This window comes from Pseudophaeobacter sp. TrK17 (assembly GCF_042192375.1).
Taxonomy (GTDB): Bacteria; Pseudomonadota; Alphaproteobacteria; order Rhodobacterales; family Rhodobacteraceae; genus Pseudophaeobacter.
The window spans coordinates 3,864,152-3,979,494 of the sequence record NZ_CP071700.1 but is presented as its reverse complement, the minus strand read 5'-3'; the positions used below and the strand labels follow the sequence as shown (position 1 = coordinate 3,979,494).

General features: G+C 60.5%; 99 protein-coding genes and 1 tRNA gene (2 of these 100 running past the window's edge). 51 read left to right on the top strand and 49 right to left on the bottom strand.

Features of this window, described 5'->3' with window-relative positions:
- From JZI28_RS18930 to JZI28_RS18865, 14 genes are all read left to right on the top strand, one after another.
- Positions 1-927, top strand: the final stretch of a protein-coding gene (locus JZI28_RS18930; protein ID WP_375698598.1) for a hypothetical protein. The gene continues 1,056 nt to the left of window position 1, outside the view; only the last 927 of its 1,983 coding nucleotides appear in the window; the start codon falls outside the window, past its left edge; it ends in the stop codon at positions 925-927.
- Positions 927-1,586 (top strand): hypothetical protein, encoded by a 660-nt coding sequence (locus tag JZI28_RS18925; protein ID WP_375698597.1) that lies wholly within the window; start codon positions 927-929, stop codon positions 1,584-1,586. Before JZI28_RS18930 ends, JZI28_RS18925 begins: the two co-directional genes overlap by 1 nt.
- Entirely contained in the window at positions 1,583-2,170 is a 588-nt protein-coding gene (locus tag JZI28_RS18920) for a hypothetical protein (RefSeq protein WP_375698596.1), read from the top strand. The genes JZI28_RS18925 and JZI28_RS18920 overlap by 4 nt, the downstream gene beginning before the upstream one ends.
- A complete protein-coding gene (locus tag JZI28_RS18915; protein WP_375698595.1) occupies positions 2,167-2,613 on the top strand; it encodes a DUF6950 family protein in 447 nt (148 codons plus the stop codon). The genes JZI28_RS18920 and JZI28_RS18915 overlap by 4 nt, the downstream gene beginning before the upstream one ends.
- Complete coding sequence (locus JZI28_RS18910) at positions 2,603-4,417, top strand: fibronectin type III domain-containing protein (RefSeq protein ID WP_375698594.1); 1,815 nt, start codon at positions 2,603-2,605, stop codon at positions 4,415-4,417. Before JZI28_RS18915 ends, JZI28_RS18910 begins: the two co-directional genes overlap by 11 nt.
- Positions 4,418-4,435: 18 nt before the next feature.
- Entirely contained in the window at positions 4,436-5,551 is a 1,116-nt protein-coding gene (locus JZI28_RS18905) for a hypothetical protein (protein WP_375698593.1), read from the top strand.
- A 12-nt stretch (positions 5,552-5,563) separates the two neighbouring features.
- On the top strand, positions 5,564-5,782 hold the full coding sequence (locus tag JZI28_RS18900) for a hypothetical protein (RefSeq protein WP_375698592.1): 219 nt from the start codon (positions 5,564-5,566) through the stop codon (positions 5,780-5,782).
- Entirely contained in the window at positions 5,779-6,120 is a 342-nt protein-coding gene (locus tag JZI28_RS18895; protein ID WP_375698591.1) for a hypothetical protein, read from the top strand. The genes JZI28_RS18900 and JZI28_RS18895 overlap by 4 nt, the downstream gene beginning before the upstream one ends.
- Positions 6,120-6,434: a phage holin family protein gene (locus JZI28_RS18890; RefSeq protein ID WP_027238932.1), complete on the top strand. Its 315-nt coding sequence runs from the start codon at positions 6,120-6,122 to the stop codon at positions 6,432-6,434. The genes JZI28_RS18895 and JZI28_RS18890 overlap by 1 nt, the downstream gene beginning before the upstream one ends.
- Before the next feature lie 68 nt (positions 6,435-6,502).
- Positions 6,503-7,228: a lysozyme gene (locus JZI28_RS18885; protein ID WP_375698590.1), complete on the top strand. Its 726-nt coding sequence runs from the start codon at positions 6,503-6,505 to the stop codon at positions 7,226-7,228.
- A 23-nt stretch (positions 7,229-7,251) separates the two neighbouring features.
- Positions 7,252-7,572, top strand: a complete 321-nt coding sequence (locus JZI28_RS18880) for a hypothetical protein (protein ID WP_375698589.1) — start codon at positions 7,252-7,254, stop codon at positions 7,570-7,572.
- Position 7,573: 1 nt separating this feature from the next.
- A complete protein-coding gene (locus JZI28_RS18875) occupies positions 7,574-7,762 on the top strand; it encodes a hypothetical protein (protein ID WP_375698588.1) in 189 nt (62 codons plus the stop codon).
- 155 nt (positions 7,763-7,917) lie between these two features.
- On the top strand, positions 7,918-8,724 hold the full coding sequence (locus tag JZI28_RS18870; RefSeq protein WP_375700127.1) for a DNA adenine methylase: 807 nt from the start codon (positions 7,918-7,920) through the stop codon (positions 8,722-8,724).
- A 767-nt stretch (positions 8,725-9,491) separates the two neighbouring features.
- Positions 9,492-11,660: a methyl-accepting chemotaxis protein gene (locus JZI28_RS18865; RefSeq protein ID WP_375698587.1), complete on the top strand. Its 2,169-nt coding sequence runs from the start codon at positions 9,492-9,494 to the stop codon at positions 11,658-11,660.
- Between the two features lie 468 nt (positions 11,661-12,128).
- Here the strand turns inward: JZI28_RS18865 and JZI28_RS18860 are convergent, their stop codons facing one another.
- On the bottom strand, positions 12,129-12,545 hold the full coding sequence (locus tag JZI28_RS18860; RefSeq protein ID WP_375698586.1) for a hypothetical protein: 417 nt from the start codon (positions 12,543-12,545) through the stop codon (positions 12,129-12,131).
- 263 nt (positions 12,546-12,808) lie between these two features.
- Here JZI28_RS18860 and JZI28_RS18855 point away from each other — a divergent pair, with 263 nt between their 5' ends.
- The 3 genes from JZI28_RS18855 to JZI28_RS18845 all read left to right on the top strand — a co-directional run bounded on the left by JZI28_RS18855 (position 12,809) and on the right by JZI28_RS18845 (position 15,501).
- A complete protein-coding gene (locus tag JZI28_RS18855) occupies positions 12,809-13,285 on the top strand; it encodes a thermonuclease family protein (protein ID WP_375698585.1) in 477 nt (158 codons plus the stop codon).
- Positions 13,286-13,627: 342 nt separating this feature from the next.
- Positions 13,628-13,936, top strand: a complete 309-nt coding sequence (locus tag JZI28_RS18850) for a hypothetical protein (RefSeq protein ID WP_375698584.1) — start codon at positions 13,628-13,630, stop codon at positions 13,934-13,936.
- Positions 13,924-15,501: a methyl-accepting chemotaxis protein gene (locus tag JZI28_RS18845; RefSeq protein WP_375698583.1), complete on the top strand. Its 1,578-nt coding sequence runs from the start codon at positions 13,924-13,926 to the stop codon at positions 15,499-15,501. Before JZI28_RS18850 ends, JZI28_RS18845 begins: the two co-directional genes overlap by 13 nt.
- A gap of 567 nt (positions 15,502-16,068) precedes the next feature.
- On the opposite strand, the gene JZI28_RS18840 is transcribed toward JZI28_RS18845, so the two are convergent.
- Positions 16,069-16,145, bottom strand: a tRNA-Arg gene (locus tag JZI28_RS18840).
- 169 nt (positions 16,146-16,314) lie between these two features.
- Here JZI28_RS18840 and JZI28_RS18835 point away from each other — a divergent pair.
- Positions 16,315-17,340, top strand: a complete 1,026-nt coding sequence (locus JZI28_RS18835) for a LacI family DNA-binding transcriptional regulator (protein WP_375698582.1) — start codon at positions 16,315-16,317, stop codon at positions 17,338-17,340.
- Entirely contained in the window at positions 17,340-18,554 is a 1,215-nt protein-coding gene (locus tag JZI28_RS18830; protein ID WP_375698581.1) for a winged helix-turn-helix domain-containing protein, read from the top strand. Before JZI28_RS18835 ends, JZI28_RS18830 begins: the two co-directional genes overlap by 1 nt.
- Before the next feature lie 41 nt (positions 18,555-18,595).
- On the opposite strand, the gene JZI28_RS18825 is transcribed toward JZI28_RS18830, so the two are convergent.
- The 9 genes from JZI28_RS18825 to JZI28_RS18785 all read right to left on the bottom strand — a co-directional run bounded on the left by JZI28_RS18825 (position 18,596) and on the right by JZI28_RS18785 (position 28,614).
- On the bottom strand, positions 18,596-19,045 hold the full coding sequence (locus JZI28_RS18825; RefSeq protein ID WP_375698580.1) for an acyl-CoA thioesterase: 450 nt from the start codon (positions 19,043-19,045) through the stop codon (positions 18,596-18,598).
- A gap of 175 nt (positions 19,046-19,220) precedes the next feature.
- A complete protein-coding gene (locus JZI28_RS18820) occupies positions 19,221-20,726 on the bottom strand; it encodes a TRAP transporter large permease (RefSeq protein WP_295446577.1) in 1,506 nt (501 codons plus the stop codon).
- Positions 20,723-21,304 (bottom strand): TRAP transporter small permease, encoded by a 582-nt coding sequence (locus JZI28_RS18815; protein ID WP_375698579.1) that lies wholly within the window; start codon positions 21,302-21,304, stop codon positions 20,723-20,725. The genes JZI28_RS18820 and JZI28_RS18815 overlap by 4 nt, the downstream gene beginning before the upstream one ends.
- A gap of 77 nt (positions 21,305-21,381) precedes the next feature.
- A complete protein-coding gene (locus JZI28_RS18810) occupies positions 21,382-22,428 on the bottom strand; it encodes a TRAP transporter substrate-binding protein (protein ID WP_295446573.1) in 1,047 nt (348 codons plus the stop codon).
- A gap of 503 nt (positions 22,429-22,931) precedes the next feature.
- Positions 22,932-23,630, bottom strand: coding sequence for a fumarylacetoacetate hydrolase family protein (locus tag JZI28_RS18805; RefSeq protein WP_375698578.1), 699 nt, complete (start codon positions 23,628-23,630; stop codon positions 22,932-22,934).
- Between the two features lie 143 nt (positions 23,631-23,773).
- On the bottom strand, positions 23,774-25,237 hold the full coding sequence (locus tag JZI28_RS18800) for an aldehyde dehydrogenase (RefSeq protein WP_375698577.1): 1,464 nt from the start codon (positions 25,235-25,237) through the stop codon (positions 23,774-23,776).
- Between the two features lie 26 nt (positions 25,238-25,263).
- Entirely contained in the window at positions 25,264-26,301 is a 1,038-nt protein-coding gene (locus JZI28_RS18795) for an LLM class flavin-dependent oxidoreductase (RefSeq protein WP_375698576.1), read from the bottom strand.
- On the bottom strand, positions 26,298-28,040 hold the full coding sequence (locus tag JZI28_RS18790; protein ID WP_375698575.1) for an alpha/beta fold hydrolase: 1,743 nt from the start codon (positions 28,038-28,040) through the stop codon (positions 26,298-26,300). Before JZI28_RS18790 ends, JZI28_RS18795 begins: the two co-directional genes overlap by 4 nt.
- Complete coding sequence (locus JZI28_RS18785) at positions 28,012-28,614, bottom strand: amino acid synthesis family protein (protein ID WP_281954404.1); 603 nt, start codon at positions 28,612-28,614, stop codon at positions 28,012-28,014. Before JZI28_RS18785 ends, JZI28_RS18790 begins: the two co-directional genes overlap by 29 nt.
- A gap of 107 nt (positions 28,615-28,721) precedes the next feature.
- Here JZI28_RS18785 and JZI28_RS18780 point away from each other — a divergent pair, with 107 nt between their 5' ends.
- Positions 28,722-29,423, top strand: coding sequence for a GntR family transcriptional regulator (locus JZI28_RS18780; RefSeq protein ID WP_375698574.1), 702 nt, complete (start codon positions 28,722-28,724; stop codon positions 29,421-29,423).
- 4 nt (positions 29,424-29,427) lie between these two features.
- Entirely contained in the window at positions 29,428-29,715 is a 288-nt protein-coding gene (locus JZI28_RS18775) for a DUF1330 domain-containing protein (RefSeq protein WP_348152438.1), read from the top strand.
- Between the two features lie 62 nt (positions 29,716-29,777).
- Here JZI28_RS18775 and JZI28_RS18770 read toward each other — a convergent pair whose 3' ends face one another.
- Positions 29,778-30,392 carry a helix-turn-helix domain-containing protein gene (locus tag JZI28_RS18770; protein ID WP_295446556.1) on the bottom strand — a complete coding sequence of 205 codons (615 nt, stop codon included), beginning with the start codon at positions 30,390-30,392 and terminating at the stop codon, positions 29,778-29,780.
- A gap of 291 nt (positions 30,393-30,683) precedes the next feature.
- Between JZI28_RS18770 and gcvT the strand changes: the two genes are divergently transcribed.
- The 5 genes from gcvT to JZI28_RS18745 all read left to right on the top strand — a co-directional run bounded on the left by gcvT (position 30,684) and on the right by JZI28_RS18745 (position 38,163).
- Positions 30,684-31,781 (top strand): glycine cleavage system aminomethyltransferase GcvT, encoded by a 1,098-nt coding sequence (gene gcvT, locus JZI28_RS18765; RefSeq protein WP_375700126.1) that lies wholly within the window; start codon positions 30,684-30,686, stop codon positions 31,779-31,781.
- 32 nt (positions 31,782-31,813) lie between these two features.
- Positions 31,814-32,179 (top strand): glycine cleavage system protein GcvH, encoded by a 366-nt coding sequence (gene gcvH, locus JZI28_RS18760; RefSeq protein ID WP_348152442.1) that lies wholly within the window; start codon positions 31,814-31,816, stop codon positions 32,177-32,179.
- Positions 32,180-32,290: 111 nt separating this feature from the next.
- Complete coding sequence (gene gcvP / locus JZI28_RS18755; RefSeq protein WP_375698573.1) at positions 32,291-35,149, top strand: aminomethyl-transferring glycine dehydrogenase; 2,859 nt, start codon at positions 32,291-32,293, stop codon at positions 35,147-35,149.
- Positions 35,150-35,396: 247 nt separating this feature from the next.
- Entirely contained in the window at positions 35,397-37,703 is a 2,307-nt protein-coding gene (locus tag JZI28_RS18750; RefSeq protein ID WP_375698572.1) for a heavy metal translocating P-type ATPase, read from the top strand.
- 1 nt (position 37,704) lies between these two features.
- Positions 37,705-38,163: a helix-turn-helix domain-containing protein gene (locus tag JZI28_RS18745; protein WP_295446548.1), complete on the top strand. Its 459-nt coding sequence runs from the start codon at positions 37,705-37,707 to the stop codon at positions 38,161-38,163.
- A gap of 50 nt (positions 38,164-38,213) precedes the next feature.
- Here JZI28_RS18745 and JZI28_RS18740 read toward each other — a convergent pair whose 3' ends face one another.
- Positions 38,214-39,134 (bottom strand): PAS domain S-box protein, encoded by a 921-nt coding sequence (locus tag JZI28_RS18740; RefSeq protein WP_375698571.1) that lies wholly within the window; start codon positions 39,132-39,134, stop codon positions 38,214-38,216.
- A 297-nt stretch (positions 39,135-39,431) separates the two neighbouring features.
- Positions 39,432-40,343 carry a rhodanese-related sulfurtransferase gene (locus tag JZI28_RS18735; protein ID WP_375698570.1) on the bottom strand — a complete coding sequence of 304 codons (912 nt, stop codon included), beginning with the start codon at positions 40,341-40,343 and terminating at the stop codon, positions 39,432-39,434.
- A gap of 165 nt (positions 40,344-40,508) precedes the next feature.
- Between JZI28_RS18735 and pncA the strand changes: the two genes are divergently transcribed.
- From pncA to pncB, 3 genes are all read left to right on the top strand, one after another.
- Positions 40,509-41,108 (top strand): bifunctional nicotinamidase/pyrazinamidase, encoded by a 600-nt coding sequence (pncA, locus tag JZI28_RS18730; protein ID WP_375698569.1) that lies wholly within the window; start codon positions 40,509-40,511, stop codon positions 41,106-41,108.
- Between the two features lie 105 nt (positions 41,109-41,213).
- The gene (locus tag JZI28_RS18725) at positions 41,214-43,490 is read left to right on the top strand and encodes an ATP-binding protein (protein WP_375698568.1); all 2,277 of its coding nucleotides are present in this window, start codon (positions 41,214-41,216) and stop codon (positions 43,488-43,490) included.
- A gap of 119 nt (positions 43,491-43,609) precedes the next feature.
- Positions 43,610-44,899 carry a nicotinate phosphoribosyltransferase gene (gene pncB / locus JZI28_RS18720; RefSeq protein ID WP_375698567.1) on the top strand — a complete coding sequence of 430 codons (1,290 nt, stop codon included), beginning with the start codon at positions 43,610-43,612 and terminating at the stop codon, positions 44,897-44,899.
- A gap of 132 nt (positions 44,900-45,031) precedes the next feature.
- Here pncB and JZI28_RS18715 read toward each other — a convergent pair whose 3' ends face one another.
- The 7 genes from JZI28_RS18715 to JZI28_RS18685 form a co-directional block, all read right to left on the bottom strand.
- On the bottom strand, positions 45,032-46,504 hold the full coding sequence (locus JZI28_RS18715) for an aldehyde dehydrogenase family protein (protein ID WP_295446589.1): 1,473 nt from the start codon (positions 46,502-46,504) through the stop codon (positions 45,032-45,034).
- Between the two features lie 22 nt (positions 46,505-46,526).
- Complete coding sequence (locus tag JZI28_RS18710; protein WP_375700125.1) at positions 46,527-47,000, bottom strand: GNAT family N-acetyltransferase; 474 nt, start codon at positions 46,998-47,000, stop codon at positions 46,527-46,529.
- Positions 46,997-48,589 carry an ABC transporter ATP-binding protein gene (locus JZI28_RS18705; RefSeq protein ID WP_375698566.1) on the bottom strand — a complete coding sequence of 531 codons (1,593 nt, stop codon included), beginning with the start codon at positions 48,587-48,589 and terminating at the stop codon, positions 46,997-46,999. The genes JZI28_RS18710 and JZI28_RS18705 overlap by 4 nt, the downstream gene beginning before the upstream one ends.
- Entirely contained in the window at positions 48,589-49,401 is an 813-nt protein-coding gene (locus JZI28_RS18700) for an ABC transporter permease (RefSeq protein WP_295446533.1), read from the bottom strand. Before JZI28_RS18700 ends, JZI28_RS18705 begins: the two co-directional genes overlap by 1 nt.
- A complete protein-coding gene (locus JZI28_RS18695) occupies positions 49,398-50,345 on the bottom strand; it encodes an ABC transporter permease (RefSeq protein WP_349387281.1) in 948 nt (315 codons plus the stop codon). Before JZI28_RS18695 ends, JZI28_RS18700 begins: the two co-directional genes overlap by 4 nt.
- A 5-nt stretch (positions 50,346-50,350) precedes the next feature.
- The gene (locus JZI28_RS18690; RefSeq protein ID WP_295446529.1) at positions 50,351-50,767 is read right to left on the bottom strand and encodes a cupin domain-containing protein; all 417 of its coding nucleotides are present in this window, start codon (positions 50,765-50,767) and stop codon (positions 50,351-50,353) included.
- Between the two features lie 70 nt (positions 50,768-50,837).
- Positions 50,838-52,316: an ABC transporter substrate-binding protein gene (locus JZI28_RS18685; protein WP_375698565.1), complete on the bottom strand. Its 1,479-nt coding sequence runs from the start codon at positions 52,314-52,316 to the stop codon at positions 50,838-50,840.
- A gap of 164 nt (positions 52,317-52,480) precedes the next feature.
- Between JZI28_RS18685 and panB the strand changes: the two genes are divergently transcribed.
- The 3 genes from panB to glpK all read left to right on the top strand — a co-directional run bounded on the left by panB (position 52,481) and on the right by glpK (position 55,765).
- Positions 52,481-53,314 (top strand): 3-methyl-2-oxobutanoate hydroxymethyltransferase, encoded by an 834-nt coding sequence (gene panB / locus JZI28_RS18680; RefSeq protein ID WP_297341403.1) that lies wholly within the window; start codon positions 52,481-52,483, stop codon positions 53,312-53,314.
- Between the two features lie 8 nt (positions 53,315-53,322).
- Entirely contained in the window at positions 53,323-54,165 is an 843-nt protein-coding gene (gene panC / locus JZI28_RS18675) for a pantoate--beta-alanine ligase (RefSeq protein ID WP_375698564.1), read from the top strand.
- A 115-nt stretch (positions 54,166-54,280) separates the two neighbouring features.
- Positions 54,281-55,765 (top strand): glycerol kinase GlpK, encoded by a 1,485-nt coding sequence (glpK, locus tag JZI28_RS18670; RefSeq protein WP_375698563.1) that lies wholly within the window; start codon positions 54,281-54,283, stop codon positions 55,763-55,765.
- Between the two features lie 253 nt (positions 55,766-56,018).
- Here glpK and JZI28_RS18665 read toward each other — a convergent pair whose 3' ends face one another.
- From JZI28_RS18665 to JZI28_RS18605, 13 genes are all read right to left on the bottom strand, one after another.
- Entirely contained in the window at positions 56,019-57,278 is a 1,260-nt protein-coding gene (locus JZI28_RS18665; RefSeq protein WP_375698562.1) for a flavin-dependent oxidoreductase, read from the bottom strand.
- 113 nt (positions 57,279-57,391) lie between these two features.
- Positions 57,392-57,934 (bottom strand): isopentenyl-diphosphate Delta-isomerase, encoded by a 543-nt coding sequence (idi, locus tag JZI28_RS18660; protein ID WP_295446518.1) that lies wholly within the window; start codon positions 57,932-57,934, stop codon positions 57,392-57,394.
- Positions 57,935-58,120: 186 nt separating this feature from the next.
- Entirely contained in the window at positions 58,121-58,585 is a 465-nt protein-coding gene (locus JZI28_RS18655) for a cytochrome c family protein (protein ID WP_295446516.1), read from the bottom strand.
- A gap of 88 nt (positions 58,586-58,673) precedes the next feature.
- The gene (locus tag JZI28_RS18650) at positions 58,674-59,705 is read right to left on the bottom strand and encodes a P1 family peptidase (protein WP_375698561.1); all 1,032 of its coding nucleotides are present in this window, start codon (positions 59,703-59,705) and stop codon (positions 58,674-58,676) included.
- A gap of 191 nt (positions 59,706-59,896) precedes the next feature.
- Positions 59,897-60,250, bottom strand: a complete 354-nt coding sequence (locus JZI28_RS18645; RefSeq protein WP_375698560.1) for a cupin domain-containing protein — start codon at positions 60,248-60,250, stop codon at positions 59,897-59,899.
- On the bottom strand, positions 60,247-60,993 hold the full coding sequence (locus JZI28_RS18640) for an SDR family oxidoreductase (RefSeq protein ID WP_295446510.1): 747 nt from the start codon (positions 60,991-60,993) through the stop codon (positions 60,247-60,249). The genes JZI28_RS18645 and JZI28_RS18640 overlap by 4 nt, the downstream gene beginning before the upstream one ends.
- 67 nt (positions 60,994-61,060) lie before the next feature.
- The gene (arfB, locus tag JZI28_RS18635; RefSeq protein WP_295446508.1) at positions 61,061-61,480 is read right to left on the bottom strand and encodes an alternative ribosome rescue aminoacyl-tRNA hydrolase ArfB; all 420 of its coding nucleotides are present in this window, start codon (positions 61,478-61,480) and stop codon (positions 61,061-61,063) included.
- A 91-nt stretch (positions 61,481-61,571) separates the two neighbouring features.
- The gene (locus JZI28_RS18630; protein ID WP_295446506.1) at positions 61,572-62,195 is read right to left on the bottom strand and encodes a queuosine precursor transporter; all 624 of its coding nucleotides are present in this window, start codon (positions 62,193-62,195) and stop codon (positions 61,572-61,574) included.
- A gap of 152 nt (positions 62,196-62,347) precedes the next feature.
- Positions 62,348-62,578 carry a hypothetical protein gene (locus tag JZI28_RS18625; protein ID WP_375698559.1) on the bottom strand — a complete coding sequence of 77 codons (231 nt, stop codon included), beginning with the start codon at positions 62,576-62,578 and terminating at the stop codon, positions 62,348-62,350.
- Between the two features lie 97 nt (positions 62,579-62,675).
- Positions 62,676-63,584: an esterase-like activity of phytase family protein gene (locus tag JZI28_RS18620; RefSeq protein ID WP_375698558.1), complete on the bottom strand. Its 909-nt coding sequence runs from the start codon at positions 63,582-63,584 to the stop codon at positions 62,676-62,678.
- A gap of 11 nt (positions 63,585-63,595) precedes the next feature.
- Positions 63,596-64,465, bottom strand: coding sequence for a penicillin-insensitive murein endopeptidase (gene mepA / locus JZI28_RS18615; RefSeq protein WP_375698557.1), 870 nt, complete (start codon positions 64,463-64,465; stop codon positions 63,596-63,598).
- The gene (locus tag JZI28_RS18610) at positions 64,462-65,826 is read right to left on the bottom strand and encodes an MFS transporter (RefSeq protein WP_375698556.1); all 1,365 of its coding nucleotides are present in this window, start codon (positions 65,824-65,826) and stop codon (positions 64,462-64,464) included. The genes mepA and JZI28_RS18610 overlap by 4 nt, the downstream gene beginning before the upstream one ends.
- Before the next feature lie 57 nt (positions 65,827-65,883).
- Positions 65,884-66,432 (bottom strand): acyl-CoA thioesterase, encoded by a 549-nt coding sequence (locus tag JZI28_RS18605; protein WP_297340500.1) that lies wholly within the window; start codon positions 66,430-66,432, stop codon positions 65,884-65,886.
- 133 nt (positions 66,433-66,565) lie between these two features.
- On the opposite strand from JZI28_RS18605, the gene JZI28_RS18600 reads away from it, so the two are divergent.
- From JZI28_RS18600 to yaaA, 3 genes are all read left to right on the top strand, one after another.
- Positions 66,566-66,853: a YggT family protein gene (locus tag JZI28_RS18600; protein WP_295446495.1), complete on the top strand. Its 288-nt coding sequence runs from the start codon at positions 66,566-66,568 to the stop codon at positions 66,851-66,853.
- Between the two features lie 201 nt (positions 66,854-67,054).
- The gene (gene recQ / locus JZI28_RS18595; RefSeq protein ID WP_375698555.1) at positions 67,055-69,127 is read left to right on the top strand and encodes a DNA helicase RecQ; all 2,073 of its coding nucleotides are present in this window, start codon (positions 67,055-67,057) and stop codon (positions 69,125-69,127) included.
- Positions 69,128-69,166: 39 nt separating this feature from the next.
- Positions 69,167-69,937, top strand: a complete 771-nt coding sequence (yaaA, locus tag JZI28_RS18590) for a peroxide stress protein YaaA (protein WP_375698554.1) — start codon at positions 69,167-69,169, stop codon at positions 69,935-69,937.
- Positions 69,938-69,947: 10 nt separating this feature from the next.
- Here the strand turns inward: yaaA and JZI28_RS18585 are convergent, their stop codons facing one another.
- A complete protein-coding gene (locus JZI28_RS18585) occupies positions 69,948-72,251 on the bottom strand; it encodes a response regulator (protein WP_375698553.1) in 2,304 nt (767 codons plus the stop codon).
- Positions 72,252-72,628: 377 nt separating this feature from the next.
- Here JZI28_RS18585 and JZI28_RS18580 point away from each other — a divergent pair, with 377 nt between their 5' ends.
- Positions 72,629-77,977, top strand: coding sequence for an alpha-2-macroglobulin family protein (locus JZI28_RS18580; RefSeq protein ID WP_375700124.1), 5,349 nt, complete (start codon positions 72,629-72,631; stop codon positions 77,975-77,977).
- A gap of 89 nt (positions 77,978-78,066) precedes the next feature.
- Positions 78,067-80,115: a penicillin-binding protein 1C gene (gene pbpC, locus JZI28_RS18575; RefSeq protein ID WP_375700123.1), complete on the top strand. Its 2,049-nt coding sequence runs from the start codon at positions 78,067-78,069 to the stop codon at positions 80,113-80,115.
- Positions 80,116-80,185: 70 nt separating this feature from the next.
- Here the strand turns inward: pbpC and JZI28_RS18570 are convergent, their stop codons facing one another.
- The 4 genes from JZI28_RS18570 to JZI28_RS18555 are packed head-to-tail and all read right to left on the bottom strand — an operon-like array spanning position 80,186 to position 87,025.
- Positions 80,186-82,243 (bottom strand): hypothetical protein, encoded by a 2,058-nt coding sequence (locus JZI28_RS18570; RefSeq protein WP_375698552.1) that lies wholly within the window; start codon positions 82,241-82,243, stop codon positions 80,186-80,188.
- Positions 82,244-82,254: 11 nt separating this feature from the next.
- Positions 82,255-85,101, bottom strand: a complete 2,847-nt coding sequence (locus JZI28_RS18565; protein WP_375698551.1) for a DUF4159 domain-containing protein — start codon at positions 85,099-85,101, stop codon at positions 82,255-82,257.
- Positions 85,098-86,021: a DUF58 domain-containing protein gene (locus JZI28_RS18560; RefSeq protein ID WP_375698550.1), complete on the bottom strand. Its 924-nt coding sequence runs from the start codon at positions 86,019-86,021 to the stop codon at positions 85,098-85,100. The genes JZI28_RS18565 and JZI28_RS18560 overlap by 4 nt, the downstream gene beginning before the upstream one ends.
- Complete coding sequence (locus tag JZI28_RS18555; protein ID WP_348152386.1) at positions 86,018-87,025, bottom strand: MoxR family ATPase; 1,008 nt, start codon at positions 87,023-87,025, stop codon at positions 86,018-86,020. The genes JZI28_RS18560 and JZI28_RS18555 overlap by 4 nt, the downstream gene beginning before the upstream one ends.
- 64 nt (positions 87,026-87,089) lie before the next feature.
- Between JZI28_RS18555 and JZI28_RS18550 the strand changes: the two genes are divergently transcribed.
- Together JZI28_RS18550 and JZI28_RS18545 are read left to right on the top strand one after the other, a co-directional pair.
- Entirely contained in the window at positions 87,090-87,689 is a 600-nt protein-coding gene (locus tag JZI28_RS18550) for a DUF1285 domain-containing protein (RefSeq protein ID WP_375698549.1), read from the top strand.
- A gap of 117 nt (positions 87,690-87,806) precedes the next feature.
- The gene (locus JZI28_RS18545; RefSeq protein WP_375698548.1) at positions 87,807-88,577 is read left to right on the top strand and encodes a hydroxypyruvate isomerase family protein; all 771 of its coding nucleotides are present in this window, start codon (positions 87,807-87,809) and stop codon (positions 88,575-88,577) included.
- A gap of 635 nt (positions 88,578-89,212) precedes the next feature.
- Here the strand turns inward: JZI28_RS18545 and polA are convergent.
- Positions 89,213-92,035, bottom strand: a complete 2,823-nt coding sequence (polA, locus tag JZI28_RS18540; RefSeq protein ID WP_375698547.1) for a DNA polymerase I — start codon at positions 92,033-92,035, stop codon at positions 89,213-89,215.
- A gap of 240 nt (positions 92,036-92,275) precedes the next feature.
- On the opposite strand from polA, the gene JZI28_RS18535 reads away from it, so the two are divergent.
- A complete protein-coding gene (locus JZI28_RS18535; RefSeq protein WP_375698546.1) occupies positions 92,276-92,818 on the top strand; it encodes a hypothetical protein in 543 nt (180 codons plus the stop codon).
- Positions 92,819-92,827: 9 nt separating this feature from the next.
- Here JZI28_RS18535 and JZI28_RS18530 read toward each other — a convergent pair whose 3' ends face one another.
- Together JZI28_RS18530 and JZI28_RS18525 are read right to left on the bottom strand one after the other, a co-directional pair.
- Positions 92,828-93,478 carry a TIGR02117 family protein gene (locus tag JZI28_RS18530; protein WP_375698545.1) on the bottom strand — a complete coding sequence of 217 codons (651 nt, stop codon included), beginning with the start codon at positions 93,476-93,478 and terminating at the stop codon, positions 92,828-92,830.
- A gap of 26 nt (positions 93,479-93,504) precedes the next feature.
- Entirely contained in the window at positions 93,505-93,687 is a 183-nt protein-coding gene (locus JZI28_RS18525) for a zinc-finger domain-containing protein (protein ID WP_375698544.1), read from the bottom strand.
- Positions 93,688-93,769: 82 nt separating this feature from the next.
- Here JZI28_RS18525 and JZI28_RS18520 point away from each other — a divergent pair, with 82 nt between their 5' ends.
- The gene (locus JZI28_RS18520) at positions 93,770-94,699 is read left to right on the top strand and encodes an ABC transporter ATP-binding protein (protein ID WP_297339918.1); all 930 of its coding nucleotides are present in this window, start codon (positions 93,770-93,772) and stop codon (positions 94,697-94,699) included.
- 61 nt (positions 94,700-94,760) lie between these two features.
- Here the strand turns inward: JZI28_RS18520 and JZI28_RS18515 are convergent, their stop codons facing one another.
- Complete coding sequence (locus tag JZI28_RS18515; protein ID WP_375698543.1) at positions 94,761-95,615, bottom strand: hypothetical protein; 855 nt, start codon at positions 95,613-95,615, stop codon at positions 94,761-94,763.
- A 121-nt stretch (positions 95,616-95,736) separates the two neighbouring features.
- On the opposite strand from JZI28_RS18515, the gene JZI28_RS18510 reads away from it, so the two are divergent.
- Complete coding sequence (locus JZI28_RS18510; RefSeq protein WP_158441640.1) at positions 95,737-95,877, top strand: hypothetical protein; 141 nt, start codon at positions 95,737-95,739, stop codon at positions 95,875-95,877.
- Positions 95,878-95,888: 11 nt separating this feature from the next.
- Here JZI28_RS18510 and JZI28_RS18505 read toward each other — a convergent pair whose 3' ends face one another.
- Together JZI28_RS18505 and JZI28_RS18500 are read right to left on the bottom strand one after the other, a co-directional pair.
- Entirely contained in the window at positions 95,889-97,235 is a 1,347-nt protein-coding gene (locus JZI28_RS18505; protein WP_040176196.1) for an IS1380 family transposase, read from the bottom strand.
- Between the two features lie 440 nt (positions 97,236-97,675).
- Positions 97,676-98,140, bottom strand: a complete 465-nt coding sequence (locus JZI28_RS18500; RefSeq protein ID WP_375698542.1) for a DUF1203 domain-containing protein — start codon at positions 98,138-98,140, stop codon at positions 97,676-97,678.
- Between the two features lie 417 nt (positions 98,141-98,557).
- Here JZI28_RS18500 and gpmI point away from each other — a divergent pair, with 417 nt between their 5' ends.
- The 5 genes from gpmI (at position 98,558) to JZI28_RS18475 (ending at position 105,077) form a co-directional block, all read left to right on the top strand.
- Positions 98,558-100,075, top strand: a complete 1,518-nt coding sequence (gene gpmI / locus JZI28_RS18495; protein WP_375698541.1) for a 2,3-bisphosphoglycerate-independent phosphoglycerate mutase — start codon at positions 98,558-98,560, stop codon at positions 100,073-100,075.
- 41 nt (positions 100,076-100,116) lie between these two features.
- A complete protein-coding gene (locus JZI28_RS18490; RefSeq protein ID WP_295455691.1) occupies positions 100,117-101,265 on the top strand; it encodes a murein hydrolase activator EnvC in 1,149 nt (382 codons plus the stop codon).
- Positions 101,266-101,272: 7 nt separating this feature from the next.
- The gene (locus JZI28_RS18485; protein ID WP_295455689.1) at positions 101,273-102,613 is read left to right on the top strand and encodes a S41 family peptidase; all 1,341 of its coding nucleotides are present in this window, start codon (positions 101,273-101,275) and stop codon (positions 102,611-102,613) included.
- A 202-nt stretch (positions 102,614-102,815) separates the two neighbouring features.
- Positions 102,816-103,913 carry a ribosome small subunit-dependent GTPase A gene (gene rsgA / locus JZI28_RS18480; RefSeq protein ID WP_375698540.1) on the top strand — a complete coding sequence of 366 codons (1,098 nt, stop codon included), beginning with the start codon at positions 102,816-102,818 and terminating at the stop codon, positions 103,911-103,913.
- 93 nt (positions 103,914-104,006) lie between these two features.
- Complete coding sequence (locus JZI28_RS18475) at positions 104,007-105,077, top strand: bifunctional transcriptional activator/DNA repair enzyme AdaA (protein WP_375698539.1); 1,071 nt, start codon at positions 104,007-104,009, stop codon at positions 105,075-105,077.
- Between the two features lie 109 nt (positions 105,078-105,186).
- On the opposite strand, the gene JZI28_RS18470 is transcribed toward JZI28_RS18475, so the two are convergent.
- From JZI28_RS18470 to JZI28_RS18460, 3 genes are all read right to left on the bottom strand, one after another.
- Positions 105,187-105,558, bottom strand: a complete 372-nt coding sequence (locus tag JZI28_RS18470) for a hypothetical protein (protein ID WP_348152330.1) — start codon at positions 105,556-105,558, stop codon at positions 105,187-105,189.
- 10 nt (positions 105,559-105,568) lie between these two features.
- A complete protein-coding gene (locus JZI28_RS18465) occupies positions 105,569-106,330 on the bottom strand; it encodes a DUF6478 family protein (protein WP_375698538.1) in 762 nt (253 codons plus the stop codon).
- 117 nt (positions 106,331-106,447) lie between these two features.
- Positions 106,448-107,272: a hypothetical protein gene (locus JZI28_RS18460; RefSeq protein WP_375698537.1), complete on the bottom strand. Its 825-nt coding sequence runs from the start codon at positions 107,270-107,272 to the stop codon at positions 106,448-106,450.
- A gap of 422 nt (positions 107,273-107,694) precedes the next feature.
- On the opposite strand from JZI28_RS18460, the gene JZI28_RS18455 reads away from it, so the two are divergent.
- The 4 genes from JZI28_RS18455 to JZI28_RS18440 all read left to right on the top strand — a co-directional run bounded on the left by JZI28_RS18455 (position 107,695) and on the right by JZI28_RS18440 (position 114,190).
- Positions 107,695-110,919, top strand: a complete 3,225-nt coding sequence (locus tag JZI28_RS18455; protein ID WP_375698536.1) for an ABC transporter transmembrane domain-containing protein — start codon at positions 107,695-107,697, stop codon at positions 110,917-110,919.
- Positions 110,916-111,806 (top strand): lysostaphin resistance A-like protein, encoded by an 891-nt coding sequence (locus tag JZI28_RS18450; RefSeq protein ID WP_375698535.1) that lies wholly within the window; start codon positions 110,916-110,918, stop codon positions 111,804-111,806. The genes JZI28_RS18455 and JZI28_RS18450 overlap by 4 nt, the downstream gene beginning before the upstream one ends.
- A gap of 61 nt (positions 111,807-111,867) precedes the next feature.
- A complete protein-coding gene (accD, locus tag JZI28_RS18445; protein ID WP_348152319.1) occupies positions 111,868-112,812 on the top strand; it encodes an acetyl-CoA carboxylase, carboxyltransferase subunit beta in 945 nt (314 codons plus the stop codon).
- Between the two features lie 103 nt (positions 112,813-112,915).
- Complete coding sequence (locus tag JZI28_RS18440) at positions 112,916-114,190, top strand: bifunctional folylpolyglutamate synthase/dihydrofolate synthase (RefSeq protein ID WP_375698534.1); 1,275 nt, start codon at positions 112,916-112,918, stop codon at positions 114,188-114,190.
- A gap of 161 nt (positions 114,191-114,351) precedes the next feature.
- Here JZI28_RS18440 and zapE read toward each other — a convergent pair whose 3' ends face one another.
- On the bottom strand, positions 114,352-115,343 hold the 3' portion of the coding sequence (gene zapE, locus JZI28_RS18435; RefSeq protein ID WP_375698533.1) for a cell division protein ZapE. Its footprint extends 82 nt past the window's final position; the window shows 992 of its 1,074 coding nt (coding positions 83-1,074); its start codon lies off the right edge, out of view; it ends in the stop codon at positions 114,352-114,354.

Here is a 115,343-nt window from a genome sequence, read left to right as displayed (position 1 = left end):
TTGGGGGCGTCTTCTCTGGCGGCCTCTCTGTCTGCGACCTGGGACGGGATCAAGGGCGGTTTCTTTTCGATGTTGGCGGCGTTGCAAGAGCGTTGGTCAATCTTTCTGCGTAACCTTGCCGGATCGATCAATGGTGTCCCTGGCATGGATGCGTTGACGCTGAAGCTGCATGGCGCATCTGTCGAGGCGCGATCGGGATCTTATGAGACCAGCGGTCTGGCGGATAACTATTCCGATGCGGCAGATGCCGCACAAGCTCGCGCTGATGCTCTGGCGCAGGCGGCCAATGCGCCTCTGAAAAGCATTGAAGCGCTGCGGGCTGCGTTGAAAGGCACCACAGGGGACACAGAGGATGGCACCACGGCAGCCAATCGCCTCACAGATGCTCTGGGCAACCTCGGCGGCGCAGGGGCTGGTGGAGTTAAACCGGTCAAGGATGAGATTGAAGATCTGTCCGAGGGTCTGCAGTCGGTGAAATCCTCGGCCAAGTCGGCCTTTTCTGGGCTGGTGACGGGTGCCAAGAGCTTCAAAGATGCGTTGAAAGATGTGGCTGCCAATCTGGCATCGGTTCTGGCCAATCAGGCGTTTGAATCGCTATTTGGCAGTCTGTTTGGCGGGATTGGAGCCTTTGCCAATGGCACCCTGTCAGCACCTGGCGGGTTGGCGCTGGTTGGGGAGCGGGGGCCGGAGCTGGTGAATCTGCCGCGCGGGTCGCAGGTGAACACAGCGCAGGCCACCAGGTCGATGCTGGGGGCGGCACAAAACCGGCTGCATGTGAGTGTTGGCGTCGATGATAGCGGCTATTTGGTTCCGCTCATCCAAGACGTCAGCGGCAATGTCTCGGCCCAGCATGTCTCTGCGGGGATGGCGATGCAGGACCGCAAAACGTCCAGCAATCTTGCAACCCATCTGGCGAGGCAGGGCTGATGCGGCGACCTATTGTTACCCTTCCCGATGGCTTTTTGAAGTTCCTGCAGGTGGATTGGGATATAGACTGGCGCGGCCAGGGTCTTGGAGAAAACACCGGGGGCGGCTCGTCTACTGTGTTCAACCGGTTCCCGCGCTGGACCGGCGCGCCTTCGGTGTTTCTGGAAGGGGCGGAGTTGGCGCAGTGGCGCGGGATCCGGGCCATGGCGCAGGGGCGGCTGGGAATTTACCGCCTGCCCATGGTGGATCCGATCGGGTTTTCTGGCGCACCCGGTGCGGAACAACGCTTTGCAGATGGAACCAGCTTTGCATCTGGTGAGGGCTTTGCCTCTGAGCCGATGTGCTTTGCTGCGCAGGCTGCTGATCGTGGCGCAGAACAGATCCGGGTGACGGGTTTGGATGCCGCGCCGCGTATCGGCCAGATCATGAGCCAGGGGCTTTGGCCCTTCACCGTGACCTGGGTGCTGGAGGTCGCGGCGGGTGTCTATGACCTTGGGGTACAGATGCCTCTGCGGGAAGCGCTGACAGTGGGTGATCCGATCCGGATGGAAGCCATGGGCCTGTTTGAAGCGGTTGAGGGTGGCATGGGGCGGGTGCGTTATGACACCAGCCGCGCCGCCCAGGTGAAACTGAACTTTCGTGAGGTTCTGAACAGATGAGCTTTTTCCCTGAAGGGTATGATCCTCAAGGTGAGATCCTTGGGGCGCTGGACCTGTGCGAGATGGATACACCGGACGGGCCGATGCGCTTCATGATTGGGGCGGATGGCGTCTTCACGGATGTGAATGGCAATAAGTGGTGCGGCACCCAGCTTGCCAGTGTCAGCTCGCTTGAGAGCGCTCTTGAGGGTCGCGCGCCAGAGGGGTCGATCACGCTCTCCTACTTTCAGGATCCGGAAGCGGATGATCTGATCTCTGAGGTGAAAGCTCTCGGCGTTGACTACATCAAAGGCCGCGCCATCCGGTTCTTCTTCCAGCCCATCGGCAGCATGGCCGAGCTGTACCAGCCAAAGCACCCGCCCAAACAATGGATGCAGCGCACCATGCGCAGCCTGCGGTTCTCGGCCAGTGGGGCGCAGGATCGCTCGATCTCTCTGGGCTTTGAAGCCTGGACCGAGAAGCGCCGCGCCGCCGGGCGGTTGGTGATGAATACTGAGGGCCACGCCAGGCTAACCGGCGCGCCCAATCCCTCGCTGAAGTTTGCCCCGACAACCGCTTTTGAAGAAGAGAAGCTATTCGGATGATGTCACCGCTGTATCAGGAATTGCACCGCTGGAACGCCGCGCCCTTTATCTGGGGCGAAATGGATTGCGTTTTATCGATTGCGGATTGGGTCGGGAAAGTTAAAGGCAAAGACCCGGCAGCGGCGCTGCGCGGTGTTTATGACAGTCGCGGATCCTGCCAACGTGAGACCGGCTTTCTGCGCAACCCGGTGGAAACGGTCGAGGCCTGCCTGGCCACGATCGGCGGGCTGCCGCGCGTTGAGACACCGGCGCCCGGCGATATCGGCATTGTCATGGCGCATGATGCAGAGGGGCGGTTGTCGCCCTGTGGTGGCCTGTGGCTCGGGAAGGCCTGGGGCTTCAAAACCCGCAATGAGGACCATGGGGGCAGGGGTGCGATCACCATCAAGCCTATTCTGATCCCACAGGTACTGGCAATCTGGGGAGTGGGCTATGAAGCGTAGTCTGCTTTTTGCCGCGCTGCTGGGCTGTACCATGCTGACGCCGCAACCTGCGCAGGCCGCGCCGGTGGTGGCCTGGGTCGCTGGCGCTTTGACCGTGGCGGGCGGTACTGCGCTTGCCGCCACGGCGGCCTATGCTGCAGGCGCGACTTTTGCGGCCTCGGTGGTTGGTGGCTTCATTGTCAAAACCGTTGTGGCCATTGGTTTGTCGGCACTGGCAGCGCAGCTTGCGCCCAAGCCCACATCGCCACCGCCCAGCGTCCAGATGGCGAACTTTGCCCAGCCGGTGACCTATGCAGAATGGGTCTATGGGCGCACCCGCAAGGGCGGCTTTCTGGGCTTCACTGGCTTTGCCAATGACAGGCGCTACTATGTGCCCATTCTGGCAGCGCATCCCATTAAGGGCGTGGTGCAGCACTGGCTGGATGAGCGCCTGGTGACGCTGAGCGGTGAGGCGGATCAGAACAAAAGCAATATCACAGAGACGCCGATTGCGGGCTATGGCCGGATCGATACCTTTGATGGCGCGCCGGGGCAGCAGGTGGATCCGGGGTTAAATGCAGCCTTTGTCGAGGTCACTGATGCGTTTGATTTTGCGGGCCTGTCAGGGGCGGTGGTCTGGGCCGCGCGCCCGCCTGCCTCCTCCTTTACGCAGATCTACCCCGAAAGCCGCCAATGGGCCTATGCCCCGGTGATTGAGGGCAAGAACGATCTGTTTGATCCACGCGATGGCAGCCACAAGTTCAGCTCCAATGCGGCGCTGGTGTTGGCAGATTGGGTGGTCAATATCCTGGGCCGCGCGGTGGACTGGGATGAGGTCGCGGATGAGGCTGAGGCTTGCGGTGCGCAGGTGTTGAACGCCGAGGGCTATCTGCAGAACCGCTGGGAGCTGAACGGTGCCCTGTCGGATGAGCAGGACTTTGAAGGCCAGCGGGTCTCTCTGGCGGCGGCCTGTGATGCCTTTCTCTATGAGCGCACGGATGGAAAGGTGGGCTTTACGGTGGGGCGCTGGATGGAACCGGATCTGGTGCTGGGTCCGGATGACTTTCTGTCGCTGGAACTGGCCAGCGGTGAGTTCGGCGCCGATGCCCCGGATGAGGTGGCGGGGGTCTATACCGAGCCTGACAATGGCTGGCGCGAAACCCCCAGCGGGACCTGGGTGGAAAACGCTGTGGCCAAGCCCAGCCGGGATGAGCCGCAGCTCTTCATGGTCACCAATCACAACCAGATCTCGCGGCTGAACAAGCGCCTGGCGCGCACCAAACTGGCCCGCTACCAGATCACCGCCACGATCGGCTTCAAGGGCTATGAGATCCTTGGGGGTAGGGATGGGGGTAGGGCGCATCGGTTCTTTCGGGTGGTGCATCCGGAGCTGCAGATCGATGCGTTTTTTGAGGTGGGCGAGCTGACCCGCGAGGCCTCCGGGCTCTTCACTCTCACGGCCAATTCGGTCAGCCCGGAGGATTTTGCCTTTGACGCCGCAGCGGAGGAACCTGCGCGCCCGGTCTATGACAGCGTTGAGGGTGACAACGGGATCCCGGTGCCTGGCATGTGGGTGATCTCGCAGGGCAGTAGCGGCTCGGCCAGTCTGCACTGGGGCGATCAGAGTCCGGCCTACATCCAGGAGTTGCGCTATCAGCTCACAGCGGCCTCATCGCCCTGGGCGCATGTGATGCCTGCCGAGGGGGAGACCACGCATGTGCTGTCGGGACTGACCGGCGGCGCAGGCTATGCGGTGCAGATCCGCAACCGCAGCACAGGTCTGGGCCTGTCGGACTGGTCCGATCCCGTGACCTTTACAGCCTAAACAAAACAGGAGGCGCCTATGGTTGCCCTATCTCCCCAAACCGTGATGTTTGGGAACCCGCCTACTTCTGGGCATCAGCCGTCCCGCTCTGATCTCTCGGCCTGGATGACAGAGATTGAAAGCCTCGCGGCTGGGGGTGGGCTGAGCTATGTGAACAGCTCTCTGGCCGCGCTCAATCAGCGCCCGGATGTGTCTGCCGGTCAGTTTGCCCTGGTGCTGAATACGCTGGATGAGGCTGGTGTATACGAGCACGCTGGTGGCGTCTGGACCAAGGTTGCCGAGGTGCCGGCTGTGTTTTTGGAGAGCCAGGCTGCAACGCAAGTGCTGGCAGCCCGCGATGAGGTTGTCGCTGCAGCCCTTGCTGTTGCGCTCGATGCCTCAACCGCCCAGGCCGCCGCAGAAGCCTCAGGCCTCGCGGCTTTCTTTGATACCAAAGCTGGAGCAGATGCTGGCCTGGCTAGCCTGGCGGAGGATGAGCTGATTGAGGTTCTGGCCGATGAGACGCAAGGCGGGAGGCGGGTGCGTTACCGGGTTGTTGGGGGTGCCTTGGTTCTCAAGCTTGTCATTGGTGATATGCGGGCGGATCGGAACCTCGCGGAGCTGGCCGATAAGGACGCGGCTCTGGGCATTCTGGGTCTGACTTCCAAGGGTAAGGAGCTGGTCAAGGCTGCCACGGCTGCCGCGATGCGGACGGTTCTGGAGCTGAAAGCCGGGGCGCTGGCTGCTTTGGCCACCGAAGCGCAGGCGCAGGCTGGGACAGACAATACGGCCTATATGACGGCGCTGCGCACAAAGCAGGCGGTGGCCGCGCAGGTTCCGGAGTTGATCCCAGCCTCGGGTGTCGAAGCTTCGGTCAACTTCAACGGCACCGGTACTGTAGCAATCCGCGGCAGCGGCGGAAACATCGCGGGTATTACTGACAACGGGGTCGGCGCCTATACCGTCAACTTCGCGGTCGATCTGCCCGATGCCAATTATTCGCCCTTGGTGGTGGCCGGTTTGGCTAACGGGTCGCGGGCCGCGCCCCAGGTTCGAAACCTGACGGTCAGCGGGTTCGACATCTATGTCAACAACCACGGTAACGGCTATGGCGTCGACGCCGAATGGGTCTCCGCCGTCGTCATCACCCACTAAAGGATAAGCCAGATGCAAAAGATTGTGTTCAAGAATGACAATGGGGGTATCTCAGTCTTTACTCCCGTTGTCCGGGAAGGCAGGCCTGCTATCGAAGAGGTTGCAGCTAAAGTCGTCCCTTCGGGCCGCCCCTTCGGGATTGTGGATGCTGCTGAGGTGCCAGCAGATCGAACGGATCGTGATCTATGGACCGTTGATGAGACCGACCTGACAGACGGAGTGGGCGCATGAGTATCATCAAGGTGAACGCAATGAGCGAGGCTGATGCTCTGGCCATGCGGCGTAGTGGCGCGTCCATGTCGCGGCAATCATTCTGTCTGGCCCTATACCGCGCGCAAATTCTGAGCGAACAAGATGCGATTGCCGCTGCCAAGGGCGACTGGCCTGCGGCTTTGGGTGATTTGCTGAATGACCTTCCTGCGGCGGAGGCTGCGGAGGCGCGAATTGTCTGGGCGACCTCGCCACAGATCCGCCGCCTGCACCCGCTCTTGGCTTCGATTGCCGCCCATATGTCGATCGATGATGCGGGGCTGGATGTGATCTTTGGCTTGAATGGGCAGGAGGGGTGATGCCCGAGGCTGGACTGATCGACTGGATGTCGAACCTGTTGGGTGGCGCTGCCACCACGCTGGTCGGGGCTAGTATAGGCCGCCTGATGTGGCATTCCGGCGAGGTGCGCAAAGGGCAGCGGCGTTTCTTTGGCCCGGAGCTGCTCTGGGAAATCCCGGTGGCCATCGGCATGGCCATCATTGGCGAGGCCATTGCCAGCTATATGGGTGCAGGCCCAACCGTGACCACCGGCATCGTGGCGCTGGCGGCCTATATCGGCCCGCGCGGGGCTGAGGTGCTGCTGACCAAATGGCTGCTGCGCGCCAAGCCGTAAAACTACCACAAAACCCAAAACCTGAACCCAACCCTGCCTTTGGCGGGGTCTTTTGCATTGGAGACATCATGAAACTGATCTCAAACTGGCGCGCCACGCTTGGCAAGTCCTGGTCTGTCTGGCTCATTTTGGCGAGCCTTGTTCTGCTGGGTGGATATTTTCTGGCCCTTGTCCAACCGGGCATGCTGGGCTGGGACCCGCTGTATTTTGCCATGGCCTCGGCCACATGCCAGGTGCTGGCGATCCCGGCGCGGCTGGTGCTACAGAACGGCTTGTCCGGCCTTGCCGCCTTCCGCCGGGAGACGGGCGGTGCCGTGCGCCGGCGCACGGTTGGGCTGATCGCGGGCAGCGGGATCGCTATGTCCGGCGCCATTGGCTTCATCGGTCAGTGGGAGGGGCTGCGGACGCAAGCCTACCGCGATGTCGTGGGTATCTGGACGGTTTGCTATGGCGAAACCAAGGGGGTACGCCCTGGTGATCGCTACAGCAAGGCCGAGTGCGATAAAATGCTGGCGCGTGAGATCGTCGCCTATGAGGTGGCGCTGGACAAATGCCTGAAACATCCGGTGCCGGTGGGCATGAAGATCGCCCTGGTCAGCTGGACCTACAACGTCGGGGCAGGGGCGGCCTGCAAATCGACCCTGGTGCGTAAGGCCAATGTCGGGGATCTGACAGGCGCCTGCAATGAGCTGCCGCGCTGGAACAGGGCAGGCGGGCGGATCATACCGGGGCTGGGCAACCGGCGCGGCGCCGAGCGCGCCATGTGCCATCAGGCGCTGAAAGAACCGGCATGATTCCGGTTAGGATATGGGGTTGGGTGTTGCGCAATCTGCCAGGGCTTGCCCTGGTGGCCCTGCTGGCCGGGGTGGTCTGGACTGTGGCGGATGCCTTCCAGGACCGCGTCCACCTGCGGGCCGAGCTGGCCGCTACCCAGGCGGATCTGGCAACAGCACAGGCCAGCCTGCAGCAAGCCGCCGAGACCGCCCGCATTCACCGCGCCCACCTGGCCCGCGCCGCCGATGAGGCCCGCGCCTGGGTGGCGCTATCAAATGAGTTGCAAAACATGGAGGGCCGCAATGCGCCTTTATCTCCTTTGCTTGCTGCTACTGCTGGCCGGTTGTTCCGATCGGGCCAGTGAGGTGGTGATACCACCGCCCCAAGTGCCACCCGATTTGTTGCAGCCCTGCGCCGGTTATACCGGTCCGCTGCCGCAATCTGAGGGCCAGATCTCGGATGCCCTCATCGCCGAGGCGCGCGGGCGGGCCTGTGCCAATGGCCGGTTGACGGCTGTGGCGGAGATCTTGGTGGCGCCACGTCTTAAAGACTGATCCCTCCGCGCCCTAGCGGGGGGATCGGGTGCGCAAACACCCGTTCCCACGCAGCCATCCGTTCAAAGCGGCTGCGCCGACATCACCAATCAGAAAATGTCGCCCGACTCTCGCGAGAGTGGGCACCCCATATTCTGGAATCAGCAATGACAACAATGACAAAGGTGCGCCCTGCCGCGCCCGTCGCCCCCTGGCTCGGGGGCAAAAAGGCCCTGAGTGCCCGTATCATCGCGCGCATCGAGGCCGTCGACCATGCCACCTATGCCGAGCCTTTTGTCGGCATGGGCGGTGTTTTTCTGCGCCGCAGCTGGAAGCCGCAGTGCGAGGTCGCCAATGACTTCAATGGTGAAATCACCAATCTGTTCCGCATCCTACAGCAGCATTTGCCGCAGCTGATGGAAGTCATGCGCTATCAGATCGCCTCGCGCCGGGAGTTTGAGCGGCTGCGCAAAACCGATCCCGCCACCCTGACCGATCTGCAGCGCGCCGCCCGGTTTTTGTATCTGCAGCGCCAGGCCTTTGGCGGCAAGCTCGGTGGCGTCTTTGGCGTTGCCACCGATCGGCCATCCCGGTTCAGCCTGTCGCGCCTGGAACCAATCCTCGAGGCCGCCCATGAACGGCTGGAAAGCGTCATCTTCGAGAACCTCGACTGGTCAGATCTGATCCGCCGCTATGATGGCAGCAAGACGCTGTTCTATCTCGACCCACCCTATTGGGGCGGCGAAAGCGATTATGGCAAAGGCCTGTTTGAACGCAGCGCCTTCCAGGCAATGGCGGAGCAACTGGCCGAAATCCGTGGCAAGTTCATCCTGTCAATCAACGACTGCCCTGAGATCCGTGAGCTGTTCGCCGGGTTTGAGTTTGAAGAGGTCCGCCTGAAATATACCGTCGCCGCAGGTGGTGCGACGGATGCGGCCGAGCTGATCATCTCAAACTTTGAGCCGCGTATCGGGTTGATCTGATCGAGAGTATGAGCTGGCGGGGCGTAGTGGTCCCGCCAGCCCGAAGGGCGGACAACGGACCTTAGCCGCATCCGCCAAGGTTCCGAGCCAGATAGACATAAGCGGCCATTCAAGCCCTAGCAATCGAGACCCACGTTGCTGCGCCTACAATCAAGGTCGCCTATGCGCAGTTTGTGTACTTTGCAGACTTGAAAGATCAGACCTGACTTACATAGCCAAGACTAATGGTCATTGCTCCGGATCTTCACCAGAGCAGTCATTCAAGTCTCAAGGCAAGAGCCGCGACGGGTGAACGGTTGCAACTTGGACCAAGCGAAGAGCCGAAGCTGGGTTTCTGGCCAGTGTTGGTACTCTCAACAACATATGAGATGCGCTCGCCCACAGCTGCCCCACGAAGATCTCTGAATTCTAAGCCTGGGTTCCCCCGGAAGAACTGGCTGACCCGAATTGGTGCGGCGAGCTTCCAACGGATGCGCCTGTTCGTGAATATGATTCGCAAGTAGAAAAGCAATCCGAGCGTGTATTTAGTCTCACGGTGATCCCAAATTTTGCAACCTCCCCCCAAAAAAACAACCTATAGATGAACGAGCCTTCCTTAATCTTTTTGCAAGTGGGCTGCATCAAGATCTTCCGAGCTTAATAACTTCAGTGCCTTACGGCCGCACAGCACAATATCGCAAGGTAAACAACTTTTTCGCTGGGTGCTCAAACTGCCAACTAGTGGTGAAACCTTGCTTGGATCTTTCGTCTTTATCGGAGACTTTCTAGTGGAACGACTCTCAATATCTGCTCGCGTTTTTTCGGGCTACATCACGATGTTTTTCATGGTAGTGGGGCTCGCTGTTTTTAGCTTCATTGCTGTCACTACATTGGGGAACACTTTTAAGCAGTACCGCGATTCAGCGCGGCAAACACTTTTTCTCAAGCACTATGTGGTGGACACATTTGGAGCCCGAATGGCGGCTTTGAAGTATCGTATTTCTCCTAGTGACGAGGCTGCTTCGGAAGTTCACAGTAACATCCAGAGCATTGTTGAAGACACTCATTTGGAAAGCCTGTTCGCTGGCGAACCGAACATGCTGGCTGAGCTTTTGGAGCTGAAGGAGATGGCCGTTTCCTATGGAGAGTCCTTCGATCGAATGGTTGAACTCCAGAGCCAGCGGAATGATCTAGCGAAGACGATTGTTGAAGCTGGACCGCAGATGCGTATAGCGTTGACAGAAATTATGGAAACGGCCTACCGCGACAACGATCTTGAGGCGGCATTTTATGCGGGTATAGCACAACAAGAAGTGATGTTGGGTCGCTTTTACATGGAACGCTTCCTGCTCAACAACGATGAGGGGTCATTTGATCGCGTGAAGCAGCATTTTTCTGCTGCCGACGAACAGATGCACATACTTCTAAAAAGTCTGCAGAATCCACGTCGCCGAGAGCTAGCAGAAGCTGTCAAAATGCTAGAAGACGTTTACGTTTCTACAGCAGAAGGCATACATACTATCATCGCCAACCGTAACACCATTCGTACAAACGAATTGGATGCGATCGGGCCAGAACTGCGGAACCGATACGGGGCGGTGATTGATGCTGCCGTTGCCCGCCAGGCTACTTTGGGTCCCGAAGGTCAGAGTATCGTGAACCAGATGAGCTGGCTTATGCCTTTGGTTGGAGGTCTGGCAGCTCTTATCTCAATCATTCTATCTGTAGTGATTGGCCGCTGGATCGCTGGGGCAGTGAAGGGTTTAGCCGATCAAACCGAGCAATTGGCCGGTGGGGATATGACCGTCCAGATTACCGGAGGGGAACATAAGCATGAACTAGGACGAATGGCCCAAGCCTTGCAGGTGTTTCGTGATGGTGAAATCGAACGACGCAACCAAGAGAAGCGTGAAAAGCAACGCTCACAGGAAATCGCTCAGGCCGTTGAAAATTTAAGTGGAGGCCTGCAAGATCTTGCCAATGGCGATCTCACCATTCGAATGGAAGAAGATGCCAGCGAGGATTTCCGCGATCTCTATGTGAACTTCAATCAATCTCTAGAACGGTTGTCCGTTACAATCGGGTCGGTCAAACAGGTGACTGCTGGTGTCGGAGGAACGGCAGAAGAGATAACCCAGGCTGCCAATGAGCTTTCTCATCGGACGGAAAGCCAGGCCGCGACACTTGAGGAAACCGCCGCTGCGTTAGAGGAACTGTCATCGACGGTAAACGCTTCTGCAGACGGTGCGCGAAAGGTCGACGAAATTGTCACTGATGCAAAGGCTTCTGCCGAGCTCAGTGGCGAGGTGGTGAGCAATGCGATCGTCGCCATGTCGGAAATCGAGAAGTCTTCCGAGCAGATCTCAATGATCATTGGTGTGATTGACGATATTGCTTTCCAAACAAACCTTCTGGCCTTGAATGCAGGGGTCGAAGCGGCTCGAGCGGGGGAAGCCGGGCGTGGGTTTGCGGTAGTCGCATCAGAAGTCAGGGGGCTCGCGCAGAGATCGTCGGATGCTGCGGGCGAGATTAAGCAACTTATCAACGATAGCAATCAGCATGTGGGAAATGGTGTGAAACTGGTCGGACAATCCGGAGAAGAATTGCAACAGATCATCGGGAGCGTCACCACGATTTCAAACCACATTCGAGAAATTTCCAACGGTGCTTCGGAACAATCGATTGCTTTGAAAGAGATTAATACGGGTGTCTCTCAGCTTGACCAAGCTACTCAACAGAATGCAGCAATGGTTGAACAAACATCTGCTTCGTGCCAACTCCTGTCGAATGACGCGCACACACTGAAGCAGGAGATCTCCAAGTTCAAAGAGGGAAATGGTGTTTCACAGCCAAGGATTGAAACGCAAGTTCCTCTTGCCCATCCTCCTTCCTCGGGAATGGACAGTGCTATCGAGCAAGATGTACTTCCTGCGGCCGTAGGCTGGGATGATTTCTAACTTGGGCGACATGGGTGCACTCTGACACATGCACAATTGGATCAATGTCAGATCACATGTTGATCCGATATGTGTATACATCTGCCCAATCTGGTTCCAGAACCAGATTGGGCTACTTCAGGAACAGGCACCCTTTACAGGTTAATCCCACATGAAGGCAGGGCAATAGTGACTTTCAGAACGAGATTCCGCCTAATCGGACTGCCCGAGGTCCTCGAAATCCTACCCCCAGTGAATGTCCCCTTGGCTAACAATCAGAAAGGTTGAGTGGCTGATTCGCAGTTGTCGTTGCCTGATGGCGAAGCATCTAAGCAATGTCCTAAAAGGGCTGACTGCAGTCAACCAGGTCTGTCGATCAGACCGGCGACAGAGTGTTCAGGGTGAAAACCACACGCGGCATCGCCGCAAGGCGGCTTTGAGCGCAAAACTGACTGTCTGAACCCAAAGCCTGCTGCGCATTTCTTCCACTTATTGGATGTATATTGCAATTCCAGAAACAGTTTGCTCATCATAAGGGATAGCCACACTCCCGCTCATAACGAATCCGCCCAGCTGCGATCCCGGTTGTCCGAGAATAACCCCGTTCGCTCCGACGGCTGCCGCTTGGTTCTTTAGCTCATCAACGGCATAGTCAATTGACTGCTGAGAGGTCCAGCCGTTGCCACTTTTCGCATTTACGAGAGCTATAGTCTGATACGGTGTTTTAGGTGCAGCTGAAAACAATTGAACTTCCCCTGCGCTAATGGCTGCTCGCCTTTCTCCTGTGACTACGGTGGTACCTTCAGCGCAGCCAACGACCCCCGTAATTGCAAGCATTGCTAGCAAATTTCGTCTTGAAATAACTTTCATATCTTTTCCTTCATTGCCAAATACCAGTTGAAGCATATTGGAAATGATGACGCAAACCGCTTGCAACCTCTCGACGGCCCTCAAGAGAAAACGTCTGCTTTGTCCCGCCCTGCCGACCTTCATCCTCCGGAAATGCTGCGCCATGGACGAATGGCCGGTCTGGTGAAACTGCGGCGCGGCAGCGGCGTGGTGGGCGGAAGGCGGCTTTGGGCCGTTCCCGGCATAGCCGACCGTGATAACTCTGATAAGGTCGCGGTCTACCAAGTGGCCGAAGCGAACTATCACCACTGGCCCCGGGTATGTGCAGCGCAGTCGGCTTGATTGTATATTCCGTCAGCTGCAACACTATCCGCAAATCTAGCAGAACAGGAAAAATCTTGAAATTCACTCTAGGCTTAGCCCTGACAGCAGTCCTCGCGGTTCCCGTGTCTGCAGCAGGTCTTAAAGTGCGGGACGCAGACACAATTGTAGTTGAGGGCAAACCTGTACGGTTGCAGGGCGTCGATGCACCTGAACTCAACACTAGGTCAGGCAAGGATGCCCGCCGCTGGATGGCGAGCTACCTGGCGGGCAAGACGGTGGAGTGTCAGCTGACTGGTGAGCGGTCGTATGACCGTTGGATCGGCGTATGTTTTGCCGAGGGCGTCGATATTGGTGGGGCGGTCATATCAGCGGGCCATGCTTTGGATTGCCGAAGGTATTCCGGGGGAAGGTATCGGCACCTGGAGACGCCAGCGGCTAAGTCGCGGCTACGGCGTGCGGGGTATTGTCGTTAAGTGATTTTGGAAAGGATTTGGGGCAAGGTCAGCAAAGCGCAGATAGTGACCTTTGCAAAGTTTGGCTAACGAACGAGGAATATAGCCTGTGACCGCTGCGGTACCGTATGAAAGCGGACATTGCGAACCCCATGTCGCAAATTCACTGGTCGCACGATGGCAAGGTGGACATTGCCACACTTAAAGAACTGAGCCGCAATGACTTCTCCCGGTCCGAAACAGACAGCAGTTCTCAAAAATGTGACCTTTTCTTTTTGACCTATTAAGATTTTCGGTTTTTTTGTCAGGGCAGCTCCTTGGGTCTTTAGATTCGATAAGGGATTTTGCTGTAAAGCTCTCAAGATGAAAGTTTCCGTTTCAGATGCAGCATTCATGATGATCGCCACGGCCATTGTGATCTGCTCACCAATCTTGCCGCTGTTTATGCAGGCACGCCCACAAGTTGGAGATATCGCACTGGTTGTTGCGTCTCCATGGGGAGATGCCGCATGGATTGCCAACAAGGCCGGCGTGCAAGAAGTGGCACCAGAGCGCGCGCCCTTGGGTGTTCTGGTTGCTCTGGAAAGCCCTGAAAGCGTTTCCCAGCTTTACGCGCATGGTGCTTGGCTGGTTATTGATGGTGAAAGAGTCTTAGAAATATGCGCAATATGAAACCCTCCGGGGACAAATCGAGTTCCGTCAGCGGGATCTTTGCAAACGAACGTAGCATTCAGCAAATCACCAGTTGGCTCTTGGTGCCAGGCCCGGCAGTTGCCGCACTCTACCTGAATGGCAATGGCAATTGGTGGGTCTTTGCGGGTTTCAGCATGGTGCTAGGTGTTCTTACCTATGTGTCAAATGCCCTGCCTCCCTCAACAAGAGACTACGTGTTGAGTTTCAGTTTTGTTGCCCACTGTATCTTGCTGACAGCATCGCTGAGTGGCCATGCTTGGCAACTAGATGCCCATATGATGTTCTTTGCGGCTCTTGCCATTGTCTCAACCTTAGCAAATCCTAGGGCGTTGATCTTTGCAACAGTCTTGATCGCGCTGCACCATATTTCCTTTAGCGTTCTGTTGCCCAAGATGGTGTACCCCAGTGGTGATTTGATGGCGAACCTGCAGCGCACAGTTTTGCACGCAGGTATTGTTCTGCTGGAAGCGGGCGTTTTGTTGCTTAGCATGCTCAAAAGTATCGCGGCCGATGCTGAGCTTAAACACCAGCAAGAAGAAGCAAGCGCGCAGACCCTTGTTGCTGAAGAAGCGCAGGCAAAGGCCACCAAAAGCCAGCAAGATGCTGAACATGTGGTGGAAACTGTAGGATCACATCTGGGCGAGATGGCACGTGGCCGGTTGGATTGCACGATCAGTGGGAGTTTCCCGGGTGAATACGAAGAGCTACGCACGAACTTCAACGCAGCGGTGGCCTCGCTGAAAGACACTATGAAACAGGTGGTTGGGGCAAGTGAGAGCATTAAAAACGGGGCCACTGAAGTCAGCCAAGCCTCGGATGATCTGTCGCATCGGACCGAAAGTCAGGCCGCCACGCTGGAAGAGACGGCCGCAGCCTTGGAAGAAATGACGGTCTCGGTGAAATCTGCTGCAGATGGTGCCCGCAATGTTGAAAACACCATGGATGAGGCTCGCAAGGAAGCCGAAAGCAGCGGTGAAATTGTCACCAAGGCGGTTGCAGCGATGTCAACAATTGAGAGTTCCTCTGATCAGATTGCGCAGATCATTGGTGTTATTGATGATATCGCTTTCCAGACCAACCTTCTGGCCTTGAACGCTGGTGTTGAAGCTGCGCGTGCTGGGGAAGCAGGCAAAGGGTTTGCGGTTGTTGCTTCCGAAGTACGCGGATTGGCGCAGCGATCTGCCGATGCAGCGACTGAAATTAAGGTGCTAATCACCGAGAGTTCGAAGCAAGTTGAGCAGGGCGTTACCCTGGTTGGCGATGCCGGAAAATCCATCGGCACCATTGTCAGAAGGGTGAACGAAATTTCAAAACTGATTTCAGACATTGCCAATGGCGCGGTTGAGCAATCAACGGGCCTAGGGGAGATCAACACCGGTGTTAGCCAGCTGGACAATGTGACCCAACAAAACGCCGCAATGGTGGAACAGGCGACTGCAGCTGGCCACATGTTGCACGCAGATGCAACCAAACTCTCCGGCTTGATGGCACGGTTTGAACTGGGTCAACAAACTTCGGTGACGCCTAGCAGCGCTGCTGCTTAGGGCAGAGAGAAAAACCTGCAATCGGGCACCTGGCCTTACTACCAGGTGCCCGATTATGTTTTTACTGGGATCCGTAGCAGACCATTGCCGCTACGATTTGAATTCACAAAAAGCGTTTACTGCGTATCGCAGCCATTGGTTGGAGGTGCGGCATTTGTTTGGACGGCTATTACCCGTTGAATGGCAGCTTCGGTAAGTTAGGCCAGTTTCGTTGGCCTCTCTGCATAGCCGAAGCTACGCCAAGCACGAATGTCGTGAAAGGGCTGGGAGCAGCTAATCGGGTCGGATAGTCGCGAGTACAAAAGCTGCATCCGAACAAACAAATTTCGGCATAAGGAATTCCCTTCAAAATCACATACAGACTGCATTTGAACAGCAATGATCGACTTGAACTGGGTCAAGGCACGTACCAATGGTGCTGTGGGTTTCTGCAGACGCAGGGCTTGCAAATGTAATTTTCAAACTGCCTGAGGCTCGAAACGAGTTTTTTTGCCGGTTCCGTTTTGGTAGGTCCGGTTCGGTGAACCAAAGGGAAAACCCTCTTTCCGGCGTAAGTTATTGACTTTATGGCGACCCCGGCAGGATTCGAACCTGCAACCTGCCCCTTAGGAGGGGGCTGCTCTATCCAGTTGAGCCACGGGGCCGGGCTTGTTTACGCGATAGCAAATCCTCTAGGGTATCACAATGAGGCGTGGCGCCTTGGTTATTGATTATTCGACGGCTTTGTCGCGCTCCTTTCCTGCAACGCCCCATTGTACTGGGCGCGCGCACTGGCTAACCTTAAAAGCAGCAGAAAATATGAGGCCTTAGAACGTGACCACGGACCCCAAGCGCCCGCTCACCCTACGTGATGTATCAGAAGCCACAGGCGTGTCAGAAATGACCGTGAGCCGTGTGTTGCGAAACCGCGGAGATGTCTCTGAAAAGACCCGGGTGAAGGTTCTGACCGCCGCCAAGGAACTGGGCTATGTGCCCAATAAGATTGCCGGGGCGCTGGCCTCTAAGCGGGTCAATCTGGTGGCGGTGATCATCCCCTCGCTGTCCAATATGGTGTTTCCCGAGGTGCTGACGGGCATCAATCAGGTGCTGGAAAATACCCCGTTGCAGCCCGTTGTCGGGGTGACGGACTATCAGCCGGAGAAAGAAGAAAAAGTTCTCTATGAGATGCTGTCCTGGCGGCCCTCTGGGGTGATCATTGCCGGGTTGGAACATACCGAAGCGGCGCGGGCGATGCTCAATGCTTCGGGCATTCCGGTGGTGGAGATCATGGACACCGACGGCAAGCCGGTGGATTCGATGGTGGGGATTTCGCATCGCCGGGCCGGCAGTGAGATGGCCAAGGCGATCCTGAAAGCGGGCTATCGCCATATCGGCTTCATGGGCACCAAAATGCCACTGGATCACCGCGCCCGTAAACGGTTTGAGGGCTTCACCGGAGCCCTGGCCAAGGAGGGCGTCGAGATCGAAGACCGGGCGTTTTATTCCGGCGGCTCAGCCCTGGCCAAGGGGCGTGAGATGACGCAAGAGATGCTGGAACGCTGTCCTGAGTTGGATTTTCTCTATTATTCCAACGATATGATTGGTGCAGGCGGGCTTTTGTATCTGATGGATCAGGGCATTGATGTGCCCGGACAGATTGGTCTTGCTGGCTTTAACGGGGTTGAGCTGCTGCAGGGCCTGCCGCGCCAATTGGCCACCATGGATGCCTGTCGGCTGGAGATCGGTCGCAAGGCTGCCGAGATTATCGCGGCGCAATTGGATGATCCCGAGGCGGCGCAAGAACACCATGTGACGCTGACCCCCACCATTTCTTATGGTGACACGCTCAAGCGGCGCTGATGGCTCTGCCACGTCTTGAAAATGCGGTGGCGCGCCGGCTGTTTATGGATCGCCACGCCCTGTTGGAACAGCCAAGCGGGGCCTCCAAAGGCGGGGACCTATTGCAGCTGATATCCCGGCTGGGATTTGTGCAGCTCGACAGTATCAATACTGTGGCGCGGGCCCATGATATGATCCTCTATTCCCGCCGCCCCAGCTATCGTGCCAAACATTTGACGGATCTCTATCATGGCGGCGGGGCGCTGTTTGAGCACTGGACCCATGATGCGGCGATGATCCCGCTGGCGTTTTATCCGCAGTGGCATCTGCGGTTTCAGCGCGACGAGGCGCTGCTGCGCAAACGCTGGCGTAACTGGCGCCGTGACGGGTTTGAGCAGCAGTTTGACACGGTGTTGACCCATATTCGGGACCATGGGCCGGTCAGCTCGTCGGATTTGGGCAAGGGCGAGAAAAAGAGCTCGGGTGGTTGGTGGGACTGGCACCCGTCCAAGACGGCGCTGGAGTATCTGTGGCGCACCGGCGCGCTGACCGTTGTTGGGCGGTCCGGCTTTCAAAAACGCTATGACCTGACGGAGCGGGTGATTGACGAGGCGCTGCATGCGCCTGCGGCGTCGCTGGATCCGGCGCCGACGGTGGATTGGCTGTGCTCACAGGCGCTGGACCGGCTTGGCTTTGCCACCTCAGGTGAGCTGGCGGCATTTTGGGACACTGCCAGCGCTACTGAGGCGCGGCAGTGGTGCCAACAGGCCAAGGCGCGCGATGAGATCGAAGAGATTGAGGTCGAGGCGGCAGACGGCAGCCTGCGCAAATGCTTTGCCCGACCGGATACTGTGGATCAGGCGGCAGAGCTGGCACCTGCGCCGGGCCGGATGCGGGTTCTCAGCCCCTTTGACCCGATGCTGCGGGATCGCAAACGGGCTGAGCGGCTGTTTGGGTTTTATTACCGCATCGAAGTTTTCACTCCGGCCCCCAAACGCATCTACGGCTATTATGTCTTTCCCCTGATTGAGGGGCAGCGCATGGTCGGGCGCATCGACATGAAGGCGGATCGCCCGGCTGATTGCCTGCGGGTAAGTGCGCTGTGGCCGGAGCGCGGCGTTACATTCACCCCTGCGCGCATCAAACGGTTAGAGGCCGAGCTGGAGCGCACCGCCCGTTTTGCCGGGCTTGGAACCGTTGACTTTGCAGCAGACTGGCTGCGAGAGCCGGTCTGATCCATCGGGTGAGTGCTATGGATGAGTATTATGAGTGAGCGCTAATCGGGCTGCAGGTTGGCCTCGATCACCGCGCGGTAATCCGCCGGGGCAGGACGGGCCTTGAACTCTGGCTGGGTGATAAAGACACAGGTGAACCGGCCTTCAAAACAAAGCGTGCCATTCTGCCGGGCATCGACGCGGAAGGTCACGGATTTGGTGCTGATCGCACAGGGCCAGACAGCGCACTCCAGTCGGTGGCGCGGCGTGACCGGGGAGCGAAATTCTAGGTTCATGCTGACAAAGGGGGTGCCGGTGCCGCGGTCCAGTTCCATCTGAAACCAGCCGTCGCCATCCAGGTGATGCTCCCACCAGGCATCAATCGCCTCAAGCGCAAAGCTGGGCAAATGGCCAGTATAGGCGATTTGAGCCGGATCACAGTGCCCCCAGCCAACCCGGATGCTATGAACAAAAGCCGGGCTGTCGCCTGTGCTGTCAACCTGTTTGGACATCTGAATTCCTTGCCTCAACTGCTGGTGCCGCAAATGCTGGTGCGCCAGCCTAACGATTGGGCGGTGATCTTTCAAACCGCCCCGATGAAAAGCCCCCTCCCAGTCATACTGGAAGAGGGCGCTGTTTGTCCGTGCCGTGCCAGGAATTTTCCGGGCCGATTTGCTGTGTTGGGCTTTAGTACAAAAGATACAGCGGCAGCAGGGTGATGAAGGGGAAGAGCACCAGGATAATCACGCGGATGATATCGGAGGCGACAAAGAACATCACCGCCTTGTAGGTGTCGATCATCTTGGTCTTGCGATCCATCGCGTTGATGATGAACAGGTTCATCCCAACCGGCGGAGTGATCAGGCCGACCTCGACCACGATGAGCACCAGAATACCAAACCAGATGGCGACATACTCGGACTCGATGCGGTTGACGCGCCCCTCGGTCACCCGAATGCCCAGCTCTTTCATCTGTTCCCGGGTCAGCTCAGTACCGGTGGCAATGGCATCTTGAATGGAGGCGAGCATCTCTGCTCCCATGCCATCGGGTATGCCGTTGTTCAGCACCTCCATTGCGGCACTTGCTTGCATGTCGATGAGCGACAGCAGGCCAAAATCCATCACCGAAATCACCGGGAAAAAGATTGGAATGGTCAGCAGGATCATCGACAGACTGTCCATCAGGCAGCCAAAGACCAGATAGAAGGCCAGGATCAGCGCCAGCACCATCCAGGGGCTAAAGCCCTGGCTGACCACAAAATCAGCCAGCTCTTGTGGCACTTTGGTCAGGGCGAGGAAACCATTGTAAAAGCCTGCACCCAGGACGATGAAAAAGATCATCGCGGTGGAGCGTGCTGTCACCATAAAGCTGTCGACCAGATTTTCACGATCCAGCCCACCGTTCATCCAGGCGATGAAACCGGTACCCGCGGCGCCAACAGCGGCGCCTTCGGTTGGGGTGAACAAGCCGCCATAGATGCCGCCAACAACCAGGCCAAAAACTGTCAGTACCGGCCAGACCTTGATCAGATTGGCAAAGCGCTCGGACCAGGGAATGGCCGGGCGGGTGCCTGCGGCCTTGGGGTTCAGGCGCACGTAGATAGAAATCACGATGACATAGCCAATGGCTGCCAGCAGGCCGGGGATAAAGGCGGCGAGGAACAGTTTGGCGATGTTTTGTTCAGTCAGAATGGCATAGATCACCAGCACCACAGAGGGCGGGATCAGAATACCCAGGGTGCCGCCTGCTGCCAGGGTCGCGGTGGAAAACCCGCCGGCGTAGCCATATTGTTTCAGCTCGGGCAGGGCGACCCGGCCCATGGTGGCAGCTGTTGCCAGCGAGGAGCCACAGATGGCCCCAAAGCCAGCGCAGGCCCCGATCGAGGCCATGGCGACGCCGCCCTTTTTATGGCCCAGAAATCCTTCGGCTGCTTTGAACAAGGCCGAGGACATGCCGCCCAGGGTGGCAAAATGGCCCATCAGCAGGAACATCGGCACGATGGTCAGCGAATAGGAGGAGAAGGTCGAGTAGGTCTCACTTTTGAGACGGCCAAAAGCCACCTGCGTGCCATCGGTGACCATGATCAACCCACCAAGGCCGACCAAAAACATCGACAACCCGATGGGCACCCGCAGGAAGATCAGCACCATCAGAACAGGAAATGAGGCGATACCAATTTCAAGAGTAGTCACTGTTCACCCTCCACGCCGTCCCAGATCTGGATACGGCCGGTAAAAAATTCCATGGTGCGGACAGCAGCCATGTAGATGCCAAGGATAGCGGCGATGGTTGCGCCAAACAGACTGGCGCCAAAGGCCCACCAGACCGGGAACTCCAGTAGAAACGACGTTTCGCCATTGCCAAACTTGCTGATGGTACCAGCCGCAAGACGCCAGGCGATCAGCACCAGCACCCCGGCAAACAGCAGCTCGGTCACCATGCGCAAAAAGCGGTTTACGCCACGTGGAAAGGAATTGGCGACGACATCAACTGCAGCATGGCCAACAGAGATCTGGCAAAGCGGCAGGAACGCAAAGATGGCAAAGGCAACGCCAGCTTCGACCAATTCAAAATCGCCGTTGATCGGCCCCACCCAGGTGATCATCCAGTTTGAAAAGCCCGGTGCAATTGATTGCATAACACCGCCGTGGAAGACGCCATTGAGCAAGCGGCCGATAATCGACAGGCAGGTCATAATGATCAGAAGAGAGAGGACCATACCGCCGATAATGGCCATGGATCTGGCCAGCCCCATCATGAGCTTGTGCATGGTTAAGAACCCCTTTTTTGTGCGCAAAAGGGCCGCGGCACCAAGTGCTGCTGCGGCCCTTTGACAATATTTCTAGCTTACTCGACGTATTGTGGCGTGTACTTTTCAATCAGATAAGAGGCTTCATCCAGAAGCGCCTGACCGTCGATGCCCTTTTCGGTCATATCCGCCAGCCATGTGTCGTAGACAGGCTGCGCCAGCTTGCGCCACTCAGCAGTCTGCTCTTCGTCTAGGGTGATGACGTTGTTGCCGTTATCCAGCGCCGCTTCACGCGAGGGGTCATCAGAGGCCGCCATGGTGCCACCGGCAAAGACCGAGAATTCCAGACCGGAGTTGTCGTCGATTGCCGCTTTCTGGGCGTCCGACAGGCTTTCGTATTTTTCTTTGTTCATCGCCAGGACGAAGGTCAGAGTATAGAGCGCTTTTCCGGTGAACTCGGTGTGGTTTTCAACCAGTTCTGGAACTTTCAGCGCGGCAGTGACTTCCCATGGGATGGTGGTGCCGTCAATCACGCCCTTGGACAGACCTTCGGGGATTGCGGGAACCGGCATGCCAACAGGGGTTGCACCCAGTTGTGTCAGCAGCGAGTTGACCGACCGGCCACCGCCACGGATCTTCATGCCCTGCATGTCGGCAGGGGTGCTCACTGGATCGGAGGTATGGATCACACCAGGGCCGTGCACCCAGGTGCCAAGGATTTTGACGTCCTTGAACTCGGTGTCTTTCATGTGTTTATCGAACATTTCCCAATAGGCGTGCGATGTGGCACGGGCATTGGTCATCATGAAGGGCAGTTCAAAGACTTCGGTCGAAGGGAAACGACCGGGTGTATAGGCAACAACGGTCCAAACGATGTCTGCAACGCCGTCGATCGCCTGGTCCATCAGCTCTGGTGGCTTACCGCCCAGCTGCATCGAGGGAAAACGGTCAATGGTGATTTCACCACCGGAAGCCGCTTCGACGTTGTCAGCCCAGACATCCAGGACCAGCTTTGGCACATTGGCCTGCGCAGGCAGAAACTGGTGCAGTTTCAGGGTGACATTTTCGGCAAATGCCGAAGTGGCGCTTAGGGCGACGATGGCGGCGGCGCCAGCGGCTCCAAGAAGCTTTCTACGAGTGGTCATATGATTCCTCCCTTTGACCTTATAATTTACCATCCTATCGCCGTCGGAAAACGATATTGCAACAGGAGGCTCTATTCTTTCCATTTTGTTTCCAGAACGCTGAAATTTCTTCGCGAAAGGAACGGGCTGCCCCTCTGCTATTGGGTGCATTTGTAACTATCAATGCCGGATTATGTATTTCTCACTCATGAATTCAGCGGTCAGAGATGTCATCGGTTCCCGTCCCCCAATATGACACAGACATGTTACGAATTTCCGGCCCCATCCCACGGTGTGATACATATCAGCACTATGTATCGCGTTTTTCAATCCCTCTTTGCCGGACACTAAGGCGACAAGAACGCACAGGCTGGTTTCTGCATTTTCCCGTGGCGCCCGTGCCGGTGCCTGTCGCTGCCAGAGCGGTTTAAGCTCTAATATGCAAAGCACAGGTGCCTTTGCGAATGGACCGAGCGCACATAACATTGCACCTTTCGTACCTGATCACGCTCTATGGTTGAAGACTAGGCGGCATCTGAGAGATGCAGCGAGATCGGAGCAAGACCGGTGATTCCTCCCTGCATATGTTGCCCGGCCAGGACGGGTCCGACCCCGGCAGGGGTGCCCGTCAGGATCAGGTCACCGGGACGCAAATGGTAGAAACCGGACAGGTGGCAGATGATTTCCTCAACCGACCAGATCAGCTCGGTCAGGATGGCATCCTGTTTGGTGTCGCCGTCCAGCGTCAACCAAATCCGCTGATCCGCCACCGGCCCCCAATCGCTCGCCTTGGTTAGCGGGGCAAAGACGGTGCCCTGTTCCAGATCTTTACCCAGATCCCAGGGGCGCTGCTTTTTGCGCTCGCGGATCTGCAAATCGCGCCGGGTCATGTCCAGGGCGCAGCCATAGCCATAGATGGCGGCGTTGGCCTCAGCGGGGGTGGCGCGAAACACCGGCGCGCCAATGGCCAGGGCCAGCTCCATTTCATAGTGAAAGTTCTCGGTGCCGGGGGGGTAGGGGCAGCTTGCCCCGCTCAGCACCGCATTGGCGCTGGATTTGGTGAAATAGAACGGCGCCTCCCGGTCGACCTCGACCCCCATTTCGGCGGCATGCGCCGCATAGTTGCGCCCAACGCAGAAAATGCGACCTACCGGATAGCCGCGCTCTTCCCCTTGGACGGGAATGATCAGCGGCTCTGGCAGGGGGAACAGGGATTTGGTCATGTCATCGGCTCCTTTGGGACAAGACAGCGGTGTCCTGCCTATGTCCACCATAGGCAGAAATCGCGCAATGCCCATGCCAAAGCTTCAATTCAAAGCCCCTTGCCAAAGCCCCGGCACCCCTCGGCCCAACCTTGCCGGCGGGCTTAGCGCATCACAAAGGGATCCGGGATCGGATCGTCAGAGGTACGCAGCCAGACCGCTTTGACCTTGGTATAGTCCAGCGCCGCCTGCAAACCGCCTTCGCGGCCATGCCCTGACAACCCGTGACCGCCAAAGGGCGCAATGGGAGAAACCGCCCGATAGGTGTTGACCCAGACGATGCCGGCACGAATGCCCCGGATCATCCGATGGGCCCGTGTCAGGCTTTGGGTGAACACACCCGATGCAAGACCAAACTGGGTATCATTGGCAATGGCCAGCGCTTCGGTCTCCGTGTTGAAACTAACGACTGACAAAACCGGGCCAAAGAATTCTGTGTGCAGACAGGGGGCATCCGGCGCATCGGAGCAATCCAGAATGGTGGGCGGAAAGTAGTAGCCCGGCCGATCAGGCGCGACGCCCCCGGTGACCAGCCTGGCACCTGCTGTGGTGGAGGCGGCAATCAGCGCCAGTGCATGGTCACGCTGCGCCTGGGTACACAGCGGGCCCACCTCGGTCGCCATATCATCTGGGGCGCCAATGACCACGGCTTCGGCCTTTTGTTTCAATCGCTCCAGGAACTGATCCTTGATCGAACTGGCGATCACCAGCCGTGACCCGGCGACGCAGCTTTGGCCAGTGGCGGCAAATATGCCCGAGATCTGCGCGTTCACTGCGCTGTCGATATCGGCGTCTTCAAAGACGATAAAGGGCGATTTGCCCCCCAGCTCCAGCGAGGTGGAGGCCAGATTTTCGGCGGAGTTGCGGACAATATGGCGGGCGGTTTCCGGCCCGCCGGTAAAGGCCACATGAGCAACCTTGGGATGCGAGGTCAGCGCCGCCCCCGCTGCCGCCCCGCCGGTCATCACGTTGAGCACACCGGGCGGAAAACCCGCCTGATCAAAAATACGGGCAAATTCCAGCAGTGGCGCCGGGGCTTCTTCTGAGGCCTTCAGCACCACGGTGCAGCCTGCGGCCAGTGCCGGGCCGATCTTGACCGCCGACAGAAACAGTTGCGAGTTCCAGGGGACAATGGCGGCCACCACCCCCAGGGGTTCGCGCCGCAGCCAGACCTCCATGTCGGGTTTATCAATGGGCAGATGCGCGCCTTCGATCTTATCCGCCAGCCCGGCATAATAGCGGTAGTACTCCGCCACATAGGCAATCTGGGCTGAGGTCTCGCGGATGATCTTGCCGGTGTCGCGGGTTTCCAGCTCGGCCAGACGCGGGGCGTTTTCGGCCACCAGATCCGCCAGCTGCAGCAACAGCTTGCCGCGCTGGCTGGCGGTCATCTCTGCCCAGTCAGGCGCATAAAAGGCGGCCTCGGCGGCGTCAACGGCCCGGTCCACATCCGCCGGGCTGGCCTCTGGCATCCTGGCCCAGGCCGCGCCGGTGGCGGGATCCAGGCTATCAAACTGGGCTGATCCGGCCTCAAACTGGCCGCCGATATAGTGATGGAACTGCTGCATGATCTGTCCTTTTGCGACGGCGGCCTTTAGGCGAAGGCGGGCATGACCTCATGGATGAAGCGCTCAAGCGAGGCCTTTTTGCGCTCAAAGCTCATGCTGGAGTCGATCCAGAAGGAGTACTCATCATAGCCCAGGGCCTCATATGTCTTGATCCGGTCAATAACACCTGCAGGTTCGGCGATCACCAGATCACGTTCCATCGCGTCCGGCGAGTAGAAAGGATGCGCGGCGATTTCTTCGTCTGAGAGCGGTGCGATCAGGCCCTGATCAACGGCGCGTTCGTTTTTGAACCAGGCGCCAAAGTAGCAGTAGAAGCGGTTCAGCTCTGCTGCGGCCTGCTTCACGTCTTCTGCGCTGTCGGCCACATAGGTGTGCAACAGCAGCATGATCTTGGGGCGCGGGGTGCCGGGGTATCTGGCGCAGGCATCGTTGAAACGCTGCATCAGGCTGCTGATCTCACCGTCGCCCTGCCACAGCGGCGTCACCTGCACATTGCAGTGGTTGGCGACAGCAAACTCATGGCTGTTGGGATCGCGGGCGGCAACCCAGATCGGCGGGCCGTCCTGCTGCACGGGCTTGGGGGCGGAGGTGGTTTTTGGGAAGGAATGGAACTCTCCCTCCTGGGCATAATCTCCCTGCCAAAGCCCCTGCACGGCGGGGATCAGCTCGCGCATGCGCTGGCCTGCTTCCCAGGCCTCCATGCCGGGCATCATGCGCTCGTACTCAAAGGAATAGGCGCCACGGGCAATGCCCAGATCCAATCGCCCATCGGTGATGATATCGGTCAGCGCCGCCTCGCCCGCCAGACGGATCGGGTGCCAGAAGGGGGCAATCACCGTACCGGTGCCCAGCCGCACGTTTTCCGTATGGCGGGCCAAATCAACGAGGTTCAGAAACGGGTTGGGCGAGATGGTAAAATTCATCCCGTGGTGCTCCCCGGTCCAGATCGCATGCATACCACCACGATCGGCGATTTTGCACAGTTCTATGAACTCGTCATACAGCTGCTTTTGGTCCTGATCCGGTGAGATCCGCTCCATATGGGCAAACAAGGAAAACTTCATGCCGTTGCACTCCCTGACACGATTTTGCGGATATTGCCGCTGGTTTGAGTGCCGTAAAACACCCCGTAATTGCCCATGCGGCTTTCGCTGGCGAAACGCTCCAGCATAATGCGCAGCGCCGGGTCGGTGACCTCCATCATGGTTGATGCAGTCAGAGCCGTGAAACAGCCCTGTTTTGGGGTGCCTTCGCCAGCCTGACAGAGGAAGGAAATATGCTGATGCTCGCGGGCGGCGTCTTCAAAGACCGAGTAGATAAAGCCGGGATCGGCCTCAATTCCGCAGCTGGTGATCAGCTCGCTCAGCGCCACCGAGGCCCCGGCGCGACCAACGGGTTTTTGCGGCAGGGTCAGCCCGCCAAACCCGTCGTCGATCAGCAGCACTTCGCCAGCCCGTTCAATCAGGGCCGAGACCACCAGGTTGGCGCCATGGGCCAGCGCCTCAGCCTCGGCGGCGGGGGTGACATAGGCGCCACGGGCATAGCCCAGACCAGGGGCGGTGCTGGTGTCAAAGGCCTCCACCTGGCCGATCAGGATCACATGGTCGCCGGCCTCAACCGATTTATGCATGCTGCAGTCAAACCAGGCCGAAACCCCGGCCAGAATGGGCGAGCCCTGGGGCCCGACCCGCCAGTCCACCGCTGCAAAGCGGTCCTCAGCAGGTCGCGCAAAGGTGTTGGAGATGTCTTTCTGGTCTTCCGCAAGAATGTTCACCGCAAAGCCGGAGGCCTGGGTCAGAGCCTCGAAGTTCCGGGAGCTATTGGCCAGGCAGACCAAGACCAGCGGCGGGTCCAGCGACACCGAGGCAAAGGAATTGGCGGTAAAACCCAGCGGCGTGCCGGTGTCGTCATGGCTGGTGACCACGGTGACACCGGTCAGGAAGGTGCCAAAGGCATCGCGCAGGGCGCGCGGATCAAGCGGGGCAGGGGCCATTGGGGTCTCCTTTATATTGGGTGTTGGGCGTCGCAGCCAGCGGCTTAGGCTTTGTGTCACCGCATCCGGGTCGGTCAGATTGACCATATGGCGGCCGGGCAGAATTTCCGCCGTGCCGTTCTGGGCCAGATCGGCCATGGCGTGGGCCATTGCCGGGGTCGAGTTTGGATCGGCGTCACCGGTGAGCGCCAGCAGCGGGCAGGCAATCTGTGGCCAGGCTTTTGCATAGGTGGCATCGCCCCGGGCAAAGGCGCCATAGGCGGTGGCATAGCCGGTCAGATCGACCTGCGACAGCCAGCGCGCGACCTGTGTTCTGGCCTGCTGTTCAGCCGGGCTATCGCCAAACCAGCGGCTGAGCGGCGTTTCCAGATCCACCCTGCCGGCCTTGATTTCGCCAGCACGGGCCAGCACCGCAGACCGGGCCGGGTCTGAGCGCCTGAACACGCCATTGATCAGCGCAACCCGGCGCAGCATTTGGGGATGCGTGCAGGCAAAGCCCCCCGCGATCAGCGCCCCCATGGAGTGGCCGGCCAGATTGACCGGGCCCAAATTCAGCGCACCCAGGGCGGCATGCAGCCAGGCCACATAGGCCGCCAGATCGGCACCTTCCGCCAGGGCGCTGCTGCCACCGTGGCCGGGCATGTCCAGCGACAGGACCCGATGGGTTTTCGACAGCGCCTCAATTTGCGGCGCCCAGGCGGCGCTCTGCATGCCGACCCCGTGGATCAACACCAAAGCTTCGCCGCTGCCGGCGTCGCGGTAGCTGAGGCTGCCGAAGGGATCAGACAGAGGCAGGGTTGTCGAGATCATGGCCCAGATCCTTTAGATCCTGATAGCGGTCACCAATACGGTGATGTGGTCGCCCACCGATCGAGGCGCCCAGGGCGATGACAATCTCATCCGCCGCCGGGGCATCCGCCACCGCGCATTGAATGGTGAGATAATGCGAGCGGCGACCGCCGTCGTTTTTATCCATCAGGGGGATCATCAGCGGCGCATTGGCCGGGCCACGGGTGTTGCAAAAGGCCAGGTAGCTCTTGGCGCCCACGGCCTCGCGGTAGTGGTTGCCAAACCGCAGGGTGTGGATCAGCGCCGAGGCATGCTCGACCTCGCCGTCCAACCCGACAATGGCAGATTTGCCATAGGCTTCGACCTTGTCGCCACCACCGGCAGCATCCAGCACCATCTTGGTCAGCAACTCGCCCAGCTCTGGCGCGCAGTCATGGATTTCCGGCTTCAGGTCCTCAACGAACCCCCGACCTGCCCAGGGGTTTTTGACCACCGCGATGGCGGCAATCAGTTTGAGCGGAGTTGCGGCTTCTTTGCCGCCCTCGATCAGGGTTTCTTCGATATGGAGGAGAGTTTTGCGAATGACAGCTGGCATGGGGCACCTGAGTTGGAGTGAATCTGTTGAGCTAACTTATGGTATACCATAATCTCGTTAGTCAAGAATCTATTGTCTTGCCGCAGGGCTGCTGGTAGATAACACCCATGAAAAACCCTGGTCTGGCTCAGCTGAGAATCGAACAACCCCCTGCGACGCTTCGTGAAATCGTGCAGGAAAAAATGCGTGAGGCGATCATCGCGGGGGTGTTTTCCCCGGGTGAGCGGCTGGTGGAGCGGCCCCTGTGTGATCAGCTGGGGGTCAGCCGGACGGTCATCCGCGAGACGATTCGATACCTCGAGGCCGAAGGGCTGGTGGAGATCCTGCCCAATCGCGGCCCCATCGTGGCCGCGCTGAGCTGGGAAGATGCGCGCCAGATCTATGAGATCCGCCGCATGCTCGAGACCTCGGTTGCCATGGCCTGCGCCCGATCTGGCGCGGCCAGCTTGCACCGCGATTTGCGGGCAGCACTGGCGACCCTGAAACGGGCCTTTGCCCAGACCGGCGCAGATGTGGAGCCGGGGGCTTTGTATAAGGCTTCGACCGGGTTTTATCAGGTGATGTTTGAGGCCGCCGGCCATCATATCGCCTGGGAGGTGGTCAATCGGCTCAATGGTCGGATCAGCCGGTTGCGGGCGATGACGCTGTCAGCCAGCGACCGGGCCCAGCCTGGGCTGTTTCATATGCAGGCGATCTGTGATGCCATCATTTCAGGCGACCCCGAGGCGGCACGCAGCGCGGTGGAGGCGCATCTGGCGGATGCCTCAGCCGTGGCAGAGCGGCTGCTGGCGGGGACAGAAAAGGAATAGTCTGGTGCCTAAGGCCTATTGGATAGCCCATGTCACAGTGACAGACCCGGAGGCCTATCTGGGTTATCAGGCCGTCGCCCCGGCTGCGTTTGCGCAGTATGGTGCCATATTCCTGGCCCGTGGCGGCAGCGCACAAACCCTGGAGGGCGACAGCTGGCAGCGCCATGTGGTGATCCAGTTTGATAGCCTGCAACAGGCGCGCGACTGCTACAATTCACCCGCATACAAAGAGGCCCGCGCCCGCCGCGCAGGCGCCTGCGAGGCCAGCATTACCATCGTTGAGGGGTGCTGAGCTGGCTGCAAACTTGGCTGCAGACCTGGCGGATACTGCTGCACAGGTTGATGTTACTGGGGTCAGATTTCCAGCGAGACCCAAAGAACCTTTGCGTCCTCTGCGCTGGTGGACACGCAGCCATGTCCCATGCCGCTGTCGTAATAGACCGAATCACCTGCGGTCATGCTGAGCGGGCGATAGTGTTCGGTATAGAGCACCAGATCGCCGCTGATCACATACATGAACTCTTCGCCGCGATGGCGTACCCAACTGTCATATTCGGTCACATCCCGCGCCTTGATGGTGCTGATATAGGGCAGCATCCGCTTGCTGGTGAGCTCGGTACACAACAGCTCATGGTCATAGGTCTTGGTTTCCTGATGCTCGCCGCGCCCCGACAGGGTGTAGTCACGGCGCCCCGAAATGCTGCTTTGCGCCGATTGGACGAATAATTGCGGCGTTTCCAGCTCCAATGTCTGCATCAGGCGGCGGATAATCTCAAAACTCGGGCGGGTCTGGTTGTTCTCGATCTTTGACAGGGTCGAGCGCCCGATGGCCGCAGCCTTGGCCGCTTCCTCCAGGGTCAGGCCCTTTTCCTTGCGCGCGTCGCGAATCATCTTGCCCAGAACCTGCCCGTCCGGGGCTTCGCCTGCCTCGGGCGCGAGCCCTGCTTCTTCTGATTGAACCGGTTCCATGTTGGCGGTTTCTCCTGTTGCGGTTGAACCTTAGCCGTGATGCTTGCAGCAGTCAAAATTTCACTAGGACATCTTTTGTTGATTAAGCGGGAAAAGTTTCCTAAAGGAGATATGCGGGACGTATGGGCGCATTTTCCCAAACTGGGGGTGTCCTGATCGGAGGCGGAGCTGTGACGCGCGAAGATGTACAGATCAGAGGCCTGGCCCGTGTGGTGCGCAATGCGCCTTACACCGTTATGGTGTCCCGTGACTGCTCTTCGCAAACAAAGGCCCGATACAATGTCCGATACACTGACTGACGTACCCAAACGCACACCGCTTTATGACCTGCATGTGGAACTTGGCGGCAAGATGGTTGATTTTGCTGGCTGGGAAATGCCGGTTCAATACCCCATGGGCATCATGGGAGAGCACAAGCAGTGCCGCGAAAAGGCAGGGCTGTTTGACGTCTCCCATATGGGGCAGGTGATCCTGAAGGGCGACGATATCGCCGCCCAGCTGGAAAAGATCGCGCCCTCCGCCTTTACCACCCTGAAGGAGGGCAAGGCTCGCTACACCTTCTTTACCAATGACCAGGGCGGCATCATGGACGATTTGATCGTTTCCAATGCCGGTGATCATTTCTTTGTCGTGGTCAACGCCTCCATGCGGCACCAGGATATTCCCCATATGGCCCAACATCTTGAGGGCATCGAGGTCACCGAGATCTTTGACCGCGCCCTGGTTGCGGTGCAGGGCCCGGCGGCGGAAAACGTGGTGGGGGCGCTTTGCCCTGCCGCGCGTGAGATGAAATTTATGGAAACCATTCTGGCTGAGGTCATGGGGGTCGAGTGCCGCCTGTCGCGTCTGGGCTATACCGGCGAAGATGGCTATGAGATCTCCATCCCGGAAGACAAGGCGGTTGAGATCACCCGTGCCCTGCTGGCGCATGAGGATTGCGAACCCGCAGGCCTTGGCGCGCGCGATTCCTTGCGTCTTGAGGCCGGCCTTTGCCTGTATGGCAATGACATCGACACCGAGACCACGCCGGTTGAGGCCGCGCTGACCTGGGCCATGCAGAAACGACGTCGCGAAGAGGGCGGCTTTCCCGGCGCTGCCCGTATCCAGAAACAGCTGACTGAGGGCGCTGCCCGCAAACTGGTTGGGATTAAGCCCATTGGCCGCGCCCCTGCCCGCCAGGGCGTCGAAGTGCAAAGCACCGAGGGCGAGACCATCGGGGCGATCACCTCGGGGGGGTTTGGTCCCACCGTCGGCGGACCCGTCGCCATGGGATATGTCGCAGCCGGCCACAGCACCCCCGGCGAAACGGTAAACCTGATCATACGGGGCAAGTCCCAGCCGGCCGAAGTGGTCGCGCTCCCCTTTGTGACCCAGAACTACAAACGCTAAGACACTAAACTTGGACACGAGGAGCGTCCCAGATGGCCACTTATTATTCAGAAGAGCACGAATGGATCACCGTAGAAGGCGATACGGCAACCCTTGGCATCACCCAACACGCGGCGGACCAACTGGGCGAAATCGTCTTTTGCGAACAGAAAGAAGCAGGCGATACCTTTGAAAAAGGGGACGAAATTGGCGTCATCGAATCCGTCAAGGCGGCCTCGGAAATCTACGCGCCACTGGATGGCGAAGTCATCGCCGCCAACGAGACCCTCGCCGATAATCCCGGCGCTTTGAACGAAAGCCCCGAAGGCGATGCCTGGATCTATAAAATCAAATTGTCGGATGCTGCCCAGCTCGACGATCTGATGGATCTGCACGGTTACAAAACCCTGATTGGCTGAGTGTGTCGGGGCCGGCTGGTCTGGCCCCGCTGTTTCACCTTTCTCCAAATATCTCTGCCGGAGGCTCCAACAGCTCAGGTTGGATGCCCCCTCTCCATAGGAGCGCTGCACATGGCCTTTAAACTGACCGACTACGAAGCCTATGATTTTGCCAACCGCCGCCACATCGGCCCCTCTCCCACGGAGATGGCCGAGATGCTCAAGGTGATTGGCTTCAAAACCCTGGATGATCTGATCGACGCCACCGTGCCCGAAGCCATTCGTCAGCAAGAGCCGCTGGACTGGGGGCCGGCGATGACCGAGCGCGACGCGCTCTATCACATGAAAGAAGTGGCCGGACAGAACAAGGTGCTGACCTCACTGATCGGGCAGGGCTACTATGGCACCTCAACCCCGGCGCCGATCCTGCGCAACATCCTGGAAAACCCCGCCTGGTACACTGCCTATACGCCCTACCAGCCCGAGATCTCCCAGGGGCGTCTTGAGGCGCTGTTGAACTACCAGACCATGGTCAGCGATCTCACCGGCATGGATATCGCCAATGCCTCATTGCTGGACGAGGCCACAGCGGCAGCCGAGGCCATGGCCATGGCGCATCGCGGTGCCCGGTCCAAAGCCAATAACGCCGCCTTCTTTGTCGATCAGAATTGCCACGCGCAGACCATCGCGGTGATCCAGACCCGCGCCGCGCCCCTGGGCATCGACGTGGTGGTTGCCGACCCGGATGAGCTGGACCCCGGTGCGGTCTTTGGCGCCATCTTCCAATATCCCGGCACCTATGGCCATGTGCGCGATTTTACCGATGAAATCAAAGCGCTGCATGACCACAAAGGCATCGCCGTTGTCGCCGCCGATATCCTTTCGCTGGCGCTGCTGAAATCCCCCGGTGAAATGGGCGCGGATATCGCTATCGGCTCCACCCAGCGCTTTGGTGTCCCCATGGGCTATGGCGGCCCCCACGCCGCCTATATGGCCACCACCGATAAGCTCAAGCGCGCCATGCCGGGGCGCATCATCGGTGTGTCGATCGACAGCCGTGGCAACAAGGCCTACCGTCTGGCGCTGCAAACCCGCGAACAGCACATCCGCCGTGAAAAGGCCAACTCCAACGTCTGTACGGCGCAGGCGCTGCTGGCGGTCATGGCCTCGATGTATGCGGTTTATCACGGCCCCGATGGCATCAAGGCGATTGCCCAGTCGGTGCACCGCAAGACCTCGCGTCTGGCTGCCGGCCTGGAAGAGCACGGCTTCAAGGTTGAGCCCGAAGTCTTCTTTGATACCATCACCGTTGAGGTCGGCCCGCTGCAACAGACCGTCATGGAGGCTGCCGTTGCCCGTGGTATCAACCTGCGCAAGGTTGGCGAAACCAAGGTGGGCATCAGCCTGGACGAACAGACCCGCAAGGAAACCATCGAGGCGGTCTGGGGTGCTTTTGGCATTGACCGCGAGGATGACAGTTCGAACAAACAGTATCGTTTGCCGGACTATGCACTGCGCGAAAGCGCCTATCTGACCCACCCGATCTTTCACAAGAACCGGGCCGAGGCAGAGATCACCCGCTATATGCGCCGCCTGGCGGACCGTGATCTGGCTTTGGACCGTTCGATGATCCCGCTGGGCTCTTGCACCATGAAGCTGAACGCCACGGTTGAGATGATCCCGGTCACCTGGCCCGAGTTTGGCAACCTGCACCCTTTCTGCCCCCAAGAGCAGGCGATGGGCTATCATGCGATGATTGAGGATCTGAACGACAAGCTCTGCCAGATCACCGGCTATGACGCGATTTCCCAGCAGCCCAACTCGGGCGCCCAGGGGGAATATGCCGGGCTGCTAACCATCCGCAATTACCATGCCGCGCGGGGAGAGGCCCATCGCAAGGTCTGCCTGATCCCGACCTCGGCCCATGGCACCAACCCGGCCTCGGCGCAGATGGTGGGCTATAAGGTGGTGCCCGTGGTGGCGGACGATCACGGCAATATTGATGTGGCTGACTTCCGCGCCAAAGCGGAAAAGCACAGCGATAACCTGGCAGCCTGCATGATCACCTATCCCTCCACCCACGGCGTGTTTGAGGACACCGTGCAGGAGGTCTGCGAGATCACCCATGAGCACGGCGGCCAGGTCTATATTGATGGCGCCAATATGAACGCCATGGTGGGGCTGGCCCAGCCCGGCAAGATTGGTGGTGATGTCAGTCACCTGAATCTGCACAAAACCTTTTGCATTCCCCATGGCGGCGGCGGTCCCGGCATGGGCCCTATCGGTGTCAAATCCCACCTGACAGACCATCTGCCCGGTCACCCCGAGTATGGCTCTGCCGTTGGGCCGGTCTCGGCTGCGCCTTTTGGCTCGCCCTCGATCCTGCCGGTGTCCTGGGCCTATATCCTGTTGATGGGCGGCGCCGGTCTGACCCAGGCCACCAAGGTGGCGATCCTCAACGCCAACTACATCGCCGCCCGGCTCAAAGACGCCTATGGCATCCTCTATACCTCGGCGACGGGGCGTGTGGCCCATGAGTGCATTCTGGACACCCGTGCGTTGAATGACGAGGGGGGCGTCACTGTGGATGACGTGGCCAAGCGTCTGGTGGATTCGGGCTTTCACGCCCCCACCATGAGCTGGCCTGTGGCTGGCACCCTGATGGTGGAGCCCACCGAGTCCGAGCCCAAGGATGAGCTGGACCGGTTCTGCGATGCCATGCTGTCGATCCGGGCAGAGGCGCAGGATGTCATCGACGGCAAGATCGACCCGCAGAACAACCCACTGAAAAACGCGCCGCACACGGTGCGCGATCTGGTGGGGGACTGGGATCGTCCCTACAGCCGCGAAGCCGCCTGCTTCCCTCCGGGGTCGCTGGGGGTCGACAAATACTGGTCGCCGGTAAACCGGGTGGATAACGCTTACGGGGATCGCAACCTGATCTGCACCTGCCCGCCGATGTCGGATTACGACGAAAGCGGTGACAGCTGACCCCAGCCCGATTGGTGCTGCCCCCTGTCTCATCTTGGGGCAGCCGCCCACCCCTTCCTGCTTTTTGGCTGCAAAAGGACCCAACACTAAGGTCTTGAGCCGCTTTGCAAAGGCGGGTCAGGCTGCAGCTACCATCAGGGTCAAAGTCTCGGCACATCCTGTGGCCAAAGTTTTTTAAGAAATCTCTTGAACCTCTAGTCACTGTAGGTCCTATCTAGGGCAGGTCTTTGCAAACTAAGAGGCCCCAATGCCCGAGGATAGCTGCTGTAGCTCCGTCAATCCGAGCCCTACCAACGCCAAAGCCCATGCCCATGCCCATGCCCATGCGGCTGAACCCGCGGGTTGTTGTGGCAGTGGGACTGTGGCTCCGCCGGATGCCGCAGAGCTAACGGCTGGGCGCAGTTTTCGCGTCAATGGTCTGTGCTGCGCCGAAGAGGTTGCGAGCCTAAATCGCGCCTTAGGCCCTGTGGTGGGCGGCGCTGACCATCTGGGCTTTGATGTGCTGAACGGGCGCATGACCTTGCTGTCCTCAGCAGTGCAAATCCCCGATGAACAGGTGCTGAGCCTGGTTGCCACCACCGGCATGAGCGCCAAGCCCTGGGACGCCAAAAGCGCCGACGCGGATCAGGCGGCCCATCTGCGCCGCCAAAAGCGTTTTACCGCCGCCAGCGCGCTGTTCTGGAGCGGCGGTCTGGCCTGGCATGTGGCCCATTCGGGAGCCGCAGGTCTGGGGCAGCTGTTTGCCGGTCACGGCGATGTACCGGTGCCTTTGGGCGAGCTGGGTTTGTTTCTGGTCGCGGTGGCGCTGGGGGTCTGGCTGGTGCTGCCAAAGGCCTGGTATGCGCTGCGCAACCTTTCCCCTGATATGAACCTGCTGATGGTGGTGGCCGTGGCCGGCGCCATCAGCCTGGGCGAATATTTCGAAGCGGCAACGGTGGCGTTTTTCTTTGCCCTGTCACTGACGCTGGAATCCTGGAGCGTCGGGCGGGCGCGCAACGCGGTGTCAGCCCTGCTTAATTTGGCACCCGCCACAGCGCGGGTGATCCACGAGGATGGCCGCGAGGTTGAAATGCCCGCCGGTGAGGTGCAGATCGGCCAGCACTTTGTTCTGCGTGGCGGCGACCGTATCCCGATGGATGGGCGGGTGATTGCAGGGGCAGGTGCTGTAGATCAGGCCCCCATTACTGGGGAAAGCGCCCTGGTTGCCAAAGAACCCGGCGATGAGGTCTATGCAGGCACGCTGAATGGCGACGGCAGCCTGACCGTGCAAGCAACCAAACTGGCCAGCGATACAGTGCTGGCCAAGATCACCCGCATGGTCGGCGACGCCCATGCCCGCCGCGCCCCGGTGGAACAATGGGTGGCAAAGTTCGCCCGTATCTATACCCCGTCAGTTCTGGCCCTGGCCATTGCTCTGGCCTGCCTCCCGCCGTTGCTGGCGGGCGGGGATTGGGGCTTTTGGGTCTATAATGCGCTGGTGTTGCTGGTGATCGCCTGCCCCTGTGCCCTGGTGATTTCGACACCGGTGTCGATTGTGGCCGCCCTTGCAGCGGCGGCCCGCGCCGGGGTGCTGATCAAAGGCGGCGCCTATATCGAGGCCCCGGGCAAGCTGCAGGCCATTGCGCTGGATAAGACCGGCACATTGACCGAAGGCCGCCCCGAAGTCGCCGGGATCCACCCCCTCGGCAGCGCCAGTCAAACCGAGGTGTTGCAGGCCGCAGCTGCGCTGGAGGCGCGGGCCTCGCATCCGCTGGCGCTGGCCATCCTGGCCGAGGCAACACGCCAGGATCTGGCCTATGTGGCCGCCACCGACAGCCGTACCATACCCGGGCGCGGGGTGGAGGGCCGACAGGGAGAGCTGGCGATCTGGCTCGGCTCCCCTCGGTTTGCGACGGAAAAGGGTTTTGGCACCGCGCTGCCCGCCGCCCAGATGGCCGAGATCGAGGCCGAGGGAGCGACGCTTGTGGTGGTGGGGGATGCCAGCGGGCCAATAGGGCTGATTGCCCTGCGTGATCGGCTGCGTCCGGGGGCGCGTGACACCATCGCGGCCCTGCATGAACTGGGGGTCAAACAGGTTGTTATGCTTACGGGCGACAATGCCGCCGCCGCTGGCGCCGTTGCACAAGCCACTGGGATAGATCAGGTGCATGCCGGGTTGCTGCCCGCAGATAAGCTTGCCGAGGTCGAGCGGCTCACCGAACGCTATGATATGGTGGCGATGATGGGCGATGGGGTGAATGATGCCCCGGCGATGGCACGGGCGCATTTTGCCGTGGCAATGGGGGCTGTGGGCTCTGATGCGGCGATTGAAACCGCTGATATCGCCCTGATGAGCGACGACATCAGCCGCTTGCCCTGGTTGATCGCCCATTCGCGCCGGACCATGGCGGTGATCCATCAGAACATCGGGCTGTCGCTTGTGACCAAGCTGGGGTTTGCCCTGGCAACCGCCTTTGGTCTGGCCTCTATGTGGGGGGCAATTGCTGCGGATGTGGGGGTTTCCCTGCTGGTGGTGGGGAACGCGCTGCGGCTGTTGAAGGGAAAGGAGAGTTAAGATGCTGACCATTGGAACCCTGGCCAAACGCACTGGCACCAAGGTGCAGACCATTCGCTACTATGAGACCATCGGCCTGATGCCGGAACCCGAGCGCACCGAAGGCGGCCAGCGGCGCTATGGCCAGGCCGAGCTGGACCGGCTGGGCTTTGTCCGTCATGGGCGGCAGTTGGGGTTTTCGCTAGAGGCCATACGTGAGTTGCTGGATCTGGCGGACAATCCGGCGCAGTCCTGTGCCGATGCGGACTCCATTGCCCAGCGACAGTTGAAACAGGTGGAGGACCGCATCGCCCGGCTGCAGGCGCTGCAGATCGAGCTGAAGCGGATGATCAGCGACTGCGGCCATCATTCGGTGGCGGAATGCCGGGTGTTGGAGGTGCTGCGAGATCACACAGAGTGCCTGACAGATCATGAACACACGGGCCAGGATCACAGAGGTCACGACCCCATTGGCACCTGACCGGGCAGGGCAGGTTCTGTACAGGCCCGGCCTCAGCCGTGTGCCCGATCCTATGTCAGTGTGGTGGTTTCCGTTGGCAGCTGGTTGGTGGCTTTTTCAAAATTCAACTGTTGCCCGACCCAGGCTGCAAACATCTTGATCACTTCCAGATCGCCTGCTTCAAACGGATGGCGCTCTTCGGGGGAGGTGAAGTTCAAGGTGCCAAAAATCTCTCCGTCGACAATCAGCGGCACGCCAATATAGGTCTCCAACAGGAAGAGATCATAGCAGGGATGCGTGCCAAACTGCGACTGTTTGGCCGTGTGACAGGCCAGGGGGCCGCCGCTGTTCAACATTTCAGAACAATAAGTATCGCCCAGCGGGAAGACTGTGCCCCGTGGAATATCTACCAGATCCGAATAGCTGTAGAGGATGGTATAACGCTCCCCCTGCACCCAGCTGACCAGGGCCGAGTCGGTTTTAAAATGAGCGCAGCCAAGTTTCAAAATGGCCAGGATCTTGCCGGATTGATCCAGGGCTTGATCCGTGGAAATGTCAAACAACCTTTGCAAGAGATCTTCGATCGCACGGGTCTGGGAGATATCCCTGATAATGGCAAACAGGCCCATGACCCGGCCCTCTTTGTCGCGGATGGGGCCGCCAGTGGTGCGGGTCAGAAAACTGGTGCCGTCCTTGCGCTTGTAGCGCATTTCGTAGTTGTGATCGAGATCTTCAACCGCAACCGAAAACCCGGCGCTGCGTTGTTTTTCATAGCTCTGGGGGGCGGCATAAAGCTGTTCGGCGCTTTGCCCGATCAATTCTTGCTGGCTATATCCAAATAGGGTCTGAAAGGCAGTATTGTACCATGTAATCCGTTGGGTTTCGTCCGCGATGATCACTGCATCTGGCAGGTCTCGAAACAGATCGGGAATACGAATGTCGCCGATTGAGACGTCTTTTGTCGGAGGTGCGGGAGGCTCATTACTCGGCATCCTGTCTAGGCTCATACTGTCGTTCGCTTTATTTTTGCGCGCGCCTCTCGCCTTTGCTACCGCGTAACCGCCCCAGCCTGTTGCGGCCGCCGGGCGTTGAGATATCAGAGAAACGCAACGGGAAATCTGTTAGTTAAAGTCAGGCTTGGACAGATCTGTGCAGTGTGGAAAGTGAACAAATGATGCTCATACCGCACAGGGTGAACTTGCTTTGACTATGATCAAAATTTGGTGGGCGTTCAGTAGGGGGCCTCTAATTTCAATATTTTAATTTTCAATTGTTGAGCTGAGAACTTTTTAGACGCTGCGCCCGCCGTGATGGGCTTCCCCGCGTTCACGGGCGAGACGCATCTGCTTTTGCCGCTCGCGGAACCGGGCCTTGTCTGCCTCAGTGGTCTCATCAATGCACTGATAGCAAGAGACCCCCATTTCAAATGACGGCAATGTCTTATCCCTGGGCAGGATGGGGCGGCGACAGCCGTGGCACAGCTCATGTGGGCCTTCGACCAACCCGTGGCCAACCGATACCCGGTTGTCAAAGACAAAACATTCGCCTTGCCAGCTGCTGTCTTCGGGGGGCATTTCCTCCAGGTAGCGCAGAATGCCACCTTTGAGGTGATAGACATCCTCGACACCCTGGCTCAGCAGGTAGTTTGTTGATTTCTCGCAGCGAATGCCACCGGTGCAAAACATCGCCACGCGTTTGTTGTGAAACCGGTCCTTGTTGGCCTGCCACCAGGCGGGGAAGTCGCGAAAGCTGGCGGTTTCCGGGTCGATAGCGCCCTCAAAAGTGCCAATCTGCACCTCATAGTCGTTGCGGGTATCGATGACCGCCACATCTTCGGCGCGGATCAGGTCGTTCCAGTCTTCGGGTTCAACATAATGGCCAACACTGGCTTTGGGATCGACATCGGGCTGCCCCATGGTGACGATCTCTTTTTTCAGGCGGACCTTGATCTTGCCAAAAGGTGGCTGCTCGCTAAAGGCCTCTTTCCAGGAGAGATCCGCGCAGCCCGGCAGCGTTGTGATATGGTTGAGCACCGCTTCGATCCCGGCTTCAGGGCCTGCAATAGTGCCATTGATACCCTCCTGTGCCAGCAGCAAGGACCCCGTCACCGCGTGGTGCAGACAAAGCTCCAGCAGTGCAGGTTTGAGAGCGGCAGGATCGGTGAAACGGGTGAAGTGATAAAGGGCAGCGATTTTATACATGATGCGCCCTTAGAACTCTGCGCTGCATTTTTCAAGAAAAACAAAAAAAGGCGGGCTGTTTTGCCGCCGGATCGCGCCCTTTCCCTCTGCATCAAGGTGACGTATTTCCTGTGTGACAATAGACGTCTAGGTAGGTTGATAGAACAAACGCTCGGAGGAACAGATATGACGCAGGCCCTGATCGTAATTGATGTCCAGAACGATTTTTGTCCAGGTGGCGCGCTTGCGGTCCCCGGAGGCGATGAAGTGGTGGCGCCGATCAATGCTATGATGGGGAATTTCGACACTGTGATCCTGACCCAGGACTGGCACCCGGCGGGGCATTCCTCCTTTGCCAGCTCGCACTCTGGCATGTCGCCGTTTGAGAGCGTCGGGATGAGCTATGGGCCGCAGGTTTTGTGGCCGGATCACTGTGTTCAGGGCAGCGCCGGAGCCGAATTTCACCCGGATCTGGATGTGAGCGGCGATCTGATCATCCGCAAGGGGTTTCGCCCCCTGATCGACAGCTATTCCGGGTTCTTTGAAAATGATCAAAAGACCCCCACGGGGTTGGACGGGTATCTGCGCTCTCGCGGGGTGTCGGAGCTGACCTTTGTTGGGCTGGCGACCGATTTCTGCGTTGCGTTTTCGGCCCTGGATGCCGTCAAACTGGGCTTTAAGGTCCATGTCAATCTCACCGCATGCCGGGGAATAGACCTGGAGGGGTCACTGGCGAAGTCTTTGGCAGAGATGCGGGCCGCTGGGGTGCAATTACAACAGGTTTGAAGACCGAAACATAGTTCGCCGTCATTTTTCTTGCTACTGGTCTTTAGGAGTTTGAAAGAGTGGGGAGGCTATATTTGGCTGATTGCGCGGAGGCAACAGCACAGAATGACGACCCAAGGAAAGTCAGGCGGAAAAGAGTCTCGTATCAGCTCTCTGGCCCAACACCACGACCGATATAGCGAAGATGGTCTGTTTCTACGCTATGTGCGTGGCCAGGTGCGGGTGTTCTGGCCGCGTCTAGCGTTTATTTCTTTGATTTCTCTGGCGCTGGCGGGGCTTGCCTCACCGATCGTCGGGGTGATGTCTATTTTGATCGCGGGCACCGCTGAACTGATAGATAGCATGTTCATGCGCTATGCCTACCGACAGCTCCAGGCCGGGGTTCCGAGTCGCGGCCTGCGTCGTATCAGCGCCGTTACAGGCCTGCTGCATGGTTTTGGCATGTTTCTCGGCGCGGCGAGCCCCTATTGGGTGGGGGCCCTGTTCAGCCAGAACCAGGCAGTCGAAATCGACCCGTTTTTTGCAATTTGTGTCTTGGCGGGGGCGGCGCTAAATGCGGGTTTGCTCATGCCCTACAACCTGCCGGCAGCGATCGCCCGGCTGAGTGTCTATACTATAGCGCCCCTTGTTTTGCTGCTGAGCAGCGACAGCGTTCTCAATCAGATGGAACTTCACCTGCGTCTTGGCGGGTTGGCGATCCTTGACGGGACGCTGTTTTGGTATCTGCATTTTGTCAACCGCAGCTTTGCGCGCACCCGCAGCATGTTGTTGACCCAGGCCTTGCAGCAGCAGGAGCTGGAGGGCGCCTATCAACGCTTGCTGGAGCAGCAGGTCGAGGCGAAGCGGCTGGCCTTGGTGGCACGCCATGCAAATGACAGCGTTCTTCTCATAGATGAAAACAACAAGGTAAAATGGGTGAACGAGGCCTTCACCCGGCTGACGGGATACGGCTTTGATGAAATTCTGGACCGAGAGCCTGGTGACTTGCTGAACCATCCAGACACCGATCCAGACGCGCTTGATCAAATCCTCGAGGGGCGGCGCAAGGCGCAACCCTTTAGGATGGAGATTCTGAACCGCCACAAGGATGGGCGGGATATCTGGCTGGAAACCAACCAGGTTCCCATACGGGGCGAGCAGGGTGGAGAGATGTCCTACATCGCCATCGAGCGTGACATAACAGCAGCCAAACAAAACGCCCAGCAGCTCGAAGAAGCCCGCCAGGCAGCCGAAGAAGGGAGCCGTGCCAAATCGGATTTCCTGGCCACCATGAGCCACGAAATCCGCACCCCGATGAATGGGGTCATTGGTATGGCACAGCTGCTGGAAGAAACCGATCTGGATACCGATCAAAAGCTCTATGCCAACACGATTCTCAGCTCAGCCAAAACCTTGTTGGCACTGATCAACGACATCTTGGATCTGTCAAAGCTGGACGCAGGGCAGATTTCGATCAACCCCTGTGATTTTGACCTGCACCAATGCATTGACGAGACAATTCGATTGCTGCGTACCCAGGCCGAAGCCAAGGGGCTGACCCTGGATGTTGAGCGCGATGTCGATTTACCCCGCTACCTCAATGGCGACGATCACCGGCTGCGCCAAATTTTGAATAATCTGGTGGGCAATGCGATCAAGTTCACTGAACAGGGCCGGGTCAAGGTCACGGTCGAAGCAGAGCCAACATCCGGCGGTGGGGTATTGCTGAACTGTTCAATTATTGACACCGGCATCGGCATCCCAAAAGAAATGCTTACGGGCATTTTTGAGCGTTTCTCGCAGGCTGATGCGGCCATCAGTCGCCGTTTTGGCGGCTCAGGGCTTGGCCTGGCCATCTCCAGGCGCCTGGCCGAGGCCATGGATGGGCGCATCACCGTAACCTCGGAAATCGGGACCGGATCATGTTTCACCCTGGCCCTGCCTTTTGCCCTGGCCAGCGCTGCGGACATCACAGTGGCGCCAGTGCCAGAGCGGACAGGGGACACTGATGGGTTGTCTGGGCTGCGGGTGCTGGTGGCCGAAGACAACCGAGTCAACCGGTTGTTGATTCAGAAGTTCCTGAAACAGACAGATCTGGAGCTGGAGTTTGCCCATGATGGCGCTGAGGCGGTAGACAAGGTCAAATCGTTCGAGCCGGATATCATCCTGATGGATGTTAGCATGCCGGTCATGGACGGATTGGAGGCGACGCGGATCATTCGCTCTTGGGGGCAGCCGCAACCAGCGATCATCGCCTTGACCGCAAATGCATTTGATACCGATCGTGAGGTCTGTCTGGCCGCTGGCATGAATGAATTCGTCACCAAGCCGATTTCCAGAACCCAGCTTTTGGAGGTTCTGGCCAGCTTTGCGCAAGCCCACCGGGTGCAAATGACAGGGTGACGGCGACTGGCTGACCAGGCGTGGGGGATCGTCACCGGAAACCCTTGAGGCCGGCCTTGCCTTGCTCTGGCTTGCTGCCTGTCCTATCAAGTCGTGACCCAACTTGCATGAGGCCGCCGGTGGATATCGCAACCCGCGTTTACAATCACAAATGGAAGATCGACCCGATCATCCGTTCCTTGATTGATACAGATTTTTACAAACTGCTGATGTGTCAGTCAGTCTTTCGCAATAAACCGCAGACCGAGGTGACATTCTCGTTGATCAACCGATCAACCTCGGTGCCGCTGGCGCATCTGATCGACGAGGGAGAGCTGCGCGAGCAGTTGGATCATATCCGTTCTTTGTCGCTGTCTCGTGGCGAAAGCACCTGGCTGCGCGGCAATACCTTTTATGGCAAGCGCCAGATGTTTCGCCCGGACTTTATGGAGTGGTTCGAAAACCTGCGCCTGCCCGCCTATCATCTGGAACGCGTCGGTGATCAGTATGAGCTGACCTTTGAAGGAAAATGGCACGAGGTCATGCTCTGGGAGATTTCAGCCCTGGCGGTGCTGATGGAGCTGCGCTCGCGGGCGGTTCTGAATGACATGGGCCGGTTTGAACTGCAGGTGCTTTATGCCCGCGCCATGACGCGGGTCTGGGAAAAAATCGAACAGCTGCGCGATATCGACGGGTTGAGCATTGCCGATTTTGGCACCCGCCGCCGCCATGGATTCCTCTGGCAGGACTGGTGCGTGCAGGCGATGCGCGAAGGGCTGGGAAGCAAATTCACCGGCACCTCGAACTGTCTGATCGCCATGCGGCGCGAGGTCGAAGCCATTGGCACCAATGCCCATGAGCTGCCGATGGTCTATTCGGCTTTGGCAGCGGATGATGCAGCTTTGGCCCGTGCGCCCTATGATGTGTTGTCAGACTGGCATGAGGAACATGACGGCAATCTGCGCATCATCCTGCCCGATACCTATGGCACACAGGGGTTTCTGGATCACGCGCCAGACTGGCTGGCGGGCTGGACCGGGATCCGTATCGACAGCGGTGATCCAGCCGCATGGGCGGAGGTGGCGATCAAATGGTGGCAGGAGCGCGGTGAAGATCCGCTGCAAAAGCGGGTGATTTTCTCGGATGGGTTGGACGTCGATAAAATCGCCGAGCTGCACGGGAAATTTGCCGGACGGACCAAGGTCTCTTTTGGTTGGGGCACCCTGCTGACCAATGATTTTCGCGGTCTGGTCCCCGATGATGGGTTGGCCCCCTTCTCGCTGGTGTGCAAAGCGATCTCCGCGAATGGCAAGCCAACAGTAAAACTATCGGATAACCCGGAAAAAGCCATGGGGCCGGCGGATGAAATCGCCCGCTATAAACGCGTGTTTGGGATTGGAGAACAGGACCATATCGACGTGATCGTCTAGTCGCCCTGTATTGAGTGGTGTTCACCGTGCTTGCGCGCGGTGATGTCTCAGGCGGGAATTGTTGGGAGAAGGTGAAAGCGGCGGATTGCTCATTCCTTCTCCCAAACGTGTGATACTGGCTTGGTTTAGGGGTCAGCCGTGATGGGCCGCCACTGTTTTCAGCTGGGAAAACCCATAAAGCGCCTCAAAGCCTTTTTCGCGGCCGTGGCCGGATTTTCCAACGCCACCAAAGGGCAGTTCAGCACCGCCGCCAGCGCCGTAGTTGTTCAGAAATACCTGACCGGCCCGCAGCTTCTTGGCCAGACGCATCTGCCGCGCCCCATCACGGGTCCAGACGCTGGCAACCAGGCCAAACTCGGTGCCATTGGCAATTTCCAGGGCCTCTTCTTCGGTATCAAAGGGGATCAGGACCTGAACCGGGCCAAAGATCTCCTGCTGTGCCAGCGCATGGTCCGCAGGGACATCGGCAAAAAGCGTCGGTCGCACATAGGCACCCGTTGCGGGGGCACTGTCCACAATCTGCCCCTGTCCGGCAATTTCAAGATCAGCACCCTTGGCAAGAAAGCCTTCGACAATGTCTTTTTGCCGGTTCGAGATCAGTGGCCCAAGCCGCAGGTCGTCAGCAGCCGGGCCTACGGTCAGGTCGCCATAGGCGGCGGACATGCGCGCCTTGACTGTGTCATAGACCCCCCGTTGAACCAGAATACGCGAGGAGGCAGAGCAGGTCTGGCCGCCGTTCTGAATGCCGGCATTGACCAGAAACGGCAGGGCGGCGTCCAGATCGGCATCGTCAAACACCAGTTGCGGTGACTTGCCGCCCAACTCCAAGGTCACTGGCACCACGTTCTTGCCTGCGGCCTGTTGCACCAGCGCCCCCGTGGCCACCGACCCAGTAAAGGAGATGTGATGCACCTGTGGATGGGCGGTCAATGCCGCGCCGGCTTCGGCACCGATGCCCGGAACCACATTCAGCGCCCCGGCGGGCAGACCGGCCTCCTGGGCGATATGGGCAAAGGCAAGCGCTGTCAGGCAGGCCTCCTCGGCGGGTTTCAGCACGCAGGCATTGCCCATGGTCAGGGCGGCGCCAACCGAGCGACCTATAATTTGCATCGGATAGTTCCAGGGCACGATATGGCCCGTCACCCCATGGGGTTCGCGCAGGGTGTAAACCGTGTACCCGTCCAGATAGGGAATGGTCTCGCCATGCACCTTATCGGCGGCACCACCGTAGAATTCGCAATAGCGCGCCAGCGCCACGGCATCGGCGCGCGCCTGTGTCAGGGGCTTGCCAACGTCGCGCACTTCCAGCGCGGCCAGGTCATCGACCCGCTCCAGCACCAGTTGGCCAATACGGGTCAGGATGCGGCCCCGCTCCAGCGCGGTCATCCGGCCCCAGTCGCCCGCCAGCGCGGCCTCGGCTGCGGCAACGGCGGCATCAATATCAGCGGCCCCGCCTCGGGCGATCTGGCACAGGTTCGACCCATCCGAAGGATCCACCAGCGCCAGCGTTTCGCCAGAGCAGGCAGGCGTCCAGACGCCACCAATCAGGCAGAGACTTGGGTCGAACCAAATTGGGGTTGCATCAGCTGTTTTTGTGTCTGGCATAAGGGAGGCTGGGATCTGCGAGTTAGGCATTATTGGGTCCTGCAATATCAAATGTGTAGCTTTTGGTCTGATGTTCGGTGAAGGGCGCGCCGGTCTGCAGAGCGCTGAGGCCGGGCACCAGGCTAAGACAGGTGCCCCAAAAGGCAGCAGCCTGTGGGGAACCTTCTGAAATGCCCATGCGCCAGCGTCCGGGAAACTCCTGCAGGATCAGGCTGGCGGCCTCTTGCCCGTGGCCCTGACGGCGATACTGCGGCACTATCATGAACTCTGACAGCTCGCGGCGGTCATCCGGCAGGTTCAGCACCAGGGCAAACCCAATGCGAGCTGCGGCGTGATGCAGCCAAAAGGCAGTGACGTCCTTGCGGTTCAACATCTGCTCCGCCCGCTTGACCGGATCAATCGACGCGCCGGGCGCTACCTCGTGGAAATAGGGCGCCAGAACCGAGGCAAAGACTGTTTGCTCTCGGGGCAGGATCAAGGACAGTGAGGCCACTATGCCGCCCCCTGTGCGAGGTCTGGCAGCTGTGGCGCCGCGGCGATCAGCGCGCGGGTATAGGGGTGTTTGGGCTCGGCAAAGATTTCTTCGGTCGGGGCGGCCTCGACAATCTCGCCTTTCTGCATCACCAGACAGCGGTCGGTGATGGTGCGCACGACGCTCAGGTCATGGCTGATGAACAGATAGCTGAGGCCATAAGCCTCACAAAGCTCTGCCAGCAGATCCAGGATCTGCGCCCGCACCGAAACATCCAGTGCCGAGACGGCCTCATCAAACAAGATCAGCTCGGGACGGGTGATGAGCGCGCGGGCAATGGCGATGCGCTGGCGCTGGCCACCGGAGAACTGATGCACGTATTTTTGGGCATCTTCCGGCTGCAGCCCAACCGCGCGCAGGGTATCGGCAATGAGATCGCTGCGCGCCGAGCCTGTGGGCGGATCGGTCAGGGTGTAAAAGGGTTCGGTGATCAGCCGATCAACCCGGTGACGCGGGTTGAAACTGCCAAAGGGATCCTGAAACACCACCTGCATGCGGCGGCGGATTTCCGGATTCTGGGTGGTGGTGATCGCCATCCCATCCAGGCTGATTTCACCGCCCTGAAGCGGCTCTAGCCCCAAAATGGCCCGTGTTAGGGTCGATTTCCCACAGCCCGACTCGCCCACCAGCCCCAGGCGTTCCCCCCGGTAAAGGGTAAAGGAGACATCTTTGACGGCGCGAAAATACTCGGGCTTTGCAAACAGGCTTTTGCGGGGCAGCGGATAGTCCCGTACCGCGCCCTTGATCTCTAGCAGCGGGCTTGGCGCTGGGGGCTCTGGCAGGGTTACCTGATGGTTGGAGGCTGCAAACAACATCTTGGTGTAGGGATGCTGCATATTGTGCAAAAGCTCCTGGGTGGTGCCGGTTTCCACCACCTCCCCATGGCGCATGACCACGATGCGATCGGCCAGATCGGCCACCACCGCCAGGTCGTGGGTGATGATCATCAACCCCATGTCGAATTCCCGCACCAGGTCACGCAGCAGCTCCAGAATTTGCGCCTGAGTGGTGACATCCAGCGCCGTGGTGGGTTCATCGGCGATCAGCAGCTTGGGGCGCAGGGCAATGGCCATGGCGATGACCACCCGTTGCCTTTGCCCCCCCGACAGCTCGTGTGGGAAGCGGCCAAGCGGGAAGCGATCCGCCGGCAGGCCAACCCGGTCGAGCAATTCGCGGGCCCGGGCGCGGGCCTGATCCGGCGGCAGGGCCTTGTGAATCAGGATGGTTTCCATCACCTGGTCGCCGATGGTTTTGACCGGGTTCAGCGCCGTCATTGGTTCCTGAAACACCATGCCGATGCTGTGCCCCCGCAACCCGCACATCTGGGCCTCGCTCTGGCTTAGCAGGTTGGTGCCGGACAGGGTGATCTGACCCGAGGTGGTTGCAGTATCCGGCAGCAAGCCCATGACGGTAAAAGCGGTCAGGGATTTGCCAGAGCCGCTTTCGCCGGTGATGGCGACAATTTCGCCGGCCTGCACCGACAAGGAGACCTCTTTGAGGATCTTATGGGTGCCGATCCGCAGCGAAAGGTTGGAGATATCAAGCAAGGTCATCAGCGTGCCAGCCTCAGTTTGGGGTCCAGCCAGTCACGCAGGCCGTCTCCCATCAGGTTGAGCCCCAGCACGGTGATAACAATGGCGGAGCCGGGAATAAGGGCGAGGTGCGGGGCAAAGCTCACCATGGTTTGGGCATCCGCCAGCATCCGGCCCCAGCTGGGGGTGGGCGGTTGCGCGCCAAGCCCGACATAGGACAGGCCAGCCTCGGCCAGAATGCCAAGCGAGAACTGAATGGTGCCCTGCACGATCAGCAGGTTGGCGATATTGGGCAGGATATGTTCGCCGGAAATGCGTGCCGCCCCCTTGCCCGAGACCCGCGCGGCCAGGATGAACTCACGCTCCCACAGAGACAGGGCCGCGCCCCGGGTGATGCGGGCAAAGACCGGGATATTAAAGATGCCGATGGCGGCGATGGCATTGATGGCGCCGGCGCCAAAGATGGCGGTGATCAGGATGGCAATGACCAAGGACGGGAAGGCAAAGACCAGATCATTGGCCCGCATGATGATTTCATCCAGCCAGCTGCCCTTGTTGGCGGCGGCGGCCAGCCCCAGGGGCACGCCCAGCCCCATGCCGATGCCGACAGCGACCAGGGCCACGGCGATCGAGGTCCGCGCCCCGACCATGATCATCGAGAAGATGTCGCGCCCAAAGTGATCGGTGCCCAGCCAGTGGGTGCCATTGGGCTGTTGCAGCTTGGCCGGGATATCCATCGCCGTATGATCAAAGGGCGTCCAGATAAACGAGACCAAAGCCGCCAGTACCACGAGCGAAGAGAGCAGACAGCCCAGGAATAGATTACGGCTCATGTGCGGCTCCTCAGACGGGGGTCGACCAGCGCATAGGCTAGATCAACCAGAAAATTCACCGTGATCACGGCAAAGACCAGGATCATCACCACGGATTCCACCACGATCAGATCGCGTGAGGAAATTGCCTGAAACACCAGCCGCCCCAGACCCGGCAGGAAAAACACCTGTTCGATGATGATGGCGCCGGCCAGCAAAAAGGAAAACTGCAGCCCAATGATGGTCAGCACCGGGATCATCGCGTTGCGCAGGCCATGACGCCACAGCGCCTGCCGGCGGGTCAGGCCTTTGGCACGGGCGGTGCGCATGAAATCTTCGCCCAGGATATCCAACAGGGAAGAGCGCATGACGCGGGCCAGAATCGCCGCCTGCGGCAGCGCCAGGGCGATGGCGGGCAGGGTTAACGAGTGGATGGCGGCGCCAAAGCCTTTGTCCCAGCCAGCAAAGCCGCCGGCGCCAAACCAGCGCAGGTTGATGGCAAAGATCAGCACCAGGATCATGGCAAACCAGAAATTGGGCACCGCGACTCCCAGCTGAGTGGCCCCCATCACCGCCATGTCCCCGGCCTTGCCGCGACGAGCAGCGGCATAGATCCCGGCAGGAAAGGCGATCAGCGTCGACAGCGCCAGGGCATAAAGCGCCAGCGGCAGCGACACCCACAGGCGATCGGCAATCATCCCCGCAACGGGGGTGCGATAGGTATAGGACATGCCAAAGTCACCGCTCAGCAGCCCGCCCACCCAAGCGAGGTAGCGCTGCAGTTTGCTCTGGTCCAAACCCAGTTCGGTTCGCAGGGCGGCAACGGTTTCGGGCTCGGCATTGATGCCAAGCATAAAGGAGGCGGGGTCTCCTGGCGCAATTTCGATGACGAAAAAGATAACCAGCGAGGCGACTGCGAGGCTGATCACCAGCGACAGGCCGCGTTTCAAAGCATAACGAATCATAGGGGTCAGTAGGTGCTCTCAGGGCTGCGCAGATAGTCTGCGTCAGTAACATGTTCCAGCCAGTCGGCGGCCGAGCCATCCTGCTCTTCCTGCAGGGCCAGATGCACCATGGCGGTTTCTGGTGCGGCGCCGTGCCAGTGTTCCACGCCGGGCGGGATCCAGATGGTATCGCCGGGGCGCATGTGTTGCGGGGCGCGGTCACGCAGTCCAACCAGGCCCAAGCCGCTGATGATCTGCAATGTTTGTCCCAGGGGATGGCTGTGCCAGGCGGTGCGCGCAGCCGGGGCAAAGCTTACCCGCAGGGCATTGATCCGGGCGGGGGCAGGGGCAGCAATGATCGGATCCATCCAGACTTCTCCGGTGAACCATTGGGCCGGGGCTTTGCGGCTGGGTCGACTGCCCGCGGGGTAGATATCAATCATTGGTCTGGTCCTGAAATATTGAGGCCTGCCGGGCGCCAGAAATGCGGCGCCCGGCAGGGGAACGGGTGGCTTAGTCAGCCCAGCTGACGGCGGTCAGGTCGATGGCTTGGGTCGGCGCATTGGCCCAAAGCCCCTGTAGATCGGCCTTGGCCACGCTGAGAGAGGCCATCTGGAACAGGTATCCGTTCACATAGTCATTTGCGATGGTTTCCTGCGCCTGCTTGAGCATCGCCATGCGCTGATCGGGATCTGTGGTTGCGTTCAGGCTGGTCATCAGCTCCTGGAATTCAGGATTGTCATACTGAAAGTAGTAGTCCGGGCGGGCATAGATGCCGATGTCCATTGGCTCGGTATGGCTGACGATGGTGAGGCCAAAATCCTTGCCGCGGAACACGGTTTCCAGCCACTGGGCCCATTCCACATTGATGATTTCGGCCTCGATGCCAACCTGTGCCAACTGGGCGGCGACGATTTCGCCACCGCGACGGGCATAGGAGGGGGGCGGCAGGTGCAGGGTGGTTTTAAAGCCATCTGCAAGACCGGCCTCGGCCAGCAGCGCCTTGGCGCGTTCCGGATCATAGGCGGACTGGCCGGTCAGATCGACATAGGCGGGGTGATGGGGGGCAAAATGGCTGCCGATTGGGGTGCCATAGCCAAACATGGCGCCGTCGATGATCGCCTGACGGTCAATCGCATGCGCCAGCGCTTGACGCACGCGGATATCGTCAAAGGGCGCTTTCAGGTTATTGGTCGACAGGATGGTTTCCCCCTCGGTCGACCCGACCAGGACCTGAAAACGCGGGTCTGCATCAAACTGCGGCAGGTTTTCCGGCGCCGGGAAGGCGGAAAAGGCATCTAGATCTTCGGCCATGACCGCTGCAAAGGCGGCGGTGGGATCGGAAATGAACTTGAAGGTGGCACCGTCGAGCACTGCCGGGGTGCCCCAGTAGTCGGCGTTCTTTTCCAGGGAGATGCTGTCGCCCTGCACCCAACCGGAGAACTTGAAGGCGCCGGTACCAACAGGGGCGGTTTTGATGTCATCGATGCTTTCGGGGGCAACGATAACCGCGTCTCCCCAGGCCAGGTTGAACAGCATGTTGCCGTTGGCTTTGCTCAGGGTGACTTTGACCGTGGTGGGGTCGACGACATCCACGCTGGCGATATCGGCAAACAGGGCCTTTTGCGCGTTGGTGCTGTCTTCGGCGCGGGCGCGATCCAACGAGAATTTCACGTCCTCGGCATCCATTGTGGTGCCGTCATGGAAGGTGACACCCTGGTTCAGATGAAACGTATAGCTTAGCCCGTCAGCGGAGATCTCCCAGCTTTTGGCCAGGCCAGGCACCACAGAGCCATCGCCCATGAACCGGGTCAGCCCTTCAAAGACGTTGGAATACAGCACCTGATCAATCGCCCCGGCGGCGGCGCTGGTGGGGTCCAGATGTGGTGGTTCCAGCTGCATCCCGATGGTGACGGAATCCTTGGCAAAGGCAGTGCCAGCCATGAGGGCCAGTGTTGAACTGGCGGCAAAAACGATTGATCTGAATGTCATTTCTCAATTCCCTAGTTGCGTCTGATCCCCTGTCGCCGGGGGTCTTGGGACGCAGGTTTCCCGTTTTCTGCCGGGTAATCAAGGGGTGCGAGACATTTCGCCCACTGGAGGTGCGTCGCGTAAGTTGCTAGGCGTGCGAAAGCCGCACCAAACCGGGAAAAAACATGAGCGCGACCTCACAAACCTCTGCCATCACCGCGAGCGATATCCTTGCTCAGAAGGGAAAAGCGCCGATTGTCAGCCTGACCGCCTATACCACGCCGATGGCGCAGATGATGGATCAACATTGTGACTTTGTTTTAGTCGGTGACAGCGTTGGCATGGTTCTGCACGGGCTTTCTTCGACGCTGGGCGTCACCATGGAGATGATGATTCTACATGGCGCGGCAGTTGCGCGTGGTCTGTCGCGTGCCATGTTGGTTATCGACATGCCTTTTGGCTCCTACGAGGAAAGCCCCGATCAGGCCTTTCGCAATGCGGCCCGCTTGATGCGGGAAACCAATGCGGCGGCGGTCAAGCTGGAGGGCGGTGTCGAGATGGCTGCGACCATCCGGTTTCTGGTGGCGCGCGGCATTCCGGTGATGGCCCATGTGGGGCTGACGCCGCAGTCGATCAATACCCTGGGCGGCTATAAGGTGCAGGGGCGCGACGCCGCTGGGGCCGCCGTGCTGGCGGGGGCGCAGGCCGTGGCCGAGGCGGGTGCCTTTGCCGTGGTGCTGGAGAAAGTGCCCCAGAGCCTGGCGGATGAGATCACCGCCGCCGTTGCCATTCCCACCATTGGTATAGGAGCCTCCGCAGGCTGCGATGGTCAGGTTCTGGTGGTGGATGACATGCTGGGGCTGTTCACCGCCTTTAAGCCAAAGTTCGTCAAACGCTATGGCACGCTGGGCGTCGATGCCGAAGCCGCAATCGCCGCCTATGCAGCCGAGGTGCGCGCCCGCGCCTTCCCTGCTGCTGAACATGTCTTTGCTGACCAGACAGCACCTGCAAAAGGGTAACAGTTGCCATGACTGCTCCGATTATTCGCCAGCTCGCCGCGTTGCGGGCCAAACATAACGCCTGGATTCGCGCCGGTGAACGCGTCGCCGTGGTGCCCACCATGGGGGCGCTCCATGCGGGGCATCTGTCCCTGGTGGAGGCCGCCAAGGCCGCCTGCGACCGGGTGATCGTGACGATCTTTGTCAATCCCAAGCAGTTCAACAACCCCGAAGATCTGGCCAATTACCCGCGCACCGAACATGACGATGCCATCAAGCTGGCCCCCTACGGGGTCGACGTGATCTATGTGCCGGACCCGGATCAGATCTACCCGGATGGTTTTGCCAGCACGGTTTCGGTGGCCGGGGTGGCCGATCAGATGGAGGGGGCCTGCCGTCTTGGTCATTTTGACGGGGTCGCCACGGTGGTGGCCAAGCTGTTTTTGCAGACCGGCGCCCATCAGGCGTTTTTTGGCGAAAAGGATTATCAGCAGCTTTTGGTTGTCCGGCGCATGGCGCGGGACCTTGATATCCCAATCCAGGTGGTCGGCTGTCCAACCGTGCGCGAGGCCTCAGGTCTGGCGATGTCCTCACGCAATATGCGGCTCTCGGCTGCGGGTACGGCCCAGGCCGGGGCGCTGCATCCGATCCTGACCAAACTGGCGACGGCGCTGGCTGCTGGGGGTGATTTTACCCCTCTGGGCACGGCTGCGGAGGCGGCGATCCTGGCGGCGGGCTTTGACGAGGTGGAGTACCTGTCGCTGTGCTGCGCAGAAGACCTGAGCGCTCTGGACAGGGCCGACCGCCCGGCGCGGCTTTTTGTGGCGGCCTGGCTGGAAGGGGTGCGCCTGATTGACAATGTCGCCGTCTAGGGAGCTGCGCCTGCGCCTCAGCAGTTTCGTCAACTAAAGCTTTAAGAGGGACTGGCAGCGGTAACATCTTGCGGCTAAAGTCCCGCCCTGAGGAGATCCATCACAGGGGCGGGACATGAAATATATTCTGGCAATCGATCAGGGCACCACGTCAACACGGGCGGTGTTGTTTGACGGCGACATGCAGGCCGTGGGCACAGCGCAGCAGGAGTTTCCCCAGTATTTCCCCAAGGCGGGTTGGGTTGAACATGACCTGGATGAGATCTGGGACTCGGTTGTCGCAACCTGTCGACAGGTTCTGGCGGAAACGGGGGTTGCGGCTGCGGATCTGGCAGGCATCGGCATTACCAACCAGCGCGAAACCACAGCGGTTTGGGACAAGGCGACAGGTGCGCCACTCCACCGGGCCATCGTCTGGCAGGACCGTCGCACGGTTGAGATCTGCGAGGCTTTGCGCGGCGGTGGCCATGAGGATATGATCCGCCACAAGACCGGCCTGTTGCTGGATCCCTATTTTTCCGGCACCAAGGCCAGCTGGATTCTGGATCAGAACCCAGAGGCCCGCGATCGCGCCGCGCGCGGGGAGCTGCTGTTTGGCACCATCGACAGCTTTTTGATCTGGCGTCTGACGGGCGGCGCCTCCCATGTGACCGATGCCACCAATGCGTCACGCACCATGCTCTATGACATTCGCGAAGGGGCCTGGAGCGAAGAGATCTGCGGCCTGCTGCAGGTGCCCATGGCGATGCTGCCAGAGGTGAAGGACTGCGCGGCAGATTTTGGCATCACGGTGCCTGAGATTCTGGGCGAGGCAGTGCCTATTCTGGGCGTTGCTGGCGATCAGCAGGCGGCGGGTATTGGTCAGGCCTGTTTTGCGCCGGGGATGATGAAGTCCACCTATGGAACCGGGTGTTTTGCGCTGCTGAACACGGGCGAAACACCGGTTGTGTCGCACAATCGTCTGCTGACCACCGTGGCCTATCAGCTGGGCGGCAAGCCCACCTATGCGCTGGAGGGGTCCATCTTTATTGCCGGCGCTGCGGTGCAGTGGCTGCGGGATGGATTGGGGCTGCTTGAGGATGCCGCCCAGTCTGGGGCATTGGCCCGGCAGGCGGACCCCGAACAGGATGTGCTGTTGGTGCCCGCCTTTACCGGGCTGGGCGCGCCCTATTGGCAACCAGAATGTCGCGGCGCGGTCTTTGGTCTGACACGGGGCACTGGCCCAGCTGAAATGGCCCGCGCGGCGCTGCAAAGCGTGGCCTATCAGACGCGGGACCTGTGGGAGGCGATGCGGGCCGACTGGCCGGAAGAAACCCATGTGACCCTGCGGGTTGATGGCGGTATGAGCGCCAGCGACTGGACGATGCAAAGCCTGTCGGACCTGTTGGGGGCCGCTGTGGATCGTCCCAAGATGCAGGAGACAACGGTTCTGGGGGCGGGCTGGCTGGCTGGTATGCAGGCCGGGATCTACCCGGATCAGGCCGGTTTTGCTGCAACCTGGGCGCTGGATCGCAAGTTCACGCCTCAAATGGCCCCAGCGCAGCGCGACGCGGCCTATGGCCGCTGGCAACGGGCAGTGCAGGCCGTCATTGGCGTTTAAGAAACCCGTTTGCTGCCCTGTATCAGCTACACAATTTTCGGATCACCAAGGGGCAAGGGGGGGGCTCCCGCCCCCGCGGGTCATCGGCTGGCGCCGAAAGCCCCTGGCGGTGTTGGGCCCGGCGCCGCGCTGTCGCGCGGCGCGGTTGCGATAGCTGCAGCAGGAATTGCAGAGCGCCCGCCGTGCGTCAGCACGGCGCTGGGCCCAACGGGAAGAGGGCTCAAAGGGCCTGATGACGGGCGGGAGCCCCCCGTTAGCTGGTCAGCCGTGCCCCTGCTTTGATCGTTGCCGGGCGGGCATTCAGTTCCTCTATCGAAAAGCCTGCAATGGATTTGTAGCGCGCAGCATGGGCGGCAAGCTCGGCCTGTGGGATGACCTCATTGATACTGGCAAAATCGCCACCGCAGAGATCTTCGACCTGCTGCAAGACCCCATCCGGCCCCTTGCCGGCGCGGTTGGTCTTGCCGATGCCTGTTGCCAGGGGGCGCACCTCGGCCTCAAAGGCGGCAAGCGCGTCTGAGGTGAGGCCATGGGACAGGAAAGATGCGCCGATGATCCGCGCGTCAATGATGGCCTGGCTGGCGCCGTTGGAGCCAACAGGATAGGTCGGATGCGCGGCGTCTCCCATCAAGGTCACGGCGCCAAAACTCCATTGTGGCAGCGGGTCGCGATCCACCATCGGGTATTCATAGACCACCTCGGCCCCGCGAATGAGGCCTGGCACATCAATCCAGTCAAACTGCCAGTCTTCGAACTCGGCAACAAAGTCATTGATATCGGCGGCGCGGTTCCAATCCTCTTTCTTCCAGGGCGCGGAGGGGTCAAAGCTTTTTTCCGCGATCCAGTTGAGGGTGGCGCGCCCATCAGCGTCGGGGCGGGAGATCGGATAGGCCACCATGCGCAGGCTGTCGTGACCGATCATCGCCATGGAGGCCTCGCCCTTCCAGGGCGTGCCCTGGGTGGTGGCGCGCCACAGGATCCGGCCATTCCAGATCGGCGCGCCTTCCTCGGGGTACATCTGCGCGCGCAGGGCGGAATGAATGCCGTCTGCTGCAATAACCAGCGTACCGCTTTGACGAGACCCGTCCGCAAACAGCAGATCTGCACCGGTCGCGGTCTGTTCAAACCCCACGGCGCGCGCATCGGTGGTGATGCAGTCGCCGCCCGCCCGTGCCACCAGCGCCTGGTACAGCATCATTTGCAAGGCGCCGCGATGTACCGAGTACTGCGGCCAGGCGTAGCCCGCCTCAAGCCCGCGCGGCTCTTCCCAGATTGTCTTGCCGAGTTTCGAATAAAACCCCAGCTGCCGGGTGCGGATGCCGATCTCTTCCAGCTCCGCCTCCAGGCCAAGGTCAAACAGTTCGCGTACGGCGTTGGGTTGCAGGTTGATACCAACCCCCATGGGGCGCAGTTCAGCGGCGGCTTCGTAGATGTGAAACGGCACCCCAATCTGATGCAGCGTCAAACCCAGGCTAAGCCCGGCGATACCGCCACCGGCAATAAGAACTGACATGATAACTGTGCCTCCCAATATTTGACGGCACAGAACCATAGAGCCCGGTTAAAGGGCAAGGGGAAACAAGCCGGATCACGACCGGCATCTGGGGCAAAATGGCGCGCTCAGGATCAGGTCTTGGAGGCGATGATCAGATCGGGGCCAAAGATGATATCGGCGTATTTGTGCAGGTAAATCTTTAGCCAGGGGGTGAAACGTTCCGGGTGACGCTGCACCTCTGCCAGCAGGTCATGGTAGTCCATCCAGCGGGTCTCCATCACCTCATCGGGGTTGGCAACCGGAGTCAGTGGCCGGTGCGCATGGGCGAGAAACACATCCACCACCTCATGTTCCACCATCCCATGGCCCACATCGGCCCGATATTCCAACTGATGGCGAAACTCAGGGTACAGCCCTCTGATGCCCAGCTCTTGCTGCATCCGCCGGACCGCGCAGGCCGAGGAGCTTTCCTCCCACATGGGATGGGTGCAGCAGGTATTGGCCCAGAGCCCAGGCGTGTGATATTTCCCCAGGGCGCGGCGTTGCATCAGAATTTTGACACCCTTGACCACAAACACCGAGACAGCCTTGTGCTTGAGCCCCTGTTCATGCGCCAGGAGCTTCTCTACCGGTGTCAGTTCGCCGTTCACCCAGGCCGGGATCAAATGGGGCATTCCGGATCCGTAATCAGTGTGCCGCCATCACGCAGCCTGCAATGGCTAACGCGGGTCGCAGAGCAAAGCAACTACGCGAAAGGCCGCGCCCCTGCGGTCGCGGCCTTTAATGCCTAAGTTTCAGGCAGTCACATCTGGTCCCGGCCCGCCACAGCGGGCCAAAAGGCCTGATACACAAGCGGCAGATTACTCGGAGGCCGCGTCTTCGCTGGCTGCGGCATCTTCGGCTGGCTCTTCGGCGGCCGGGCTGAACTGGGCCAGGAAGGCATAGATGTCTTCGGCACCTTTTTTCAGCTTGTACGACATTTTTGACTTAGCCTTGCCGTCGTCCAGGTGCTCGCGCAGGAAGCCACGGGGATCTTGGGTGTAGGCCTCAAAGCTTGCAAGATCCCAGACCAGGCCACCTTCGCCGGCGGCAACCAGATCCTTGCCGTATCTAAACCCTTCGTAGGTGCCGGCCGTGCGGCCAACAACACCCCAGAGATTCGGGCCGGTTTTGCCACCCTTGACGATTTTCTCGCCGGTGTCAGAGACGATGGTGTGGCAGGATTTGCATTTGTTAAAGGCCTTTTCGCCTTTGGCTGCGTCGCCTTCGGCGAAAGCGGGTGCGGCCAGAAGGCCAAGAATGGCTGCGGTTAGGATAGGTTTCATAGGCTTGCTCCGGTTTGAGTTGGCTTTGATAGAATACGGCGCTTGTTGGCGCTGAGTGTCAACGGGCGAATCTGCCGCATCTGCGGTTTCAGATTTGGGTGGAGCTCCAGCAGGGCAGCAGGTCATTTTCCGCTGGTGTGGCGCAGTAGACCGCCCGTGCAATGGCGCGACTGAGACAGAGCGCGGCAGCATGACCGATCTCGCCCAGCTCAGCCTCTGCAGAGGCGAGTGTCCGGCCGCCAGTGCTGGCGGCAAAGACCAGGTCGCCGTCTCCTGGCGCATGGGCCGGAACGGTGGCTCGGCCAATACCGTCATGGGCCGCAGTGGCCATGCGCTGGCATTCAGCCTTGGTCAGGGCTGCATCGGTGGCGACGATGGCAATGGTGGTATTGCCACGCTCCGAGGGCAGGTCGTTATCGGCCGCAAGAGCGCGCATGGCCTGCATTTTGCGACTGTCGAGACTGCGTCCCAGCCCCACTGCGCTGTCAGGGCCGAGCCCGCCAAATTCCCCGTCGACCTCAAAAGGTGCGGCCCAGAAATGGCGATCTCCGGGGGTGGTGACGCTGCCCATCGGATTGGCAGCAACCAGCGCGCCAACAGTCACGCCACTGTCCAGCACAAAAGAGGCAGAGCCAAGCCCGCCTTTGACCATCGCGGTCAGCGCGCCGGTGCCAGCCCCATGGGAGCCAAGGGAGAAATCGCCTGAGACATCCTCAAAAGCGGCACGACCCAAGGCGCGATAGGGGTTGTCCTGCCAGTCCTTGTCGCCGCCGTTCAGCAGGTCAAACAGGATGGCGCCGGGCACCAGTGGAATGAGTGCAGGCCCCAGGGTAAAGCCACGCCCCTGATCGCGCAGCCCGTCCACGACACCGGAACAGGCATCCAGCCCAAAGGCAGACCCGCCCGACAGAACCAGGGCGTCGATCTTGGCCACGGATTTATCCGGTGCCAGCAGATCTGTTTCGCGGGTGCCCGGCGCGCCCCCCATGACATGCACCGAGGCGGTCAGCGGTTCGCTTGCCAGCAAAACCGTGGTGCCGGATTTCAGTGCCGCATCACTGGCATTGCCGACCATGAGGCCAGGGACATCGGTGATCAGGTTTTTGGGTCCAGGTTTCATGGTGCCAGATGACCTGAGGCATTGTTACCAGAGGCCTGGTTTCCAAAGGGATGCATCATCTTATGATCTCCTGTTCCAAGGCAAAGGGCGGGGCACAATTCCCCCCCTTTTTAGATGCTATTTTGATTGGGTCTTTGATCCGGCGCAAACAGGCTGCGCCGGCTTTCAGGGATCTGCTCTGCGCTGTGGCGCTAGATCCGGTTTTTGGCGGCCGCTGTGCTGGCATCGCCGGAGTTTGGCTCGCCCTTGGGTTCGATCAGCAAAACCTTGCATTCCGCCTGGGCCCGGGGGCGGTGGGTGACGCCTTTGGGCACCACAAACAGCTCCCCGGCTTTGACGACATGCGCCGCGCCGCCTTCGATCTCCATCACCATCTCGCCCTCTAACACCAGGAAGAAATCATCGGTGTCTTCGTGCAGATGAAAGGGAAAGGCGCCTTGGAATTTGACCACCATGATTTCGTTGTCATTGTAGTCAGCAATGACCTTTGGATCCCAGTGGCTGTCAAACAGCGCCAGTTTTTCTGTCAGGTTGATGGTCTTCATATACAGCGGCCGCCGTCGACTTCCATGGCGACGCCTGTCACCATGCTGGCCTCGTCAGAGCACAGATAGCAGGCGGCATTGCCCATGTCCTCGGGGGTGGAAAAACGCCCGATGGGGATGGTGGACAGGAATTTGGCGCGCACTTCCGGGGTGTCTTCGCCCATGAAGGACTGCAACAAAGGTGTCTCGCCGGCCACTGGGTTGATGGCATTGACGCGGATGCCCTTGGGGGCCAGTTCAACCGCCATGGTCTTGGTCGCGGTGATCATCCAGCCCTTGGAGGCATTGTACCAGTTGAGGTTTGCCCGGGGGGAAACCCCGGCGGTTGAGGCCACGTTGAGGATGGCGCCGCTGCCATTGGTTTTCATATGCGGCACCAGGGCGCGGGCGGTCAGATAGACCGATTTCATGTTCACATTGTACACCCGGTCAAAGTCTTCCTCGCTCACCTCGTCCAGCGGTGTGGGCAGATGGGTGACCCCGGCGTTGTTGATCAGAATATCGACCTTGCCAAAACCGGCAATCGCGGCCTCGGCCATGGCCTTCACAGAGGCCGCATTGGCAACGTCGACCTGCTGGGCCAGCGCCGCGTCGCCGCGTTCGGCGGCCAGCGCAGAGGCGCTGTCACCATTGATGTCAGCAATCATCACCCTGGCCCCTTCGGCCAGGAATTTATCAACGATGCCAAGGCCAAAGCCAGAAGCGCCGCCAGTCACAATGGCGCATTTTCCTGCAAGCCGCATAATGATCTCCTTCAAATCCATTTGCGGCAAACATGGCCAAGGTGACGGCCGGGTGCAATCGCTAGGATCACTCTGGAGTGATTTTTCCGCGCATTGATTTGACTGCGCTGCGCTGTTTCTTGCTGTCAAGCCGTCGTTTCACCGATCCGCGCGTTGGTTTGGTCGCTATACGACGTTTTGGCGCCACCAGGGCCTTGCGGATGAGCTCGGCCAGGCGGTCCCGCACCAGCTCGCGGTTGCGCAGTTGCGAGCGGGTCTCGTCGCATTGCATCAGAATCGCGCCCTCTTTGGTCCAGCGCCGACCTGCGAGACGTTTGAGTCGGGATTTCACCGCCGGGGTGAGCGCAGGGCTGCGGGCGGCCTCGAACCGCAGCTCGACTGCGGTGGCCACCTTGTTGACGTTCTGCCCGCCGGGCCCCGAGGCGCGCATGAAGCTCTCGGACAGTTCCCAGTCCTGCAGCGCTATATCATTTGTGATATGCAACATGGGGCGGATGTAACGTGGTTGGCGAAAATGGAAAAGGCCGCAGTCCGCTGGACCACGGCCTTTTGCCGAGACTGTTGTATTGGCGTGTGCCTTAGGCGGGCTTTGCCGTCAGGTGGGTGACGATCATGCGGAAAGGCACCAGCGCCAGCAGTGCCAGCGAAAGTTTCACCAGCCAGTCAGCCAGGGCCAGAGAAACCCACAGCGGCGCCATGGGGCCTGCGCCCAAAAGCGGCAGCATTTCACCAGCCCAGGAGACGTCATTGGCCGGCTCGATCCAGGTCAGCGCGCCGGAAAAGGCGATGGTAAAGAAGATGACGGTATCCACCGAGGAGCCCACAAGCGTGGAGGCCAGCGGCGCGCGCCACCATTTGCCGCTCCGCAGGGCGGCAAAGATCGACACGTCGAGCAGCTGCGCCGTGAGGAAGGCAAGTCCGGACCCAAGCGCGATGCGCAGGGTCACGAGCGGGCCAAACTCGCCCATGATCTGGGTGCCAATGAGCGAACAGACAACGCCAACCACAAAGCCCACAAAGACCACACGACGGGCAGGCCCGGCGCCATAGACGCGGTTCATCACATCAGTGATGAGAAAGGCAATTGGATAGGTAAAGGCGCCCCAGGTCAGCCATTGGCCAAACAGGAATTGCACCAGGATATTGGAGGCCACCACAACGGCAGCCATGGCAAGAATGCCAGGTAGATGAGAACGATTCATTTTTCAGTTCCGTTTTTTATACAAGGTCGCGGCGACTTGTTCCGCAGCTTGTGCGGAAGACGGGCTCACCTAGCTGTGTTGGAGGCCGTTGGCAAGTGTTTTGCCAATTGCGACGGGCGCAGCCAAATCAGTTTAGACCGCCTTTGATCAAGCTATGCGGGCGTAACAGAGGCTGACTGAACTATCGGCTGTGGTTCCGGGCAGATAAACTGGATGTCCAGTTCGAACAGTTTGGACAGTTCTTCCAAAAAACCTGCAGATTGTGAAATGATGATTTTTGCGGCCAAAGATGTGCATATGGTTTCATAGAACAAGGGGTTCGTTTCCCCGATGATCGTCTTGCTTGCGCCTTCCATCAATGGCTGCAGCTCTTGTTCGAGCACTGTTGCAAGCGCACCAGCGGGGGCTTTTCGCTCATGCGCAGGGCAAATAGCCCGTAAATGACAAACGCTGCGAGAGCAAAGAAAAACCTATTTCCCATCACTCTGGCAGGGTGTATTCCACCAGTTCGGTGCGTTGCAGGGCTTTGAAGTTGTCGTCCGACACCATGGTGGCGCGCAACAGGCCTTTGGCGTCGCGCCAGACGGACAAACCTTCGAGGTTGTCATGCACCCCGGTGCTGCTTTCCAGCAGGGTGACTTCGTTTATCGCGCCCTGTTCGGTGATATCCCAGCGGCGCAAGCGGCTGCGAAAACCGATAAAGACAAAGTTGCGTTCCAGCAGATAGAAACGGCCGTCGGGGCCAAAATCGGCACCAACAGGCAAGAAACCTCCCCGTCGAGGCAGGGTGAAGGGCTGGCTCCATTGGCTGCCATTCCAGCGCCAGACAGGGATCTCCCCATCTGCGTTCAGCGCGTTTTCGGGCAGGGTGTACAGCCGCCCCTGGGGGTCGATGGCCAGGGCCTCCAGGGATTTGTTCAGTGGTAAGCCGCGAAACTCATTAGGGCGGGGCAGGACACGGGCACGGCTGGCCTCGGTTTGGTGATGCACCACCCGGGACAGTCCTTCGAAGGAAATATAGAGCGAGCCATCCGGCGCCAGGGCCAGGCCTTCGCTGTCCATGATCCGACCCAAAAGCTGTCGCCCCTTGGAGGTGCGCAGATGTTGGGCACTGCGCAGGGTGATCTCTGAGATCTCGCCGTCCTGTCGATGGATATCGGCACGGGCCACATGGGCGCGATCACTGAGAACCACCATCTGCGCCCCATCCGCCGAGAGCTCAATCCCGGAGAACCCCCCAAACCAATCGGGGCTTGCCCGCCATGTATAGCTGCCTGCAAACTGAGCGGCGTTTTCCAACCGATCAAGCTGGGCCGCGGCAAAGGCTGCCGCCGCTGCAATGAGGCCGGAGGCCAGAACAAGGCCACCGACCAGTTTCTTACGCTTCATGGTGTTTATGCTCAGTTAGATTGCAAAACGGCGGCGCATTGTTTGGGCAGGTCCGTCAGGGTGTATTCGCGGCGGGGTTTGGGGGCCGGAGCATTTGGGTCTGCCGGTTTTGGCGGCGGAGGGCTCAAGATATCATTGACCCATTTTTGTGCAGCGTCACAGCCGTCACCGCGTGGTGGGCGATCCTGATCAACACAGCCTCGGGCGCCCCTGGGGCAGGCCAGACGCACATGGAAATGGTAATGGTGTCCCCACCAGGGACGGATTTTGCGCAGCCAGCGCCGGTCGCCCTTGGCGTCCTTGCACATCTGCACCTTGGCGCCGGGGAAGACAAAAATCCGCGCCACCCGTTTGTCCTGTGCTGCGGCCTTGATGATCTCGTGATGGGCGCGGGTCCAGTCTGAATTCACATAGGCGCCGTTGTTGCGCCGCATCGAGATAGAGGAGATCTTTTCGCGCTGGGCCCGGCTGTAGGTCAGCTTGTTCGCCGGGCGCATCCAGATATCAATATCCAGCCCCACCTGATGGCTGCGGTGCCCAGACAGCATCGGGCCACCACGGGGCTGGCTGATATCGCCAATATAGAGCCCGTTCCAGCCGGGCTGACGTGCGGCAAATTTGCTGAGCTTTTCGATAAAGCTGATGGTTTCGGGATGGCCCCAGTTGCGGTTGCGGCTCAGCCGCATGGCCTGCCAGGTGGCGCCGGTTTCCGGCAGCTGCACCGCGCCGGCAACGCAGCCCTTGGCGTAGGATCCATAGGGGGCCGGCGCCTGTTGCGATCCGCTATCCTTGGCACCAAACAGCTGCTTGGCCGGGGTGGCGGCGCTGGCGCCACTGAGCGCTGCAAAGATGAAACAAAAACTCGCTACAAGCAGTCTCAAACCTGATCTCCTTCTGCCTTGACCCGGTACAATACGATCAATCCGAGGATAAACAGAAAAATCACCGGGCTAATGCCTAATCGTGCGCTACCTGTCAGGGTTGTGGCAACCCCAATTAGCCCAGGCGCCAAAAAGGCGGTGGCGCGCCCGGACAAACCATAGAGCCCAAAGCTCTCGGTTGCCTTTGCAGGGTTGGTATGACGCACCATCAGGCTGCGGCTGGCGGCCTGCAAGATTCCGCCGAAACCACCGATCAGCATGCCGCAGCCAAAGAAGATAGCGTCCGGTAGCTTGGAGCCCGTCGCCAGCTCGATGCCAAACAGCGCCTCACGCGACATGTTTACCACGGTTAGGCAGACCAGCGTCAGCACCAGAATCGCGGCGACGATCACGGGTTTGGGGCCAAACCGTTTGTCGGCCATACCGCCGACCCAGCTAAAGGCTGCGGCGGCAATTGCAGATATGACGCCAAAGATGCCGATACTGGTGATTTCCCAGTCCAGCACCAGGCTGGCATAGACGCCGCCAAAGCCATAAAGCCCGTTCAGCGCATCCCGGTAGAGCATCGATGACCCCAGATAGCGGGCCAGACTGCCGCGATAGCGCAGCGCCTTGACGGAAGCGATTACCAAAGAGATGGCCTGTCCCAGGGTGCCCCGCTTGCCGGTGCGGGCGTCATCTTTGACCCAGAGAAAATAGGGCACCATGAAGAGAATGAACCACAGGGCGGTGAACGGCCCGACGGCGCGGGTGCCCTCGCGGGTTTCAGCATCCAGCCCCAGGACCGGGTCCAGCCCGATCAGGGTTTTGCCGCTGCCCTGTTCAACAAACAGCAGCAGCATGATGAACAGGGCCAGAACGCCGCCAAGGTAGCCAAAGGCAAAGCCAGAACCGGAGATGGCTCCGACATCATCCTTGTCGCCGAGGCTGGGCAGTTGCGAATTGGCAAAGATCAGGGCAAATTCCGCACCGATGAAGCCAAAGCCAAAGGTCACCAACATCCACCACAGGTTGCTGCCGGCTGGATCTGAATACCAGATCCCCCAGGCGCCGAGCGCATACATCAGCGAAAAGCCGATCAGCCAGGGCCGTTTGCGTCCGGAAATATCCGCCAATGCGCCGATGAAAGGCGCGCCAAAGCCGATCATCAACCCGGTTACGGTCATCCCAATCGACCACATGGTCTGCGCCTGGGCCTTGGCGGCTTCTGGGGCCAGGCCCTCTCCCAAATAGTAATTGGCAGCCACAGCGGCAAAGAAGGGGCCAAAGACAAAGGTGACCAGCAGGGTGTGATAGGGCTGGCTGGCCCAGTCAAAGAACCACCAGCCCCAAATACGCTTGCGCGATGAAATATTGCTCATGTGTTCCTGCCTGTGCTCACCGATTTGTTATCTGCGATAAGACAGGCACTTAGGTCCCTAGGCAAGGGGATCTTGCATGGGCGGCCAGGGACGTTGCGCGTCCGCCGCGCGCCAGGCGTCAATCCAGTCGGGCATTTCCAGGCTGGGCAGGTCAGGATGGCCCATGGCCTTGAGCACGCGGGCAGGGGGCACGATGCCGTTTTTGTCGGTCAGCGCGGTGCGCAGCATCACGTGGCTGGCGCAGGTGCCGTCCTTTTTCCACATGCTCTGTTCCAGGTAGATGAACTTATCATCCCAGGCCACGGCCCGGCTGCGCATCTCAAACCGTTCAAAGCCGCGAATGCGCTGGCGAAACCGCACAGTGGTACCGGCCACGGTCATGCCCCAGCGATTTTGCCGCAGGGTGGTGATCAAGCCAACCCGTTGCGCCAGCATGGTGCGCCCCAGATCATACAGCGTCATGGCGCGGCCATTGTTCAGCTCCAGCCAGAAATCCAGATCCCAGGGCCAGCAGATATGGCTGGAGACATGGGTCTCGGTCAGAGCCAGCGGCGCCATACGGCGCGCCTTGAGCAGGTCTTTGATCAGGCGGACAATGGGAAACATCGGCATTACTTTCTTTGCGCATTGTGCCCCTCTTGCCACCGATTAACCAATGGTCAACCGCAACCTCGCGGAAGCCTTGCACATGGGCACAGGGCTGCTTACCTGTAGGGCTGCTATTCCAAAGAGGTAAAGAATGCTCTCTCTGTTCCAAATTCTGCTGCTGATCCTGGACATCGTCTGGTTCTTCATCATCGCCCATGTGATCATGAGCTGGCTGATCAATTTCCAGGTGCTGAACCTGCAACAGCAACTGGTTGGCCAGATCTGGTACATGTTGCAGCGCATTCTTGAGCCGCTCTATGATCCGGTGCGCCGTATTCTGCCCAATATGAGCGGCATTGATCTGGCGCCGCTGGTGGTGCTGATTGCGGTCTATGCGCTGCGTATCATCATCCAGAACAACATGGTCTATTTCTTATAGTCCGGGCGCTGTCCGTCAGGTCGTTGCCCCGCCGCTTGGCTGGGCAGCACTGCTGACGCTGAGGGCGGTTTTCAGCGATTGACGCGCGTAAAAGTCGAGGGGTGAGGCATAAAGCTTTGCCCCTTGCTCTTGTCGCCCGAATCGACCTGTGGGATTGTAGCGCTCAAATCAGAGCAGCCGCCCCCAACGAGGTCCCACTCCATGACAGCCGCGCCAGCGATCCCCGAGCCGGAAAGCACCGCTAGTCCGCTCCTGCGTGAGATTTTTGGCTTTGACGCTTTTCGTCCCGGTCAGGAAGAGATCGTTGATGCGGTGACGCGCGGGGAAAACGTGCTGGCGATCATGCCCACGGGGGGCGGCAAATCACTGTGTTTTCAGCTGCCCGCGCTGCAACGGGTCGGCATCACCGTGGTGATCTCGCCGCTGATTGCCCTGATGCGCGATCAGGTGCGCGCCCTGCAGGCGGTCGGCGTTACCGCAGGGGCGCTGACCTCTGGCAATACCGAGGAAGAGACCGAAGCGGTCTGGCAGTCCATCGAAGCGGGCGAGCTGAAGCTCTTGTATATGGCGCCCGAACGTCTGGCCTCGGGCTCGACGCTGAATATGTTGCATCGTATCAATGTCAGTCTCATCGCGGTGGATGAGGCCCATTGCGTCAGCCAGTGGGGCCATGATTTCCGCCCGGATTATCTGCGCATCGGTGAGCTGCGTCAGGCGCTGGACGTGCCCCTGGCCGCCTTTACCGCCACCGCCGATTCCGAGACCCGCGAAGAAATCGTGCGCAAGCTGTTTGACGGCCAGACCCCGCGCAGCTTCTTGCGCGGTTTTGACCGGCCCAATATTCACCTGGCCTTTGCCGCCAAGGATGGCCCGCGACGGCAGATCCTTGAGTTTGCAGCGGCGCGCAAAGGGCAGTCCGGCATTGTCTACTGCGGCACCCGCGCCAAGACCGAAGACCTGGCCCGCGCCCTGCGCGATGCCGGTCATGCGGCCTGCCACTATCATGGCGGCATGGAGGCCGGGGAGCGCCGCGATGTGGAAACGCGCTTTGCCCGCGAAGATGGGCTGATCGTGGTGGCCACCGTGGCCTTTGGCATGGGCATTGATAAACCTGACATCCGCTGGGTGGCCCATGCGGATCTGCCCAAATCAATCGAGTCCTATTATCAGGAAATTGGCCGCGCGGGCCGTGATGGCGCCCCGGCAGAGACCCTCACCCTGTTTGGATCAGATGACATCCGCCTGCGCCGCAGCCAGATCGACGAAGGCCTCGCCCCGCCCGAGCGCCGCGCCGCAGACCATGGGCGGCTCAACGCGCTTTTGGGGCTGGCCGAGGCGCTGACCTGCCGCCGTCAGACATTGCTGGGATATTTCGAGGAAGAGGCTGCGCCCTGCGGCAACTGCGATCTTTGCGACACGCCGGTGGAGGTCTTTGATGGCACCACAGCGGTGCGCAAGGCGCTTTCGGCGATCCTGCGGACCAATGAAACCTATGGTGCCGGGCATCTTATTGACATTCTGTATGGCAATGAAACCGACCGGGTGCGGGAAAAGGGCCATAGTGACCTGTCGGTCTTTGGCTGCGGCAAGGAATACAGCAAGCGCCAGTGGCAGGCGGTGTTCCGGCAAATGATGGGCCATGATCTGGTGCGTCCCGACCCCGAACGCCACGGTGCCCTGCGCATGACCGAGGCCGCCCTGCCAGTGCTGAAAGGCGAGGCGCAGATCTCCCTGCGCAAGGATACCATCAAATCGGCGGAGCGCCGTCCTGCGGTCAAGATGCTGGTCTCGGAAGAAGACGCGCCGCTGCTGTCGGCGCTGAAGGCCAAGCGCCGCGCCCTGGCGGAGGCGCAAAAAGTGCCGGCCTATGTGGTGTTCAACGACAAAACCCTGATCGAGATGGCTGAAACCCGCCCCGCCACCCTGGACCAGATGGCGCGGATCGGGGGAGTCGGCGCCAAAAAGCTGGACCGCTATGGGGACGAGTTCCTTGAGGTGATCACCGGCGCGGTGGAGCAGCTGCACCCCCAGCGGCGCAAGCTGGCCAATCGGGCCGGGGCGGGCTCGACCTATGATGCCTTGATGGAAGCACAGACCCAGTTGATCCGGGGCGATTGCGGCACCCTGAAACCGCTGAGCTGCCCGGCGGCCCTGCTGGCGAAACTGACCCAAATGCGGCCAGAGGATGAGCGCGGCATAACCCTGTTGTTAGGCGAGCGCCGGGCCGAGAGATTCTTGCCCGCCTTTCTGGACGTTTTGCGCCAGACTGACTAAGTCTAACGGGAAACAAAGCGGAAACAAAAGGAGCGCGCGATGCTGGTAGTGGTATCCCCGGCCAAAAAGCTGGATTGGTCGGAGCGGGATCAGGAGATGAGCTTTCCTGCCTTTCAGGATGATGCCATCGCTCTGAATGCCGTGGCGCGTGCGCTCACTGTGCCAGAGCTGATGAAGCTGATGCATATCAGTGAGGACCTGGCCAAGCTGAACTATGATCGGTTCCGCGATTTTGCCGCAGATCCACAGGCGGCGGATCTGCGCCCTGCGGCGTTGGCCTTTGCCGGTGACACCTATCAGGGGCTGGAAGCGGCTTCGCTGGAGCCCGACGAAATGGCCTGGGCACAGGATCATTTTCGCATTCTGTCTGGTCTGTATGGCCTGTTGCGGCCGCTGGACGCAATGCAGCCCTACCGGCTGGAAATGGGCTCGCGGCTAAAAAACCCACGCGGCAAAAATCTGTATGAATACTGGGGCAGCCAGATCGCCGAGGCGCTGAATGCCCAGGCCGAAGCGGTCGGGGCCAAGGTCCTGGTGAACTGCGCCAGCCAAGAATATTTTGGCGCAGTGGATCTGAAGGCGCTCAAACCGCAGGTGGTGACGCCGGTCTTTATGGAAGACAAAAACGGCACCCCAAAGGTGGTCAGCTTTTATGCCAAACGCGCCCGTGGGGCGATGGCGCGCTATGTGATCCAGAACCGGATTGCTGATGCCTCGGCATTGCAGGAGTTTGACAGCGGCGGATATGTCTATCAGCCACAGCTGTCAGAGCCGATGAAGCCGGTATTTCTGCGTCACCCGGCGGTGTGAGGCGCTGACCCTAGGCGGCTGAGGTGACTTCGATGGACTGAAACGCCTGCGTGGTATGTTGCAAAATGCGCTCCAGGATTACCGCCTTGCGCAGGGGCTTGGTCAGGTAATGATCCAGCCCGGCGGCGAGGATGCCATCGGAATCGCCGCTCATCGCATGGGCGGTCAGGGCAACGATCGGCACATGGCGCCCGGTTTGGGCTTCCAGCTTGCGGATCTCGCCGGTTGCCTCTTTGCCATCCATTTCCGGCATGGAAATATCCATAAAGATCAGATCCGGCTCAAAGGATTGATACAGCGCCACCGCTTCGACGCCGTTATTGGCAAATTGCAGTTCGATGTTGAAATCCTTGACCATCTTGCGGAAAACCAGCTGATTGGTCCTGTTGTCCTCGGCCGCCAGAATGCGCATCTGGCGTGTCCCGGGATCGTCAGGTGCCGACAACTGCATGGCGGCATTGTCGGCTGCATAGGCCTCTTCCAGGGTCTGGGAAGCGGCGTCGGTCTCTGCGCCTGCCCCTGTCTGGTCTGTCAGCTCTGTGGTGTCGGCTGCTGCCAATCCGGTCCGGTCGGGTTTATCGATGAGCGCATTGCCGAGGCTTTCAAGCTTGGAAAACAATTCATCGCGTGGCGTGGGACGCGGCAGAAGGTCCACCTTGAGATCCAGAATTTCATCTTCGGAGTATTCATGGGGGTTGCTGCACAGCATGACCATTGGGAGGCTGGCCCATTTGCTTTGCCGCAATTGGCGCGCCAGTGCGAGCCCGCCGCCACCGGCAATGGCATGATCGGCCAGAATCAAATCGACGCCGATATTCATTTTTGCCAAGGCTGCAGAGACGCTGTCCGCGATTGTTGTCTCTACGCCCAGCAGCATCAGCTGGCGTTGCAGGATTTCACTGTTGAGGGTGGATTCGTCCACCAACATAATATGGCGCAGGCTTTTGGGCAGTTTGGGCGTTGCACCATGGGAGCCTTCCACGATTGGCAGGGGAATGCGGAAGCCAAAGCAGGAGCCTTTGCCTTCGTCGCTTTCGACCCAGATCTCGCCCTCCATCATTTCAATCAGCCGCCGCGAGATTGCCAGCCCCAGACCGGTGCCTTCAAACTTGCGATTGCGCTCATCTTCGACCTGGTTGAACTCCCCAAACACGTGGTCGATCTTTTCTTCCGGGATACCAATGCCGGTGTCTTCTATCATGCAATGCACCGCGCAGATGCCTTGGTCATGGTTGAAAATTCCGGTTACCCGCAGGGTTACATGGCCCTCGTTGGTGAACTTGACCGCATTGCCGGCAAGATTGGTCAACACCTGACGGATGCGCCCTGGATCACCTACAAACTGTGTTGGCAGGAATAGGTCATAATCCACCAGAATCGACAGTCCCTTGTCCCGTGCGGTGGGCTGCAGCAGCATGACAATTTCGTGGATGCAGCGCTCCAGATCAAAGGCTTCTTCGTGTAGCACCAGTTTGTCGGCTTCGATCTTGGAATAGTCGAGCACATCATTGATGATCACCAGCAGCGCTTCGCCTGAGTTCTTGATGGTGGTGGCGTAGAGTTTTTGTTCGTCATTGAGCGTGGTGTCGTTCAGCAACTCGGCCATACCGACCACACCGTTCATCGGCGTGCGGATTTCGTGGCTCATATTGGCCAGGAACGCCGACTTGGCGCGGTTGGCGGCTTCGGCACGTTCACGGGCGTTGCGCAGTTCTTCTTCGTAATGCACCGACGAGGTGATATCGAGCGCCAGACTCACCACATCGCCCCCGTGCCCCCGTTGGTCAATGAGACGCAGATAGCGATCATCCCACATTTGGATGATCACGGGATCCGGTGACATCGACAGCCAGCGCTCGCTCATCATTGCGCGCCAGGCGTCCGGCTTCATATCACCGGTGTTGACCAGGCCTTCGTCGGTCAGGATCTGCAAAATGCGCATGTAAGAGATGCCCGGCGTGACCTCCTCCAGCCCGTCAAAAATATTGAGATAGGCGGTATTGGCACCAATGAGCTGACTGTCGGCGTTGAAAAAGGCAAACCCGTCCTGAAAGGCCTGGATCGAATGCCAGAGCCGCCGCTCTGCTGTTTCGATCTTTTCATTGGCCATGCTCAGGTCTGATTTTACCTTGGCGTTTTCATCCCGCACGGTGGCCACTTCGGCCTGGGTTACCCCAATCTGTTTGGTCAGAGCCAGAGCGTGGCGACCAAGTTTGCGATTCGCAGCTGAGAGTTCGGCCTGCTTGAGTTCAAGCAGGCGCTCTGCCGCCAGTCTGGCCCGGCGCTCTTCCGCGATTTTGTCAGCAAGGCTCATCCCTGCAGGCTCCAACAAATACAACAAACAGTCCCCCAAAATATGGGGGGCGACAGTCGGGTGAAAATACAAAGGTCGTAGCAACAGTCTTACGCGTGAACTTCTTGCTATGATGTTAAGCTCGTGCCAGCCTGTGCTTGATTTAGGAGGGCGCTATGCCAGTTTGTTTTATTCAACGGTTCACCTTTTTTCTCCACGCATTTTGCCAGCGTGTTTTCGGCTGGACAGGGCGGCCTGTATACACCGACCCGCAACAGCGGCAGCGAGCGGCCGCCATCGCGCATCTTGCCCTTGTGCTGATCACTGGGATTTCAACGGGTTTTGCAACTGCGGCGCAGGCAGATTCCGTTATCCCGCCGCAGCGCTATCAGGGCTTTATGGATACCGATTATTACGGATCGGATCTGCAGGCGCTGTTTGATACGGATCTGGCATCGTGTCAGGCGGCCTGTAGCGCCCAGGACAGCTGCGCTGGGTTCTCCTACAATAGCCGTTCAAACGCCTGTTTTCCAAAGCAGAACATGCAGTCGGCGTCGCAATTCGTCGGGGCGATTTCGGCCCTGAAACAGGATCAGCCTGCTGCTCTTTTGGCCCAGGGCGCCGCACGGGCCAAGCGCTTGACCAGCCTGCGTGACGCGGATTTCAAAAATGCCTACCAGATTGCCGCAGAGATGGGGCGCCAGTTCCCGTCCGAGGGTGCGGCATTGGAAGACATGGTCGCGGCGGCGCGGATTCAGGCGCGGGGCGGCAATACCAAAGGCGCACTGCGGTGGTTGGCGCAGGCGGTTGCGCTGAGCGATGAAGCCGGGCTTTGGGCGGAATATTCCGCTGTGCTGCTGCGCCATAGCGATAATCAAAGCGGCTCCTCTGCCAAGCGGGAGGCGCGGAAACAGGCGCTGGCGGCTGGTCTCAACGCCTATCTGCGTGCCTCCTCCGGTGAGGTTCAGGTCAACGGTTTGGTTGCCGCTGCACGGGCGCTGGAAAAACTGGGACGGGGGCGGGATATGCTGCCGCTGCTGCGGTTGGCCGAAGAGATTGCACCGCGCCGGGATACCGCCCGGCTGCTGGACCGGATGATCGAAAAATACGGCTTTCGCGTCACCGACAGCCGGGTGCAAAGCGACAGCGCCACACCACGTCTCTGCGTTGAGTTCTCCGAACCCCTGCTGCTGAGCGGCGTCACCTATGAGGATTACCTGAAACTGTCAGCGCCAGGAATCGTCGCCACTGCCGAGGGTCGGGAGCTTTGTGTCGAGGGGCTGGAACATGGTCGCCGCTACCAGATGACCCTGCGCAGCGGTCTGCCTGCGGGCAATGGCGATGCGCTGATCAAGGATGTGGAGCTCACCCACTACATTGGCGATCGCAGCCCGGCAGTGCGGTTTCCGGGGCGGGCCTATGTTTTGGCCAAGACCGATCAGGCGGCGCTGCCGGTTGAAACCGTAAACCTGACGGAGCTCACCCTGCAACTGCGCCGGGTCAGTGACCGAAACCTGCTGCGCAGCCTTCAGGAGGGCTATTTCGGCCGCCCCCTGTCGCAGTGGCAGGAGGAAGATTTTGCCCGCGACATCGCCGAGGAGGTCTGGAGCGGCACGGCGGTGGTGCAAAGCACCCTGAACCAGGACATGACCACCCGTCTGCCCCTGGCCGAAGCCATTGCCGACCAGCCGGTGGGGATTTACGTGCTCTCGGCCAGCTACAAGGGCGCTGACCCCTATGAAGACCCCAGTGCCAATCAGTGGTTTGTTCTGACTGATCTTGGGCTTAGCACCATGTCGGGCAGCGACGGGTTGCACGTTCAGGTGCAAGGGCTGTCCGATGCCAAGCCGCGCGCCGGGGTCGAGGTGACGCTGATCTCCAATGCCAATGCGGTGCTGGGCACAGCCACAAGCGACGCCACCGGCTATGCCCATTTTGCACCGGGTCTGGCCCGGGGGCGCGGCGGCTCGGCTGCGGCGATGATCCAGGCGCAGGTCATGGGCGCCACAGAAGTTGAGGATTTTGCCTTCCTGTCGTTGAAAGATGCGGCCTTTGATCTGTCAGATCGCGGTGTCGAGGGACGGCCTTCGTCGGGGCCGGTGGATGTGTTTTTGGCCACCGATCGTGGGGCGTACCGCGCCGGGGAGGTGATCCATGTCACCGCTTTGACCCGCGACAGCGCGGCCCAGGCGATCCAGGATCTGCCGCTGACCGCGATCCTCACCCGGCCTGACGGGGTGGAATACAGCCGTCATGTGTCAACCGGGGGGAACATGGGGGGCCATGTGTTTGACCTGCCGGTCGGCAGCACCGCGCCACGGGGCACCTGGCGGCTTGAGGTCAAGAGCGATGTCAAAGCGCCTGCCCTGGCCAGCCGTCAGATCCTGGTCGAAGATTTTATGCCCGAACGTATAGATTTTGACCAAAGCATTGCCAATTCCGGCAATCTGGCACCCGGTGAATTTGCCCAGCTGGATATCTCTGCGCGCTATCTCTTTGGGGCGCCGGGGGCGGATCTTGGCATTGATGGGGATCTGCGCCTGCGCCCGGTCAGCACTCTGACGAAATGGCCCGGCTATCACTTTGGCCGCTATGATGCGCCCAATGACAGCCAAAGGAACTATTTTGGCGGTGACAAGACGGATGCCAGTGGCGCGGCCCGGCTCACCGTTGAGCTGCCGGTGGTCGCGGCCACGGGTCAGCCCTTTGAAGCCTCACTCACCACCCGTCTGACAGACGGATCGGGCCGCCCGGTTGAGCGTCGGATGGATCTGCCGGTCAGCCCTTCGGGGCCGATCCTGGGCATCAAACCACTGTTTGACGAGGTGGTCGCCGAGGGCACCGAAGCCGGGTTTGAACTGGTGGCCCTGTCGCCGGATCAGCAGCCGATGCCCATGCGGGTTAAATGGAGCCTGAACCGGATCGAGACCCGTTATCACTGGTATCAGCTTTATGGCAATTGGAACTGGGAGCGCAGCACCCGCCGTAAAAGCATCGCCACGGGGGAAGCCCTGTTGGGAGAGACACCTGTTCTGCTGTCGACCCCGACGGACTGGGGCCGCTATGAACTGGTGGTTGAGCGGCTAGATGGCGATTACGTCGAGGCCGCTTTGGATTTCTACGCGGGCTGGTATGCCCCCGCCGATGCCTCGGCCACGCCGGACCGGCTGGAGATGTCCCTGGATGCCGACAGCTATCAGCCCGGCGATACCGCCCAGCTGCGGCTGGTGCCACAAAGCGCCGGCACGGCGCTGATTTCGGTCCTGTCGAACCAGGTGATCGAACGCCACGCGGTTGAGGTCGAAGCGGGCGAAGTGCTGGTGCCACTGACCGTCACTCAGGAGTGGGGCAGCGGTGCCTATGTCACTGCAATGATGCTACAGCCCCTGACCGGCAAGACCAGCCGCACCCCAACCCGGGCGCTGGGGCTGGCCCATGCAACCATCACCCAGCCGGGACAAGAGCTCGAGGTCGCCATCGAGGTGCCCGAGGTGGCTCGCCCCCGCAGTACCGAGACGGCGCAGATCAAAGTCACTGGCGCCAAACCGGGGGAACAGGTCTGGCTGACGGGGGCGGCGGTGGATCTTGGCATTCTCAACCTCACCGGCTTCAAAAGCCCGGATCCCAGCGCCCATTATCACGGTCAACGTCGTCTGGGGATGGAGCTGCGCGACATCTACGGGCGGTTGATTGATCCGGGCAATGGCGTCTTGGGGCAGCTGCGCTCGGGTGGCGATGCCGATCGGGGCATGCAGATGCAATCGCCGCCCCCGACGCAGGATCTGGTGGCCTTCTTCTCTGGCGCGGTGCAGGTCGATGCCAGCGGTATGGTTGCGTTTCCGATGGATCTGCCTGCCTTTAACGGCACTGTGCGGCTGATGGCCATGGCCTGGTCCGGGGCCGCAGTTGGCCAGGCCGAGGCCGATATGCTGGTGCGCGACCCGGTGGTGGTTACGGCCTCCTTGCCGCGCTTCCTGGCCCCTGGGGATCAAAGCCGGATCAATATTGAACTGGTGCACGCCGATGGCCCCGCCGGAGAAATGACCCTGCTGGCGCAGTCCTTAGGCGCCGGGATCACCCTGGGCAATCTGCCGGGATCAATCACCCTGGGCGACCAGGGCAAGGCGGTGCTGGAGCTGCCGGTCACGGCAACGGCTGTGGGCGACCCCGAGGTGGTCCTGTCGCTGATTACCCCGGATGGCAAACACCTGAGCCAGGTCTTGCGCCTGCCGGTGCGGGCCAATGATCCGGTGCTGGCCACTACCCGCCGGTTCACCCTCAACAAAGGCAGCAATTTTGAGCTGACCGAGGATGTCTTTGCCGGGCTCAGACCGGGCACTGCACGGGCGGTTCTGTCGGCGGGACCACTGGCAAAATTTGACGTGCCTGGACTGCTCGCAAGCCTCGATCAGTATCCCTATGGCTGCACCGAGCAGGTGACCTCCACGGCGCTGCCGCTGCTCTATCTGTCTTCGGTGGCGCAGTCGCTGGGGTTGGGCCGCGGGCCGCAGGTCAAGGAGCGGATCCAATCGGCGATCCAGCGGGTGTTGACGCGTCAGGCCAGCAATGGCGCCTTTGGTCTGTGGCGGGCCGAAAGCGGTGATTTCTGGCTGGATGCCTATGCCTCCGACTTCCTGTCGCGGGCGCGTCGGCAGGGCCACGAAGTGCCAGAGGCCGCCTTTGTGCGGGCGATGGATAATCTGCGCAACCGGCTGAACTACGCCTCTGATTTTGAGGAGGGCGGCGAAGACGTGGCCTATGCGCTGCTGGTTCTGGCCCGCGAAGGCGCTGCCTCCATGGGTGATCTGCGCTACTATGCCGATGTAAAGGCACGGGCCTTTGCCACGCCTTTGGCGGCGGCGCAGCTGGGCGGCGCTCTGGCGGCCTATGGCGATCAGCGCCGCGCCGACCGGATGTTTGCCCGCGCAGGCGAGCTGTTGCAGCGGGCCGAGCAGGAAGGTCCGGTCTGGCGGGCGGACTATGGCACCCAACGTCGCGATGCGGCGGCGGTTCTGGCTTTGATCACGGAGGCGGGGTCGGATGTGATCAGCGCCGAGACGCTGAGTACCCGGGTCAGCACAAACACCACCCGGATGTCGACGCAGGAATCCGCCTGGACGCTTTTGGCGGCCCATGCGCTGATCAAAAACCCCGAGAGCTCGGGGATGTTGATCAATGGCCAACCGTCAGACGGGCCCTTTGTGCAGATAGATGGCGGCCAGAGCCTGCCTGATATGTCGATCACCAGTGCCAGTGGCGCGGTAACGGATCTTACCCTGACCACGCTGGGGGTGCCTGAGGTGCCACCAGCCGCTGGCGGTTATGGCTATACGATCACCCGTAGCTACTACAGCCTAGAGGGGCAGGAGCTGGATGGCACGGCCTTTGATATCGGGGATCGTTTTGTCACCGTACTGCGGGTCACGCCCCATGAAACCGTGGGGGCGCGGCTGATGATCAGCGATCCGCTGGCCGCCGGGATCGAGATCGACAACCCCAATCTGTTGCGCTCGGGGGATCTGCGTGATTTAGCCTGGCTGAAACCAACCTCAGCAGAACATGCCGAGTTCCGCAGTGACCGGTTCTTGGCGGCGATTGATCTGTCAGGGCGCAAAACCGCAACGCTGGCCTATATCAGCCGCGCAGTGACGCCGGGCACCTTCCATCGTCCGGCCGCCCAGGTTGAGGACATGTATCGCCCGGCCTACCGCGCCCATACTGCTGCGGACTCGGTTGTGATCCGGTGATCCGCCGTCTGAAGGTAAAGGCGCGCTTGGCTGCGCCTTTTGCCAGGCTGTTAGCTGGGCGCAGGCGCAGGGGCGGATCTGGCTGGGGGCTGTGGCAGCGCGGTTTTGCCTTGGCCCTGACCCTGGCGGTTGCCGGGGCGGGGCTGCAGCGCTTTGACCAATGGATCGCGCAGACGGTTCTGCCGGTGACGCTGGCAGAAACCTCTACCGAGGTTCTGGACCGCAACGGGGCATTGTTGCGGGTCTATCCGGTTGGCGATGGCATCTGGCGCATGGCACCGCAACTGGCGCAGGTGGATCCGGATTTCATCGCCATGCTGATCGCCTATGAGGACAAGCGGTTTCACACTCATATCGGGGTGGATCCCCTGGCCATGCTGCGGGCGGTGGGGCAGGCGCTGTGGCATGGGCGGACCATTTCGGGGGGGTCAACCCTGACCATGCAATTGGCGCGGCTGCTGGAGGATGGCACCACCGGAGCCTGGGCCGGCAAGCTACGTCAGATCCGTCTGGCGCTGGCGCTGGAGCGCCGCCTTTCCAAGCAGCAGATCCTGGGGCTCTACCTCACCCATGCGCCCTATGGTGGCAATCTCGAAGGCATCCGCGCGGCGAGCTATGCCTGGTTTGGCAAGGCCCCCAACCGGCTGACACCCTCGCAGGCAGCGCTGCTGATCGCCCTGCCGCAATCGCCTGAGCGCCGCCGCCCGGATCGTGCCGCTGGGGCCGCCGCGGCAGCGCGGGATCGGGTCTTGGCGCGGCTGGCGCAGGCGGGTCTGCTGACCGGGGCGCAGGTTGCGGTGGCGCAACAGGCGCCCCTGCCGCGCCGGATGCAGGGCTTTCCCCGGCTGGCGCCGCATCTGTCGGATCGGTTGCTGGCAGCGCGTCCGGGGGTCTCGCGTCTGGCGGTGACCCTGGATGCGCAGGTGCAGGCCAAAATGGCGACGCTGGTGGCAGAGGCCGCCCGCAAGGCAGGTCCCCGGGTTTCTGCGGCGTTGTTGGCGGTAGATCACCGCAGCGGCGAGATCCTGGCCTCGGTTGGCTCGCCCTCTTACGAGGACAGTGCGCGGCAGGGGTTTGTCGATATGACCCAGGCGCTGCGTTCGCCGGGGTCGACCCTGAAGCCGCTGGTCTATGGACTGGGGTTTGACTCCGGCTTGGTCCACCCCGAGAGCCTGATCCATGACGGCCCGGTGGATTTTGATGGCTATGCGCCGCAGAATTTTGACGGGCAGTTTCGCGGCGACCTGCGGGTGCGTGAGGCGCTGCAACTGTCATTGAACATCCCGGTGGTCCGGCTAACGCGAGAGATCGGCCCGGCGCAGCTGTTGGCGGTGATGCGGCGTGGCGGCGCCACGCCCAAGCTGCCAGGTGGCAAGCCCGGATTGGCCATCAGCCTGGGCGGTATTGGCACCTCGCTACAGGATCTGGTGCAGCTCTATGCCGGTATTGCCGCCGGTGGTCAGGGGCCGCAGCTGCGCGCGCTGCAGAGCGCCGGAGCCAAAGACCTGCCCCGGATGATGTCCGAGGTCGCCGCCTGGCAGCTGGGGGATATCCTGCGTGGGCTGGCGCCGCCGCCCGGTGCCCGGGCCGGGGTGCTGGCCTATAAAACCGGAACCTCCTATGGCCACCGCGACGCCTGGGCGATTGGCTGGGATGGGCAGCATGTGATTGGCGTCTGGCTGGGGCGGGCCGATGGAACCCCGGTGCCGGGGGCCTTTGGTGGCGATCTGGCTGCGCCGGTGCTGTTTGAAGCCTTTGGCCGTCTAAAGCCCGAAACTGCGCCACCGCCGCCACCACCTGCCGCCACCTTGATCCTGGGGGCGGCAGAGCTGCCGCTGCCGCTGCGCCGGTTCCGGCCGCGGGATGCGGTTTTTGCCCAAAGCGCTGCCGCACCGCAGGTGCTGTTTCCCCCGGATGGGGCGGCCCTGGCGCTGGAGGGCGCACCGCTGCTGGTGAAGCTGCGCGGCGGCACCGCGCCCTTTGCCCTGTTGGCGGATGGTCGGGTTCTGGCCAAGGGCCAGCGCCGCCGTGAGTTTGAAGTGCCAAATCCGGGACCGGGCTTTGCCAATCTGGTGGTGCTGGATAGCGCCGGTCATAGCGTCAGTGTTGGCGTCGAAATCGACAGGTTGCTTCACTAGAGGCAGGAGCCCCATCCTTGCCCCTTGCCTTTGCTCTCTTGCAGCTTGCTGGGACAGGCCGCGCGGTCTGCTAGCGGCGTCCCTCGCGCAGCCAGCCGGCAATGATCAAACCCGCTGCCAGCAATAGGCCCAGCCAGGCTGGCAGCAGCTTGGTCTGTGATACCGATCGGGTCTCATAGGCGGCGCGTGGCGTCAGCCCGATCCAGCCGCGCCCCGAGGCGGGACGACCAGCGCTGACCTCGCGCAGGCGCGGCAGCCCGTCTTCCAGGGCCATGGCGCCCCCACGCAGCGGCGCCAGCACCGGGGCCAAAAGATCCGCTGTGGCAATGGTCTGTTGGAATTCGCGCGGCGCGGCGGGGCCGAGGCCAACAACCGTGTCGACCGCGCCTTCGCTCAGCCGGTAGAGCCCGGGTTCAGCCCCGGTATAGCTGACCTCCCACAGGCCCGGCGCGCGTTGCTGCATCTGCAGGCTGGTTTCGCTGCCATCCGGCGCCGTCACGGTGAGCGCGCCTGCGGTGCCGCTCATCCGGCGGCGAAACACCTGCATGGTCTGTCCGGTGACCTCAGCCCAGAGCATTTCCTCTTCCAGCTCGGGCTCTTTCATCATCCAATGGGCCAGCCGGCGCAGCAGTTCCAGCTGTGGTCCGCCGCCCTGATAGCCCCGGCTCCACAGCCAGGCATGGTCCGAGGCCAGCAGGGCCACCCGCCCGGCGGCGACCCGGTTCAGCACCAGCAGTGGTCGGGTCTCGACACCTTGCATCAGCACATGGCCCTGGGGCGCGGCAACTTCGATCTGGCGCAGCCAGCTGCCCCAGTGTGGCTCGCCCTCTTTCCCCGGCGGTTCCAGCCCGGCGGTGACGGGATGGCGATGGCCCAGCTCGGTGACTTTGGGGCGATAGGCCTGCTCCAGCACCCGTGCGGTTGGGGCGGCGGGCAGCACCCGCGCCAGCGGCGAGCGATAGATCGAATCGGCACTGGCAAAGTCCGGCCCGGCTGCGATCAGAACCGCGCCGCCCTGTTCCACATAGTTGGCCACATTGTCGAGATAGATCGCCGGCAGGATGCCGCGCCGCTTGTAGCGGTCAAAGATGATCAGATCAAAGTCGTCAATCTTTTCCAGAAACAGCTCGCGGGTGGGAAAGGCGATCAGCGACAGCTCATCCACCGGCACCCCGTCCTGTTTTTCCGGTGGCCGCAGGATGGTGAAATGCACCAGATCAACCGAGCTGTCGGATTTCAACAGATTGCGCCAGGTGCGCCCGCCGGCATGGGGCTCGCCCGAGACCAAGAGCACCCGCAGTCGGTCCCGCACGCCGTTGATCTGCACCAGGGCGGCATTGTTGCGATCGGTGAGCTCGCCTGGGATTTCCGGGGTGGCAAAGCGGATCACGTTGCGACCGCCATGGGGCAGGGTCAGGGGCAGGTCAAAATCCACCCCAAGCGGCAGGTTAAAGCGTTGGGGCGGGCCGCCATCAATGGAGATCTCAAGCGGGGCCTGACGTTGATCCGGGGGCGGGGTGCCCTGATCTTCGATCCGCAGGGTCAGGGTGATGGGTTCGCCGATGATGGCAAAGGCCGGGGCATTGCGCAGGATCAGGCGCCGGTCCCAGTCCCCCTCTCGGCCGGTCATCAACAGATGCATCGGTGCGGGCAGATCTATGGGCTGTTCGGTGTCATGCACCTGGCCATCTGACAGGGCAATGATGCCGGCCACGCGCCCCTGGGGTTCATCCGCCAGCGCCTGAGACAGTGTCTGCATTAGCGTGGTGCCACCGTCTCCGGGGCTGTCTTCGACGGTGATCCAGCGGGTTTCGGTATTGGGGCGGGCGTTGAGTTGCCGTTCCAATCCGGCGCGGGCCTCTGCCATCTGCGCCTGCCGATCCGACAGCTGCTGGCTGGCGCTGTTGTCCACCGCCACCAGCACAATATCGCTGAGTGGCGCGCGGTCTTCGCTCTGGCTGAGCGGGCCAGTCAGGGCCCCCAGCAGGCAGAGCGCTGCCAGCCCACGTAGCCCCCAGCCGGGTAAGCGCCGCCAAATGGCGAGCACGATACTGGCCAGCACCAGTGCCACCAAACCGGCAAGAACAGGCCAGGGCAGCAGCGGGTCAAAGAGTATGGTCTGTGTCATCAAATCCGTCCCTATTGTCCCAGCCGTTCCAGCAGGGCCGGTACATGCACCTGATCGGATTTGTAATTCCCGGTGAGCACATGCATCACCAGATTGACACCAAAGCGATAGGCGAGTTCCCGTTGACGCTCGCCGGCATAGCCGCGGCCCACGGGCAGCATCGGCCTGCCATTGGTATCCACCGCCCAGGCCGCAGCCCAGTCATTGCCGCCAATCACCACCGGCGTTACCCCGTCGTTCAGATCGCGAAAGGGAATGCCCTCAACCTGTTGGGCATCTGCCGGCGCGGCCTCAACCCAGAGCGCGCCGCGCGGGTGGCGGCCGGGGAAATCCTGCAACAGATAGAATGCGCGGGTCAGCACGTGATCGCTGGGCAGCGGCTCCAGCGGCGGGATATCCAGTGGCAGCGCCAGTTGCTGCAACCGTTGCGCTGCCGGGCTGGCGCTGCCACTTGCCGGGCGCCCGGCGTCGCGGGTGTCAAACAGGATCATGCCGCCGGATCCCAGATATCTGTTAAGCTGCGCATAAGCCTCCCCCGAGGGCAGCGGCTGGCTGGCGGTGACGGGCCAGTAGAGCAGCGGATAGAGCGCCAGATCGTCGCGCTCCAGATCAATGCTGACGGGGGGAGATGGCTCGACAGAGGTGCGGAAGAACAGCGTGTCTGACAGGCCGCGCAGCCCCGCCAGAGCAATGCGGTCGGTCTTGGCCTCCCCGGTGAGCACATGGGCCAGGGTGAGCTCTCCGGCGCGGATGGCATGTTCGTCCTGGGTGGTATCGCGGGCTGTATCCTGGCTGGTTTGGGCCTGACTGGTTTGGGCCTGGGTTGTTTGGGCCTGGCTCGCAGTGGGCCAGCCTGCGGCCATGCCCAGCCCTGCCCCCAGGACCAGAGCGATCATGGCAAGGCTTTGGCGCCGCGCCAAAAGGCCACTGATCAGCAGTGTCGCCACCACATCGAGGCTCAGCAAGAGGAGCGCCAGCCCCAGCAACAGCCCGGCCAGCGCCTGCTCCTGGTTGCTGTGGTATCCGGCCTGGGTCACCTCATTGCCCCAGCTGGCGGCGGTCAAGACAGCCCCCTGAGCCAGCGTGTTGCGCGCCAGACTGCGGCTTTCGCTTTGGTACAGGCCGGGGGGCAGCGCGGGTCCGGTTGGCAGGTCAATCAGGTCAGGTCCAGCCACCCCCGACAGGCGAGAGGCGTCGGCGTTGCGGCCAAACCCGTCCAGAATGGTGAGGGGACGCCAGGTGGTGCCTTCCAGACTTTGTGCCTCTGGTGGTTTTGCGGCTGACGACACCGCCAGCCGTTCCAGCATGCGCACAAACAGACCCGACAGCGGCAGGCTGCTCCATTCGGCATTGGCGGTGACGTGAAACAGCACCACCTGCCCCTGTCCCAGCGCCTTGCGGGTTACCAAAGGCGTGCCATCATCGAGGGCAGCAATAACGCGGGCGGCGAGGCTGGGGTCGGGCTGTGCCACCACCTGCGACGAGACCGAGACCTCGGCCGGGATGGTAAGACCAAAGAAGGGCGAGCCTTCGGCAAAGGGCGACAGGGTTTTGGGCTCTCCCCAGCTCATGGCGCCACCGATGCTGCGCCCGCCAATGCGCAGCCGCACCGGCATCAGCAGCTCTTCGCTGTCGCGGGCGGTGTCGCTGGAGGCCAGGCGCGGTCCGGCAAACCGCAACAGCAAACCGCCCGCCTCGACCCACTCGGCCAGCGCATCCTGCAGGTCCGGGGCGATGCGGGCCACATCGGCCAGCACGATCACATCCGGGTTGGCGGGCAGAAGGTCCCCCAGGCTTCCCTCGATCAGCTCGGCTGTGGGTTTCAGCGCTTGGCGCAGGTAGTGCAGCGACGACAACAGCGCCAGGCCTTCGTCCGGGGCACCGGATGAAATCAGCGCCACTTCGCGCCGTCGCAGGCTGTCATCGCTCAGGGCCACCGCCCCGGCAGAGCGCTGGTCTGGCAGCTCAAACCGTTCAATCCTGGCACGCAGTTCTGCGGGTAGGGCCAGTTGCAGGCTGGTGCTGGTGGCCCCGGGTTCAAACTGCGCGGTGACCTGGGCCAGGGTGCGGTGGGTGCCACCGGGATCGCGGCCACGGGCCAGAACCTCAACCGATTGGGCGCCCAGCGTGGGGCCACCGGGGGCGCTGCGCAACAGCGAAATCTCCAGCGCGCCGTCTTTGGCAACAGGTGGCAACAGCCCCAGGATGGGCAGACCAGAGGAGATCACCGTGACGGCGCCATGGCTGGACAGGGCCTCTGTGATGTCCTGTTGACCCGCATAGGCCAATCCATCGCTGAACCAGAGGCTGTCAAAGCGCTGGTCGCTGGCAGCCAGATGGGCTGTGGCGGCGTCGATCTGATCCGCCGAGGGCTGCCAGGGCTGCGGTAGCAGGCCGGGCAGTTGCTGTTGCCAGGTCGCGGCGGCCTGAAACTGCAGCGCCTTGGGGGCGGTAAGCTGCAACAGCGCCACGGGGCGGTTGGCGCGTCCGGCCTCTTCCAGGCGGCTGCTGATCTGTTTGCTGGTTTCCTGCCAGTTGGTCGCCCCGGCCCAGGAGCCATCCAGCACCAGGACCAGCGGACCGGATCCTGCGGTGTCGCGGGTTGGGTTCAGCACCGGACCGGCAAAGCCCAGGATCGCCGCCGCCACCGCCAAAAGCCGCAACAGCAACAGCCACCAGGGGGTGCGGTCGGATTGGCTGTCCTTATCCGACAGGCCCAGCAGCAGCGTCACGGCGGGAAAGATCTGTTTCTTTGGCGCCGGCGGCACCGCCCGCAGCAGGATCCACAGCAGCGGCAGCCCCAGCAGTCCCAGCAACAGCCAGGGCGCGGTAAAGCCAAGCCCAGCAATCATCGTCATAGCTGACCCCGATCCATCGCGTGATAAAGCCACATCAAAGCCGAGAGCGCAGGCCCATCGCTGTGATGCTGGCCGATGCGCCAGCCTGTGGTGCGGCACAGGTGCTCCAGCGCGTCCCGTCGCTCGGCCAGACGGTCCAGATACTGCTGCCGCAGAGAGGCCGCCTTGAGGGTTTCATGGGAGAGCGCGCCGGTGACGCTTTCGAACCGGGTGCGGCCCGCAAAGGGAAAACGTTCCTCGGCCGGATCCAGCACCTGCAGCAAAACGCCATGTACGCCGCGATCTGCGGCTTTCGACAGGGCGTGCTCCAGCGGTTCAAAAGAACCCAGGAAATCTGAAATGAACAGAGCGCGGGCATGGGGGGCCATGGCGCGATGCTCGGGTGGGGCATAGTCCTGCGTATCATCGGCGCTGAGCGCATCACACAGGCGCAGGATTTGCAGGTTGCCACGCCGCGGCGGCAGGCTGCCACCGGTCAGGCCAACCCGTTCACCGCCGCGCAGCATCAGGATCGACAGGGCCAGGCCGATCAGTCGGGCGCGCTCGATCTTGCGGGGCAGGTCAGGGCTTGAGGCAAAGCGCATCGAGGCGCCTTGATCGACCCAGAGATGTACCGTCTGGGCGATCTGCAATTCCCGTTCGCGCACAAATTGCTGGTCCCCACGGGCGGAGCGGCGATGATCAATCATCCGGCGGCTGTCGCCCTGCTGCAGGGGGCGGTATTGCCAGAAATCATCCCCCATACCGGCCCGCCGCCGCCCGTGTTCGCCACCCAGCACCGATCCGGCCAGCTGCTGCGCCTGCACCAAGAGCGGCGGCAGAGCACTGGCAGCACTTTCGGCGCGGCTGCGCAGCTGTGCTGCCTCGGCAGAGGCGCCGACAGAGCGGGTGGTGCTTGGGTGCGCGGCGGGCTGGCTCATGCGGCGATCCCGTTCTGGGCCAGATCCGCAGCGGTCTGCGCGATGAGATCACTGAGACTGTCACCGCGTGCCCTGGCGGCAAAGCTCAGCTGCATACGGTGGCTCAGCACTGGCAGCGCCATATCGAGCACGTCTTCGGCATTAGGGGCCAGGCGGCTGTGCAACAGGGCGCGGGCGCGCACCGCCAGCATCAGGGCCTGCGCCGCACGGGGGCCAGGACCCCAGGCAACGGTCTGCGCCACCCGGTCCGAGACGCCGGGCTCTTCGGGGCGGAAGGCGCGCACCAGATCCAGGATCATCTCCACCACTGATTCGCCCACCGGCATGCGCCGCAGCAGCTCTTGCGCGGCGATCAGCTCGGCGGCGGAAAACACCTGATGGGCGGCGCCTTCCTCGGTGCCGGTGGTGGTCAGCAGGATATCGCGTTCGGTGTCGCGGGTGGGATAGGGCACGTCGATCTGAAACAGAAAACGGTCCAGCTGTGCTTCGGGCAGGGGGTAGGTGCCTTCCTGTTCGATCGGGTTTTGGGTGGCCAGCACGTGAAAGGGCAAGCCCAGAGGCCGGTCAGCGCCGGCAACTGTCACTTGGCGTTCCTGCATCGCCTGCAGCAGCGCTGATTGGGTGCGCGGGCTGGCGCGGTTGATCTCATCCGCCATCAGCAGCTGGCAGAACACCGGACCCGGCAGGAACCGAAAGGCGCGGCTGCCATCGGTGTTGGTCTCCAGCACCTCGGAGCCGAGGATGTCAGCGGGCATCAGGTCCGGGGTGAACTGCACCCGCTTGCCATCCAGCCCCATGACGGTGGACAGGGTTTCAACCAGCCGGGTTTTACCCAGGCCGGGCAGCCCCACCAGCAAGCCATGGCCGCCACAGAGCAGGGTGGCCAGGGTCAGGTCCACGACCCTTTCCTGCCCGATGAAACGGCGGGTGATCGACTCCCGTGCCAGTTGCAGCTTGGCTTCCAGAGCTTCAATCTGGATCAGCAGATCGTCAGGTTCGGACATGACATTCCTTTCACGGCGCATATATGCTCTTACTGTATCGCGGTTGAGGGAAATGGCAAAAGCAATGAGTGGACAAAAATCTGTGACACCATCGGCAGATGGCTTGGCGGCTTCGATCAAGGCAGCAGGCGAAGCCGGGGGCAAGTCTGGGGGCAAGGGCGGATTACCGCCGGTGCATCTGTGGAACCCGCCCTTTTGCGGTGATCTGGACATGCGCATCGCCCGCGACGGCACCTGGTTCTACCTGGGCACGCCCATTGGCCGCTTTGAGCTGGTCAAACTGTTTTCTTCGATCCTGAAGCGTGAAGATGGCAAATATTTTCTGGTGACCCCGGTCGAGAAGGTCGGCATCACCGTTGATGATGCGCCCTTTGTGGCGGTGGATTTTGAGGCAAGCGGTGAGGGCGAAGCCCAAGAACTGCATTTTACCACCCATGTGGGCGATCAGATGCTGGCAGGGCCTGACCATCCGATTCGGGTGGAGCGGGATCCGCAGACCGGTGAGCCTTCGCCCTATGTCTTGGTGCGCAGCGATCTTGAAGCGCTGATTGACCGCAAGAGTTTTTACCGGCTGGTGGAGCTGGGCTGCCACCATGAGGGCTGGTTTGGTCTGTGGTCGGGGGGACGCTTTTTCCCGGTGATCCCGTCAAAGGAATTGCCCTGAGCTACCTGCGGCTGTGAGCGGCGGCGCCGGTTAGAAAAAATGCAGTGTTTTCTCTGCTTGGCTGCAAGGCCGCGATAGGGCTAGACCACTGGCGACGACAGACAGGAGGTCTCTGACATGCCAAGATTTGCGGCAAATATCTCAATGCTCTTTGCTGAGCTGCCCTATCTTGATCGTTTTGCGGCGGCGGCTACTGCCGGGTTCAAAGCGGTAGAGATCCTGTCTCCCTATGAGGTTGCCGCCAAGGAAACCCAGCGGGCCTTGTTGTCCAATGGGCTGGAGCTGTTGCTGATCAACGCGCCACCGCCAAATTACACCGGAGGGGTGCCGGGCTATGCGGCCCATCCCGGCGGCACGGACCGGTTTCAGCGCGATATCCGCCGGGTGCTGCGCTATGGCGAGGTGCTGAATGTGGGCCTTATCCATGTAATGGCGGGCTATGCCAAGGGGGATGAGGCGCGCGATACCTTCATCAACAACCTGCGCTGGGCGGCGGATTTTGCGCCCAAGCAGCGCTTTACCATTGAGCCGCTGAATGCCGGCGATCAGCCAGGGTATTTTCTGGATGATTACAATCTGGCCGCTGAAATACTGGAGGCGGTCAACCGGCCCAATGTCGGGCTACAATATGACGCCTATCACGCCCAGATGATCCACGGCGATGCCACCCAGGTCTGGGAAAGTTTTGGCTCAGCGGCGATGCATGTGCAGATTGGTGCCGCTCCCAGTCGCTGTGAACCGGGAACCGGGCCAGTTGATTTTGCCGCCTTGTTTCAGGCCATAGATGACAGTGGCTATGGGGGCTGGGTCAGTGCAGAGTATACCCCATCAACTTTGCGGACCGAGGACAGTCTGAGCTGGCTGCCTGAATACCAGCGGGCTTTATGACTGCGGGCTGTGGGTACCTCCGCCTGCACATAGGAATTGCGGCACTGAAACCAGCCGGTTCTGCTCCTGTACCTGTTGGATTGCTCCTGCCGGGATTGATGTGCTGCATCTTTGCGTGCGTGGCCTCTGTCAATAACGGTTGGGGCCAGGGGGGTGTGGCCTGGTCGACAGAGGGATGAAACCCTCACTCCAGGAAATGCGGAGGTCATTGCCAGAGCTTCGCTAGGCCTTTGCCAGACTTTTGCTAGACCTTTGCCGGGCCGGTGGTGCTCCTGCCAATTCCGAGACATCCTTTGGATGTCCCTCTATTGTTAGGCATGGCGCCGCGCTGACGCGCGGCGCAGACAGATTTGCTGAGACGCGTTTCAGGGGCAGGACTGCCCTGAAGCGCCAGTGCAAGGGTGGGAGGTTGCGATTCGCCTCAAGGGCAAGCCGCGCGAGGCGCGGCGGCTTTGCCGCCCTTGACCCGAATCGCAACAATAAGGGTCAGACCGATGGCGTGAAGACTTTGCGTGCAGGCCCCCGCGCCGCGCGTCAGCGCGGCGCCACCCCCAACGGGGGAGGATCAATCTTGATTGTTCCGAGACGGGCGGGAGCCCCCCTTTTTTGTTTTCAGGGTTCTATGGCCGCTTGGGTTAATGGGCTTCAGCCCAGTTGCTGCCCTGACCTGCGTCGACGCTGAGTTTCACGTCCAGATGCACGGCTGGGTCTGCGGCATTTTCCATCACTTGGCGGGCCGTTTCAATGGTCTCTTCAACGGCAGCCTGCGGCACTTCGAACAGCAGTTCATCGTGGACCTGCAACAGCATCCGGGCGGGCAGATGGGCGATGGCCTGTGGCATGCGGACCATGGCGCGGCGGATCACATCGGCGGCGGTGCCCTGGATCGGGGCGTTGATGGCGGCGCGTTTGGCAAACCCGGCGCGCGGGCCTTTGGCGGCGATCTCTGGCGTGTGGATCTTGCGGCCAAACAGCGTCTGCACATAGCCGTGCTCTTTGGCAAATTCCACCGTCTGATCCATATAGGCGCGGATACCGGGGAAGCGTTCAAAGTAGCGGTCGATAAAGCCCTGGGCCTCGGCCCGGGGGATTCGCAGATTGCGGGCCAGGCCAAAGCCGGAGATACCGTAGATGACGCCAAAGTTGATCGCCTTGGCCTGGCGGCGAATCTCCGAGGTCATCTCTTCCATCGGTACGTTGAACATTTCCGACGCGGTCATGGCGTGAATATCCTGACCGGCGGCAAAGGCGGCTTTCAGCGCGTCAATCCCGGCCACATGGGCCAGAATGCGCAGCTCGATCTGGCTATAATCGAGCGACAAGAGCACATTGCCCTCTTCTGCGACAAAGGCCTCGCGGATACGGCGGCCTTCCTCGGAGCGCACAGGAATATTCTGCAGGTTCGGATCAGAGGAGGCCATGCGGCCGGTGTTGGCCCCGGTCTGGATATAGGAGGTATGCACCCGGCCAGTATCCGGGTTGATATGGTCCTGCAGCGCGTCCGTATAGGTGGATTTCAGCTTGCTCAGCTGGCGCCAGTCCAGCACCAGAGCGGGCAGCGCATGTTCGGTGGCCAGATCCTCGAGGATATCGGCGCCGGTTGCATAGGCGCCGGTCTTGCCCTTTTTGCCGCCGGGCAGCTCCAGCTTGTCAAACAGGATCTCACCCAGCTGTTTGGGGGAACCGACGTTGAAAGACTGGCCCGCCAGGCTGTGGATCTCATCCTCCAGCCCGGCCATTTTCTGGGCAAAGGCGTTGGACATGCGGCTCAGCGTGTCGCGGTCCACCTTGATGCCGTTGCGCTCCATCTCGGCCAGCACCGGCACCAGCGGTCGTTCCAGGGTTTCATAGACGGTCGTCACCTGCCGCTGGTGCAGTTCCGGTTTGAAATGTTGCCACAGGCGCAGGGTGATATCGGCGTCTTCGGCGGCATAGGGCACTGCATCGGCCATGGGCACCCGGTCAAAGGTTATGGCGGATTTACCGGTGCCCAGCAGCGGTTTGATCGGGATTGGTTTGTGATCGAGATAGCGCTCCGACAGGATATCCATACCGTGGTTATGCTCGCCGGCGTGCAGCGCATAGGACATCAGCATGGTGTCATCAATCGGGGCTACATCAATGCCATAGCGGTGCAGGATCTTGGCGTCATATTTCATGTTCTGACCGATCTTGAGCACCGCAGGGTCCTCCAGCATCGGCTTGAGCATGGCCAGCGCCTGCTCCAGCGGCATCTGCCCCTCGGCAAGGCCCTCACCGCCAAAGAGATCATCGCCGCCCTGTTTATGGGCCAGCGGAATATAACAGGCCTCGCCGGGATCAACGCAGAGCGACACCCCAACCAGATCCACCACCATGGCATCCAGCCCGGTGGTTTCGGTATCCACCGCCACATAGCCGCGCTCATAGATCCGGTCGATCCAGCCCTGCAGCCCAGCCGCGTCGCCAAGGCATTCATATTTTTCAGCGTCAAAAGGCACGGCTGCGGCGACTTCGGTCGCGGCAGTGGCGCCTGCAGCACTGGCTTCGGGGAGGGCGGGGGCGTCAATCCCCATCTGTTCCGCCATGCGTTTGGCCAGGGTGCGGAATTCCATCAGTCCCAGGAATTCCATCAACACCTCGGCATCGGGTTCCAGCACCTCTAGGTCTTCGAGGGAGAAATCCAGCTCCATGGTGCAATCCAGCTGCACCAGCTGTTTGGACATCTCGATCTGCGCGCGGTTATCGATCAGGGTCTGGCGACGCTTGGGCTGTTTGATCTCTTCGGCCCGGTCCAGCAATTCTTCGAGCGAGCCATATTCGTTGATCAAAAGCGCGGCGGTCTTGATGCCGATGCCGGGGGCGCCGGGCACATTGTCGACGCTATCGCCGGCCAGCGCCTGCACATCCACCACCCGGTCGGGGCCGACGCCAAATTTCTCTACCACGCCATCGCTGTCGATGCGCTTGTTTTTCATCGCGTCCAGCATTTCAACGCCGCCGCCCACCAGCTGCATCAGATCCTTGTCTGATGAAATGATGGTGCAGCGCCCGCCAGCATCACGCGCCTGATGGGCAAGGGTGGCGATGATATCGTCGGCCTCAAAGCCTTCGACCTCTTTGCAGGCGATATTGAAGGCGCGGGTGGCATCGCGGGTCAGCGGGAACTGGGGGCGCAGATCCTCGGGCGCGGGCGGGCGGTTGGCCTTGTAGAGATCATACATGTCATTGCGGAAGCTTTTGCCGGAATGATCAAAGATCACCGCCACATGGGTGGGGGCATCCGGGCCGGTGTTGGCCTCGACATAGCGGTGCAGCATGTTGCAAAAGCCGGCCACGGCGCCGATGGGCAGCCCATCTGATTTGCGTGTCAGCGGCGGCAGCGCGTGATAGGCCCGAAAGATAAAGGCAGAGCCATCAATCAAATGCAGGTGGCATCCTTTGCCGAATTTGGCCTGGCCAAGTGTACTTTCGCTCATGGGCTGATGCTCCGGCTGTTGCGCGTTTGTCCCGTTATCGGTGATCGCGCGGCAGAGGGCAATTGCCCATTCCGACAGGATTTGCGGTAGGCGGTGCGATTGGCGCAAAACAGAGCAGCAGCCCGTGGCTGTTGGTCAGGTCACAGAGCCGTTATTGGGTTTCACAGCAGTAGATTTTCCCGATTGATCTCGAATAAAGCTATCAACAATAACGGAATATTCTTTGAAAGGATTTATAAAGTGAAAGCCCTGATTTTGGCCTTGTCTACGCTGTCTTCCCTGGTTTTTAGCACATCGCGCGCCCATGCCGACTATTTTGAGCACGGCAACTGGGCGACGGTCAAAATAGGCCAGGTGTGTTATGTCTACTCGCTGAGATCAGCCAAGGATACTTCTGGCACCTTGATCTTTGGCTTCCTGGAAAAGGGCTACAACGCCAGTTTTGAGTATCGCTATACCCCCTACCCGGGGGAGAGCGGTTCGCCCTGGGATCAGGAGGATTATGTCGTCCTGTCCGTTGATGGCAGCGAGTCCTGGCTTGGTGATGAAATGACCACCGGTTTGGATTCCCATGGCGATTTTGCCAGTCTGACGGCAGGGTTTGTGCCCGAGATGATCGCGATGATCCGGGCGGCGACCAGCAACGTCGAAGTGGCCTTTGATCGCGAAAAACTGGGGGAACGTTGGGTCTATGGGCTGTTTTCCGCAACGGGGTTTTCCGCCACCGTTGTCAAGGCTGGTGAATGGTGCCAGTTCGATCCTGCCAATTTGCCCGCGTCGTGACTTCCAGGCTCAGTCTGGTCCGGCAAACAGCCAATGGGACAGGCTGACGGAATAGGGCAAGGGGGTCCATAGACCAAAACGGCGGCCCGAGGCCCGGATCATGCGTGAGACCCAGGTATTGCAGGTGCGCAAGAGGTGAAACCGCCCCTTGGCGGCATAAAAGCGATCCCTCGGGGTGAACCCGGGGAGATTGAGGCTCTGCACCGGGCCGGTCTCGGGCCGGTCGAAACTATCGGCAATGGCGGCTAGGAAGGCTGCATATTCCGCCTCGTCAAAGTTGAAGCTGCGCAGGTCAGGCAAAGTGTTCAGCGGCCCCAGCACCTCTGCGCGCAGCACAGAGCGGTCGCCAAGCGCGGCGTTCAGCAGGGTTGCCGGGGTCAGCTCCAGGTAGTCGGTCGTGGTGTAAAAGCCACGGGCGCCCCAGCCAATCACCAGCCAGTGTGCATTTGGATGGTCCACGGGCAATCCGCTGGCCTCCAGAAACTGAAACTGCGCCCGTGTGGCGGCATCCAGCGGCAGCAGAAAATCATAGTGAATTGGCCCGGCAACCAGTCGCACCTGATGGCTGGGTGGCGTTTCTGCTGTCTTGGCTGGTCCAGAGGGAATTGCGGCGCCGACAACGGCTGCGAAGCAATAGGCGCAGACCAACCCAATTGGCAAAAGCAGGGCTCTTGCCAGCCAGGGGATCACGCAGCGGAGTCTACATGATCCTTATGGATGAATTTGCAGTCGCAATAGGGGCATTCGACAAAGCCGTCGCCTTCGGGGATCTGCAGGTAGACCCGGGGATGACCCAGCGCGCCTTCGCCGCCATCGCAGGCAACGCGGTAGGTTTCAACGATCTTGGTTTCGGGCGCTTCAATAGTCATCGCTGGCGGTCCTTTTGAATTTCGGCTAGGCGCATGGGTGAACCATGTATGTCTGATGCCAAAACCGGGGGCAAGTACTGCTATGAGAGATGATGCAATCCGTATCGAAAGCTTGCGCAAAACCTACATAGGCGCCAAGGGCCAACCGGAAAAGCAGGCCCTGAAAGGCATCGACCTGACCATTCCGCGCGGATCTGTCTTTGGCCTGCTGGGGCCCAATGGGGCCGGTAAGTCCACCATGATCAACATCATGGCCGGTCTGGTGCGCAAGACTTCGGGCCGGGTGACGATCTGGGGGTTTGATCAGGACACCAACCCCCGCCAAAGCCGCGCCGCCATTGGGGTGATGCCGCAGGAGCTGAACCTGGATCCCTTCTTTACCCCGCGCGGCGCGCTGGAGGTGCAGGCCGGGTTGTATGGCGTGCCAAAACAGCAGCGCCGCAGCGATGAGATCCTCGAGATGGTGGGGCTGACGGACAAGGCCCATGCCTATGCGCGCACCCTGTCGGGGGGCATGCGGCGGCGGCTCTTGCTGGGCAAGGCGCTGGTGCATCACCCGCATATTCTGGTGCTGGATGAACCCACCGCCGGGGTGGATATCGGGCTGCGGCAGATGCTGTGGGAAAACATTCGCAAGCTGAACCAGCAGGGCATGACCATCATCCTGACCACCCATTACCTGGAAGAGGCCGAAGAGATGTGCGACGAGATCGCCATCATCGACCAGGGCGAAGTGGTGGCGCGCGACAGCACCGCCAATCTGTTGGGACGGCTGGATGCGAAATCCATGGTGGTGCATCCCGCCAGCCCGGTTGAAACCCTGCCGCAGGGCGCCGGCATCACCGCCGATCTGCGCGACGATGGCGCGGTTCTGCTGCGCTATCACGGCAATACAACCAGCGCCGAAGAGGTGCTGGCCGCCGTCCATGCCGCCGGCATTTCGATCCGCGACGTCAAAACCGCTGAGGCGGATCTGGAAGATGTTTTCCTGGCGCTAACGAAGTCTGGTTGAACGGGACCGGTTGCAGCCCAAAGCGGACACGTCTGACAGCTTCCGGCTTCTAACTGAGAGCCTAACTGTAGCGTTTTCTAAGTTCCTCGGTCCAAGTGTTCCAAAGGTTGCACTTGGACAAAATCAAAAATCTTGCGACTTGCTGAACGTTGTTGACCTCATAAGGTCCGAGACGATTGGTCTTTGAAGAAAATGCGTGAGCAGTCATTGTGTTGCGCAAGTACTCGCAAAAATTGATCGTGTCTGGCACTGAAACCTGGCGATCTCGGACCTCAACACCATCCGAATGTTCCGAAAGCTGGTTGATCATTTCATATACCGGCACTTCGGATTGATCACCACGGGTTACCCAATCAATCGTTCTTTCCGGATCAATACCAGCCTTTCGCAAACGTCCCTTGAATGGCCCTAAAACCTTCGGGCTCCACACAAAAGTCCCTTCTCCAATTGATCGCGGCACCTCACCGCTTGCTTTTACGCCGAGATCAAGTTCTTCGATGGCCGAATATGCAAGGTTTATCGCCACTGAGGTTCCTACGTGCGAGGCGAAATTGTCGGTGTGTTTTTCAAACACTTGCCCGCTAAGAGGGTGCATTGACCACGGCGTGACGCATTCGGTTTCGTAGCTCTGTGCCAACTTGTGAATGGCATATATAAGCTTCTTGTTCCGCCAAGCTTCAGCGGCGATGGCGACCGCAACTGGCAGCCTATGACCGTAGGTAAACCATTGAAAGAGGCCATCGCTCCGAAAAAGGTTCTCAAAGGCTATTTCCCGATCTGCTTCGTCGTCAGAGAGTTCGAACCCGTAAGCAGGTGGGTTTTTAATAACCGGGAACCCCTCAAGAATGACATACGCTGCGCAGACCAATTGAATAATATTGTCAGCCTCGGTTTGCTCAGTCTCAAGCAGAAGCAACCTCCCGCCTTGTTGTCCTTCGCGTCGGACACCTATGTCCTTTAACCTGACATTCCCCAAGTGGAACGTCCTCCCGCCCACCTTGCCGCTGTTCTGCGCTCCTATCAAGCCTCTTGGACCCATGGTGCCGTTGTTCGGGCATCTGACGCGCGAACTGAGCACGATTTCCGGTCTCGGGGGCGAGGTTGATCCGGATATTGGTCTGACCGACCCCCGTATGGATAGACCGGTTGAGCCGCTTTTGTTCAGGTTTTATGATTAACGATGTTGTCATTAGGGAACCGGCGGTGCGCGCAGCCGATGTATGGCCGCAAGGATGCGGTTGAACAGATCGCCGCTGACAGCCACCTCGGCCAGTTGGAAGGTGATTGCACGGGCGTGACGCACAACCCTCGCACCAATCTTGATCAATCGCGTCTGCAGGCTTGTCAGTGACCAGTCGGCTATCTCATCAGGTAGATCAGTGCCCTGTAGGAAGGCACCGATATTGTAAGCCAGTGCATGGAGTTGCAGCCGCACCTCGTTCTGCGCCATGCCTTTGCAGGACAAACGGGTCCAGTTGATCGCCTGCTTGCCTTCCTTGATGTATTGCTCGGCGGTGCCGCGTTGGTTGTAGAAGCGGATGATCCAGTCGGGTTCCATCGGCATGTTGGTGACCACGAAGCCCACGCGCGGGAACAACTCGCTGGGATGCCATTCCACCTTGGCGATGACACGACGAGGTTTGTCCCAAGATGCCGCCTGATATTGGAAGTCGCCGTAGATGCGCTTCACGCCTTTTGGCGGACGACCCACAGGGCGCTTGAGCAGATGCGCAATCTTGCCCTGAAGAACGCGATTGGCCCGAAGGCGGATGGCGTAGAAATAGTTTTCCAGTTCCAGAGTTTTGTATAGCTCCGGGATGGCGAACGCAGCATCCCCCCGGAAGAACCGCATCAGGTGACGATCCGCATATCGCGCGATGACGGGCTTCAGAACCTCTTCCCACCCATCTGCGCTGTGAACATTGCCGGGGCGCAGGGCGCAGCGTTCCAAATGGCCAAACTGGTTGAAGACGAACAGCGGGTGATAGCACATGCAGCCGAAATGCCCGTTCCAAGCGGTGCCTTCTTGCGCGCCGTGGGTGGGACTGACTGAACTGTCCATGTCGAGCGTGATCCACTTGGGCGGTTTGCGATTGTGAACCCGGTCGATCCAGTGTCCTGATAAATCCGCCAGCACAGTGCGATTGTCGGTTGCCGCCAACACCTCGGTCTCGAACCGTCCCATCTGGCTCGCAGACGCGGCCTTGGCCTCAACGGCACGCCCTCCAACGACCTGCCGCATCACCGGATCAAGCGATAAACGGTCCGCGTCATTAACATCATCATATCCGGCCAGCCGCCCAAAGACCGACTGGCGCAACAAGCCGACCAGTGAGTGCAGGCGATTGTGGCCAGTTCGCGTGTCTCTCAGAAATCCGCCCGCAATGTCGTGCAGGCCGAGCACTTCATCCAATTCCCTGAACAACAGTAATCCACCGTCCGAGCTGATCTTGGAACCATGAAACTCCAGCCGGACCCGGCGGTCAAAACTGAGCCGCCCATCACCCGTTTCGCGTGCACCCTCTGGGTGATCCATAATCCACCACCTTCAGCCAAATTAACATACTGAAATATAACACATTAGTGGCCGTTGGAGGCGCGAAAACGTCAAGTTACTTGGGAAATGCGGGTTAACGCACTGGCTTGAGATAGTTCGCTGATCCCTCCTCTTTCGGAGAAGGCATATCGCATTGATGGGTCAGGAATGTCTCGTGTGGACCAGTTCGCAGTGGCGCAAATTGAATGGATCAAATCAATTTCACTGGGTCTAAACAAAAGGAAGCTACAAAACTCTGGCATTGGTCCTCCGTGAAATATGTATGATCTGTAATCGTTTGGTCCAACTTTGCAAAGCCCGCTCCCTGCGCATTGTTGCCATTGATGTGTTGCCCTGCCCCCGTACGCTAGGGCCGGGGGTGGGCAATCTTCCTTGCCAAATCCTTGCTCTGTTTCGCGGGCGAAACATTTGCGGCGCTGTCAGGCCCGGTCGATGCGGGCTTGGTAGCAGTTGTTGCGGGCGGATCGAATATGGACATAGGCGACGCGGTCATCTGCAAGAATGGTCCCCGCCTGCTGCATCATCTGCGCCTGCGGGATCACGATGCCGGTGCCGTAAACGATGCGGTCCTCGGTGGTGTAGCCCTTGATCAGATAGTCGGGGGAGCGTGTCAGCGCCTCGGGAAGCTTAGCGCTGGCGTGGCGGGGGCAGGGGGCGGCACAGAGGAAGATTGGACCGGTTTCCGCATAGGGCTGCGCCGTGGCAAAGGGGCGATGGGCCAGGATCAGCATCTCGGCACCCTTGGGAATATAGCGTAGGCAATGGCGGCAGGGATTTCCGCCACCGTCCGATGTCACGCGTTCTGGCAGCTGGCCATGGGCGTCCGTCCCGCCGTTCTGCAGCTGGCGGGTGATCTCAGTAGGGAGGGCGGTGATTTTGGTCATCTGGGGGTCCTTCTTGGAGACGATTGGCTGTGATCCTGGCGTAGATCCCGATCTGCAGGCGACCCGAAACATGCGGGTAATCAGCCGGGGTATTCAAAAGGGGGGCTCCCGCCCGGTGGCAGTGCATCACAGATGCCCAGCCCACCCGTTGGGCCCGGCGCGCAGCGCTCCTGCGGAGGCTCGCGCGCGGCGCCTTGGGCAGCCAAGGAATATGTAAGCGCAGCGCAGGTCCTGGCTGAGACTTCGGATATTTTGGTCTCGGATCTGGCCCGCCGGGGGGGGGGGCTTTTGCCGCGTCGGGGCGGATGGTGCGACTGATAACGCCACCTGTGACAGGTTGTCGGTTCACCCCGAGGGGGCAAGCGGTTAGAAGACGGGGACGATCTCTTTCACCTGCCCTTGCTCCGGAGCTTTGACATGTCCACGCCCAAACCCGTCGTTCTGTGTATTCTTGATGGTTGGGGCAGTGCTGCGCCGGGAGCGGCCAATGCGCCGCATCTGGCACAGACGCCCACTTTTGATGCGCTGATGGCAGCGGGTCCGCAGGCGCGACTGGTGACCCATGGGCCGGATGTGGGACTGCCCAGCGGCCAGATGGGGAACTCGGAGGTGGGGCATACCAATATCGGTGCTGGCCGGGTGGTGGCGATGGATCTGGGTCAGATTGATCTGGCGATCGAGGATGGCTCTTTTGAACAAAATCCGGCACTTTTGGATTTTATCGCCAAGCTGCAAGAAACTGGCGGTGCGGCGCATCTGATGGGGCTGGTCTCGGATGGTGGGGTGCATGGGCATATCAGCCATATCCTGGCGGCGATCCGGGCGATCACTGCAGCGGGTGTGCCGGTTTGGCTGCATGCCATCACGGATGGGCGCGATGTGGCGCCAAAATCTGCCTACGGGTACTTTGAACAGCTGAAAGAAGGCCTGCCCAGAGGCGCCAAAATTGCCAGTGTTACCGGGCGCTATTTTGCCATGGACCGCGACAACCGCTGGGAGCGGGTGAGCGAGGCCTATAACGCCATGATCAAGGGGGAGGGGCGCTCGGTTGCGGATGCGCATGACGCTGTGACCCATGGCTATAACCAGTCGGAAACCGATGAATTCATCGGGGCCAGCGTGTTGCGCGGCTATGAGGGGGTGCAGGATGGCGACGGGTTTTTCTGTCTCAACTTCCGCGCCGACCGCGCCCGTGAGATTCTGCGCGCCATTGGCGAGCCGGGCTTTGCCGAGTTTGACACCGGGGAGCGCCCGAAACTGGCGGCGCTTTTGGGCATGGTGGACTACTCCAAGGCCCATAATGACTACATGACAACCGCCTACCCCAAGGCCGAGCTGGTCAATACCCTGGGCGAATGGGTGGCCAAGCAGGGCAAACGCCAGTTCCGTCTGGCGGAGACCGAGAAATATCCGCATGTGACCTTTTTCCTCAACGGCGGCAAGGAAGAGCCGGAACAGGGCGAAGATCGCGCCATGCCCAAATCGCCCAAGGTGGCGACCTATGATCTGCAGCCAGAGATGAGCGCGCCGGAGGTGACAGCGAATTTCGTTGCGGCGATTGAGGCCGGCTATGATCTAATTGTGACCAACTACGCCAACCCCGATATGGTTGGCCACACCGGTGACATTCAGGCTGCAATCAAGGCCTGCGAGGCGGTGGATCAGGGGTTGGCCCAGGTGGTTGCGGCCTTGGAAAAGGCCGGTGGCGCCATGCTGGTCACGGCGGATCATGGCAATTGCGAGGTTATGGTGGATCCCAAAACCGGTGGCGCCCATACCGCGCATACCACCAATCTGGTGCCGGTGGCGCTGGTTGGCGGGCCAGCGGGGGCTGGGCTGCGCAATGGCCGTCTTGCCGATCTTGCCCCCACCCTGCTAGAGCTTATGGGCTTGCCCAAGCCGGAGGAAATGACCGGTGAGAGCCTGCTGACCTGAGACCCAGACCAAAACGACCTGGCCAAAAAGATCTGAACCATATGACCAACCGCGCCGCAGGGCTGCTTCTTTTTGCATTGATCAGCTTTGCCGCACCGCTGCAGGGGCAGCAGGCGCCTGCCGAGGCGGCACAGGCGGCAGCGGATCAGTTGGAGGCGGCAACGGTGGCTTTGGAAGCCGCCGAAAGTGCGCGGGATCGGGTCAAGGCGCTGACTGGCACGGTGCGCGCCTATGAGGCCGGGCTGGGGGCCATGCGTGAGGGGTTGCGGCGGGTGGCGCGCCGCGAATCGCAACTGCTGACCCAGCTGAAATCCCGCGAAGACGACGTGGCAGAGCTGTTGGGCATCCTGCAGACCATAGAAACTTCTGCGCCGCCGGTGCTGATGCTGCATCCTTCGGGGCCGCTGGGGGCGGCGCGCTCGGCCATGATGGTGGCTGAGGTAACACCGGGGCTTTATGCCCGCGCCGAGGCGCTGCGCCGTGACCTGGAAGAGGTGCAGACCCTACGCCTGTTGCAGCAAAACGCCGCTGGCACCCTGGAAAAGGGTCTGTCGGGGGTGCAAGAGGCCCGGACCGCCCTGTCCGCCGCAATTGCTGACCGCACCGACCTGCCGCGGCGCTTTACCGAAAACTCCGTGCGCACTGCTATTTTGATTTCCTCGACTGAGACACTGACGGGATTTGCCAGTGGATTGGCTGAAATTGCCGGTGGTGCTGAAAAAATTACGCCCCTCTCAGTGGATATCAGCGCCCAACGGGGAGAGCTTGACCTGCCGGTTGAAGGCCTGCTGCTGCGCGGCTTTGAAAAACGCGATGCGGCGGGGATTGCCCGTCCCGGCCTGCTGATTGCCGCCCGGCCCCGCGCCTTGGTGAGCACGCCAACGGCGGCGACAATCCGCTACCGTGGCCCGCTTTTGGACCTTGGCAATGTGGTGATCCTTGAACCACAGCCGGATACGCTTTTTATTTTGTCAGGACTGGCAGAGGTGTATGGTTCAGCCGGTCAGGTCATTCCCGCAGGTACGCCGGTGGGCCTGATGGGGGGAAGTGCTCCGCAGGCTGGTGCCATTTTGTCACTAAGTGGTGAAGGGGGTGGAACTGACCGGACAGAAACGCTCTATATAGAAGTTAGAATGGATAACAGCCCGGTGGATCCTGCAACATGGTTCCGCATCGGAAAAGGTGGATGAAGGTTTCATGAGAAAATTTGCCATGGCGGCTATTGGCGGCACGCTGGCCGGAATCGTTGCAACAACCTATGTGGCCGGCCCGCTGCTGGCGCAGGAGACGGACCGCGAAGCAACGGTCTATGAGCAGCTGGATCTTTTTGGCGATATCTTTGAGCGTATTCGCGCCCAGTATGTCGAAGAGGTTGACGAGAAAGAGCTGATCGAGGCGGCCATTGGTGGCATGCTGTCGTCGCTTGATCCGCATTCCAGCTATCTGAAACCAGATGATGCGGCCAGCATGCAGGTGCAGACTCGCGGTGAATTTGGCGGACTCGGCATCGAGGTGACCCAGGAAGAGGGCTTTGTCAAAGTTGTCTCCCCCATTGATGGCACCCCGGCGGATGAGGCTGGCATGGAAGCCGGCGATTTCATTACCCATGTGGATGGCGAAAGCGTGCTTGGCCTGGGTCTGAACGAAGCGGTTGACCTGATGCGCGGTCCGGTGGGATCTGAAATTGTGATCACTGTGGTGCGCGAAGGCGAGGGAGAGCCCTTTGATGTGTCGATCATCCGCGACACCATCAAGTTGACAGCCGTACGGGCACGCACCGAAGGCGAAACCGTGGTGCTGCGGATCACCACCTTTAACCGTCAGACCACCCCCAACCTGGTATCCGGTTTGCAGGAACAGATCGAAGAGGCCGGCGGCATCGACAAGGTCAGCGGCATTGTGCTGGATCTGCGTAACAACCCCGGCGGCTTGCTGACTGAGGCGATCAGCGTTGCTGATAGTTTCCTCGACAGCGGCGAGATCGTCTCGACCCGTGGCCGCAACCCAGAAGACGGCGAGCGTTTCAACGCCACCCCCGGGGATCTCTCTGGTGGCAAACCCATCGTGGTGCTGATCAACGGTGGCTCTGCTTCGGCGTCTGAAATTGTCGCCGGTGCACTGCAGGATCATCGCCGCGCCATCGTTGTGGGCAGCAAAAGCTTTGGCAAAGGTTCGGTTCAGACCGTGATGCCGCTGCGGGGCAATGGCGCCATGCGCTTGACCACGGCGCGTTATTACACCCCCTCTGGCCGGTCGATCCAGGCGCTGGGCGTGTCCCCCGACATCGTGGTCGAGCAGCCGCGCCGCACCGCCGAGACAGAAGAGGCCGAGGAAGAGAGCGCAGCCCGCCGGACCCGCACCGAGGCGGATCTGCGTGGCAGCCTCAACAACGACAGCCTGACCGAGGATGAAATCCGCCAGATCAAAGAGGATCGTGAGCGGGCAGAAAAAGCCGCTGCACTGCGTGAGCAGGATTACCAGCTGGCCTATGCCATCGACATCCTCAAGGGTCTCGTTGCCCTGGGGCCAAAGCAATAACCGGGTGTGAAATATCAGGGGCGGAGTCCCTGAATTTTCTGCCAGATACTGATCAGGACCGCTCCTTTGGGGGCGGTCCTTTTTTGTCACCAAGGGAACCGCAGCGGGGCAGCGAACGCAAAGGGGCTTTAGCCGACTGGCAATCTGTGGTTCTTAGCGCGCAACCTGTGCTGCCACGTCTCCGTAAGAAAGCAGATCCTTTATGACCACCCGGGATGATCCCCAAGCGCCAGCAAGCGGTGTTGATCAGGGCGCTCCAGATCAACACGGCGCAGAGCTGTCCGTGCTGGAGAAGCTCGGCTGGCAGCCGTTCTTTGCCGATCAGGTGGTGGGAGAGGATCTGGAGCAGACCCCGCCGGTGCGGGTTGTCGAGGCCCATCGCAGCGGGTTGCGCGTTCAGGGGGACGGTATCGACCAGCTGGTGCCGCCGAAACTGGCTGCCACGGTTGGTGACTGGGTGTTGCTCGACCGGGTGTTGCCAACCGCCAGTCGGGTGCTGGAGCGCAAAAGCCTGTTCAAGCGGCGCGCTCCGGGGCATGACCGCAGTATCCAGCTGATCGCGGCCAATACCGATACCAGTTTTATTGTCACCTCCTGCAATCCCGATTTTAACCTGGCCCGGCTGGAACGCTATCTGGCGCTGGCCTTTGAGGCCGAGGTGACGCCAGTGATCCTGCTGACCAAGCCGGATCTGTGCGACGATCCTGCGCCCTATGTGGAACAGGCGCAAAGTATCTCGTCGCGGGTGCCGGTGGTGCTGCTGAATGCCAAAAGCGATAGCGCCAAAGACCAGCTCGCGCCCTGGTGCAAACCGGGTGACACGCTGGTGTTTCTGGGCACCTCGGGGGTGGGGAAATCGACACTGGTCAATGCTCTGTTTGGCCGGGACACCGCTGAGACGGCAGAAATTCGCGAGGATGATGCCCGCGGACGCCATACCACGCGGCACCGGCAGATGCGGTTCTTGCCCAATGGCTGCGCGGTGATGGACACGCCGGGCATGCGCGAGCTGCAGATGGCCGAGGCAGAGGCGGGCATTGCCGATCTGTTTGAGGATCTGACCGACCTCGCCGGTCAGTGTAAGTTCCGCAATTGCAAACACGAAAACGAGCCCGGCTGTGCCTTGATCGCCGCCCGTACGCGCGGTGATCTTGATCCCGTGCGGCTGGAGCGCTGGCGCAAGCTGGTTGTCGAGGACCGCAGCAACACCGCGTCGCTGGCGGAGCGCAAACGGGGCGGCAAGGCCCTGCGCAAAACCATCCGCAGCATGAAAAAGCTGAACAAGAAGCTTGGCCGCTGACGGCGCAGCGCAATTTGGCGGATGATTTGCTTTTTCGACAGTAACGCCCGGAAACCGGCGACGGCGGGCCTATGGATTGGCTAATCTGCTGCCATGATGTTTGACCTGCCTGATTCCCAAACGCTTTATGCCGCGCTTTGTGCCCGTGATGCCAGTTATGAGGGACGCGCCTATGTTGGCGTCTCTTCCACTGGTATCTTTTGTCGCCTCAGTTGCCCGGCGCGCAACCCCAAGTTCGAGAACTGCCAGTTCTTTGCCTCTCCCGGCGCCTGCATCGAGGCCGGTTTTCGTGCCTGCAAACGCTGCAAGCCGCTGAAAGCTGCCGCCGGGGATGACCCGATGGTGCAGCCGCTGATCGACGCGCTGGAGGCGCGTCCGACCCACCGGTGGCGCGAGGATGACCTGGTGCAGCTGGGTTATGATCCGTCGACCGTGCGGCGGGCTTTCAAGCGCCATTTTGGCATGACCTTTCTGGAAATGGCGCGGCAACGGCGGCTGCGTGAGGGCTTTACCGCCCTGTCCGCCGGAGAGCCGGTGATTGCCGCGCAGATCGATGCGGGCTTTGACAGCCCCTCGGCCTTTCGCGCTGCTTTTGCCCGGTTGGTTGGCATGGCCCCCGGTGCCTTTCGCAAGGATGCGCTGCTGTTGGCGGATTGGATCGATACGCCGCTGGGGGCGATGATTGCCATCAGCTGTCAGCACCAGTTGCATCTTCTGGAATTTGCCGATCGCAAGGCCCTGCCGCGGGAGATGCAGCGGCTGCAAAAGGCGCAGCCCGGCGGCATTGGCTTTGGTCGCCCGGCACCGACGCAGCAGATTGCGGCGGAACTGGCCGACTATTTTGCCGGAACCCAGGCGCGATTTGATACGCCTCTGGCGCTGCATGGCACCGAATTTGAACGGCAGGTCTGGCGCGCCCTGTTGCAGATCCCGGCGGGTGAGACCCGCAGCTATTCGCAGATCGCCCAGGAGCTGGGCCGCCCGACCGCAACCCGGGCGGTGGCACGGGCAAATGGCAGCAATCAGATTGCGGTTGTCATTCCCTGCCACCGGGTGCTTGCGGCGGATGGCAGCCTGACCGGCTATGGCGGCGGGCTGTGGCGCAAGCAGCGCTTGATCGAGATCGAGATCGAGACCGGCTACCGCAAAAGAATGAGCGCATGATCTGTGCCACTGACGCTGGCGTCTTTGCCGCTTCTGCTCAGAATAGCTGGTTGGTCTGAACTCTGGCTTGTGATGACCCGCAGGTTACGGGGGGCGGGGGCAAAAGCAGTTAGCTGGTTTCCAGGCAATGGCGGCGAAAGGCGCGTTTCAGCATGTCCAGTTCGGCCCGTAACAGATCAATCTCGGCGCGCATGTCATCTACGGCGGCCTCCCCGGCGATCAGCGAAAAGCTTTCCAGTTTCTTGCCGCCTTCGGCGATGACAAAGGTCTGCACCCCATCAGAGATCGCCTGGGCCGGAATGGTAATATGCAGGGCCCACTCGCTGGCGGTGCTGCCCTCGCTGATTGAGAGACCTTCGATGGGTTGGTCCTGATAGAGCACCTGAATATCCGGCGGCAGGCCGCTGTCGCCTGCGTTCTGGATTACCCCTTCCCAGGTGCCATTTTGAAAACGGATCTTGGTGACGGTCAGGTCGCTCATGTTTTGGGCCTCAGATATTGGCGCGGCGGTGGCGCGCAAAAGTCAGATCGCGCAGAATGACTTGGTTCATGTCAGGCGCCTCAAAGATGAGGTCGAGCCAGATACGCTCGATGCGCTTTTCGTTCAGATCGGAATAGGCGAGGTCAAACTCCACGGTGACGTTCTTTTCACCCAAGGGCAATTCGCGCACCAATTGTTCGGTGTTGGGGCCGTGGCGAATATTGAGACGGGCAAAAATTTCGATGGGCTTTTCGGTCTCTATTATGCTGTCGATGCGCATCAGATGATGCCGCGACAGGCCCTGGCAGGCCTCAGTCGGGAGGTCGAAGACCAGCGACAGGAAGGATCCGTCAAAATTAAACACGTCCATGCGCAGGCCAAAGGGGGCGAGATCCTCTTCGCGGCTGTTGCGCAACTGGCGCAAAGTCAGCTCCGAAATGCTGCAATCGTGAAACAGGGTGATTTCGTCACCAAGCTTGGATTTGGAGGGCACCGAGGAAATTCCCGGTGTCGGCATTGGTCCGCGCCACAGCTCGGGCCGCCAGGACCAGTCGGTGCCATGGGGACGTGGAAAAAAGGAGGTACCAATTTGCGGCAGGGCCAGACGTCCTTCGGCGACATGGATCAACCGGTCCAACTCCCCCCGCAGCGCACGGGCCTGGTTTCGCAGTTGGCGCAGCTGTGACAGCGGCATGCGTGCGGCCTGGGCTGTGCCCTGCTGCCAGCGCCGCAGGGCGCGCCGATGAAACAGCTTGTTTAGAAAACCGCCCATATTGCGTTCTGCACCTTTTGTTATGTTTGGCCTTTTGCCCGCAGCTTCTGCCTTGGGCGTTTTTGTTCAGCAGGTCTGGCCGCAGGCGGGTGGGTTCGACCGAGCCATCGACCTTCTTTACTCTGTTGTCAATCTAGCCGTGGAAGAGCTGTGAAATAAACCGCGAATCCGCCGCCCCAGCGAGAGTTTTTCCGCCGGAGCGTTCTGCGCGAGGGCAACAACAGCATCTGATGGGGGCCTGGCTGTTTCGGAGCGCGCCTTTGGCCGGAGGGAGGCAGCTGCCGACGGCTGCGCCAGAGGGGGCGACTGCTGGTCCTGGGGCGAGAGAGGCGCAGGCTGCGGCGCTGTTATCAAGCTGGCATTTTGACTGCGCCGGGTCATCTCGGTCAGCAGCTTGGCGCCGGCCGGTCCCAGTAGGCTGCTGCCGTCGGGGGCATAAAGCGCAAGGACAACCAGATGGTTGTTCACCACAAAGGCCCCCCGCCAATGCTGGTCACTGGCGCCAGAGCCGCCCATGGCATTATGGCCTGGCCACTGCAACCGGACCAGGGGCAACAGGCCCTTGTCATCATAATACAGCAGCTTTGCCCCCGTGGCAGTCTGGGCCAGCTCTGTGGTTGAGGGCGCCTCAGCCCTCTGGGCCGGGCCGATGGTGGCGGTGATGACGGCAGCACGGTTTCGCCCGAACAGACTGGGGCCATGCAACAGATTGCAGCGGGGCAGCAGGGCAAACCCACCATCGGCATCCTGGCGCAGCATGGTGGTGTCGATGCAATGGCCCGCAGGCGCAACCAGTGTGACCTTGCCCTGGGAAAACTGGGCCTGGGTCTTTGTTGGGGCGCGCGCGGTCTGGCTGTGCTGATCCTTGTTCTGTTCACCGCGGGTGGCAAAGGAAAACCCCGCCTGCGGCAGTGTAGAACAGGCGGACAGCGCACAGGTCACCGCCAGCGCCGCGAGGGGCCTCAGGCCCGCAAAGCGCCTGCTTGCTCTTGCTGTCCCGTCTTTTGGCGTTCCGTGACCAAAGCTCCAACACTGAGAGGGCGCTTTGGCCGTGGTGACTGGGGGCCTATGCTGTCTGAAAGGCCGACAGGCTGTGGTGAAATTCATCTCTGTTGGTCTTCTGACCTGGCTCGGTCAGCCTCTGTTGCCCCGCCGCCGGGGGTCTGTTGGTTTGGTCGCGCAATAAATTTACAGCTTTGTGGCTGCAACGACAAAGTTGCGTGACCTAGATCACCTTGGCTTTCTTAAATTTGGTGCATAGGTTTGCCAAGTTTAGACACAGTGACTCAATTTCTGCCGCAGGCGGCAAGTCAGAGCCACTCGCAAGGCTCAGCCATGCAGCTTTTATGCAACAAGGACCGGACATGCCGCGCACGCTGTTTTCATTTATCTGGCGCTATTCAAAGCGGCAGCAGATGGGGCTATTGGCACTAACCTTGCTGATATTTCCGTTTCTTTTTGCGTCTCTGGAACTGCCCAAACGGATCATCAACGATGCCATTGGCGCGCCAACGCCCCGGGTCGAGGTCTGGGGCCATGAGATGAGCCAGGTCGAATATCTCTTGGTGCTGTGTTGTGGCTTTCTGGCGGCGGTGATTATTGCCGGGGTGTTGAAGATGCGCCTCAACACCGCCAAGGGGGTGACGGCGGAACGGCTGTTGCGGCGGCTGCGCTATACCCTGATCAGCCGGATGATCCGCTTTCCCAAACCCTATTTCCGCACCACCAGCCAGGGCGAGCTGGTGTCGATGATCACCTCGGAAAGCGAGCCCATGGGGGGCTTGATGGGGGATGCGCTGGCGCAGCCGGTGTTTCAGGCGGGGCAGATGCTGACCATCGTGGCCTTTTTGTTCATGCAAAGCGTCTGGTTCGGATTGGTCTCTATCGCGCTGATCCCCCTGCAGGCCTGGCTGATCCCGATGTTGCAGCGCCAGATCAACCTGCTGAACAAGGAGCGCATCCAGCAGGTGCGCGCCCTGGCCGCCGAGATTGGCGAGACCGCCGCCGGGATTTCCGATCTGCGCGGCAATGGCGGCTGGCGCTATCGGCTGGCGCAGATCTCGGATCGGCTGGGACGCCTGTTTGAAATCCGCCGCCGGATCTACAACAAGAAATACTTTATGAAGTTCCTCAACAACCTGATCGGCCATATGACCCCCTTTGTGTTCTATTCCGCAGGAGGGGTGCTGGCGATCCGGGGGGAAATCACCGTTGGGGCGCTGGTGGCGGGGCTGGCGGCCTATAAGGATCTTTCCGCCCCCTGGAAGGAGCTTTTGACCTATTACAACCAGATGCAGGATATGGGGCTGCGCTGGTCGGTTATGACAGAACGGTTTGCCCCCAAGGACATGATTGATGCCAATCTGATCGAAGGCATGCCGGATAATCTGCCGCATCTGCGCGGGGATGTGGTGTTTCGCAATGTCTCGCTGCGCGACAGTGAGGGCAACATGGTGATCGAAAACCTGTCCCTGACCATTCCCCAGGGCGCCCGGGTGGCGGTCAAAAGCAGCAGTGATGCCGAGCGCGCCGCCTTTGCCCAGCTTCTGACCCGCGAGGTGCTGCCAACGCGGGGCTCGATCACCGTGGCCGGACACCGGCTGGAGGCGCTGCATCAGGCGGTGATTGCGGCGCGGGTGGGCTATGCCCATTCCCATCCCTACCTGTTTTCAGGCTCGCTGGGCGACAATGTGCTGATGTCCCTGCGCAGCGCCCCCAGCCTGCCGCGCCCCTCGACCACGGTCGAGCGTCAGATTGCCGAGGCGATCCGGGCCGGCAACAGCCCCGACCCGCTGGAGGCAGACTGGGTGAGCCCGGCGCTGGCGGGGCTGGGCTCGGAAGACGATATGCGTGACTGGTGGTTTCAGCTGATCGAGGCCATGGGCGCCGACCAGCACCTGTTTCGCCGCACCCTGCACGCCCAGCTGCAACCCGGCGCGCATCCACTGCTGGAAAAGCACATCGTACGGCTGCGGCCGCTGATCAAGCGTCGGCTGATCAAGGCCGGGCTGGACAGCGCGGTGCTGCATTTCGACCCCGAGAGCTTTAACCCGGCGGTGCCTCTGGCGAGCAATATGCTTTTTGCAACCCCGACCCGCGACATTGCCCCCGAGGAGCTATTGGCGCCGGGGCAGCTGTTCTATCAGGTGATCCGGGATCAGCAGCTGGCCGAGGAAACGCTGGAAATTGGTCTGGGGGTGGCCGAGACCCTAATCAAGACCTTTGGCCGCGACGATCTGGATCATCCGCTGTTTCAACGTCTGGGCCTGGACGCAGAGCTCTATTGTCGCCTGTGCAATGCGGCCGAGGAATACGCCGCGCTGGAGAGCGCTGGGCGCAGTGAGCCCCGCAGCAGGGCGGGGGCGCGCAGTGGCCGTCAGGGCCTGAGCGAGGCGTCACGCGCGGCGCTGATGACGCTGCCTTTTCTGCTTTCGGCGGAACAGATCGGCCCTGGATTTCCCGCAGCCTTCAAGGCCCGCATTCTGAAAATCCGCGCCACCAGCGGCGGCGCGCTGACAGCCCGTTCCCAGGGGTTGTTTGTGCCGTTGAACGCAGGCAGCTATGTGCCGCGCCTTTCGGTGATGGAGAACGCGCTGTTTGGCAAGGTCTCGCTGCATGCCGGGGATAAGGCGCGCCAGGTGGAGGCCCTGGTGAGCGAGGTGGTGACGGACCATGGCTTGCAAAAACGCCTGGCGATGATCCTGTATGATCTGCCCACCGGCCTGGGGGGCTCGCTGCTGGATCCGGTGTTTCAGGAACGCGCTGCCTTTACCCGGGCGGCTATCAAACGGCCGGACGTGCTGATACTGGATCGCGCCCTCGCCAGCCATGATTCTGACAGCCGCCTGCGCACCCGTGACAGGCTGCGGGCGCTGATGCCCGCGACCACGATGATTTTCCTTGAGGAAGAGTTCCGCCACCCGGAACGCTATGATCTGTTTGTCGAGATCCATGACGGCCATATCAACGGGCGCGTCGGCGGTGTCGAACGCCGTCAGAAAGACCGCTCCGAGGGTCTGGTTGCCGAAGATTTCCGCCAAAAGCTGGATGTGATTGGCCGGGCGGGTCTGTTTACCCAACTGGATGCGCGCAACCAGCGGCTGCTGGCCTTTTCTGCCCAGTGGCACCGGGTCGCTGAGGGCGATCTGGTCTTTGCGCGCGGCGAGAGCGGCGATGCGGTGTATCTGTGTCTTGAAGGTCGGGCAGAGCTGCTCTGGCTGGAGGCGCTAGCTGACATGGCTCCGATAGCGGTGATTGAACCTGGCCGGCTGATTGGCGATTTGGCGGTGATCCTGCGGCAGCCGCGTGAAATGGACCTGCGCGCGGTGGAACCCTGCCTGTTCCTGCGGATTGGTGCCGAAGAATACCGCGCGGTCATCGAAAGCGACGCGGGCGTCGCCACCCAGTTGCTGGAAACGGTTTCGGGGCATCTGGTGGCTCTGGCCTCCAAGGTGCGCGCGGCGGGCTTGCCTGCCATGGGCTTTTCAGGCGACGTAGAAACTGCTGCTGAAGTCTCCAGCAGTGACACGGGTTTTGCGCCAAAAGAGCGAATAGAGCCAAAAGAGCCAAAAGAGGATGAACCAAGATGAGCTCAGGCTCCGCCTACGCCGCCCATGAAGTCCTGGTGGCACCGGGGCGATCCAGAGCGCAGCTCTGGCGTCTGCTGCTGGGGCTCGGCCTGATTGCGATGGTCAGCTATGGCCTGCAGATCGTAACGGTTGTGGTTGTGCTGGGCTTTACCTCGGTCGAGTGGTTGCTGGCATTGGAACAGGGGAGTACCCCCGAGGCCCTGTTGATCCTGCTGGCGAGCTTTGGGTTTATGACACTGGGTGTAGGCTTGGCGGCGCGCCTGCTGCACGAGCGCTCCCTTGTTGGTCTGATCGGGCCACCGGGGTTGGCGGTGCAGCAGTTTAGCCGGACCTGTCTGGGGGTGGCGGCTGTCTTTGTGGTTATCATGATTTTGCCCCCCTATGATTTTGGCGCACCACTTGTGACCAACCTGCACTGGCAGCTTTGGCTTGGCCTGCTGCCGCTGTCACTTTTGGCCCTGCTGATCCAGGTCAGCGCCGAAGAACTGGTGTTTCGCGGCTATCTGCAACAGGCGCTGGCGGCGCGTTTCAGTCATCCGGTGATTTGGCTGGGGCTGCCTTCGGCGCTGTTTGGCGCGGCGCATTACATGCCGCAAGAGGCCGGGGAGAATGCCCTGCTTTTGTGCCTGTGGGCCACGGGGTTTGGCCTGCTGATGGCGGATCTCACCGCCCGTGCCGGCACCCTGGGGCCTGCCATTGCGGTGCATTTTGTCAACAATATCGTGGCCCTGTTGATCCTGGGGTCGCCCAGCAGTCTGCATGGGCTGGCGCTTTACCTGCTGCCCTATGAGCTGTCGGATGTGGCGGCACTGCGCCCCTGGCTGTGGGTTGACTGCGCGACGACACTGGTCCTGTGGTTGGTGGCACGGCTGGCGATACGGCGCTGATTGCAATTCGGCGCAAGGCAGCTTATCTGGGGTCCAAACTGGCTCCCGCTAGAGGCATGATATGAACTGGATCACCAACTACGTCCGCCCAACGATCAACTCGCTGTTTTCGCGTCGCGAAGTGCCCGAGAATCTTTGGCAGAAATGCAGTGAATGCGGCACCATGCTGTTTCACCGTGAGCTGAGCGATAATCAGAACGTCTGCACCAGCTGCGGCCACCATATGCACATCACTCCGCGCGATCGCTTTACCGCGCTGTTTGATGGCGGCGTGTTCTCTGAGGTTGCGGTGCCAGAGCCAATCACCGACCCGCTGAAGTTCCGCGATCAGAAAAAATACCCTGACCGGATGAAGGCGGCGCAGAAAAAGACCGACGAAAAAGAAGCCATGCTGGTGGCGTCCGGTGAAATTGGCCGCACGCCAATCATCGCTGCGGCGCAGGATTTCTCCTTTATGGGGGGCTCCATGGGCATGTATGTGGGCAACGCGATTATCGCTGCCGCCGAAGAGGCCGTCAGGCTGGGCCGCCCGCTGGTGCTGTTCTCGGCTGCTGGCGGCGCGCGCATGCAGGAAGGCATCCTGTCGCTGATGCAGATGCCCCGCACCACGGTGGCGGTGCAGATGCTGAAAGAGGCCAACCTGCCCTATATCGTGGTGTTGACCCATCCCACCACCGGCGGCGTCACCGCCTCTTATGCGATGCTGGGCGACGTGCATATCTCCGAACCCAACGCGCTGATCTGTTTTGCCGGTCCCCGGGTGATCGAACAGACCATTCGCGAAAAGCTCCCCGAAGGTTTTCAGCGGGCGGAATATCTGCTGGATCACGGCATGCTGGACCGGGTGATCCCGCGCACCGAAATGCGCGCCGAGCTGATCACCATTATCCGCATGTTGATGGGGCTTCCGCCGCAGGTGGTGGGGGATCTGCCCGCGCCGGTTGCCGACCCAGAAGCCGCGAATGAGGCAGAAGATGCCGCAGAAACAGCTGCGACAGAGAGCTGATTGACCCTATAGTGTTTTGACGCGGCCCGCCTTTCTTGGGTGGGCCGTTTGTCGTTTTGCTGATCCCGTCCTCCCCCCCTTTGCTGCCGTTGAGTGTGCCCCTATGACCCAGCCGACATCTGACGCCATCCTTGCCCGTATGCTGGCGCTGCACCCCAAGATCATCGACCTGACCCTTGATCGGGTCTGGCGCCTGCTGGAACGTCTGGACAATCCGCAGGACAAGCTGCCTCCGGTGATCCATTTGGCCGGCACTAATGGCAAGGGGTCAACCCAGGCGATGATCCGCGCCGGGCTGGAGGGCTGGGGCAAATCCGTGCATGCCTATACCTCGCCGCATCTGGCGCGTTTCCATGAACGTATCCGTCTGGCAGGAGAGCTGATCACAGAACAGCATCTCACCGAGGTGCTGGATGAATGCTACGCGACCAATGGCGATGAGAGCATCACCTATTTTGAAATCACCACAGTGGCTGCTCTTCTGGCCTTTGCCCGCACGGCGGCGGATTACACCCTGCTGGAGGTGGGCCTGGGCGGGCGGTTGGATGCCACCAATGTGATTGCCCAACCAGCGCTCACGGTGATCACGCCGATCTCTATTGATCACGAACAATTCCTTGGCGATACCCTGACCAAGATCGCCACCGAGAAGGCCGGGATTATCAAACGAGGGGTGCCGGTGGTTGTCAGCCCGCAACCGGATGAGGCCCTGGAGGTCATCGAGGCCACAGCTGCGCACCTGGGGGCTCCGTTGATTGCCTCTGGTCAGCAGTGGCATGTGAGCCAGGAGCGCGACCGGCTGGTGTTCCAGGATGAGCGTGGCTTGCTGGACCTGCCGATGCCGGCGCTTTTGGGGGCGCATCAGGTGCAAAATGCCGGCGCGGCGCTTGCCGCCCTGCGCCATCTGGGCGCGGAGGAAGCCGCCTGTGAGGCCGCCATGACACAGGCGCGCTGGCCTGCACGAATGCAGCGGCTGACATCCGGTCCGCTGGTTGCGGCGGTAGGACAGGCCGAGCTCTGGTTGGATGGTGGCCACAACGCAGCGGCCGGGCTGGCGCTGGAACAGGTCCTGGCGGGGCTGCCGAAGCGGCCGACCCATCTGATTTGCGGGATGCTCAACACCAAGGATGTCAGCGGATATCTGGCGCCCCTGGCCCGGCAAGCCCAGAGCCTTACAGCCATCTCAATCCCTGATGAAGTCAACACCCTGCCAGCCGAGGCAACCCAGTCCGCCGCGCAATCGGTGGGGCTGCAGGCCACAACCGCCGCAAACGCTGCTGAGGCTTTGCAGGCAATTTTGCAAAAAGCGCCAGACTGCCGCGTGCTGATCTGTGGCTCGCTTTACCTTGCAGGCCATATCCTGCGTGAAAACGGCTGATCAGGTCCGGCAAGGGGGGGCTCCCGCCCGTCTTGGATCATTCTTGCTGAATGATCCTCGCCCGTTGGGCCCGGCGCCGCTGACGCGGCGCGGTGGCGCTTTCATTTGGTCTGAAATATCCTGGGGCTTAGCGCCGGTACTGCAGGGGGGGGAAAGCCGCCTTACTCTGCCTGGCCCCAATCCTGATCCTGCATCTCGCGTAAGCGCGAGGCTGTGCGCTCAAACTCAAAGGCGCCATCCCCTTCGACATAGAGAAACTCTGGCTCTGCTGCGGCCGAGCAGATCAGCCGGACCCGCGCCTCATACAGGGCATCAATCAGGGTGACAAAGCGCTTGGCCTCGTTGAAGTTGTTGCGGCTGAGCCGGGGGATATCCTCCAGCACCAGGACTTTCACCTCTTCGGCAATGGCGAGATAATCCCCTGGGCCGAGCATCTTGCCGCAGAGATCAAAGAAACGCGCCCGGGCCACACCATTGCGAAAGGCCGGCAGGACCACTTCGCGCCCCTTTACCTCCAGGGTAAGCGGCTGTGCATCGCCCCCGGAGAGATCCTCCCAGATGGCCTGCAGGCTGGCACGGGCCTGCGCATCCGCCGGCGCAAAATAGACCTCGCTGCCCTTCAGGCGGTCCTGGCGGTAATCCACCGGGCTGACCATCTCCCAGATCTCCATCTTTTCCTTGATCAGGTCGATGAAGGGCAAAAACAGCTGCCGGTTCAGCCCGTTCTTATACAGCTCATCGGGCAGTCGGTTGGACGTGGTCACCACGCAGACATCTGCCTTGAACAGGGCCTCAAACAACCGCCCAACAATCATAGCATCGGTGATGTCAGAGATCTGCATCTCGTCAAAGGCCAGGACCCGCACCGAGTCTGCCACCTCCTGCGCTACCGGCGCCAGCGCGTCCTGCACCCCCTGCTGACGGGCATCGTGCATCTTGGCGTGGATCTCCTGCATGAAGGCATGGAAATGGACCCGCCGGGACGGGATATCGCCGAGGCTGTCGACAAAGAGATCCATCAACATGGATTTGCCACGCCCCACGCCGCCCCACAGATACAGACCTTTTGGCGCAGGCGGCGGGCTGGCGCGGCGAAACAAGCCACGTTTCACCGGCTCGGCCTTCACGCCGGCTGAGATCCGGTCGAATTGCG

What these genes read in the sequence shown, in the direction of transcription:
- JZI28_RS18925 (WP_375698597.1), top strand. Translation starts at nt 927, where the DNA reads ATGCGGCGACCTATTGTTACCCTTCCCGATGGCTTTTTGAAGTTCCTG.
- JZI28_RS18920 (WP_375698596.1), top strand. Translation starts at nt 1,583, where the DNA reads ATGAGCTTTTTCCCTGAAGGGTATGATCCTCAAGGTGAGATCCTTGGG.
- JZI28_RS18915 (WP_375698595.1), top strand. Translation starts at nt 2,167, where the DNA reads ATGATGTCACCGCTGTATCAGGAATTGCACCGCTGGAACGCCGCGCCC.
- JZI28_RS18910 (WP_375698594.1), top strand. Translation starts at nt 2,603, where the DNA reads ATGAAGCGTAGTCTGCTTTTTGCCGCGCTGCTGGGCTGTACCATGCTG.
- JZI28_RS18905 (WP_375698593.1), top strand. Translation starts at nt 4,436, where the DNA reads ATGGTTGCCCTATCTCCCCAAACCGTGATGTTTGGGAACCCGCCTACT.
- JZI28_RS18900 (WP_375698592.1), top strand. Translation starts at nt 5,564, where the DNA reads ATGCAAAAGATTGTGTTCAAGAATGACAATGGGGGTATCTCAGTCTTT.
- JZI28_RS18895 (WP_375698591.1), top strand. Translation starts at nt 5,779, where the DNA reads ATGAGTATCATCAAGGTGAACGCAATGAGCGAGGCTGATGCTCTGGCC.
- JZI28_RS18890 (WP_027238932.1), top strand. Translation starts at nt 6,120, where the DNA reads ATGCCCGAGGCTGGACTGATCGACTGGATGTCGAACCTGTTGGGTGGC.
- JZI28_RS18885 (WP_375698590.1), top strand. Translation starts at nt 6,503, where the DNA reads ATGAAACTGATCTCAAACTGGCGCGCCACGCTTGGCAAGTCCTGGTCT.
- JZI28_RS18870 (WP_375700127.1), top strand. Translation starts at nt 7,918, where the DNA reads ATGACAAAGGTGCGCCCTGCCGCGCCCGTCGCCCCCTGGCTCGGGGGC.
- JZI28_RS18860 (WP_375698586.1), bottom strand. Translation starts at nt 12,545, where the DNA reads ATGCTTCAACTGGTATTTGGCAATGAAGGAAAAGATATGAAAGTTATT.
- JZI28_RS18855 (WP_375698585.1), top strand. Translation starts at nt 12,809, where the DNA reads ATGTGCAGCGCAGTCGGCTTGATTGTATATTCCGTCAGCTGCAACACT.
- JZI28_RS18850 (WP_375698584.1), top strand. Translation starts at nt 13,628, where the DNA reads ATGAAAGTTTCCGTTTCAGATGCAGCATTCATGATGATCGCCACGGCC.
- JZI28_RS18845 (WP_375698583.1), top strand. Translation starts at nt 13,924, where the DNA reads ATGCGCAATATGAAACCCTCCGGGGACAAATCGAGTTCCGTCAGCGGG.
- JZI28_RS18830 (WP_375698581.1), top strand. Translation starts at nt 17,340, where the DNA reads ATGGCTCTGCCACGTCTTGAAAATGCGGTGGCGCGCCGGCTGTTTATG.
- JZI28_RS18825 (WP_375698580.1), bottom strand. Translation starts at nt 19,045, where the DNA reads ATGTCCAAACAGGTTGACAGCACAGGCGACAGCCCGGCTTTTGTTCAT.
- JZI28_RS18815 (WP_375698579.1), bottom strand. Translation starts at nt 21,304, where the DNA reads ATGCACAAGCTCATGATGGGGCTGGCCAGATCCATGGCCATTATCGGC.
- JZI28_RS18810 (WP_295446573.1), bottom strand. Translation starts at nt 22,428, where the DNA reads ATGACCACTCGTAGAAAGCTTCTTGGAGCCGCTGGCGCCGCCGCCATC.
- JZI28_RS18805 (WP_375698578.1), bottom strand. Translation starts at nt 23,630, where the DNA reads ATGACCAAATCCCTGTTCCCCCTGCCAGAGCCGCTGATCATTCCCGTC.
- JZI28_RS18800 (WP_375698577.1), bottom strand. Translation starts at nt 25,237, where the DNA reads ATGCAGCAGTTCCATCACTATATCGGCGGCCAGTTTGAGGCCGGATCA.
- JZI28_RS18795 (WP_375698576.1), bottom strand. Translation starts at nt 26,301, where the DNA reads ATGAAGTTTTCCTTGTTTGCCCATATGGAGCGGATCTCACCGGATCAG.
- JZI28_RS18790 (WP_375698575.1), bottom strand. Translation starts at nt 28,040, where the DNA reads ATGATCTCGACAACCCTGCCTCTGTCTGATCCCTTCGGCAGCCTCAGC.
- JZI28_RS18785 (WP_281954404.1), bottom strand. Translation starts at nt 28,614, where the DNA reads ATGCCAGCTGTCATTCGCAAAACTCTCCTCCATATCGAAGAAACCCTG.
- JZI28_RS18780 (WP_375698574.1), top strand. Translation starts at nt 28,722, where the DNA reads ATGAAAAACCCTGGTCTGGCTCAGCTGAGAATCGAACAACCCCCTGCG.
- JZI28_RS18770 (WP_295446556.1), bottom strand. Translation starts at nt 30,392, where the DNA reads ATGGAACCGGTTCAATCAGAAGAAGCAGGGCTCGCGCCCGAGGCAGGC.
- gcvH (WP_348152442.1), top strand. Translation starts at nt 31,814, where the DNA reads ATGGCCACTTATTATTCAGAAGAGCACGAATGGATCACCGTAGAAGGC.
- gcvP (WP_375698573.1), top strand. Translation starts at nt 32,291, where the DNA reads ATGGCCTTTAAACTGACCGACTACGAAGCCTATGATTTTGCCAACCGC.
- JZI28_RS18750 (WP_375698572.1), top strand. Translation starts at nt 35,397, where the DNA reads ATGCCCGAGGATAGCTGCTGTAGCTCCGTCAATCCGAGCCCTACCAAC.
- JZI28_RS18745 (WP_295446548.1), top strand. Translation starts at nt 37,705, where the DNA reads ATGCTGACCATTGGAACCCTGGCCAAACGCACTGGCACCAAGGTGCAG.
- JZI28_RS18740 (WP_375698571.1), bottom strand. Translation starts at nt 39,134, where the DNA reads ATGCCGAGTAATGAGCCTCCCGCACCTCCGACAAAAGACGTCTCAATC.
- JZI28_RS18735 (WP_375698570.1), bottom strand. Translation starts at nt 40,343, where the DNA reads ATGTATAAAATCGCTGCCCTTTATCACTTCACCCGTTTCACCGATCCT.
- pncA (WP_375698569.1), top strand. Translation starts at nt 40,509, where the DNA reads ATGACGCAGGCCCTGATCGTAATTGATGTCCAGAACGATTTTTGTCCA.
- JZI28_RS18725 (WP_375698568.1), top strand. Translation starts at nt 41,214, where the DNA reads ATGACGACCCAAGGAAAGTCAGGCGGAAAAGAGTCTCGTATCAGCTCT.
- JZI28_RS18715 (WP_295446589.1), bottom strand. Translation starts at nt 46,504, where the DNA reads ATGCCAGACACAAAAACAGCTGATGCAACCCCAATTTGGTTCGACCCA.
- JZI28_RS18705 (WP_375698566.1), bottom strand. Translation starts at nt 48,589, where the DNA reads ATGACCTTGCTTGATATCTCCAACCTTTCGCTGCGGATCGGCACCCAT.
- JZI28_RS18700 (WP_295446533.1), bottom strand. Translation starts at nt 49,401, where the DNA reads ATGAGCCGTAATCTATTCCTGGGCTGTCTGCTCTCTTCGCTCGTGGTA.
- JZI28_RS18695 (WP_349387281.1), bottom strand. Translation starts at nt 50,345, where the DNA reads ATGATTCGTTATGCTTTGAAACGCGGCCTGTCGCTGGTGATCAGCCTC.
- JZI28_RS18690 (WP_295446529.1), bottom strand. Translation starts at nt 50,767, where the DNA reads ATGATTGATATCTACCCCGCGGGCAGTCGACCCAGCCGCAAAGCCCCG.
- JZI28_RS18685 (WP_375698565.1), bottom strand. Translation starts at nt 52,316, where the DNA reads ATGACATTCAGATCAATCGTTTTTGCCGCCAGTTCAACACTGGCCCTC.
- panB (WP_297341403.1), top strand. Translation starts at nt 52,481, where the DNA reads ATGAGCGCGACCTCACAAACCTCTGCCATCACCGCGAGCGATATCCTT.
- panC (WP_375698564.1), top strand. Translation starts at nt 53,323, where the DNA reads ATGACTGCTCCGATTATTCGCCAGCTCGCCGCGTTGCGGGCCAAACAT.
- glpK (WP_375698563.1), top strand. Translation starts at nt 54,281, where the DNA reads ATGAAATATATTCTGGCAATCGATCAGGGCACCACGTCAACACGGGCG.
- JZI28_RS18665 (WP_375698562.1), bottom strand. Translation starts at nt 57,278, where the DNA reads ATGTCAGTTCTTATTGCCGGTGGCGGTATCGCCGGGCTTAGCCTGGGT.
- idi (WP_295446518.1), bottom strand. Translation starts at nt 57,934, where the DNA reads ATGCCCCATTTGATCCCGGCCTGGGTGAACGGCGAACTGACACCGGTA.
- JZI28_RS18655 (WP_295446516.1), bottom strand. Translation starts at nt 58,585, where the DNA reads ATGAAACCTATCCTAACCGCAGCCATTCTTGGCCTTCTGGCCGCACCC.
- JZI28_RS18650 (WP_375698561.1), bottom strand. Translation starts at nt 59,705, where the DNA reads ATGAAACCTGGACCCAAAAACCTGATCACCGATGTCCCTGGCCTCATG.
- JZI28_RS18645 (WP_375698560.1), bottom strand. Translation starts at nt 60,250, where the DNA reads ATGAAGACCATCAACCTGACAGAAAAACTGGCGCTGTTTGACAGCCAC.
- JZI28_RS18640 (WP_295446510.1), bottom strand. Translation starts at nt 60,993, where the DNA reads ATGCGGCTTGCAGGAAAATGCGCCATTGTGACTGGCGGCGCTTCTGGC.
- arfB (WP_295446508.1), bottom strand. Translation starts at nt 61,480, where the DNA reads ATGTTGCATATCACAAATGATATAGCGCTGCAGGACTGGGAACTGTCC.
- JZI28_RS18630 (WP_295446506.1), bottom strand. Translation starts at nt 62,195, where the DNA reads ATGAATCGTTCTCATCTACCTGGCATTCTTGCCATGGCTGCCGTTGTG.
- JZI28_RS18620 (WP_375698558.1), bottom strand. Translation starts at nt 63,584, where the DNA reads ATGAAGCGTAAGAAACTGGTCGGTGGCCTTGTTCTGGCCTCCGGCCTC.
- JZI28_RS18610 (WP_375698556.1), bottom strand. Translation starts at nt 65,826, where the DNA reads ATGAGCAATATTTCATCGCGCAAGCGTATTTGGGGCTGGTGGTTCTTT.
- JZI28_RS18605 (WP_297340500.1), bottom strand. Translation starts at nt 66,432, where the DNA reads ATGTTTCCCATTGTCCGCCTGATCAAAGACCTGCTCAAGGCGCGCCGT.
- JZI28_RS18600 (WP_295446495.1), top strand. Translation starts at nt 66,566, where the DNA reads ATGCTCTCTCTGTTCCAAATTCTGCTGCTGATCCTGGACATCGTCTGG.
- recQ (WP_375698555.1), top strand. Translation starts at nt 67,055, where the DNA reads ATGACAGCCGCGCCAGCGATCCCCGAGCCGGAAAGCACCGCTAGTCCG.
- yaaA (WP_375698554.1), top strand. Translation starts at nt 69,167, where the DNA reads ATGCTGGTAGTGGTATCCCCGGCCAAAAAGCTGGATTGGTCGGAGCGG.
- JZI28_RS18585 (WP_375698553.1), bottom strand. Translation starts at nt 72,251, where the DNA reads ATGAGCCTTGCTGACAAAATCGCGGAAGAGCGCCGGGCCAGACTGGCG.
- JZI28_RS18580 (WP_375700124.1), top strand. Translation starts at nt 72,629, where the DNA reads ATGGATACCGATTATTACGGATCGGATCTGCAGGCGCTGTTTGATACG.
- JZI28_RS18570 (WP_375698552.1), bottom strand. Translation starts at nt 82,243, where the DNA reads ATGACACAGACCATACTCTTTGACCCGCTGCTGCCCTGGCCTGTTCTT.
- JZI28_RS18565 (WP_375698551.1), bottom strand. Translation starts at nt 85,101, where the DNA reads ATGACGATGATTGCTGGGCTTGGCTTTACCGCGCCCTGGCTGTTGCTG.
- JZI28_RS18560 (WP_375698550.1), bottom strand. Translation starts at nt 86,021, where the DNA reads ATGAGCCAGCCCGCCGCGCACCCAAGCACCACCCGCTCTGTCGGCGCC.
- JZI28_RS18555 (WP_348152386.1), bottom strand. Translation starts at nt 87,025, where the DNA reads ATGTCCGAACCTGACGATCTGCTGATCCAGATTGAAGCTCTGGAAGCC.
- JZI28_RS18550 (WP_375698549.1), top strand. Translation starts at nt 87,090, where the DNA reads ATGAGTGGACAAAAATCTGTGACACCATCGGCAGATGGCTTGGCGGCT.
- JZI28_RS18545 (WP_375698548.1), top strand. Translation starts at nt 87,807, where the DNA reads ATGCCAAGATTTGCGGCAAATATCTCAATGCTCTTTGCTGAGCTGCCC.
- polA (WP_375698547.1), bottom strand. Translation starts at nt 92,035, where the DNA reads ATGAGCGAAAGTACACTTGGCCAGGCCAAATTCGGCAAAGGATGCCAC.
- JZI28_RS18525 (WP_375698544.1), bottom strand. Translation starts at nt 93,687, where the DNA reads ATGACTATTGAAGCGCCCGAAACCAAGATCGTTGAAACCTACCGCGTT.
- JZI28_RS18520 (WP_297339918.1), top strand. Translation starts at nt 93,770, where the DNA reads ATGAGAGATGATGCAATCCGTATCGAAAGCTTGCGCAAAACCTACATA.
- JZI28_RS18510 (WP_158441640.1), top strand. Translation starts at nt 95,737, where the DNA reads ATGGTGCCGTTGTTCGGGCATCTGACGCGCGAACTGAGCACGATTTCC.
- JZI28_RS18505 (WP_040176196.1), bottom strand. Translation starts at nt 97,235, where the DNA reads ATGGATCACCCAGAGGGTGCACGCGAAACGGGTGATGGGCGGCTCAGT.
- JZI28_RS18500 (WP_375698542.1), bottom strand. Translation starts at nt 98,140, where the DNA reads ATGACCAAAATCACCGCCCTCCCTACTGAGATCACCCGCCAGCTGCAG.
- gpmI (WP_375698541.1), top strand. Translation starts at nt 98,558, where the DNA reads ATGTCCACGCCCAAACCCGTCGTTCTGTGTATTCTTGATGGTTGGGGC.
- JZI28_RS18490 (WP_295455691.1), top strand. Translation starts at nt 100,117, where the DNA reads ATGACCAACCGCGCCGCAGGGCTGCTTCTTTTTGCATTGATCAGCTTT.
- JZI28_RS18485 (WP_295455689.1), top strand. Translation starts at nt 101,273, where the DNA reads ATGAGAAAATTTGCCATGGCGGCTATTGGCGGCACGCTGGCCGGAATC.
- rsgA (WP_375698540.1), top strand. Translation starts at nt 102,816, where the DNA reads ATGACCACCCGGGATGATCCCCAAGCGCCAGCAAGCGGTGTTGATCAG.
- JZI28_RS18475 (WP_375698539.1), top strand. Translation starts at nt 104,007, where the DNA reads ATGATGTTTGACCTGCCTGATTCCCAAACGCTTTATGCCGCGCTTTGT.
- JZI28_RS18470 (WP_348152330.1), bottom strand. Translation starts at nt 105,558, where the DNA reads ATGAGCGACCTGACCGTCACCAAGATCCGTTTTCAAAATGGCACCTGG.
- JZI28_RS18465 (WP_375698538.1), bottom strand. Translation starts at nt 106,330, where the DNA reads ATGGGCGGTTTTCTAAACAAGCTGTTTCATCGGCGCGCCCTGCGGCGC.
- JZI28_RS18455 (WP_375698536.1), top strand. Translation starts at nt 107,695, where the DNA reads ATGCCGCGCACGCTGTTTTCATTTATCTGGCGCTATTCAAAGCGGCAG.
- JZI28_RS18450 (WP_375698535.1), top strand. Translation starts at nt 110,916, where the DNA reads ATGAGCTCAGGCTCCGCCTACGCCGCCCATGAAGTCCTGGTGGCACCG.
- accD (WP_348152319.1), top strand. Translation starts at nt 111,868, where the DNA reads ATGAACTGGATCACCAACTACGTCCGCCCAACGATCAACTCGCTGTTT.
- JZI28_RS18440 (WP_375698534.1), top strand. Translation starts at nt 112,916, where the DNA reads ATGACCCAGCCGACATCTGACGCCATCCTTGCCCGTATGCTGGCGCTG.